The following is a 115,343-nucleotide window of genomic DNA, read 5'->3' as shown; positions in this document are numbered from 1 at the left end:
CGAAGCGACATGGTCGGCCTGGAAGTGCTCGATCAGCTCCAGCAGGATGTGTGCCTCGGTTTCTTTGGTCAGCAGCCGCTCGTGGTGATTATGCGGTTTGGACTTGCCGGCATAGGGCTGGTCATACAGCACCACATTGAATTGCGGGTGCAGGCTGCGCACTGTCTGGGCGAACGAAGCCGTGGTCGCCAGCGATCCATTGATCAGGATGATCGTCTTCTCGGCGCCGTCGGCGCGATGCAACTCCGTGTAAACCCGATACTGACCTTGGATATCAAGTACAGCGATTTCTGGCCTCATGTCATCGACTCCTGGCGCAAAAAGGGTATTCGCGTCACCTAGGGTGCACGTTCTTTATGACAGGTAGGCATACGCCTGAAGAGGTTGCAGAGCCCGGTGTCGATCCTTCGCACACGTGTCGACGCTGTTGTTGTAGGCGGGGCAATCTGCTGTGCCCCCAAGGTAGCGAGACCTGGGGTGGCCAGCAAAAAGGTGTCTTGGACTGCAGGTGTGACTGGTGAGTCACATGCGGACTGACGATTTCGATTCAAGCAGCCCGACGTCATTCCCGCAAGTGCCATTGAGCAATTGGTGAATAAAATCGCTCGGCGGTCTGCGCTGGAGCTGCTTGCTGTTTACAGAGCGATTTCGTCGGCTGTCAGTGGCCGGAATTCGCCAGGGGCCAGCGTGGGGTCGAGATGGATGCCGCCCATCGACTCGCGATGCAGGCCAACGACCTTGTTCTGGAAATAGCCAAACATGCGCTTCACCTGGTGATAGCGACCTTCGACAATCGCCAGCCTGGCCAGTCGAGGGCCGAGCACATCCAGCTGGGCGGGCAGGGTGGTGAGGTCTTCGAAGGCGAAGTAGAAGCCCTCGCTGAACTTGGCCGGGTAGTGCGCGCCGATCTCGTCTTCGGTTTCGACGCGATAGACCTTTGCCAGTTTTGTGCTTGGTTGCGTCAAGCGCCGTGACCACTGGCCGTCATTGGTCAGCAGGAGCAGCCCGGTGGTGTTGAAGTCCAGCCGCCCGGCAATATGCAGGTCAGCGCGCAGCTCGGCCGGGAGCAGGTCGAGCACGGTCCGGTGCTGCGGGTCATGAGTGGCGCTGACACAGCCGGCCGGCTTGTGCAGCATCAGGTAGCGCGCCGAGCGACCGACCTGATGCACCTGCTGATCGACCTCGACCCGGCTGAACTCGCGAACCTCGTGCAGTGGGTCCTTGCTGACCTGGCCATCCACGCGCACACGCTGCTGGGCCAGCAGCAGGCGCACCTGCTGGCGGTTGTAGCAGGGCAGATTGGCGAGGAAGCGATCAAGGCGCATGGCGGCAACAGCACAGGAATTGGCCGCGCAGTTTACCCAATTGGCGGCTGTTGCGCCGCTTTGAGCTGGTCGTCCACGGCTGCGCAGCGGGGGCACAGGCAGGCTTTGTTGCGCAGTTCGGCGGGCAGGGCGGCGAGTACCGCCGGGTCGATGCTGACGCTGAAGCACCAGCAGTTCTGCGTGGCGCTGCGTGGATCAGCCAGGCTGCAGCCGTTGCTTGCGCCGCAGGCGGGGCAGGATTGTGGGTCAGGCATGGACTGCTCCGGGCATCTCACTGCAGACTCGATTGCGTCCGCCCTGCTTGGCTCGATAAAGGGCATGGTCGGCACGGGTCAGCAAGCTGTGCAAACTGTCGTCGGGTTGCAGTGCACTGAGCCCGATGCTGGTGGTCAGGCGCAGCGGTTGGTCGTTGTAGCTGAAGATCAATTGCTCGGTGCGGCGGCGCACCTTCTCGGCGACATCGATGGCCTGGCGGCCCTCGGTCTCGCGCAGCAGCACGATAAACTCTTCACCGCCCCAGCGGCAAAGGATATCCGACTGGCGCAGGCTGCCTTGCAGTACGTTGGCAAACTGGCGCAGCACTTCATCGCCGGCCAGGTGACCATGGGTGTCATTGAGCAGCTTGAAGTGATCAAGGTCGATCAGCAGGGCAACCAGTGGCGCATTTTCGCGTTTGGCTTGCTGCAGTGCCTGCCCGGCCAAAAGGTCAAAGCTGCGGCGGTTGGGCAGGCCGGTCAGGCTGTCCAGCGTGGCCAGCGACTCGATGCTTTGCTGATGGCGCTTGACCATCGCATGCAGCAGCGACAACACCACCAGGGTGATCATGGCGCAGATCGCCAGGTTCAGGTACAGCGACTGGCGCACCCGGTCCAGCGCGCCGCTCTCACGTTTGTCGACCAACAGGTACCAGTCCAGTTCGGGGATGGGCCGCACGTTGAGAAAGTGGCTGTGGCCTGCCTCGTCCTGATATTCGTGGCTGCCAGGCGAGGGTACCGGCATGCGCGCCAGCAGCGTCTCGAACGCTTTGCTGTCGGCCAGTTGCTGGCCTGCGCGCAGGCCATGCATGCTGCCGTCCGAGCCGGTCAGGATGACTTTGCCGTTGGCATCGGTGAACAGCACGGCGCGCTGATAGCGTTGCTGATAAGCGTCGATCAATTTGACTACCGACTCGACACTCAGGCCGACCCCGGCTGCGCCGATGAAGCGCTGGTCATAATCGAGCACGCGGTAATTGATGAACACCGTGAGCTTGTCATGGTTGGCCATATCCAGATCGACGTTGATCTCGTACGGCGCCTGCGATTCGCGCACGCGGTAATACCAGGCATCGCGCCAGGCATCCGGCTTGACTTGCTTGAGTACGCCCTTGGCCTGGTAATAGGTACGGCTGCGCTCGGAGACGAAAAACGCGGTGCAGGTGTTCTGCTGGCTGAGGATTTCATCCAGATAGCGAGTGATCCGCTCTGGCTCCTGCTCGCCGGCCAGCACCCAGTCGCGCAGAAAGGTGTCCTGCGCGATCATCGATGAGATCAGCACCGGGCGGATCAGATCCTTCTGGATTTCCGAATAGACGGAATCTGAGGTCAGCGGCAGTTCGGTATTGACGATGCCATCACGGATTGCGCCACGCGAAGAAAAGTAGCCGAGCAGAGACGTGGCAAGAAAACCGCAGGCCAGCAGGATCAGCAGCGCGAGGATCAGCGAACGCTGCGAGAACAGGGCGGAACGTGACGGCATGATCTTCCCGTGATGTGTGCCAGTGGCGACATTCTAGAGAGCTGGCGGGAAAATAACTGCATGTTTTTCAGGGTTACCTGAGTTGTTGCAAATCTTTACACATATGGCACTGGATCGGCTGGCGAGTGTCTTAACCCATGTCGATATTCGTTTGCCGATCGACGCCCGCCAGCGCCGCTGTGCCGGGCACCCCAGCGGTCCAGGAGGCCGCCATGTCCTATCGAATCCCAATCATCGTCCTGCTCGCAATGTTGACCAGTGCCTGTACCCCTTATTACGCCGGTGGCGGGTATTCTCGCTCGCAGTACTACAGTGGCGAGCGTTACGGGTATCCCGGCTATCAGCGCTATGAGCGTGACTATTACGTGGTGCCGCAGCCCCGTTACTACTATCAGCCTGCACCGCGCTACTACCGCCCGGCACCGGCGCCGCACTATCGGCCGCAGCCGCATCCAGGGATGAACCAGCAGTGGTATGGCAATCCACGCAACGATTACGGTAATCGGCAGCGCTACGAATACCGTCGTGATCGAGAGCGGCATGATTACCGCAACGATAACCGCCGATCGCAGGAAGGGCGTTGGCATTCAAGGGGCCATGGTGACCGTGATCGCCGCCCGGATGGCGGGCGCGATGATCGCAATCGGCATCGCTGAGGTCCTGCCCTAAACTTGATCGGCCAGCGGATGGCGGCCCTCCCAGGCTTTGGCAAAGTGCGCCTCAACCACCGCCGCTGGCACCTGAGCCACATCAGGCCAGTGCCAGCGCGGCGTGTTGTCTTTTTCAATCAACCGCGCACGCACGCCCTCGCTGAATTCAGGATGCCGGCAGCAATTCAGGCTCATCGCATATTCCATCTGCAGCGCCTGCAACAGCGACATGTGCCGGGCTCGCTGCAATTGCTCCCACACTAGATGTGCGCTGAGCGGGCAACCGTCGTGCAGGCGCTGCCCTGCAGCCGCCAACAACGGGTCGCCGTGCTGGCGCAGGCTGGCGATCGCACGCCAGGCAGCAATAGGGTCGGCCACATCCAGCACCTCGTCGATCAACGCTCGCCGCGGCAGCCATTGGGCCTGTGGCAGGTCAGCAAGGGCGCGGTGCTGCTGGCACTTGAGCAGGCTGTTCAACTGCAAGACGGTCTGTTCCTGCCAGTTCAACTGCAGCAGTTCATCAATCAATGCCGTCTGCTGCTGCTCGCCAAGAAAACGATCCGCCAGACCCAGGTCCAGCGCATCACGGGCGTTGATCGGCGACCCTGTCAGGCCGAGAAACAACCCCAGCTTGCCTGGCAGACGGCTGAGGAACCAACTGGCGCCTACGTCCGGGTACAAGCCTATGCTGATCTCCGGCATGGCCAGCCGACTGCTCGGGGTCACGATGCGTACCCCAGCGCCCTGTAACAGGCCCATGCCGCCGCCCAGCACATGGCCATGACCCCAACACAGCAAAGGCTTGGGATAACAGTGCAGGGCATAGTCCAGGCGGTACTCGGCAGCGAAGAACTGTTTGGCCATTGCTGGCACCTGGCCCGGTTGTGCGCGGCATTGGTCGACCAGCGCGCGAACATCGCCACCCGCGCAAAACGCCTTGGCACCGCTGCCCCGCAAGAGCACGCAGACGACACCAGGATCCCTCGCCCACGCCTGGAGCAGCGCCTCGAGCTGCTCGATCATCGCCAGGCTCAACGCGTTGAGGGATTTCGCTGCATCCAGCGTGGCGATGCCGATTCGCGCACCGTCCACTCCGGTAAGTACTTCGCTGGTTACGGCCATGAACTACCTCGCACAGGTCATCGGCTCAGTATGGTCGGCTCTGCCGCAGGCTGCCGGTCGTCGGTCGGATCGATTGACAAGCTCGGGCAGCTTTCCTAGTGTCGCGCCCCTCAGTTTCAGGACCACACCGATGACCGACGACGACCGCATCAAGCTTGAGCCCAGTTGGAAGGAGGCGCTGCGCGCCGAGTTCGAACAGCCCTACATGCAGCAGCTGCGCGAGTTCCTGCGCCAGGAGTACGCCGCCGGCAAAGAGATTTATCCACCTGGCCCGCTGATCTTCAACGCCCTCAATAGCACGCCGCTGGACCAGGTCAAAGTGGTCATCCTCGGCCAGGACCCCTACCACGGCCCAGGTCAGGCGCATGGCCTGTGCTTCTCGGTACAGCCGGGCGTTCCGACACCGCCATCGCTGGTGAATATCTACAAAGAATTGCAGCGTGACCTGAACCTGCCGATTCCTGCCCATGGCTATCTGCAGAGCTGGGCAGAGCAAGGCGTGCTGCTGCTCAACACGACCATGACCGTGCAGCGGGGCAATGCCGCATCGCATGCCAAGAAAGGCTGGGAGTCGTTCACTGACCGGATCATCCAGCTGGTCAGCGAGCGGCAATCGAATGTGGTCTTTCTGCTGTGGGGCGCACATGCCCAGAGCAAGCAGAAGTTGATCGACGGCACCAAGCACCTGGTGCTCAAGTCGGTGCATCCGTCGCCGTTGTCGGCCTACCGGGGCTTTATCGGCTGCGGGCATTTCAGCCATGCCAACCGCTTTCTGCAGCAGCACGGCATGAAACCTGTGGAGTGGGCGCTGCCTCAGTGACTCTGTTGAGGGGCCGTGGTTGGGGGCGTGTGCTGCGCCCCCTTACTGGTTTTGATCCCGCGCATTCCACAGCCGAAACAATGGCTCTGCCAGAAACAGCACAAACAACAAACGCATTACCTGCATCGCTGTCACCAACGGTACCGACAACTGCAGGGTCTCCGCCGTAAGGCTCATCTCGGCGATCCCCCCAGGCATCATGCCCAACGTCAGTGAACGCAAGTCCAGCTGGCTCAGGTTGCTCAAACCCCACGCCGCAAGCGCTGCAATCACCATGCTCAAGGCGGTAGCCAGCAAGGTGCGGCCGAGAAACGACGGCGCGCGGCGGAAGAATGCCCGGTTGAAGTGACAGGCGAGGCCACTGCCGATCAACCACTGGCCCATCTGGCTGGCGCCCTCCGGCAGGGTGATCTGCAAATCAGCCGCCAGGCTTACCGTTGCCGCCACCAGCAATGGCCCGAACAACCATGGGTTGGGTTGGCGCAAGCGCTGCCAGCCATAACCTACCAACACCGCCAGCGGCGTGATCAACGCCAGCCAGCCCCAGCTGACACTGCTGGCATGGCTGACCGGCACGCCATCACCGAGCAGCAACTTGAACAGTGCCGGCACGCACAGCACCACCGCCAGCACACGCAGACTCTGCGCCGCGGCGACCTGGCTGAGCACCGCGCCATTGCGTGCGCCGAGGTTGACCATTTCGCCGGAACCGCCCGGCATACTGGCGAAAAAGGCGGTGGCGCGATCCTCACCGCTGCGCCGTAGCAGCCATACACTGATGACACTGGAAGCGGTGGTGAACAGCGCACCAAACAGAATCAAGCCGAAATGCCCGGACACTTGTTCGAGGATCGCCGGGGTGAAGTGCAGGCCGATACCGACGCCGATGATCCACTGGCCGCATTTACGTCCGTTGGGGATTTCCGGCAACTGCCAGGGGGTCAGGCAACGCACCAGGATGATCGCCAGCAACGAGCCGACCATCCACGGCAAAGGCCAGCCGACCTTGCTGGCGAGAAATCCGCCAGCAAGGCCGACCAGCCCGGTTGCCCAGAACAGCGGCAACGATCGATCAGGCATCCGCAACAGCCCGACGTTGCAGGCTGCGGCGGCGCCAGCTGCGCAGCAGCGGCAGGCACATCATGCAGATGGTCAGGCCCCATACGCTCATGCTGATCGGGCTCGAGTAGAGAATGCCCAGTTCACCGTTGGAGATGGACAAGGCGCGGCGCAGGTTCTGCTCCATCAGCCCGCCGAGGATGAACCCGAGCAGGATCGGCGACAGCGGGAAGTCCAGCTTGCGCAGGATGTAACCCATGATGCCGATACCGACCATCAGGAACAGGTCAAAGGTGGTCGCATGCACAGCGTACACGCCGATCGCGGTGATGATGGCGATTACCGGCACCAGCGCCCAGTTCGGCACGGCGAGGATGCGGGTGAAGATGCGGATCATCGGGATGTTGAGGATCACCAGCATGATGTTGGCGATGAACAACGAGGCGATCAGACCCCACACGATGTCGGGTTGCTGTTCGAACAGCATCGGCCCTGGGGTGATGTTGTACAGGGTCAGTGCACCGATCATTACCGCAGTGGTGCCAGAACCGGGTACGCCGAGGGTCAGCATTGGCACCAGTGCGCCACAGCAGGAAGCGCCGATGGCGGTTTCCGGTGCTGCCAGGCCACGTGCATCGCCTTTGCCGAACTTACCGCTGGTGCCAGCGATCTTCTTCTCGGTCATGTAGGCAACCGCGCTGGCCAGGGTGGCGCCGGCGCCGGGCAGTACGCCCATGATGAAGCCGAGCAGGCCGCAACGGATGTTCACCGCGAATACCGAAGCCGCTTCCTTGAAGTTGAACAGCATGCGCCCGGTGGCTTTTACCGCCTGGTGGCCATGATGGGTTTTCTCCAGCAGCAGGAGGATCTCGCTGATCGAGAACAGGCCCAGCACCAGCACCACGAACTGAATGCCGTCGGCCATGTGCACGCTGTCGCCGGTGAAGCGGTAAACGCCGCTGTTGGCATCGATACCGACTGCCGACAGGAACAGACCGATCAACGCCGCGATAAATGTCTTCAGTGGCTTGTCGCCGGCCATACCGCCCAGGCAGACAATGGCGAACACCATCAGCACGAAGTATTCAGCGGGTCCGAAGGCAATCGCCCACTTCGCCAGCAACGGCGCGAACAGGACCATGCCGCAGGTGGCGATGAAGGCACCGATGAACGAGCTCCACGCCGACAGCGACAGCGCGACCCCAGCCAGACCCTGGCGAGCCATTGGGTAACCGTCGAGGGTGGTCATCACGGTCGAGGCTTCGCCCGGGATGTTGAGCAGGATCGAGCTGATCCGGCCGCCGTATTCACAGCCCAGGTACACCGCGGCCAGCAGAATCAAGGCAGATTCAGGCGGCAGGCCGAGGGCAAAGGCGATCGGGATCAGCAACGCCACGCCGTTGATCGGGCCCAGGCCCGGCAGCAGGCCGACCACGGTGCCGATCAGGGTGCCGCACAGGGCGGTAACCAGGTTGTACGGGCTCAAGGCGACGCCGAAGCCCTGGCTGAGATAGCCTAAAGTATCCATCTGTCAGTTCTCCAGCACGTCAAGCAGGCCAAGGGGCAGGGGTACGTCCATCACGCGATCGAACAGCCAGTACAGCAGCACGCTCATCGCCACCACCACCACTGCGCTGTGCAGCCAGCGGCCGCCATACAGGCGCGCCATCGGCACGCCGATCAATACCGCACTGACGATGAAGCCCAGGCTTTCGAAGGTGGCGGCGAACAGGATCAACAGACCGGTACAGATCGCAATCTTGATCAGGGTCGGGCGATCCAGCGGCGGCTCGTCCTCTTTATGCACGATCGGCGTCGGCCGAATCGCCAGGTACAGCAAGGCCAGGCCCATCAGGCCAAGCATCAACAACGGGAAGGCGCGCGGGCCCACCGGTTCGTAGGAAAACGCGGCCTGGTAAGGCCAGGCCATCACTGCCAGGACGGCGCACACCGCCAGCAGGATCAGGGCAAAAATGCGTTGCAGGATCATGGGGAAATCCTCGAGAGGGCTGCCTTGCTGCAGTTTATTGCGCGAGCGGTTCTACCCGCGCAGGCATTGGTGATGACACCGACGCTTGCGCGGGCTGACCTGCTTCAACAGGTGCTGCAGCTGTACGTTGTTACTGAATCAGGCCGAATTCCCGGGCCAGGGTCTTGTAGTCGGCAACCTGTTTCTTGACGTAGGCGTCCAGCTCCGGCCCGGTCAGGGCGAACGGGAACAGCTCGCGCTGGTCACGCAGCTTGGCGAACTCCTCGGAGGTCAGCAGCTTGTCGAACGCGGCTTTCCACCAGGCGTAGTCTTCGTCGCTGACTTTTGGCCCGAGGTAGAAGCCACGTACCACTGGCCAGACGATGTCGTAGCCCTGTTCCTTGGCAGTTGGGATGTCCTTCATTTCCGGCTCATCGAGACGGTTCTCGGCGAATACGGCAAGGATGCGCATGTTGCCGCTCTGGATGTGCGGCATGGAGTCGGAGATATCGGTGGAGCCGACCTGAATGTGCCCGCCGAGCAGTGCAGTGGCGATTTCGCCGCCGCCTTCCAGGGCGACGTAGCGCAGGTCACGCGGGTTGATCCCGGCGGCCTTGGCGATCAGCGCGGTCTGCATCCAGTCCTGGCTGCCGACGGTGCCGCCGGAGCCGATCACCACTTTGCTCGGGTCTTTTTTCAGCGCAGCAACCAGGTCAGCCAGGTTTTTGTAAGGCGAGTCCTTGTTCACCGCGATCGCGCCATAGCTGGTGCCCACGGCCGCCAGCCACTTCACTGCGTTTTCATCGAAACGGCCGAACTTGCCTTGGGCCAGGTTCAGCAGCGAGCCACTGGACCAGGCCACCAGGGTGCCGGCATCGCCCGGGCGCTGGGCAACCACGGCGTTGTAGGCAACCGCACCAACGCCGCCAGGCATGTAGGTGACGCGCATCGGTTTACTGAGAATCTTCTCGTTGACCAGGGCGCTTTGCACCAGCTTGCAGGTCAGGTCGAAGCCGCCGCCGGGCGATGCTGGAGCGATACATTCAGGGCGTTTCGGTTCAGCAGCCAGGGCTTGACCGGCCAACAGCAGGCAACCGGTAGCGAGGACGAGGCGGCGCAGGGAAAAGGTCATCGTCTATCTCCGTAAATATTGTTGTTATGGGTTACCACAGGGCCACGCTGTAGCTCACCAGCAGCCGCACTTCGTCGGCGTCGCGGGCAAAATTCGAGCGGAAGGTGGCGTTACGCAGACGCACCGCGACGTTTTTCAACGGTCCGGTTTGTACTACGTATTTGAACTCGGTGTTGCGTTCCCACTCCTTGCCCTCGCTGCCATCGGCGCGGCTGACGTTGTCGCCACTGAGGTAGCGGGTCATGAAGGTCAGGCCGGGAATGCCCAGAGAGGCGAAGTTGTAGTCGTAACGCAGCTGCCAGGAGTGCTCGTCGGCACCGGCAAAGTCGTTGATCTGGACGAAGTTGACCAGATACGGGTCGGCGCCATCGACGTAGGGGAAGGCGCTGTCGCCCGAGACGTGCTGATAGGCGCCGCTGAGCTTGTGGCCATCGAGGGCGTAGCTGAGCATGCCGTTGGCGGTGGTGTTGTCGATCTTGCCGGCGCGGGCCTGGCCCTGATCGTCACTTATCGCCAGGCGCAGGTCGGCGCCAAAGGTGCCCGGGCCCCACGGCTGGGTCGCGACCATGCCAACGAAGTGCTGACGGTAGATGTCGTCAAGTTGGGCAACGTGATAGCTGCCGGTGATGCGGTCGGTGAATTTGTAGTCAAGGCCGGCCAGGTCATAGTTGTCGGCGGCGAAGGTTCCGCCGAAACGGCCGTTCTTGTTGTTGAGGGCTATGTCTTCCCAGTTGGTGTCGTTGCGGTCCTTGGCTTTTTCCAGACGTCCGGCGGTAACGGTCAGGTTGCTGATTTCGTTGGAGGTCAGCAAGCCACCCTCGAAGGTCTGCGGCAGAATCCGCCCATCGTTGGGCTGCAGGGTCGGCAGTTCAGGGATCAGCGAACCCACTTTGAGCTCGGTCTTGGAAATCTTCACCTTGCCGGTCAGACCGAGCTTGGAGTACTCGTCGGCAGCCTTGCCGTCATCATGGGTCGGCAACAGCCCGGTGCCGGTGCGGTCTTCGCTGGAGTCGAGCTTGATCCCGACCATGCCCAGTGCGTCCAGGCCAAAGCCGACAGTGCCTTCGGTGTACCCGGATTCGAAATTGAGCATGAAGCCCTGCGCCCACTCGTCACGTTTGGACTGCTGGCTGCTGGTGCCATCACGGAAATCACGGTTGAAGTACATGTTGCGGGTTTCGAAGGTGGCGCTGCTGTCTTCGAAGAAGGCCGCCTGGCTGACAGGTGCGATACCGGCGAGCGCAAGGGCGCTGGCAATGGCAGTGGGGCGTGGACGAATGGAACGGGTAGGCGCGAACGCCTGCGGCTGTGATGACAGCATCGTCGAGTGACTCCGTTTATTGTTTTTATTGGTCTGCACCTTGCTGGTGCTTATGAACGCTCGGGGCATTCTTGATCCGATGCTAGGCGGCCAACCTTTCGCTAACCTTTCAACATGAAAGGTTTGTCATATTGGGGCTTCACAGGGGTGCCGACGGCGGTACACTCCGCGCCAACTAACGCGCCCCCACTTCACCGAAGGGAGAAACCGATGCGAGTGCTGCTGGTTGAAGACCACCTGCAACTGGCCGAAAGCGTGGCTCAGGCGCTCAAGAGTCAGGGCCTGACTGTGGACGTGCTACACGACGGCATCGCCGCTGACCTGGCGCTGACCAGCGAGGAATACGCGGTGGCGGTGCTCGATGTCGGCCTGCCGCGGATGGACGGTTTTGAAGTGCTGGCGCGGCTGCGCGGCCGCGGCAAGACCTTGCCGGTGCTGATGCTGACTGCCCGCAGTGACGTCAAGGATCGTGTGCACGGGCTCAACCTGGGCGCCGACGATTACCTGGCCAAGCCGTTCGAGTTGACTGAGCTGGAGGCGCGGGTCAAGGCCCTGCTGCGGCGCAGTGTGCTTGGTGGCGAACGCCAGCAGCGCTGTGGTCCGCTGGTCTACGACCTCGACACCCGCCGTTTCAGCCTGGGTGACGAGCACCTGACCCTGACCTCGCGCGAGCAAAGTGTGCTGCAGGCAATGATTGCCCGGCCCGGACGAGTGATGAGCAAGGAGCAACTGGCGGCGCAGGTGTTTGGCCTCGACGAAGAAGCCAGCCCTGATGCCATCGAAATCTACGTGCACCGGCTGCGCAAGAAACTCGACGGCCATGCGGTTGCCATCGTCACGTTCCGCGGTCTTGGCTACCTGCTGGAGCACCGTGATGCGTGATGGCGCCAGCCTGCGCGGGCGGCTGCTGGGCAATCTTGCGCTGCTGCTGGTGGTACTGATGCTGGCCAGCGGCCTGAGCGCCTACTGGAACGGCCGCGAGGCCGCGGACACTGCCTATGACCGTACGCTGCTGGCGTCGGCGCGGACCATTGCTGCGGGCTTGTCCCAGCGCGATGGCACACTGAGTGCCGATGTGCCCTATGTGGCGCTGGACACCTTCGCCTACGACAGTGCCGGACGCATTTACTACCAGGTGTTGGACATCAACCAGCGCTTGATCTCGGGGTACGAAAAGCTCCCACCACCACCGCCCGGCACGCCTCGCACTGACGACTATCCGGCCTTGGCGCGTTTCTACAATGCCTCCTACCTTGGCCAGGATGTACGTGTGGTCAGCCTGCTCAAGGCGGTCAGCGAGCCGAACATGAACGGCATGGCCGAGATTCGCGTGGCCGAAACCGAAGAGGCGCGGGTGAGCATGGCCCGTGGGCTGATGGCCGATACCCTGTTGCGGCTGGGGATGCTGGCGCTGGCGGCGCTGGTCATGGTCTGGTTCGCGGTCAGTGCAGCGCTGCGCCCGCTCGAGCGCTTGCGCAGTGCGGTAGAGGAGCGCCAGCCGGACGACCTGCGCGCCTTGCCAACAGTACAGGTGCAGCATGAGCTGGGGCCATTGGTGCGTGCGCTCAATCACTTTACCGAGCGGCTGCGCGCACAGTTCGAGCGCCAGGCGCAGTTTATTGCCGATGCCGCGCATGAACTGCGTACGCCGCTGGCAGCGCTCAAGGCGCGGGTCGAGTTGGGCCTGCGTTCGCAGGACCCGCAGGAGTGGCGGCAGACCCTTGAGTCGGCTGCCCAAGGTACTGACCGGCTGACCCATTTGGCCAACCAGTTGCTGTCGTTGGCGCGCGTTGAAAACGGCGCGCGGGCGATTGCCGAGGGCGGGGCGCAGCGGCTTGATCTGAGCCAGCTGAGCCGGGAGTTGGGGATGGCCATGGCGCCGTTGGCGCATGCCCGTGGTGTGTTGTTGGCGCTGGAAGCTGAGTCGCCGGTCTGGCTCAAGGGCGAGCCGACTTTGCTCAACGAGCTGCTCAGCAACCTGATCGATAACGCGCTGGCGCACACGCCGGTTGGCGGCAATGTGATCTTGCGTGTGTTGGCGCCGGCGGTGCTCGAGGTCGAAGATGATGGCCCGGGCATTCCTGAAGCTGAGCGTGAGCGGGTGTTCGAGCGCTTTTACCGGCGTAGTGCTCAAGGCAGTGGGCTGGGGTTGGCGATTGTCGGGGAAATCTGTCGGGCGCATCTGGCCCAGATCAGTTTGCATGACGGCGAAAATGGAGGTTTGAAGGTCAGGGTCAGCTTTATTGCTGACCAGGGCTTGGATCGCGTGAACCTTTAGCCCTTTCCCGGCCACTAGCCCTCAGCGCAACATGCTTCGCGCTTCGAGCAGCTCTGCTACTTCCAGTTCCGTGCCCTGCGGCAGGCCGAGGTGCCGATAGGCGGGCAGTGCCGCCAGGGGCCGGCTGCGACCGCGCTGGCTCAGGCAGCGGGCGATTTGCACCACGTCGATGTAATCGACCTTGTCGGTGCGCCGATCCAGATCCTGGATTAGCCCAGGCAGCTTGACCAGTTGCTCGGGGAACTCCCAGTCACTGAGGATCTTGTCACCCAGGACCGGCTGGATCTGCTCGATCACATAGTTCAGGCAGACCGGGTCGGACAGCAACTCGTTGTGCTCTTCGGCATAGATCAGCACCGGCAGCGCGCCGATCTGATGGACAAGGCCACCGAGGGTCGCCTGATCGGGCTTGAGGTCAGTGTAGCGGCGACACAGCTCATAGCTGATGCCGGCAACTTCCAGGCTGGTGGCCCAGATATCGCGCAACTTTTGCTCCACCGCAGGCGAGCGGGCATGGAAGATCTGCTCGATTACCAGCCCGATCGACAGGTTGCAGCTGTAGTTGATGCCCAGCCGGGTAATCGCCGTGTGCAGATCGGTGACTTCGACGGCGGCGCGCAACAGGGGGCTGTTGACCACTTTGATCAAGCGCGCAGATAGCGCGGCATCGCGGCCGATCACCCTGCTCAGGGCCGAAACGCTGATCTCGCTGTTTTCAGCAGCCTCGCGGATGCTCAGTGCCACTTCCGGCAGGGTCGGCAGGACCAGGTCGTCATTGGCGATGGCAGTGAGTAATTGCGCCTGGACCATCTCGGCCAGTCTGTTCATGGAGATTCTCTACCGCAGTGTGGCAGCCCCGCACGGTGCGGGGCAGGCTGGTCAGCGCTGGATTTCCCGGTCGCGGTCCAGTTCGTAAGGCAGGCTCAGCAAGGTCAGGCGTGGGCCTTCGAGGCTGAGCAGGTGCAGGTTGTCATCTTCTACCGCGTCGGCGCTGATCACTGCGAGCAGTTCGCAGCCTTGTTCACAGGCAGCTGCCAGCACGACTTCGCCAACCGCAGAACCGTGGGTGGGCGAAAAGATCTGGCTGCCGGGCGCAGGTGCATCGGCAACGGCCAGAGCCAGCCGGTACTGACGGCGTTTGAGCTTGCCCAGGTACTGCATGCGCGCGACGATTTCCTGGCCGGTATAACAGCCTTTCTTGAAACTCACGCCGCCCACCGCCTGCAGATTGATCATCTGCGGAATGAACAGTTCACGGGTCTGCTCGAAAACCTGGCCAATGCCAGCGCGGATCTGCCCCAGTAGCCAGTCGTTGAGGCTGCCTTCGCTGAGCGTACCAGCGAGTTCCTGCTGCACGTTGTGGGCCTGTTCAGCCGGAACCCACAGTTCGACGCGGCCGGGGGAAACGCGGATAGCGATCAGGCCATTTTCACGGACCGTTGCGCCATCTTCAGCGGGCACATCCAGGCCAAGTGCGAGCAAGGCCTGCTCAGCGTGCTCCAGCCCAAAGCGGACCCAGCTGGCGCTTTCGTCGGTCAGCGTGGCCTTGGAAAATACCGCGTATTTTTTCAGGTCGGCCAGCTGTGCATCGATCAGGCCGCGGGCCATCGCCAGCAGCAAGCCGTTGCCCTCGGGCACGATACGGAAGCTCGACTGCATACGGCCTTTGACCATGCAGCGCGCGCCCAGGCTCGATTGCTCCTGGCTTAGGTAGTTGAGATTACAGGTCAGCTGGCCTTGCAGAAACTTGCCAGCGTCGGAGCCGCGAACGGCGAGGATGCCCTCGTGGGCAAGGGAGCAATAGAAAGCAGAGTCGGCCATGGGTCATCGCGGTTGCTTGAGACTGGTAGCCATCATAGAACGCTGGTAACAAAATAGGTAGGTGACTAGACCAACGCCTTGTGCCGCCGTGTGCCCGGCGCGGTATACTCGCCGCCCATTCGAGGAGGGTCCCATGGTCGAACAAACTGAAATCAACCGGCTTTTCTGGCACAGCCGCCGCGGCATGCTGGAGCTCGACGTGCTGCTGGTGCCCTTCACCCAGGAAGTCTACGCCACCCTGAACGAAGCGGACCGCGAGCTTTACGTGCGCTTGCTGGCTTGTGAAGACCAGGACATGTTCGGCTGGTTCATGGAGCGCAGCGAGTCTGAAGACCCTGAGCTGCAGCGCATGGTTCGGATCATTCTGGACCGTGTCCAGCCCAAGTGAGCAGTTCCAGTGCCGTTGGCAGGGCTCACGCCGACTGCTGACGGCCTATCTGGCGAGTCTGGCGCTGGCATTGCTGGCGCTTTGGCTGAGCGAGCCGCGCTGGTGGCTGCTGCCACTCGCCGCGGGCTGCCTTAGCCAGGCCTGCTGGGTCATTCCCCGGCGCATCCTGCTTACTCATCCTGACGCCATCACCGGCCTGCGCCGCGACAGCCAAGGCTGGCAGCTGTACAGCCGCAGCCAGGGCTGGCAGGCGGTGCGCCTGCTGCCGGACAGCATGGCTCTGCCGGGGCTGGTGGTATTGCGTTTCGTGCGAGCGGGGCGGCGCCTCAGCGAAAGTCAGTGCGTTTGTCCTGACGCGCTGGCGCTGGAGCAACACCGGCGCCTGCGCCTGCGCTTGAAGTTCAGTCGCAGGCGCTGGGCGCAGCCTTCTTGAGCCCGCTCAGAGCGGGCTGAGAATGGTATCGCGCGCTTCGGGCAGCATCGCCGGATAGTCCAGGGTGTAGTGCAGGCCGCGGCTTTCCTTGCGCTGCATCGCCGAGCGAATCATCAATTCGGCTACCTGGGCCAGATTGCGCAGCTCAATCAAATCGCGGCTGACCTTGTAGTTGCTGTAGAACTCGTCGATCTCATCCAGCAGCAGGCGTACACGGTGTTCAGCCCGTTGCAGGCGCTTGCTGGTGCGCACGATCCCGACGTAGTCCCACATGAAGCGCCGCAGTTCGTCCCAGTTGTGCGCAATGATCACGTCTTCGTCCGAATCGGTAACCTGGCTGGCATCCCAGCAAGGCAGAGCCTGCGGCATTTCGACCCGGTCCAGGCTCGCTTCGATGTCGGCAGCCGCCGAGCGGCCATAAACAAAGCACTCCAGCAGCGAGTTGCTGGCCATCCGGTTGGCGCCGTGCAAGCCGGTGAAGCTGGTCTCGCCAATGGCATACAAGCCGGGCACGTCGGTGTGACCGCGATCGTCGACCATCACCCCGCCGCAGGTGTAGTGCGCAGCCGGGACCACCGGAATCGGCTGGCGCGTGATGTCGATGCCGAAGGTCAGACAGCGCTCGTACACGGTCGGGAAGTGGCTTTTGATGAACTCGGCTGGCTTGTGGGTGATGTCCAGGTAGACGCAGTCCACCCCCAGGCGCTTCATTTCGTGGTCGATGGCGCGTGCAACGATATCCCGTGGTGCCAGTTCTTCGCGCGGGTCGAAGCGCGGCATGAAGCGCTCGCCATTGGGCAGGCGGAGCAGGGCGCCCTCGCCGCGCAGGGCCTCGGTGACCAGGAAGCTCTTGGCCTGCGGGTGGTACAGGCAGGTCGGGTGAAACTGGTTGAATTCAAGGTTGGCGACCCGGCAGCCCGCGCGCCAGGCCATGGCAATGCCGTCGCCGCAGGCGCCGTCGGGGTTGCTGGTATAGAGGTAGACCTTGGCTGCACCGCCGGTTGCCAGCACGGTGAAGCGTGCGCCGAAGGTATCCACCTCGCCGCTGTTGCGGTTCAGTACGTAGGCGCCGAGGCAGCGCTCGCCGTCCAGGCCAAGGCGGCGCTCGGTGATCAGGTCGACGGCGACGCGCTGCTCCAGCAGGGTGATGTTGGACCGTTGCCGGGCGCGCTGCAGCAGGGTGGTAAAGATCGCCGCACCGGTAGCGTCGGCCGCATGGATGATGCGCCGGTGGCTGTGGCCGCCTTCGCGGGTCAGGTGAAATTCGAAGCTGCGGTCATCACCCGGTGGGTGTTCGTCGCGAGTAAATGGCACGCCTTGTTCGATCAGCCACTCAATCGCTTCGCGACTATGCTCAACGGTAAACCGCACCGCTTCTTCCGAGCACAGTCCGCCGCCGGCATTGAGGGTGTCCTCGACATGCGACTGCACAGTGTCGGTGTCGTCAAGCACGGCGGCAACGCCGCCCTGGGCCCAAAAGGTCGAGCCATTGGCCAGGTCACCCTTGCTCAGCACAGCGATGCGCAGGTGATCCGGAAGGTTGAGTGCCAGGCTGAGGCCTGCGGCCCCACTGCCGATCACCAGGACATCGTATTGGAATTGTTTGCTCATGTCGGGGCACTAGTAATCTAGGGGAGGGGAACGGCACAATAGCGATGCGCAGATGGCATTGTGAAACTATCGTGAAAACGTTGCCGGGATGCCTTTATAGCAGCCCCGGGTGCCTGATTTCCAATGGCGCTTGTCACGCAACGGCGATCTTCCGGGAACTTTCCAGTCTGGCTGGAAATCCTATGAAGGCTGCCCATACGCCACGAATGCCAAGGCGACGCAGGGCAGTAGCTCGAAATGGGCTGATACCTGCGTAAATCAAGACCAGATCAATGACGCGGCCGGCCGTGACCGTACTGCGTCTTTTTCGTGCGAGCCGACCAGAGGCCGCAGGAAACTTGCTTGGAGGGGAGAACTTTTGCGCAAAGCCCGAGTCTATGTTTGCAAGCCTGAACGGTGGCTGTTGCAATGCTCCTTCAAGTTCACTGAGGAGTATTCATGCTAACCCAGGAAGAGGATCAGCAGCTTGTCGAGCGCGTGCAGCGCGGCGACAGGCGAGCGTTCGATCTGTTGGTGCTGAAGTATCAGCACAAGATTCTCGGGTTGATCGTGCGCTTTGTACACGACACCCATGAAGCCCAGGATGTGGCGCAGGAAGCCTTCATCAAGGCCTACCGAGCGCTAGGCAATTTCCGCGGTGACAGCGCGTTTTATACCTGGCTGTACCGCATCGCCATCAACACGGCGAAAAACTATCTGGTGTCCCGCGGTAGAAGGCCACCCGACAGTGATGTGAGCTCCGAGGATGCGGAGTTCTATGACGGCGATCATGGTCTCAAGGATCTCGAGTCCCCAGAACGCTCGTTGTTGCGGGATGAGATCGAAGGTACCGTCCATCGGACCATCCAGCAACTGCCAGAAGATCTGCGCACGGCACTAACTTTGCGCGAATTTGATGGTCTGAGTTATGAAGACATTGCGAGCGTCATGCAATGTCCGGTGGGGACCGTGCGCTCAAGGATTTTCCGCGCTCGGGAGGCCATTGATAAAGCCTTGCAGCCGTTGCTGCAGGAATCCTGAGACAGCGGCTACAGCCAAGAGAGGAACCGCCATGAGTCGTGAAGCTTTGCAGGAATCGCTGTCCGCCGTAATGGACAACGAAGCGGATGAATTGGAGCTGCGTCGTGTTTTGAGCGCCACTGATGACGCCGACACCCGTGCTACCTGGTCGCGTTACCAGGTTGCCCGTGCAGCCATGCACAAGGAACTGCTGCTGCCCAAGCTGGACATCGCTGCGGCGGTCTCTGCTGCCCTGGCCGATGAGGCTGTGCCAGCCAAGGTCAAGCAAGGCCCTTGGCGTAGCATCGGCCGTCTGGCCGTAGCTGCCTCGGTAACCGTTGCAGTACTGGCCGGCGTGCGTCTGTATAACCAGGACGAAATCACCGGTAGCGAACTGGCTGCGCAACAGCCTGCTCAGCAAGGTCTGACCATGCCGCAAACGCAAGGTCCGGCAGTTCTGGCTGGCTACAGCGAGAGCAGCGAGCAGACCACCGGGCCGATGGCCAATGGTGTCTTGCAGAGCCAGGAAGGCTGGGACAAGCGTCTGCCGGGCTACTTGAAGCAGCACGCTCAGGAATCAGCGCTCAAGGGCACTGAAACCGCACTGCCATACGCCCGCGCCGCTAGCCTGGAAAACCGCTAGTTAAGGAGCATCATGCGCGCGCTACCTCTTCTGTCACTGCTGGTAGGCAGTTGCATGATGGTGCCAGCGTTGGCAGCCAACTCTTCGCCTCAGGCGAATGAGTGGCTGAACAAGCTGGCACGAGCCGAGCAATCCCAGAGCTACCAGGGTTCGTTCGTTTACGAACGCAACGGCAGCTTCTCTTCCCACGACATCTGGCACCGCGTTGCCAATGGATCGGTCAGCGAGCGGCTGTTGCAGCTCGATGGTACGGCTCAGGAGATCGTCCGCGTGGACGGTCAGGTGCAGTGCGTCAGTGGCGATCTGGTGAGTGGCGTTTCGACGCCGCCCAGCTCTGCCCCGCGGGTGCTGGACCCCCTCAAACTGATGAGCTGGTACGACTTGAGCGTTGCCGGCAAGTCGCGGGTTGCCGGGCGCGATGCGGTGATTATCACCCTGACCCCCCGTGACCAGCATCGCTACGCCTTCGAATTGCATCTAGACCGCCAGACCGCATTGCCCCTGCGCTCGTTGATGCTCAACGACAAGGGTCAATTGCTCGAGCGTTTCCAGATGACCCGCCTGGATACCACATCGCCAACCGAGCAAGCGATGCGCCCAAGTGATGCGTGCAAGCCTGTAGAGCATGCAGTTGCAGCTTCGCCGTTGCCGGCAGTAGGTGGTTGGCGCTCCGATTGGTTGCCGCCCGGTTTCGAGTTGGTCAACAGCTCGGTACGCAGTGATGTTTCGCGCAAGACCACGGTCAGCAGTCTGATGTATGACGATGGGCTGACTCGTTTTTCGGTATTTCTGGAGCCGGTCAAGGATGATTCAGGTAACGATACCCGCGTGCAGCTTGGTCCGACCGTGGCTGTCTCGCGCTACCTCAATACTCCCAAGGGCAAGGTCATCGTCACGGTGGTTGGCGAGATCCCGTTGGGTACTGCCGAGCGCGTTGCATTGTCCATGCGTGCTCAGGATGCCCAGGCCAGCCAGTAGCGGCGCGCCTGCGTTTGCAGCCCTTCACGTAATCGGCTGAAATGAAATTAACGCAATGTCATTTGCAATCCCTTCGTAAATTTTCTATAGGTCAGAGTCCTCGGGGTCTGGCCTTTCCTGCATCTGCAGGGGTCTTAATGCAATTTACGCTCGTTGTGACGGGAGCCGTATGTCAATACCACGCTTGAAACCCTATCTCTCCATGTTCGCCGCCGTGCTGATGCTCGGCCAGGTGCTGACGGCCCAGGCTGAAGAAGCACTGCCGGACTTCACTACGCTGGTCGAGCAGGCTTCGCCGGCGGTGGTGAACATCAGTACCAAGCAGAAGCTGCCTGATCGGCGCATTGCTGCCGGGCAGATGCCTGATCTTGAAGGCCTGCCGCCGATGTTCCGTGAATTCTTCGAGCGCAACATGCCACAACAGCCGCGTTCGCCGCGCGGCGACCGCCAGCGGGAAGCGCAATCGCTGGGTTCGGGCTTCATCATTTCCAGCGATGGTTATGTGCTGACCAACAACCATGTGGTCGCCGACGCTGACGAGATCATCGTGCGCCTGTCCGACCGCAGCGAGCTGCAGGCCAAGCTGGTCGGCACCGACCCGCGCACCGACGTCGCTTTGCTCAAGGTTGAAGGCAAGGATCTGCCGATCGTCAAGCTGGGCGATTCGGAGAAACTCAAAGTCGGCGAATGGGTACTGGCTATCGGCTCGCCGTTCGGCTTTGACCACTCGGTAACCAAAGGCATCGTCAGCGCCAAGGGCCGGACCCTGCCCAACGACACCTACGTTCCGTTCATCCAGACCGACGTGGCAATCAACCCGGGTAACTCCGGCGGCCCGCTGTTCAACATGAAAGGCGAAGTGGTCGGCATCAACTCGCAGATCTTCACCCGCTCCGGTGGCTTCATGGGCCTGTCGTTCGCGATCCCGATCGACGTGGCGCTGGACGTCTCCAATCAGCTCAAGAAAGACGGCAAGGTCAACCGCGGTTGGTTGGGTGTGGTAATCCAGGAGGTCAACAAGGACCTGGCCGAGTCGTTCGGTCTGGACAAGCCTGCCGGCGCCCTGGTAGCTCAGGTGCTGGAAGACGGTCCAGCGGCCAAGGGCGGTTTGCAGGTCGGTGATGTCATTCTCAGCATGAATGGCCAGCCGATCGTCATGTCGGCCGACCTGCCGCACCTGGTCGGCAGCCTCAAGGATGGCGCCAAGGCCAAGCTTGAGATCATCCGCAACGGCAAGCGGCAGAACCTCGACGTCACTGTCGGCGCTTTGCCTGATGAAGATGCCGATATCACCACACCTGGCCAGGGCAGTGCCGAGCGCAGCAGCAACCGCCTCGGTGTAGCGGTTTCGGACCTGACCGCCGAGCAGAAAAAAGCCCTCGAACTCAAGGGGGGCGTGGTCATCAAGGAAGTGCTGGATGGTCCGGCGGCGTTGATCGGTCTGCGTCCGGGTGACGTCATCAGCCACCTCAACAACCAGGCCATTGGCTCGGCCAAAGAGTTCACCGAGATCGCCAAGGACCTGCCGAAGAATCGCTCGGTGTCGATGCGAGTGCTGCGCCAAGGGCGCGCCAGCTTCATCACCTTCAAGCTGGCTGAATAAGCATAGCGGCAGCGCAATACAGGGCAGCTTCGGCTGCCCTTTTTTGTAAACGGATGAAAATTTCATGGCGGCCTGCCAAGCCACGCGGGATTGCAGCCGATCAGGAATCTCCCACAAGGCTGCGGCTTAAGGTACAATTCCCGGCTATTTTTCGGCGGGCGTCCGGCTCGCAGCCATTTCGAGTAGTGACCCGTGAGTGATTTGAGTCATATCCGCAATTTCTCCATCATCGCCCACATCGACCACGGCAAGTCGACGCTGGCCGACCGTTTCATTCAGATGTGCGGTGGCCTCTCGGCGCGCGAAATGGAAGCCCAGGTGCTCGATTCGATGGATCTGGAGCGCGAGCGCGGCATCACCATCAAAGCCCATAGCGTCACGCTGCATTACAAGGCGCAGGACGGCAAGACCTACCAGCTGAACTTCATCGACACTCCCGGCCACGTAGACTTCACCTATGAAGTCAGCCGGTCGCTGGCCGCCTGTGAAGGCGCGTTGTTGGTGGTCGATGCTGGCCAGGGTGTCGAAGCCCAGTCCGTGGCCAACTGCTACACCGCTATCGAGCAGGGCCTTGAGGTCATGCCGGTACTGAACAAGATGGACCTGCCCCAGGCCGATCCTGACCGCGTCAAGGACGAAATCGAGAAGATCATCGGTATCGACGCGGCCGACGCCGTAGCCTGCAGCGCCAAGAGCGGCATGGGCGTGGACGAGGTGCTCGAGCGCCTTGTGCAGCAGATCCCGGCGCCAACCGGTGACATCGATGCACCACTGCAAGCGCTGATCATCGACTCCTGGTTCGACAACTACCTGGGCGTCGTGTCCCTGGTTCGCGTGCGCCACGGCCGCGTGAAAAAGGGAGACAAGATTCTGGTCAAGTCGACCGGCAAGGTTCACCTGGTCGACAGCGTCGGCGTGTTCACGCCAAAGCACACCCAGACCGCCGATCTCAAAGCAGGCGAAGTGGGCTTCATCATTGCCAGCATCAAGGAAATTCTCGGCGCGCCGGTCGGCGACACCCTGACCTTGAGCTCCACCCCCGAGGTGGAAGTGCTGCCAGGCTTCAAACGTATTCAGCCACAGGTCTACGCTGGCCTGTTTCCGGTGTCTTCCGATGATTTCGAAGACTTCCGCGATGCGCTGCAAAAGCTGACCCTGAACGACTCGTCGCTGCAGTACGCGCCTGAAAGCTCGGATGCACTGGGCTTTGGCTTCCGTTGTGGCTTCCTCGGCATGCTGCACATGGAGATCATCCAGGAGCGCCTCGAGCGCGAATATGACCTGGACCTGATCACCACGGCGCCGAGCGTGATCTTCGAGATCAAGCTCAAGACCGGTGAAACCATTCACGTCGACAACCCGTCGAAACTGCCGGATGTATCAGCAGTCGAAGACTTCCGTGAGCCAATCGTGCGCGCCAATATCCTGGTGCCGCAAGAACACCTGGGTAACGTCATTACCCTGTGCATCGAGAAGCGCGGTGTTCAGCGTGACATGCAGTTCCTCGGTACTCAGGTGCAGGTAAGCTACGATCTGCCAATGAACGAGGTGGTACTGGACTTCTTCGACCGTTTGAAGTCGACCAGCCGCGGTTACGCGTCGCTGGACTACCATTTCGATCGTTACCAGTCGGCCAACCTGGTCAAGCTGGACGTGTTGATCAACGGCGACAAGGTTGATGCGCTGGCGCTGATCGTGCACCGCGACAACGCCCACTACAAAGGGCGCGCGCTGACCGAGAAAATGAAAGAACTGATTCCTCGGCAGATGTTCGACGTCGCGATCCAGGCCGCCATCGGCGGGCAGATCGTCGCCCGGACCACTGTCAAGGCGCTCAGAAAGAACGTACTGGCCAAGTGTTATGGCGGCGACGTCAGCCGTAAACGCAAACTGCTCGAAAAGCAGAAAGCCGGTAAGAAACGCATGAAACAGGTCGGTAACGTGGAAATTCCACAAGAAGCCTTCCTCGCCGTGCTCAGGTTGGATAGCTAGGTCCTATGTCGCTAAATTTCCCGCTGTTGCTCGTCATCGCCGTTGCCGTCTGTGGCTTGTTGGCTCTGATCGATCTGCTGTTCCTGGCTCCGCGCCGGCGGGCGGCGATTGCCACCTATCAGGGCAGCGTCAGCCAGCCAGAAATGGCCGTGGTCGAGAAGCTGAACAAGGAGCCGTTGCTGGTTGAGTACGGCAAGTCGTTCTTCCCGGTGCTGTTCATCGTGCTGGTGCTGCGCTCGTTCCTGGTAGAGCCGTTCCAGATTCCTTCCGGGTCGATGAAACCGACGCTGGAAGTGGGCGACTTCATCCTGGTGAACAAGTTCTCCTACGGCATTCGCCTGCCGGTGATCGACAAGAAGGTCATCGAGATTGGTCAGCCGCAGCGGGGCGACGTGATGGTGTTCCGCTATCCGAGCGACCCCAACGTCAACTACATCAAGCGTGTGGTTGGCCTGCCGGGCGACCAGATCGGCTACACCAGCGACAAGCGCCTGTTCGTCAATGGCAAGCAGGTCGCCGAGCAGTTGGTCGGTAGCGAACCAGGCACCTTGGGCAGCGCTGAGCTGTACAAGGAGCAATTGGGCGCGGCCGAGCACATGATCCGCAAGGAAATGAGCCGCTACCGCATGCCGCCTGACCAGCAATGGACGGTACCCGCCGGCCATTACTTCATGATGGGCGACAACCGCGACAACTCCAACGACAGCCGTTTCTGGGATGATCCAAACATTCCCAAGGAACTGCATGGCATGGTTCCGGACCGCAATATCGTCGGCAAGGCGTTTGCAGTCTGGATGAGTTGGCCAGAGCCCAAGCTCAGCCACCTGCCCAACCTGTCGCGGGTCGGCCTGATCCATTGATACCCATCGGCGCTGTCTGCAGACAGCGCCGAATGCTTTTCTGACATAGGCTGTGTACTCAAGGTCGAGAGCGTCTTGAAACACGGGGGCGCTACCAACTGGCAGCGATTCACAGCCATACCGTCTTTTCAGGATGTTGATTTGAACAACGCGTTGAACAACAAACGGGTGGCCGCATGACTGCTTCCCTTGCACGCCTGGAGCGCAAGCTCGGCTATACCTTCAAGGATCAGGACCAGATGTTGCTGGCCCTGACCCATCGCAGCTATGCCGGGCGCAATAACGAGCGCCTGGAGTTTCTTGGCGACGCCATCCTCAATTTCGTCGCCGGCGAGGCGCTGTTCGAGCGCTTCCCGCAGGCCCGCGAAGGCCAGCTGTCGCGCCTGCGCGCACGCCTGGTCAAGGGTGAAACTCTGGCGCGGCTGGCGCGTGGATTCGACTTGGGCGAATTCCTCCGACTGGGTTCGGGTGAGCTGAAAAGCGGTGGTTTTCGCCGCGAATCGATCCTCGCCGATGCCCTCGAGGCGCTGATTGGCGCCATCTATCTGGATGCCGACATGCAGACCGCGCGCGAGCGCATTCTGGCCTGGCTGACCGATGAGTTCGAGAGCCTGACACTGGTCGACACCAATAAAGACCCGAAAACCCGCCTGCAGGAGTTTCTGCAGTCGCGTGGTTGCGATTTGCCGCGTTATGAAGTGGTCGATATCCAGGGCGAACCTCATTGCCGGACCTTCTTCGTCGAATGCGAAGTGGTCCTGCTGAACAACAAGAGCCGTGGCCAGGGCGTAAGCCGGCGTATTGCCGAGCAAGTCGCCGCCGCCGCTGCACTGATCGCCCTGGGCGTGGAGAATGGTAATGACTGAGAACAACCCAACCCGTTGCGGCTACGTAGCCATTGTCGGCCGCCCCAACGTTGGCAAGTCGACCTTGCTCAACCATATCCTCGGGCAAAAGCTGGCGATCACCTCGCGCAAGCCGCAGACCACCCGCCACAACATGCTCGGGATCAAGACCGAGGGTGACGTGCAGGCGATCTACGTCGATACCCCAGGCATGCACAAGGCCAACGACAAGGCGCTCAACCGCTACATGAACCGCACCGCTTCGGCCGCCCTCAAGGACGTCGACGTGGTGATCTTCGTGGTTGACCGTACCCGCTGGACCGACGAGGACCAACTGGTGCTCGAGCGTGTCCAGTACGTTACCGGTCCGCTGATCATCGCGGTCAACAAGACCGACCGGATGGACGAGAAGGCCGAATTGATCCCGCACCTGAAATGGCTGCAGGAGCAACTGCCGAACGCCGAAGTCGTGCCGATCTCTGCCCAGCAGGGGCACAACCTCGAAGCGCTGGAAGCACTGATCGCCAAGCAGCTGCCGGAGAACGATCACTTCTTTCCGGAAGACCAGATCACCGACCGCAGCAGCCGCTTCCTCGCCGCCGAACTGGTCCGCGAGAAGATCATGCGCCAACTGGGTGCCGAGCTGCCGTACCAGATCACTGTCGAGATCGAAGAGTTCAAGCAGCAAGGCCATGTGCTGCACATCCATGCCCTGATCCTCGTCGAGCGTGATGGCCAGAAGAAGATCATCATTGGCGACAAAGGCGAGCGTATCAAGCGCATCGGCTCCGACGCGCGCAAGGACATGGAAACGCTGTTCGACGCCAAGGTCATGCTCAACCTTTGGGTCAAGGTCAAAGGCGGTTGGTCCGATGATGAGCGCGCCCTGCGTTCGCTGGGCTACGGCGACCTGTAACACACCCCCAACGGCCCGGATTGTTCCGGGCCGTTCTGCATCCGGGCCTTCCCCATGGAACAACCTCAAGGTCAGCCGGCGTACGTGCTGCACAGCCGTGCGTACCGCGAGACCAGCGCGCTGGTGGACTTTTTCACGCCGCAAGGTCGCGTGCGTGCGGTGCTGCGCCGGGCGCGGGGCAAGGGTGGCAGCCTGGTGCGCTCGTTTGTGCCGTTGGAAGTCGAGCTGCGTGGACGCGGCGAGCTGAAGAACGTCAACCGCCTCGACAGCGCCGGCATTGCCGCCTGGCTCAATGGTGATGCACTGTTCAGCGGCTTGTACCTGAATGAACTGCTGATGCGCCTGCTGCCGGCCGAGGCGCCATACCCAGCGCTGTTCGAGCACTATGCCCTGACCCTGCAGGCGTTGGGCCAGGGCCGGCCATTGGAGCCGTTGCTGCGGGCCTTTGAATGGCGCCTGCTGGAGCAGCTCGGTTACGCCTTTGCCCTGGATCACGACGTCAACGCCGAGCCTATCGCCGCCACTGGTCTGTACCGCCTGCAGGTCGACGCCGGGCTTGAGCGGGTGGAGCTGTTCCAGCCCGGGTTGTTCAAGGGCGATGAACTGCTCGCACTGGCCCACGCCGAGTGGGAAGCGCCTGGCGCATTGCTGGCAGCCAAGCGACTGATGCGCCAGGCCCTGGCCGTCCACCTGGGGCCAAAACCGTTGGTGAGTCGGGAGTTGTTTCGCAAGCGCTGAGCACGTCGTATGCTGTGCGGCTACATCTTCAGGAGAGCCTTTCGTGACTCATAGCAACCGCATGCTTCTCGGCGTCAACATCGACCACGTGGCGACCTTGCGCCAGGCCCGCGGCACCCGCTATCCAGATCCGGTCAAGGCCGCGCTGGACGCCGAAGAAGCGGGCGCCGACGGCATTACCGTACACCTGCGTGAAGACCGCCGGCATATCCAGGAGCGCGATGTACTGTTGCTCAAGGACGTGCTGCAGACGCGGATGAACTTCGAGATGGGCGTTACCGAAGAGATGATGCTGTTCGCTGAGCAGATTCGCCCGGCGCACATCTGCCTGGTCCCGGAAACCCGTCAGGAACTGACCACCGAAGGCGGCCTCGATGTGGCCGGTCAGGAAGCGCGGATCAAGGCGGCCGTCGAGCGCCTGGCCCGCACCGGCGCTGAAGTGTCGTTGTTCATCGATGCCGACGAGCGCCAGATCGAAGCTTCGCGACGGGTCGGCGCGCCGGCCATCGAGCTGCACACCGGTCGCTATGCCGATGCGCTGACCCCAACCGAGGTGGCCGATGAGCTCAAGCGCATCGCCGACGGCGTCGCGTTTGGCGTCGGCCAGGGCCTGATCGTCAACGCCGGCCACGGCCTGCATTACCACAACGTCGAGGCGGTCGCGGCGATCAAGGGCATCAACGAGCTGAACATCGGTCACGCGCTGGTGGCGCATGCGCTGTTTGTCGGCTTCAAGGCCGCCGTGGCTGAAATGAAAGCGTTGATCCTGCAGGCCTCGCGCTGATCGGCGTCACTCGGCACGAAACAGCAAGGTAAACCGGGTTGGCCCATGCGCCTGGCTGCTGACCTCGACCCGGCCGCCGTGCAGTTGCATGATCGACTGCACGATCGCCAGCCCCAGGCCAGTGCCGCCATCGAGCCGCGAGCGACCGCTGTCGGCCCGGTAGAACCTTTCGAACAGGTGTGGCAGGTGCTCGTCAGCGATCCCCGGCCCGTGGTTCTCAACCCATACCCAGGCCTGCTGTGCATGGCGGCCAATGCCAATGGTTACGACGCTGCCCTCGGGGCCATGTCTTAGTGCGTTGCTGAGCAGGTTGGACAAGGCCCGTTGGCACATCAGCCGGTCGCCCAGGGCGGTGGCCCAGCCTTGATGCCTGATCTCGATATCCTTCACTTCGGCGCTGATGGCAAACAGCTCGCTGACGCGCACGACTTCGTCGGCCAGCGCCAGCGGTTTGAACTCGACCTGGGCCTGCGGCTGGCTGACCTGCGCGAGAAACAACATGTCGTTGATGATGCGGTTGAGCCGAGTCAGTTCTTCGATGCTGTCTTCCAGCACCTCGCGATAATCGCCGCTGTCGCGTGGGCGGGCGAGGGTAACCTGGGCCTTGCCCATCAGGTTGCTCAGGGGCGTCCGTAGCTCATGCGCGAGGTCGTCGGAAAACTGCGACAACTGGCGCACACCCTGATCGAGCCGATCCAGCATCACATTGATCGAGCGGGCGAGGTCGGCCAGTTCCTGCGGCAGGCCGCTGGAGGGCAGTCGATGGTCGAGCGCTTGCGCAGACACCTGGCCGGCGATCCGGCGAAACCGCCTCAGTGGTTTCAAACTGCGCTGCACCAGCTTCCAGGCACAGACGCCAATCAGCAGCAGTAACAACGGCAAGGCCAGCAGAGTCGAGCGCAGGTAGGCGTGCAACAGGTAGTGATCGTCGGCGCGATTGAGGGTCATCATTACCCGCACCGGGGTGTCATCGCGCAGCCGCATCGCCTGCGTCACGCTGAGAAACTGCGCTCCGCTGCTGTCCTTCCATTCCTCAAAGGTCTGGCCGTCGCTCCACGGCAGCTCGCGCAGGCGCTGTGACTGCAGCGCCGGGCCCAGGCTGAGCAGGGCTGCATGGCGGCCATTCAGAGCCATCACGCTGAGGCTTAGGTTGTCATGGCCCATGACCAGGTCGAGCAGTGGGTGGGCGCGGCTGGCCAGGTCAGCGCTACGCAGGTCGACCCGCAGGTTGTGTTCCACCTGCAGCATCTTGCGCGCGAGGTCCTTGCGCGCGCGGCTGTCCAGTTCATGGTCGAGGGCAAACACCGCCAGGCAGGCCAACAGCAGCACCAGCGCGGCGCCCATCAGGGTCACGCTCAGACCAAGCCGCAGAGACAGGCTGGCGGGTTTCAACGGCGCGCCTCGAGTACGTAGCCCACACCGCGCAGGGTGTGGATCAGTTTGTCTTCGAACGGATCGTCGATCTTGGCCCGCAAGCGCCGGATCGACACCTCGACAACGTTGGTGTCGCAATCGAAGTTCATGTCCCACACCAACGAGATGATCTGCGTGCGTGACAGCACCTCGCCGCTCTGGCGCATCAGCAGGTGCAGCAGCGAGAACTCCTTGGCAGTGAGGTCGATACGTGTGCTGCCACGCCAGGCCCGGTGGCGGCCAGGGTCCAGCTCCAGGTCGGCGACGCGCAATGTGCTTGGCTGCACCTGCTGATCGTTGCGCCGCAACAGGCTGCGGATCCGCGCCAGCAATTCGGGAAATTCGAATGGCTTGAGCAGGTAGTCATCCGCGCCCAGATCCAGGCCCTTGACCCGGTCAGACAGGCGACCGTGAGCGGTGAGCATCATGATTCGCGTGGCCGACTCGGCGCGTAGCCGTTGCAGTACGGCCCAGCCGTCCAGTTCCGGCAGGTTGACGTCCAGAATGACCAGGTCATAGGCCTGCTGGCGGGCCATGTGCAGGCCGTCGATGCCAGTGTGTGCGCAATCCACGACATAGCCGTTTTCGCGCAGCCCCTGCTGAAGGTAATCGGCAGTCCGCAGTTCGTCCTCGATGATCAGTAGGCGCATGCTTGGGCTCAGGCAGAATTCGGGAGAGGGATTGTCGACCCTGAAGCTGGATCAAGGTCAAGCGCGCGATAGTACGCCAAGCCTGGGGTGGATCGGCGTGGATAACGGATTTGTAATCAGCGCGTCATCTGGCGGTTAGCCAGACGACGCGCTGAGCAGACAGGATGGTTGCGGCCGGGTTTACTTGCGCGCCAGGATCGTCGCCCGCCGCGGGGCGGGCAGGCCTTCGATGGTGCGGCTGTGGTCCTGCGGGTCGAGAAAGTCGCTCAGAGACTGGTAGCGCATCCACTCGGTGCTGCGCTGCTCCTCGACACTGGTGACACTGACGTCGACGCAGCGCACGTCACTGAAACCGGCGCGCCGCAGCAGGCGCTCCAGTGCCGCTACCGAAGGCAAGAACCAGACATTGCGCATCTGCGCATAGCGGTCTTCGGGAACCAGCACTTGATTCTCGTCGCCTTCGATGACCAGAGTTTCCAGCACCAGCTCACCGCCTTTTACCAGGCAGTCCTTGAGCGCCAGCAAGTGCTCGATGGGCGAACGACGATGATAGAACACACCCATCGAAAACACCGTGTCGAAGCCTTCGAGGTTGGCCGGCAGTTCCTCAAGGGCGAATGGCAGGTGCCACGCCGGCAGCTCGGGCAGGTACTTGTGCACCGCCTGGAACTGGCAGAAGAACAGCCAGTTGGGGTCGACTCCGACCACCATGTCAGCGCCGGCGCCGAGCATGCGCCATTGGTAGTAGCCGTTGCCGCAGCCGACATCCAGCACACGCTTGCCGGTCAGGTCCAGGTGCGGGCTGACCCGCGCCCACTTCCAGTCCGAATGCCATTCGGTGTCGACATGGACGCCAAACAACTCGAACGGGCCCTTGCGCCAAGGCGACAGGCCCATCAAGGCCTGCTGCAGCTGAGCGCGCGTCGCCTCATCGCAGGGGCTGTGCAGACTCAGGCCATTGACCAGGTCAACTTCACTCGGCACCAGCTCAGGCAGCGCCTCGAGGGCGCCATGCCAGCGCTCAAGGTCACCGTGGCCTTTTTCCATCTTGCTGGCCAGTTGGGCTTGCAGGCCTTGTGACCAGGTGGCCAGGGGGGTGCCCGCCAGACGGCGGACCAGGGGGGACAAATCGATCATGGCAGGGCTATCAGTGAGGCGAAGTTTAGGCATTGGAACCACGGCACGACCTTGCTGAAACCGGCCGCATGCAGGCGCGCCTTGTGGGTCTCGAGGGTGTCGGGTTTCATCACGTGTTCGATGGCGCTGCGCTTCTGGGCAATTTCCAGTTCGCTGTAGCCGTTGGCGCGTTTGAAGTCCAGGTGCAGTTCGTTCAGGAGTGCCTGTTCCTGGTCATCGGCGAAGCAGAGTTTTTCCGAGAGGATCAACGCCCCGCCCGGCAGCAGTGTCTGGCGGATGCGGCTGAGCAGTTCGAGACGCTGGGTGGGGGCGATGAACTGCAGGGTGAAATTCATCGCCACCACCGAGGCTGGCTCGAATGGCAGGGCCAGAATATCCGCCTCGAGCACCTGGACCGGGAGCAGTTCCTGGAACATCGAGTCTTGCGCGGTGAGGTACTGGCGACAGCGTTCGACCATGGCTGCCGAGTTGTCCACGGCGATCACCCGGCAGCCGTCGCTGCGCACGTGGCGGCGCAACGACTGGGTAACCGCACCCAGCGAGGCGCCGAGGTCATACAGCGCGGAGTGTGGCTGGGCAAAACGCGCGGCCAGCACGCCAAGGTTTTCGACGATGGTCGGGTAACCGGGCACCGAGCGCTTGATCATGTCCGGGAACACCCGCACCACGTCCTCGTTGAAGGCGAAGTCGGGCACCTGGTCCAGGGGCCTTGCAAACAGGCGGTCGGGTGTCTGGCTCACTGCGGGCTCTTGGGAAAAAAGGTGGGGCAGTATTCTAGCTAACGCGGTCGTCGCTGCCTATGTAGCAGGGCCAGACAGCGCAAATCGGGGACCGGTGGCAACGATTCCATTTCTCAGCGTTCTGGCGTCGAACGTTGACATTTCTGTCAGTGCTTCAACGTTGTGCCGACTTCGGTCGGGTGGTCACAGGCTTAGGCTCTTAGTCGCAGTCAAGGCCATGATCCCGTGTTGCCAATTGACATTGCGTGGAGAGCAGCGATGAGTGAGAACACTGAAACCCCGGTGAAGTCTGGCGCAGCAGACGCGGTTCGCCCCCCGACGTTTGAAGAACTGACGCCGAGTGAGCGGGCTGAGCGGATTCCCCAACAGATCTTCGATTTGAAGAAAGACGAACCGGCTTTCATTTTCAGCAAGGACAACCTGCTGATGATAAAGCGTTACGAAGCGGCCGTGCGCCGATTGCCCTCCTCTCGCGAGGAACTGGCCGGTACGCTGGATTTTGCCGCCGTGGGGTTAGAGATTGACGACGTGCACCGTTTCTACGACAACCTGCGCACGCATGTCAACGGATGGGATGACATCGAAGATGCGTGCAAGAAGATGGGCAGCGAACTGCAGGTATTCGCCGAGACCTTGTTCACTGAAGGGGTAGCTTTTATTGCCGAGTTGAAATCGACTGACGCGTGGGCATCGTTGGAAAACACGTCACTCAATGATATTGATCTGGAAAAAGCACCGCCTGTTCCGCTGTCCCGCAAGGACACGGCGACCTTTAAGGAGGGCGTGGACAGTTACCTGAAAGACATTGAATCGCAGATCAAGGAGCGATTGAAGTCGATCCGGCATGTCAAAGCGCTCACCGATAGGTTTGCAGATGTCATTGGCAGTCACCTTAAGCCGACTGCGGACGGTTTGCTCAAGGCGATGAACAAGAAAGACGTTTCCCTTGAAGTGCAGAAAATCGACCTGGAGTTGACGGAGCTGGATAACGCGATCGAGCGCAAGCTTGACGAGTATAACGGTCTGGTCGGCGCTTCCTTTTATGGCCTTGTTTTCGGGCCGGTAGGGCTCTTGATTACCGGTGGCATCTACGGTGCTCAAGCCGAGGAAGTGCGGGCCGAGAAGAATACGCTGATCGCCAGACGGGAAGCGTCGGCTGTTCGTAAGAGCAAGTTGCTCGCGCAGTCTGAAAGCTTTGAATTGACCAAGAGACTGATCATGGACTTGCAGTTCCGTCTGGTCGAGGTCAGGACCGCCGTCAAGAATCTCGAAGATGTCTGGGTGTTGCTGGAAGTCTACGTTGAGCAATCGTTGGCGCAGCTCGAAAAAGTTGACACCCAGGTAATGCTGAAAAAGTTTGTGCGGCAGTTTCAGCGAGTGATCAGTCCTTGGAAAGACATCCTGGGAATCTCCAAGACAATTTCAAAGTTGTTCAATGAAACGATAGTCTCTTAAGGGAAGGTTGGGTTATGGACATGAAAAACACGGCGTCGCTGTTGCCCGATATTGCGAACATGCTGAAGGTTGAGACGCGAGTCAACGATATCGCTCACGGTGAAGCCACATTGATGCTGCCCGCCCTGCGCGAGCAGATTGGCGATCTGTCGAAACGTATCGAACACGCTAACAAGGTACTTCGGACAAAAATCCTCGCGGCGTGGGTTGCATTAAAGGAGCCGCTGGAGGACGCCCAGGAGGATGAAAGTGAAGAGAACGGGCAGGAGTTGCTGCGGGCGCGAGGTACTGTGCAGCAGGCGATGGCCCAGGCAAGCGGCGCCATCGCCGACGTCTGCAGTCACCCGTCACCTGACGCTGCAGTGGTACGGGGGGAACTCAGGTCGTCGATCAGCGCGCAACAATTAGCGATCAGTGGTCTTGAAGAAACGCTGGCGAAACAGCAGCAGCGCCTGCACGACATTCACCAGCTCATTAATGCCTTGGAAAAGCCCTCGATGAGCAAAGCGTTCAAAGGCCTTATTCCCAAAGAGCAGGATGTTGATGCCGCCCTGGCTCTGTTCAAGGACCCGAGCCTCGATCCAGCCGTGATCAAGGCCGGCATTCGCAGACTCAACGAAGGGATCGACGAACTGGCTGGCGCACGCAAGTTTGCCGATCTGGTCAAGGCGGTGGGTGTCCTGGACAAACGTCTGAAGGAACAGCACGAGAGTCTCGCGCAGACTCAGGCGCGTCTGGCCAGGAGTCAGGAGGAACTTGCGCAGTACGACGGGCTGGATGAACTGGGCACGCTGCACGGTCAATGGTTGCAGGAGGCGGCCAAACTCACCAGCGGTTGGCAGCCTCTGGAGCAACTGGCAATCAATACCGTCGAGCGACGTGAGCTGCTGACGGCGTTGCGCAACATCCACGACTACCTGTTGCAGGTGCGCCGGCAATTCGAGGGTGGGTGATCAGTATCACCTGACCGAGATGGCGCAATCGAAGGTTTGCACTGGCCGTACTTCTGGTGCCCAGGGCTGCTGGTAGACCAGAGTCAGCTGGGCTGCTCCGACAGCCTTGGCCTGGAAGCGCCAGGTCGAGACGCCAGCGCTGCCGACCAGGCCGGCCGCTTCCGGCTGGCTGTACACCTCCGGGCTCAGCGCTCGGAGGACTTCAGGTGCAGCGTTGTCGACCCGCCAGCGGTAGCCGGTGGTCGGGTTGCTCGGGAGGCTCAACGTCAGGCTCTGACCCAGTTGCAGGCGGACCGGACATTCATGTTTCGCGTCCAGGTCGACGTTCTGCGGGGGCTGCTGGGCGCAGGCGGTGATCAGGGTCAGGCTTGAGGCGACAAGGAGGCGGGTGGCTGTCATGTTGGCTCCGGAAACGGGCGATGACCGAGCATAACCGAAGCACTTGCAGGTCTGTCCAGCCTGCTGGTGTTTTCGGCTGTTCGACCCCGTGACTGGCAGCACGGGGTCGAACGCCCTCAGATCAGAATAATACCTTGGCCACGTCGGTAAAGCGCTTGGCGAAATGCACCGTAAGCCCTTCGCGCAGGTACTCCGGCAGTTCCTCGAAGTCGCCGCGGTTGGCTTCGGGGAGGATCAGCTCGAAGAGTTTTTGCCGCTTGGCGGCGATGATCTTCTCGCGCACACCGCCGATCGGCAGGACCTGGCCGGTCAGGGTCAGCTCGCCAGTCATGGCCACGCCTTTTTTCGGCGCCTGATCGCGAGCCAGCGACAACAGTGCGCTGGCCATGGTCACGCCGGCACTCGGACCGTCCTTGGGCGTGGCACCCTCAGGCACATGCAGATGAATGAAAGCCTCGTTGAAGAAACCGGGGTCGCCGCCAAACTGCTTAAGATTGGCGCTGACGTAGCTGTAGGCAATTTCAGCAGATTCCTTCATGACATCACCCAGTTTGCCGGTCAGCTTGAAGCCGCGGTTGAGCGTATGAATGCGCGTGGCTTCGATCGGCAGCGTGGCACCGCCCATGCTGGTCCAGGCCAAGCCGGTTATCACACCTTTGCCAGCCAGCACCTGTTCGCTGCGGAACACCGGCATACCCAGTGCCGCTTCAAGATCCTTGGGGCCTATCTTGAGTTTGGCCTGCGGGTCTTCAAGCAGCTTCATTACCGCCTTGCGCACCAGCTTGCCCAATTGCTTTTCCAATTGGCGCACACCCGCTTCGCGGGCATAGCCATCGATTACCAGGCGCAGCGCAGCGTCGCTGATACTCAGGCTGGTCTTGGCCACCCCGGCTTTTTCCAGCTGCTTGGGCCACAGATGGCGCTTGGCGATGGCCAGTTTTTCTTCGGTGATGTAGCCAGACAGGCGGATCACTTCCATGCGGTCGAGCAGCGGTCCGGGTATCGAGTCGAGGGTGTTGGCGGTACACACGAACAACACCTTGGACAGGTCCAGGCGCAAGTCCAGATAGTGATCAAGGAAATCGACGTTTTGCTCCGGGTCGAGGGTTTCCAGCAGCGCCGAGGCCGGGTCGCCCTGATAGCTCTGGCCCATCTTGTCGATCTCGTCGAGCATGATCACCGGGTTCATCACCTCAACGTCTTTCAGCGCCTGCACCAGTTTGCCCGGCTGGGCGCCGATGTAGGTACGGCGGTGGCCCTTGATCTCGGCTTCGTCGCGCATGCCGCCGACACTGAAGCGGTAGAACGGCCGGCCGAGCGACTCGGCGATCGACTTGCCGATGCTGGTCTTGCCCACCCCGGGCGGGCCAACCAGCAACACGATCGAGCCACTGATCTCGCCTTTCCAGGCGCCGACGGCGAGGAACTCGAGAATCCGCTCCTTGATGTCATCCAGCCCGGCGTGATGCTGATCAAGCACCTTGCGTGCATGCTTGAGGTCGAGCTTGTCCTTGCCGTAAACGCCCCAGGGCAGGGCGCTGGCCCATTCCAGATAGTTGCGGGTAACGGCGTATTCCGGCGAGCCGGTTTCCAGGATCGCCAGCTTGCCCAGCTCTTCATCAAGGCGTTTTTTCGCGGTGGCAGGCAGGGTCTTGCCCTCCAGGCGCTGCTTGAACTGCTCAAGGTCGGCGCTGCGGTCGTCCTTGGTCAGGCCAAGTTCCTGCTGGATGACCTTGAGCTGTTCCTTGAGGAAGAACTCGCGCTGGTGCTCGCCGATCTGCCGGTTGACCTCTGCCGAGATCTCGTTCTGCAGGTGGGCGACTTCCACTTCCTTGCGCAGCATCGGCAAGACTTTTTCCATGCGTTTGAGCATGGGCACGCAGTCGAGCACTTCCTGCAGCTGCTTGCCCGTGGCCGAGGTCAGCGCCGCAGCAAAGTCGGTCAGCGGCGACGGGTCGTTGGGGCTGAAGCGGTTGAGATAGTTCTTCAGCTCTTCGCTGTACAACGGGTTGAGCGGCAGCAACTCCTTGATCGCGTTGATCAAGGCCATGCCGTACGCCTTGACCTCATCGGTCGGCTCGGTCGACTGGCGAGGGTACTCGACTTCGACCAGATACGGTGGGCGATGGTGTTTGAGCCAGGTACGGATGCGCACCCGGGTCAGGCCCTGGGCAACGAACTGCAGCTTGCCGTTCTCGCGGCTGGCGTGGTGGACCTTGACCAGGGTGCCGTACTCGGGCAATGCCGAAGTGTCGAAGTGACGGTGATCTTCGGGGGGCGTATCCATGAAGAACAGCGCCAGCGAGTGGTGATCGGTCTTGGCCACCAGGTCGAGGGTTTCTGCCCATGGCTCTTCGTTGACGATCACCGGCAGCACCTGGGCCGGGAAGAATGGGCGGTTGTGAATCGGGATGACGTAGACCTTGTCTGGCAGCTGTTGGCCGGGCAGGGCCAGGGCATGGCCAGGGATTGCGGCGCCTTCGAGGTGTTCGATTTCGCTATGTTCGTCGGGCTGTTCCGAATGATCCTGCTGGTCGCTCATGAGGCACCTGAGTTAATGACTATGGTGCTTAGATGGGGTAAAGGCCAATGGGTTTCAAGCCAGCGTAGATGAAGAGGTTAGCGCGCTATTTATAAGGGGCCAAAAAAAAAGCGGAACCGTACAGGTTCCGCTTCTTTTATGCAGGTGATGCACTGGCGCGAGGATTAGTCGGCCAGTTTGTAAGCGATGATGTAATCACCCATCTTGGTGCCCAGCGAGCCGTGGCCGCCGGCGGTGACCAGCACATACTGCTTGCCGTCCTTGCCGGTGTAGCTCATCGGCGTGGCCTGGCCACCTGCTGGCAGGCGCGCCTTCCACAGTTCGGCGCCGTTGTGCACGTCATAGGCACGCAGGTACTGGTCGAGGGTGCCGCTGAGGAAACCGACACCGCCCGCAGTGACCATCGAGCCGCCCATGCTCGGCACACCGACCGGCATACCGATCGGGATCGGCGTGCTGTCACGGGTGGTGCCGTTCTTGTGCTTCCACACCACCTTGTTGGTGAACAGGTCGATGGCGGCTACATAACCCCAGGCCGGTGCCTGGCACGGCACGCCCAGTGGCGACATGAAGGGGTGCATGATTACGGCGTACGGAGCACCGCTGTTGGGCTGCACGCCGCTGGTTTCACTTTCGCGCTTGCTGTCGGCAGCGACTTGCTCGCGCGGCACCATCTTCGACACGAAGGCCATGTAGTTGGGCGAGGTGAACATCAATTGGCGCACCGGGTCGATCGACACGCTGCCCCAGTTGAACACACCGACGTTGCCGGGGTAGATCAGGCTGCCCTGTTCCGACGGCGGGGTGTACTGGCCTTCGTAGCGTAGTTCACGGAACTGGATGCGGCAGAGCATCTGGTCAAACGGGGTGGCGCCCCACATGGCCTGTTCGGTCAGGTCCGGGCCCAGCAGGTTGAGGTCGGAGCGGGCCTGGGTCGGGGCGGTGTGGTCACCCTTGACCGCGCCCTGCGGCACCGGGATCTCGCGGATCGGCACAATCGGCGTGCCGTCGCGACGGTCAAGTACATACAGGCTGCCCTGCTTGGTTGGCACAATCACCGCTGGCTTGATGCCGTCATCGGTCTTCAGGTGCATCAGGGTCGGCTGGCTGCCGACGTCCATGTCCCACAGGTCGTGGTGAGTGAACTGGTAGTTCCAGCGGGCCTTGCCGGTGGCCAGGTCCAGGGCAACGATACCGGCGCTGTACTTCTCGGCGCCCGGGGTGCGATCCGCGCCCCACTGGTCAGGGGTCTGGTTGCCCAGTGGCAGGTAGATCATGCCCAGGTCTTCATCGACGCTGGCGATCGACCACATGTTGGCCGAGTTGCGGCTGTAGGTCTTGCCAGGTGCCAGTGGCTTGGTGTCATCCGGGTTGTTGCTGTCCCAGTTCCATACCAGATGACCATCGTGCACGTCATAGGCGCGGATCACCCCGGACGGTTCGTTGGTCGACTCGTTATCGGTGACATGGCCGCCGATGATCACCAGATCGCGTGTAATCGCTGCAGGCGACGTCGAGTAGTAACCACCTGCGGTGAACGGGCCAATGCCGGTAGTCAGATCGATGACGCCCTGGTTGGCGAAGCCTTCGCAGACTTTGCCGGTGTCGGCGTTGATGGCGATCAGGCGCGCATCGGCGGTCGGCAGGTACAGGCGGCGCGGGCATGCCTGGGCAACGACCTGGCCAGCATCGGATATTTTCGGCGCCGGGCTGCCGTCACGGCTGACGTAGCGGTTCTCGTCATAATAGGACGCACCCCGGCAGGTCATGTGGGCGAAGCCCTTGAAGGTACCCACCGGGCTCTTTACTTGCGGGTCGAAGCGCCAGATTTCGGCACCGGTGTCCGGGTCCAGCGCCAGCAGCTTGCTGTGCGCAGTACAGGCGTAGAGCATGCCGTTGACCTTCAGCGGCGTGTTCTGGTTGGTCAGTTCGACCGGGTCGTTTTCAGTGGGCAGGTCGCCGGTGCGGATGCGCCAGGCTTCTTCCAGGCGGTAGGCATTCTGCGCGGTGATCTGGCGCAGCGGCGAGTAGCGGTCGCCGTGCTCGGTACGGCCATACGCCTGCCAGTCGCCGTCAGGCATGGCCGGGGCGGTGCTGGCCATTTCGCTGCTGTCGCGGTTGAACTCGCCGCGGATCTCGCCCGGGTGAGTGAACTGGCTGGCCAGTGCGGTGGCGCCGGCGGCAACTACTGCAACGCTGAGCAGCGCGGTGTTGGCTCGGGAGGCCGGGCCAAGCAGCGGGCGGCGTGCCCACGGCAGCAGCAGGACTACGCCAAGGGCGAACCAGATCGCCAGGCGCGGCACCAGTTGCCACCAGTCCAGGCCAACTTCCCACAGCGCCCAGGCGGTGCTGGCCAGCAGCACCACGCCGTAGACACCAAGGGCGATCTGCCGTTTGGCCAACAGCAGGATGCCGCTGACGGCAAAGCCGATGCCGGCCAGCAGGTAGTAAAGCGATCCGCCCAGCTGGCTGAGCTTGATACCGCCGGCCAGCAGGGCCAGGCCCATCAGCACCAGCAGCACGCCTAGCAGGCGCGGTAGCCAGCGGGTTCCGGTTTTGGCACCGTCAGTGCTCATCAAAGGTACTCCGTGAAAGTTGAGGTCAGAAACTGCTTTGAATCTTCAGGCCGGCGATCAGTGCGTCGTCGACTGCCGATACCCCGCCTGGATGGCGGATGTACTGCAGGTTGGGACGCACGGTGAGCCAGTCGGCCAGGTGCACGCCGTAGTAGAGCTCGGCGCTGTATTCGGTGTCTTGCACAGGCAGGTAGCCTGGGTTGTCGTAATCACTGATGCCGGCCGCCTGATTGGCCAGGCGGGCGTTCTTGCGGTAGCCGGGGTTGACGTGCACGCGGGCGAGGGCGAAACCGATGTCGTCCTTGGCCCGGGCATCGAATGGCCCCTTGTACAGCACACCTGCCTGAACGTAGTTGTCGATGGCATTAGTCTTCTTGTCGTGCAATGTGGCATTGGCAAACAAGCTCAGGCCGCGTGACTGGTCGGACGCCTGCGAGGTCACCTGCTGCTGCGCGCCGAGCCAGAAACCGTGTTTGCTCGAGCGGCTGCGGTAGGCAGCGCCGCTGATGGCGGCGGGTTGGCCACTGCTGTCGCGCAGTACGTCCTGAGCCTTGGCATTACTGTAGTAGTAGCCGGCGCGATATTCCCCTGCAAGTCCATTGACCTGTGGGCTCCAGACCAGTTCGATCGGCATCACCGCGCCCTGGGTACCGCTGCCGCTGAGCTTGAAGCCATTGCCCGACTCGAGGTTGGAAGGGTTCTGCTCGAACACGCCGACCTGGGCGTACAGCGTATCGCTCAGGTTGTAACGCACGCGCAGGGCCCATTGGCTGACCGGCCAGTTGTACCAGATGCCGCCAACCCAGTTGCCGACCTGCGAGCCGCAGAACGCCAGGTTCTGGAAGTCGCAGGGGAAGCTGTTGAAGTCTTCGCCTTCGCCGAAGCGGCCGAATTTCACGTCGAGGACGCCATCGAAGTACTTTTGCTTGACCCACAGCTGAGTCAGGCGCCAGGTCTGGCCGCGACCCCAGACTTCCTGGGCGGAGGTAAAACCCCCTACGCGCGGGTCGTTGATGCGGTCATTGCTGATGTTCTGGCCGTGGCGCTCGGTCACGGTCAACTGCACCTCGGTGGCGTTCCAGCCGAGGATCTTCTGCAGATCAAGGTGGCTGCCAAAGGTGAACTGGTCGCTGTAGCGCGCGCTGCGGTCATGGTCGTAGCCGCCATGCAGGTTGCTGCCCATTTCACCCGTGTAGCCGAGGGTGAAGTCGTAGCCGCGCTCGCGCAGGTCACTGCGGCTGCCGTTCCAGTCGCCAAGCATCCACGGCGAGTCACTGGCGAACATTTCACCGGCAAGCGTGGCGGGCGTAACGCCACAGAGGAGTGTGGACAGGCCTAAGGCGGCATAACGACTACGGGGTAGCTGGAACATGAGATAGCGCTATCTTTGGATTGACGAAAAATACCCAAGCGCATCGAAAAGCACGCTCTTCGATGGCGTATGGCTGTGGGAATATGGGCTGAAGCGATTCAGTGCGGCGGCAGGATATAGCGGAAGGGGTAATAAAAAAAGACAAAATGTCGCACTTGATTGTTACTGCTGCAGCAACAATGGGCCTAGCGCTATGGCTGTGGTCACCATGGCCAGCTCAATCGAGCCAGCCATAATGGCCTCAGTGCAGTTCCTCAGAAGCTTGTACGCAGGCCAACCTCGACACTACGCCCAGGCGCTGGGGCAATGTCGCGCAAGATCGAACTGGCGTAGCGCACCGTCTGATTGGTCAGGTTCTCGCCGCGGACAAACGCCAGCCATTGGCTCTGGCCGACATCGAAGCGGTAGCCGACGCTTGCGCCCAAGGTGGTGTAGCCGTCAGTGCTGGTTTCGTTGGACGGCTTGCGTTGCTGCGAGGCTGCATGTTGTACATCGACGCGCGCCTGCCAGCGCTCCAGCGACCAGAGCAGGCCGCTGTTGAGGCGTAGCGGCGCAATCCGTGGCAGCGGCTCACCCGTGTCCAGGTTATTGGCGCGGGTGTAGTCGCCTGACAGTTCCAGGGCAAAGCTGCCGTAGCGGTTTTCCAGCAACTGCCAGCGATCCTGCGCCTCGATGCCATAGAAGCGCGCACGCACGCCTTGGTACAGGTATTCGGGAATATCACCGTGGTCATGGTCATGGTCGTGATCATCATCGCCATCATGATGATGCCCTTCACGCAGATTGCCGCTGCTGATCAGGCCAATGTAATTGCGAAAGTGGCTATAGAACACGCCGACACTGCCCTTGTGCGTGCCATTGTGAAACCGCAGGGCCAGGTCGGCGGCGATCGCTTTTTCCTTGTTCAGGCTGGCATCACCCACTTCATAGGCGCCGGTCGCCACGTGCGCACCATTGGCATACAGCTCATAGAAGGTCGGCGCGCGCTCGGTGTAGCCGAGGTTGGCCGCCAGCGACCAGATCGGGTCAAGCTGATACACCGCGCCTGAAGACAGGCTCACGGCATTGAAGGTACTGGTGCTGTCAGCGGCGGCGAAGTCCTCGTTGCCCTTGGCATCCGGGTCGACCCGGGTGTGTTCCAGACGTGCACCGAAGCTCAGGTTCAGGCGCTCGCTGGCCTGCCACTGCTCTAACAGAAACAGCGCCAGGCTGTCGGTGTCGGTGTAGGGCACGAAGGCTTCTTCACCCAACGCGGAGAACTGATTGCGGCTGACCTGCGCGCCGATCACCCCTTCCACTGGCCCCAGCGGTTGATGCCTGGCCTCGATGCGCGCCTCGTAGCCTTTGTTCTTGAAGGTGGTGTGCACTTCGCCGCTTTCGATCTCGCGGTGCTGGTAATCGGTGTAGCCAGCGTCGACCTTGACCGAGCTGAACGGGCCGTCCAGATCGCGCAGTTCAGAGGCGAAACCGTAGTGGTCCTGCTGCATGTCCAGGCGCACGCCGGGCTCGGCAACCGAGCCGTAGTTGCTGTCGTAACGGCTGTAGGATAACCCGCTGTAACCGTGCTCCCAGTGATAGGCGCCGCCAATAGCGCCGCCGTCCTGGCGACCGTCGCTGTTCTCCAGGCGGTGTTTGCTGCCCGGCTCGGCACTGTCGCGGACCTTGCCGCTGCGCGCATAGCCAGGAATGCGCAGGTCATTGAACTGGCGGCTGTTGGCATCCAGGTGCAAGGCGAAGTTGCCGTCACCGGCTTCGAGCTTGCCGGCGCTGCTGCGGGTGGTGTCGGCGCCGCCGTAGCGCAGCTCACCCGCACCGTGAATGCCGTCGATAGGGGCATCGGGGATGCGGTTGTCGAAGGTGTTGACCACGCCGCCGATGGCATTGCCGCCATACAGCAGCGCCGCTGGGCCGCGGACGATTTCAACCCGCTCGACGGTGACCGGGTCCAGTGGCACCGCATGGTCATACGACAGCGACGAAGCATCCAGCGCGCCGACGCCATTGCGCAGGATACGAATGCGATCACCGTCCAGGCCGCGGATCACCGGGCGGCTGGCGCCCGGGCCAAACCAGGTTGAGGCGACCCCGGGCTGCTTGTTGAGGGTTTCACCGAGGCTGGCGTGCTGCTGGTGCAGCAACGCGTCGCCTTCGAGCACTGTACTGGGCGCGGCAAGTTGAGCGTTGCCCAGCGGATTGGCAGTAATAACCTGTGGCTGCAGTTCAACGGCGTGGCTGGCGGGGGAGGCCAGCCAAAGGGCAGCGGCAAGCGGGGAAAGGCGCAGCGGTAGCGGCAACATGAGATCAAGCGTTCCTTGGCAAGGTATTAGTATTGTTACACTATAACATTGCTTTGTTGAGTGCTGGCCAGAGGTTTTTGCTTCTACACTCGTGTAATCTGCGCCTCTTTTCACCGCAGGAGCTCCGCATGAGCACGGCCAACCACAACGCATTGCACGGCAAGACGCTCGAGCAGATCCTCACCGAGCTGGTCGCTCACTACCAGTGGCAAGGCCTGGCCGAACGCATCGACGTGCGCTGCTTCAAGAGCGACCCGTCGATCAAGTCGAGCCTGGCCTTTTTGCGCAAGACGCCGTGGGCACGAGAGAAGGTCGAGTACCTGTACATCAAGCTGCAGCGCAAAGGCTGAATGGCTCGTCATCCATGGCTGAGCCTGGCAGCGCTGCTGGGCTGGTTCGGCTTGAGTGTGCAGCTGTACCTGGTGTTGCTGGCGCGCTGGCAGGAGCAGGCCAGCCTGATTGGCGGGTTGATCAATCTGTTCGGCTTTTTCACCGTCTTAAGCAATACGCTGGTGGCGACCGTGCTGAGCTACGCGGCGTTTGGCCACGCCGCGGCGGCACGGCGTTGGTTCTTGTCTGCGCGGGTCAGCTCAGGCATTGCTGCCAGCATTGTGCTGGTGTCGATTGCCTACAGCTTGCTGCTGCGCCACTTGTGGCATCCCCAGGGCTGGCAATGGCTTGCGGACGAGTTGCTGCACGATGTGATGCCGCTGCTGTTTGTAGTGTATTGGTGGCGAGTGGTGCCCAAGGGGGAGCTGCGCCTGTCTGACTTGGGCTGGTGGAGCCTGTATCCGGCGGTGTATTTCGCCTATACGTTGTGGCGTGGGCAGCAGATCGGGGTTTATCCCTATCCGTTCATTGATGTCGCCAGCCTTGGTTATGGGCAGGTGATGATCAATGCGCTGGTAGTGTTGGTCGCGTTCTGGGCGATCGGGCTGGTATTGCTGGCGCTGGATCGCTGGCAGGGGCGGCGAAGGACGCAGCCGCTACCCTGACCATGTCATTCCTGGGTCATGCGCGGTTCCTGTAGGAGCCGCCTTGTGTCGCGAAAGGGCTGCGAAGCGGCCCCACATTTTCCGCTTCGCCGCTGATATCGCCGGGCCAGCTTCGCTGGCCTATCGCGACACCAGGCCGCTCCTAGAGGGCCGCAGCCCCGTATCTCGACTGAGACTACTCGTCGTCAGTACTCCCATCGGCGCGCCAGTAGGCGGCGGCTTTCAAGGCATCCTCGTGAACGCCTTTTTCCAGCAGCAAGGTCTTGGCCTGTCGAGTCAAAGACTTCTCCAGCGCGACCCAGCTGTACAACTCGCCCTCCGGCAAAGGCAACTCGCTGATCACTGCCAGCAGGTCCTGCTTGTCACGTTGCACCCAGATCACCTCGACCTCAGCCTGGCTCGGCAACGGCTGGCGTTCCTGGTCGTCGGCAATCTGAATCAGCGCGAGCACCCGGCGACCTGCCGGCAACTCGTGCAAGCGCCGGGCGATGGCCGGGATCGCCGTCTCGTCGCCAATCAGCAGGTAGCTGTCAAAAACGTCCGGCACCACCAGCGAAGCCCTTGGCCCGGCGATGTTCAACACCTGGCCCGGTTGAGCCTGAGCAGCCCAGGTCGAAGCAGGGCCGTCGCCATGCAGGACGAAGTCGATATCCAGCTCGCCGCTGGCCTGGTCATAGCGGCGCGGGGTGTACTCGCGCATGGTCGGCCGAGCGCCACCGTCGCGGCCCGACTGGCGCGCATCGATGGCCGCCTGTTCGGCAGCAGTCACGCCGAACAACAGCTTGATATGGTCGTCGCTGCCGAGGCTGACAAAGCCTGCCAGCTCCGGCCCGCCAAGAGTGATGCGGCGCATGCGCGGAGTCAGATCGGTCACCCGCAGTACCTGCAGCCGACGCTGTTTGATTTCGTGATTGACGCGGTGAATGCTGTTGTTCATCAAGTGTTCTCCGTGACGGAATCGGCCGGGCCGGCGGCAATGGCCTTGGCGGTGTCGTTGAGCAGATTGCTGACCCGCTCGATCTCGGCGCTGTTCCAGCGGCCGCTGTGCATATGCAGGGCATGGCGCAAGTTGCCCACGGCCTCATGAATTTCCGGTGGGCGATCATGGCCACGCAGTGCCCGCTTGCTGACTTCGATGCGCATGCGCACACCATCGATGGCGACGGCTTGCTCGGTCAGGGCAGTGCGCCCGGCATCGGTAATGGCGTAAAGGCGTTTGCTGCCCTGGACCTGGCCGCTGATCAGTTCGGCTTCTTCAAGGAAATTCAGGGTTGGATAGATCACGCCGGGGCTCGGGCTGTAGCTGCCATCGAACAACGTCTCGATCTGGCGAATCAGGTCGTAGCCATGGCCGGCCTGTTCGGCAAGCATGGCCAGCAGCAGCAATTTCAGGTCGCCGGGGGCAAATACCCGCGGGCCGCGTTCGCCGCGGGCGGGGCGGCGGTCGAAGGGATCGTGATCACGCATGGTCTAAAGGCTCCGTCTGCGATATATCGTTAGATACTACTCAAGATATATCTTAAGACAAGCCAAAGATAGTGATGATTCTCATTTGGTTATTCGATCAGTCACCACCCGGGCTGTCCGGGCGGTGACTGTGCTGTCAGTGGTTGGCCGCTAACTGAGGTGGTTTGCACTCGGTGCTACTGCCTGGTTCGAGATACGGCATCAGGATCGGTGCCATCCCTTTCAGCGCCTGCACTGGCAATGCCGAAGTGAAGGTGAAGGCCTCTGCCGTGCGCCCAGGCACAAAGGCGGTGAGGGTGCCGAAGTGGTTGTCGCCCAGGAAGAACACGAAGGTTGCGGTGCGGTTCAGCGAGCGCGAACCGATCAGCCGACCGCCAGCGCCAAAGCTCTCGATGCGGTTGTCGCCGGTACCGGTCTTGCCGCCCATCACCAGTGGCGTGCCATCGTGCAGCTTGAAGCTGCCGGAGATACGCCTTGCCGTACCGGCGTCTACCACTTGCGACATCGCGCCTTTAAGCGCGCGTGCGACTTCAACCGGCAGAATCCGCTTGCCGCGGTCCGGATCGCTGATCAGCTTGGTCTCATACGGCGTGTTGGCGGCAAAGTGCAGGGTGTCGAGGCGCAGTGTCGGCAAGCGCACACCGTCGTTCTGGATGATCCCGACCAGCTCGGACAGCGCTGCCGGACGATCGCCCGAGCTGCCGATGGCGGTGGCCAGGGATGGCACCAGATGATCGAACGGGTAGCCGACCTGCTTCCAGCGTTGATGTATATCGAGAAACGCCTCGATCTCGACCATGGTCCGGATACGGCTGTCACGGGCACCCTGGTGGCGGCTCTTGAACAACCAGCCATAGACTTCCTGGCGCTCGAACCGACCGGCATTGAGCATCTCGCTCAGGCTCGCGCCGGGGTTTTTCAGCAGGTAACCGAGCAGCCACAGGTCAAGCGGGTGCACCTTGGCGATAAAGCCCTGGTCGGGCAGGTCGTATTTGCCGGGGCCGTAACTGTCGTACATCTGCGACAGGCGACCATCGTCGAGCTTGGCCAAGGCTTTTTTGTCGCCCTTGCTGTGCGCGCGGACGAAGGCGTTGAAGGTTTCCTGGGAGGCTTCCGGGAACAGATAGCGGTGCACCGCTGCCAGCCGCTGCGGGGTAACCCGCATGCTGTCGAGGAAGGTATCCAGGCGCTGTTGCGAGGTCTTGCGCTGGTACTTTTTCCAGAAGCGCATGAGGTAGTTGCTGCCTTCGCGATCAGCAAAGCGTGCCAGGTATTCCTGCCGGCGCGGGTCGCCATCGTCTTTGAGCAGCATCGCCCGGTTGAACGGTTGCTGGTAGGTGACATAGCGGACGATGTCGCGCATCAGGCGAATGAACGGCAGGTTGATCGACTCGCGCAGTGCGTCCTTGAGGGTCGGGTTGCGACCGTTGTCTTCCTTGCGGAAGTTGTTGAACACATGCATGCCTCCGCCGGTAAAGAATGCCTCACCGGTATTGGCCGAGTATTTGCGCTCGAGCGCTGCGTCGAGCATCGCATCGAGGTTTTGATTCTTGCTGTTGAGGGTCAGCCATTCCAGCGACCATTGGGTCAACCGGTCAAGCTCGGCGACATCCACCTTCTTCAGCTCGCTGACTGGCTTGCCGGCATACTTGTCGTGCAGCTCGGCGATGATCTGCAGGTAGGTGGTGAGCACCCGCAGCTTGGCGGTGGAGCCCAGCTCGAGCTTGCTGCCCTCGTTGATATCGAAGGCCTGGTCGGTGCTGTCGGTTTGCACACGAACCCGCGAGCCATCGGCGGTACGTTCGAACAGAGTGAAGCTATAGCGCACCTGATCGGTAGTCTTGCTGGTCAGCAGGCGCTCGCCGATCAGGCCCATCTCCCCGGCAAAAGCTGGGTCGGAGAGTTTTTTCAGATAGTCGCTGACCTGGTTCTGCAGATCACCCTGCAGGGTACTGGTGGCCGACAGGTCGAGGCGGTCGAGGTCATACAGAGGCCGGTTGAGCATCCCGGCCAGGCGGTTACGGGCCAGGCTGATGCCCTTGTTGGTGATGATCGGGACGATGGTCGGCTGCGCTACCCAATCGCGATAGCGCGCTTTGCTGGCCAACGCGGCATCCGCCAGTGGCCGCTCGATGATATTCGCCGCAGTCAGCACGCGAATATGCGAGTCGGTCAGTTCGGCCAGCTCGATGCGGCCTTTGGACAGGTAATGCGAAGGGCGGCGCTGGGCGATCATCAACGACAGCACCTGGCGCAAGGCCAAGCCCCGCTCGGCAAGGCTGTCGGCATCGGTGGCAGTCGAGGCGAGGGCGCGGTTGACCTGATCGAAGTCCGCGCCATACCAGACGCGCAAACCTTCGGCCATGCCGTGCACTTCGCCGTGTCCAGGTACTGCCGACAGCGGCACGCTGTTGAGGTAATCACGCACGATGCGCTGGCGCGACTCGGTGGTATCAGGGCCGCCCTTGTACGCGCGCACGCTGGCCGAGAGCATCTGCCGCAGTTTTTCGCTCCCCGAAACGGTCAGGCCGTCCGGTGAGTGGCGGTATTTCTCCAGCTGGGTGGCCAGCGTGCTGCCGCCGGCCGACTGGCCGGGCAGGGCGAAGTACTTGGCAATCTGGCTGTAGGCGGCCTTGGCGAAGCGTGGCCAGTCCACTGCCGGGTTGTTGCGCGGGTCGGCCGGGTCGAGCAGGTCGCGGTTCTCGATAAACAGCAGGCTCTTGACCATCACCGGTGGTATCGCGGCAAAGTCCGGGTACAGGTGCTGCGGGTAGTTGTACTGGTAGAGCATGTCGCCGCGACAATCGGTGATGGTCAAACCCGCCTGGATTTTCTCGACAAAAGGCACGAACAGGCCGTGGTCGACATAGTCCATCAATGCCGGAGAAAACCGGACCTGCTCGCTGATCAGGTAATCGCGCTTGAGCAGACGCGGCAGAAACTCACCCAGCGCGCTGTAGCCCAGGCGCTTGTCGAAAGGCCCTTCACCGGGGTAGACGATGGCATCGCTGGGGCCTGGCTCCAAGCTGTAGGTCAAGGTCGCGGCCAGGCGGCTGAACTCGCGCGATTGCAGGTTCGAGGTCTGCATTTCGTCATAGGCCGCAAAGCCGATGGCAATCATCGCCAGCAGCACGACGAGAATGATCAACCGCCACCACAACCTGCGCTGACGAGGTGGTTTTGGCTGCGGAGCATTATCCAGACCTGCTTCAGGTGCTTGGGTGCTGGAGGGTTCCGATTGCCACTGTGCGCCCATAGTCATCTATCCGGCCAAGTAATTTCGTCTTGCGTGTCTGAAGCTTAGACGCTGACCGCAGCAGGTGAAAATTTTGTGAGCGGCATCGGCGGCATGCCGCGCTGACACTGCCGACACCTGCTGCAAACGCTTAGGCGGCCTGCTCGCTGTGGGGCTCGAAGCTGTCGGCCCGAGCCAGTTGCCACATCCGCGAATAGAACTGCCCATCGACCTCGCCGGTGAGCAGCTCGCCCGGTTTGAGAAACACGTGCATCTGCGAGAACAGCTTGATTTCGGTTGCCGAAATCCGCCGTACCAAGTGCTTGGCCTCCAACTGCGCCGGGTGCTCCAGGCCTGCCGCCGCGAGCATTTCGGCCAGCGCGCGCAGGGTATTGTGGTGGAAGTTGAGGACGCGGTTGGCTTTGTCCGGCACCACCAGCGCCCGCTGGCGCAGTGGGTCCTGGGTGGCGACCCCGGTCGGGCACTTGTTGGTGTGGCAGCTTTGCGACTGAATGCAGCCGATGGTTATGCCCCCCAAAACTCAACTATTGCCCGGTGAGTGAGTGAGTACCCGGCGCGTGAGTAGTTGCTCATACTACTCACGCCCTACGATCATTGCGCTTGCTCCCCCTCAGCCCCCGCGAGCACTGAATCCCCGCCAGGGACAATTGCCTTGCTACCCAGCAAGATCAGCTTGAACTGAACGTTGTGGGTAGCCTCCTTGTAGGCCGCTTCGCTGTCGTCAAACGAGGCTGCAACGATGCTCTGCAGGTTCTTCTCTGCAGAGAGCTTTTGGAGTAGGGCGAGCTGACTTTTCGTTGCCATGGAGTGCTGCCCAGGCTCGTCCAGCAGGATAAATCCAGGGTGATTCCCCTTCACTGTGAAATGCGCCGATGTTTCATACAGCGTCATGATGTAACTCCAGATCAGCCGCACAAAGTCACTGGCGCTCGACTCCCGCGCGATGTTCGAGCTGTTCTTGGAGGTGCTGGTGGGAGAGGCAGCTTTTCTCTCGTTAAAATCTTTCCTGTAGACCTCACGGAGCTCAATCTTGTCGAGTTCTGGCAGAAGGTTCTCTACGTTGAATTTGATGTCCTTCACGGGAGCGCTGTGATAGTCGAAAGAACTAACATTCGCTCTGAATATCTTCGAAAACAACGCGTACTTTTCAAGATCCACATCGGAATAATGTTCTTTTGGCAACGCAGCTCGGCTCTGCTGATTGCGCTTGAACTGAGCGGATAGCTCCACCAAAGCTTCCAATTGCTCATCGTTTCGCTGCAGAAATTGAGAGACTTCTTCGATGCTCATTTCTACTTGAAGCTGCTGCCGCAGATTGGACTTGGACACGGCTGCGTTTGTTGTAAGGTCAGACTTAAGGGCGCGCAATTTTGACTTGGAGGAGGCAATGCTCTTGGCAAGTTCCTCACTAACTACCGTGGTCTCTTTGACCGATTGCTCAATCGCCGCTGTGTCCCTCTCCAGCATCTTGATCTGAGACCTCAGATAATCGATGTTGGTCTCGATGTCCATGTGGGGAGTTCTTTCATGGAGGTCGGTCAGGGAATGGCCAATGTTCTGCATGCATGCTGGGCAAACGTCACTGGCGACATCAAGTTTGAGTGAGGCGCCGTATCGTATGAGCTTTTGGGCAGCCTGGTTTTTGGACAGTTCTTCACTTGCTTGCCTCTGATGAATAGCGTTCGCGTTACGGGCCGCTCGATGGAGTGTCAAATCGCCAATGCATGTCTCATATGCGACAGTCAGTTCCTGAAGTCTGGAGGTCTCTTGTTCAATAAGCTTGAGCGTCTCATCAGAAGTCGTGTCCTTCCACCTGAATTCTTCCTCAGTCAACTTCTTGAGCACTTGGAGCTGATTACTCTTGAACTGATCTAGATCCACCGGGCCCTGCAGCGTGGACTTGTGGTAAAGCACGTTTGCGGGGAGGAACTCCGCTACCGGAGTTTTCGGCAGGTGCAGCACCTTCATCGAGTTCTTCAGTGCATCGGAGTTAATTGCCCGGTAGATATCTTGCCATGCTGTATTGAGCTCAACCGACTCGTGGTCTAGCCGCGCACGATTGGCATCCATCTCAAATACGTTGGTGCCGACCAAGAAGTCGACAATTTTTATGCGAGCTTCCTTGACACCGAAGTAGGGAAGATTGGCAATGTAATCCGTCCATCCACGCTTTTGTTCAATGGCCATAGCGGCGAAGATATACTGCAGGTAGAGTTTTACCTGCTTGCCATTGGTGTGAGGCACCATGGGCAGTTTGAGACCGAGAAAGTTTTCGAGATATGTGTAGAAGCCTTCTCGAATTTGCGCGCTCCCACCATCATGAAGGAATCTATAAAGAATAGGCGCGGTCTCCCCTTTGGTGAGGGCCGCACACTCCTGAATTTCGACCAGCTTCGGATTTATACCATCCTCTTTGATCTTTCTAGTAATGGTGATCGTCTTGCCATTCGACTCCAGCTCCATGATGACCATAGAACGAATTACAAAGTGCTTCTCCTCATCAAATTCGACGTGATCTTTAAGTACGTATGTCAGGGCATCGGAATTTTGCGCGCCTAGCAACTCTTCCATTCCCAAGGCGTAGAGAATGCTGTGGACGATGGTGCTTTTTCCTGAAGAGTTACGTCCACGGATGATATTGAGATTGCGCGAAAATTCGGCCATGAAGCCGAATGGGCCGTCAGTGGTTTCGATTGCGATCTTGATACGTTTAATAAACAAGATTATTCCCATTCCTTGGAGATGGTTTTGACCATACCTTCTGAGATTTTCTTGCCAATCATCGAAAGCGTGGTCTTTTCTTCGACCATGACGGTGCCGTCGGTCTTGATGTCTGCTACCAACTGCCGTCCTTTGGGTAATAATTTGAACCCGCTAGTGGTCGGCTCGATGAGTCCATCTCGAAATGCGAGTTGGAGCGCAATGGAAAGTGCCGGATCAAAGCCCCAAACGGGAAGGGTTATCTGACCTAGCTGTGCGGCGAGCGTCATCGTTTCCATACGCGCAGGGGTTTTCATCGCCCAATGCATCAAGTGGAGTTTTATCAGGCTGCACTTACCACCATGTCCGCAGATGTCGAGGATCAACAGCGCCTGACAAATCTTGTACATGGGCCGGAGTTCGGTCAGCACGGGCATGGGTCTAGGAGTGAATTTTATGGTTGCCATTAGCTGTAGAAGTCCAATTGGCACACGGCAAGCCAACGGGCGACAGTTCTGCGCACTATGTCGTCCGTGAGTGTTCCATCGATCTTGAGGCGCTCATCGGCGAGCAATCGATCAGATAAACGATCCTTGATCATCTCTACCAGTTTGTCCGGGTGATCGGAGGTGGTAAGACTCCATTCCTCAACATTTTCCTCAAAACCGTTCAGTGTTTTCGCAACATGAAAATATGTTTGGGGGGATGTTTTATAGAGCGCCTGGAAAAAGCTGTCGTGATCCAAGAAAGAATTTTTGGTTTTACTAAGAAGACTTGCTACCGCACGCTCCCCTTTGTGGGACATCCGCAGTTGCGTTTTACGTTCAAGATTTTCGTCATAAGCCGTTGGGCTCTCGTTAACTTTTGGAACGTGTTGCTCACCTTGCCCCATGGAGATCGGTACTCCAGCTGAAATACGGTGCTGGTTGATCTCTTGGATATAAAAATCAATGTCGTGTACGAGGATCGTGAAGTTTTCATCCAAGTGTGGAAGATCCCACGCCCTGACTTCATCCTGTTTTTTTTGAGCGTGGGTGAGCAGCGCGTTATGAGCAATCTCAGGTGTGACGAAGCACCAGTCTTTGATTTTGGTACCACCGAGGATGCCTTGAAGGCTAGTTTGATTTTTTTTGAGCTTGTTCAGATCTTTGGTGATTTTGTCCTGCTGCTTTTTGTTGAGCACAGTGCGCTCGTAGATCGAATCAGGGCAATAGCACTGGAAGGCAAGCCCAGTGTGTTTCGTGAATCCTTCAATCCCGAAATCACCTGGCGTGGCTGGTACGTGCTGGTATCCGTCTGCGCCAAATTTCGTCTTGAAGACGAGCTGAAGTGTCGCCTCCCACGTCGTTCCGTTGAAGGGGCCTGCTGGTGTGATGATCAAAGCTCGCCTGCCTTGCCACGCGTATCGATTAGTCCATTACTGAGGCGCCGCGTTCGGGCCTCAGATACCGGGAAAGGTGCTTCGCATTACATAACGTGACGCTATCAAATGGCCAGTCACGGGTCTACGATTTGAACATAAATTGACCACAATATTTAACTGGTTATACATACAGCTAAGTAGGCAGGTTCCTTATCAGCGGTATTCGGAGGCGGCATCCTTTCCCTAAGGTTCATCAACACATAGCGAATTGTTGGTATGTTGGCTCTACCAGGCTATGCCAGAAGGAAATCCTATGAGTTTATCTCTGCTGAGTCGTTATGCGTTCTTCGTCTGTTGTGTGTTCTTCACGTTGCTTACTCTGCCTTTTGCACACCAGTATGAGTGGCTTTGGCCTATGACGTTGCTCACCGGGGCCATGAGCCTCTTGGGAGTGTTCGACCTCCTTCAATCGCGCCATGCCGTTCGACGCAATTACCCCATTCTCGGCAACATCCGCTACCTGATTGAAGGGATCCGTCCAGAGATCCGTCAGTACCTGCTCGAAGCTGACGATGAGGCCACGCCCTTTTCACGTGCTCAACGTGCACTCGTGTATTCGCGCGCTAAGAGTGAAGCCTCAGATAAGCCATTTGGCACGTTGATGGACGTCTACCAGACTGGATACGAATTCATTAGCCATTCGATGCGGCCAGCTCCCCTCTCAGACCCTGAAAGCTTCCGGGTGGAGATCGGTGGCCCGCAGTGCAAACAGCCATATTCCGCATCGGTTTTCAACATCTCGGCTATGAGCTTCGGCTCGCTCAGCGCCAATGCAATTCGAGCGCTTAACAAGGGTGCGAAACTGGGAAAGTTTTCCCATGACACGGGGGAGGGCAGCATCAGCCCTTATCACCGTGAAAATGGCGGTGACCTGGTCTGGGAGCTCGGCAGTGGCTACTTCGGATGCCGGACGGATGATGGCAAATTCGACGCTCAGAAGTTTGCCAAACAAGCGAATGACCCACAGGTGAAAATGATTGAGATCAAGCTGAGTCAGGGTGCCAAGCCTGGTCACGGGGGTATCCTGCCGAAGCACAAGGTTACTCAGGAGATCGCGAGTACCCGTGGTGTACCGATGGGGCAAGACTGCATCTCACCATCGAGCCATAGCGCTTTCTCTACGCCATTGGAGTTAATGCAGTTCATTGCCCAACTGCGTGAGCTATCTGGAGGGAAACCTGTGGGGTTCAAGCTGTGCCTGGGGCATCCGTGGGAGTTCATGGGGATCGCCAAGGCTATGCTTGAAACTGAAATTCTGCCTGACTTTATCGTTATTGATGGCTCTGAAGGTGGTACCGGTGCTGCGCCGGTAGAGTTCACGGATCACCTTGGCGTGCCTATGCGTGAAGGCCTTTTGTTCGTCCACAACACGTTGGTAGGTATCAATCTACGGGACAAGATCAAGCTGGGTGCGAGCGGCAAAATCATCAGTGCGTTCGACATTGCCAGCGTCCTCGCGATCGGTGCAGATTGGGGGAATGCTGCGCGTGGCTTTATGTTCGCGATAGGGTGTATCCAATCTCAGTCATGTCATACGAACAAATGCCCTACCGGTGTGGCTACCCAGGATCCTCTGCGTCAGCGAGCGTTGGTTGTTGAGGACAAAGGCGCGCGAGTTTATAACTTCCACCGAAGCACGCTGAAAGCGCTGGCAGAGATGCTGGCTGCTGCTGGTTTGACAAAGCCCTCGCAGCTGACTGCGCGCCATCTCGTGCGTCGAATGTCTGCTACTGAGGTGAAACTCTTCTCTCAGATGCACGTGTTCCTGAAGCCAGGGGAATTACTCAGTGGTCAGGTCGCCGGTGAGTTTTACGAGCGCATGTGGCGAGCAGCCCGTGCTGACAGCTTTGATCCCATGCCAGCAGATGAGACAGCTATGGAGCCCACGGTGATTGGCCAAGCTACAGCATGAGTTGTATCGACTACGTGCCCGAACAATTTTTGATGATACGGGGAAGCCCGCCTAGTGTGGGCAAGCTTTCGCCCTAGGCGCTCCCGGGAGTCGGTGTTCAGCGACTCGGCCAATCAATACCACTTTCCGTAGGGCTTGAGCTCTCTTGGGGCTTAGGGATACTCGACATCAAGACTTCGGGGTAGGCAACCTCCTGCTTCACTCGTTTCCATTCTGCTTTCAAGATGGTCTCGGTGAGCCCCTGTGCTTGAAGGACAAGGTTAGTGGTTTGCTTCATCAGTCTGATCGCTTCACCCAGGTTCCTAGCGCCTTGGGTCTGATGAATCGAGCGGCGAATCTCTTCAAGGCACTCCCGGAGCGAGATATGAGAGGTTTCCTTGGGGTTGAGCCGGAACAAGATTCGAATGTGCCGTTCGTGGTGCTCACGGTCTCGCGCTCCGTTCTCAGGAGCAAATGCATCTGCTGCGTCTTGGTGAATTTTGTCGACCTTTAGCTGATCGATATTTCCTTTGCCGTCCTTAGCCTCCTGATCTGCTCTGACCGCTGCCCGAGAACGCATGGCATCCCACTTCCATACGATTTCCTGGGAGAGAGCCAGATGAAACGCCATGTCCGTACGAAGCTCATCAATCCATTTTTGACGCTTATCAGCAACGAAGCTTGCTGTTGTTCGGTGCGACACAAGTTGCTGGAGATCAAGTTGCTGCGCTGTCTGTCGCCTACCTAGATACGCGATCAGTAGCTGAACAAGGACGCCGCCGAATGCGACGATGGCCGCAATCAGGGCAGCTTGTAGGGGGGGTGAGTCTGTCATCAGATCACATCTTCATGGTAGTGAAACTGCTAATGATACTTAGGATGCCGATCTTGTGACATTTACACATACTGAATGTCCCAACCCTGCTGGCGGAGCTGTTCGCAGTTGGCTTCGATTTCCTCCCCCTCGCCAAGCGTCCTCCTGCTTATGGCCAGGCACAGCAGGTGCGTTGGGCGGGTCATCGCCACATACATTGCAAGCAACCGCTGGACGATGCGTTTTCGCGTCCTGATACCACCGTGGCTTTGCTGCCCAGTGAGCCAAGGCAACAGGCTAGCGATGAAGTGCTCGTGACTGTAGGTTTCGAGCACAAGCGTCGCGGTATGGTTCTGTCCCTTGCTCGAATGAATGGAGCCGAGCTTGACGTCCAACACGCCATGGTCTTGATTGCTGCGGAAGGTATTTACTTCAAGATGTACAGCGTCCTCCTGCAGAGTATCCAAGCCTTCCGCTACCCAAGCGAGGTAGCTCAGCGCTGCTTCGGGTTGCTCATCCACTCCAGCAAGGACTGATGCCAAAGCCCAAAAGCGCTGAGCGAAAGATGTCCAGCTGTCGGCACTGATGGTATTTGATGTAAAGAGTAGATCGACCACCAACTGTTGGTAGACGGCCAAGTCATTCAGGTCGATCAGTAACTGTTGTACTTGGACGTGCTGTCGACTTCCCACTTTGATTTTGGTGGTGAGATTGGAGAGGTTTACCAGGTGGAGAAGGCCTTTCGCGATCTCTTCCACGCTGTGGTGAGCAGTATCGCTTTTGACAAGATCACTTTTGGCTTGGCGAATACGCTCGATCAACGTTGGCGGACGGTAAGCTGCTAGACCTGCACTGCGATCATAGCCCTCCCAATAGTGCCCGACCGTTTTTGGGTAGTGCATCGGGTCAGTGTCATCGGGATCGATGTCTTTATGGGTAAAGCCTATGGCAGTGACTGTTGCCTTGTCGTGTAGCTCCACGGGGAGCTGCTGGAATGCCAGGCGAGCGTAAGCATCCAGTACGGGGCTACAGTCGCCATCAGAAAAAACGAAAATGGTGTGGCGAAGCGCCCCGGCTTCTCCTACGTTGCGCCGCCCTGAAAGCCCGCCAGCGACGGCCTGAAGTGCGAAGGGATTTGCCAACATCGCAATCGATTGATCAAAGCGGAAGCTACTGGAGATGTCGACTGCTCGACTTCGATCCGGAAAGTCACTGCCATTGGTGTGGACGTCCGACTCATAAATCGCCTGGTTGGAGTCACCAACCCTAGTCACGCAAATCCCGGTGTTTTCGCGAGGGAAAATTGCGTTTAGGTACTCAACCTGCATCGCAGAGGTATCCTGCATCTCGTCGATGAAGACGTATGGAAAGCGGTGCCTCAACCCCTCAGCTACCACGGGTCGCGCAGCCAGTTGAGCACTGCCCAGCACGAAGATTTCGTCGTAACAAAAGTAACCGCGCTTCGCTGTGTCGACGACTGCCCTAGCCATGATTTGGTAGCTTTGAGTATCCGGCCCGCTAGGCAGGTTGCCTTTGGCGGCGTTGATGCAAGGGTTGTCAAAGTCAGCAGTGGCTAACCGCAGCAATTTGGTATCAAACGCTCTGCGGGCCAAGAAACTGCCCAGAAACCGTTTGTCCACGGCTGACAAAGACCTCAAACGCATCCGATGGGTCAGCTCATCATCGATCGCAGTGAAACGGTATTGAGCTGAAAGGAGCCACGGCGTGGCAAGGAAGCGCCTGATGAAACCGTGGATTGTATCGATGTAGTGAGGGTAGCTCAGCAGCCGTCGGCCAACTTCGGTGTTTCCAAGTCGATGCTCGATTTCATGGCGAGCGACATTGGTGTGAGACAGCACACAGATGCCGCGAGTCCGGCTTTTCCATTTGCGAGCAAGAATTGCAAGCTTGGCGACTACAAGGGTCGTTTTGCCGCTCCCTGGCGACGCGGATACGTCGAGCGTTTCCTGCGATCGAAGGAAGGCGAGGCGTTGCTCATCCAAACCCTCCAGCTTCATGAGCCCTGAGACCCACTCGATGTCTTCGTCGGTAATTTCGGGCACCAGGTCGCAGAACGCGATCATGGCATCTGTCTCTGCGTTTGCTGCTCCGAGGGCTGGTGCTGATTGGGCGTTATCTCTATGCGAGAAGTCACGTAGTAGATCGCCTCAACGAGGTAGCCGGGAAGACGTTCTTCCAAGCGCTCAAGACTCACTCCGAGCCTTTGAAAGCGCTGCTCCAAGATATCAACGAGGTACTGAGCAGTGATCGCTTTGGAGGCGACCTTGCGGTGGAACAGTGCGTAGATGGTCGAACTTATTTCTTCAGCCGAAATACCTGAGCTTACAAGGCCCTCATATTCGGTAATGGCTCGTTCGATGACTCGGTCGTGCGTTTCCCGTGCAGCATGGATCGCATCATCGTGTGCCGCTAATCGTGCGGCCACGAGAAGCTCAAGTGCCATGCCGCTGAAGGCCAGGTCGTACTCCAGTGTCCATCGTTCCGCCACGAACGTTTGTACATTTTGCTCGTCGTTCGCTTTGCGTGAGTTTCTCCATTCAGTCAGACGTTGAAGCCGAGTTTCATCATCAGCGCCGAAGTCGCGGTTCGCTCGCCACTTCCGGCGGCCAGCCACCCACTTGGGGTCGTCATCATTCTCTACCAAGCCCAGAATCTGTGGTGCGCAGTCTGGCATGACGTCCATGTCCGAGAGACAGGCGACAGGGATGTTCAGAACGCCTTTTGCGGGATTAGCACGTTGAAGGATCCGAGCATATCGCCTCAGGCCAACGCCCCCGACGTTGACCAGCGAGACGCCATGGCGGGTCAGATCTCGTCCGAGCAGCTTTGCTAGTGCTGGTAGGAGGATGGTTTCAGCATCTCCCTCGACGACGAGGAGACCTCGTGCGAAAAACAGATTTGCTTTGGTCACGTCCAGGAAACGGGCGAGGAATCGATAGTCCCCCTCGTCAAGTTTTGTGTGTTCCCTTCCGAGAGAATAAGCCTTGCGATCGTGCAACAGTACTAGATTGTCTAGAGCTATTTTGGAACTGAGATTGGGACTGTGGGTTGTAAGGATCACTTGCACGGGCCGCGTTTGGTCTTCCTGGCCGACCTCATCTGCAGTCGACCCACCATCGTCAGATGAGAGCGCTGAAGGAGCTGTGGAGCCTTCGTTCCATTGCAGCGAGATCTCCTCTCGCTGATCGATCTCCATCGGTCGAGTGACTGTGGAGGAGCTTGGTCTGGGCGTAGCTGCAACAGTCAAAAAATCCATCAGGCGCAATTGTCGCTGTGGATGAAGATGGGCCTCTGGCTCTTCTATAAGCAGTAACGGCAGTCCGTCGGGTTCCTTGCCAAGCAGTAGTAACTCACAGGCCATGAACAACAGATTGTTAGAGCCCAGGCCGTATTCCCCACGAGCTTCACGTGAACCCTGGTCGAGCAGACTCAGTTCCATGCGCTCTAGGATCTGCCTTAGGCGAGCTGGCTCCGAGCTCCCTTCAACGAAATTGATCCGCCCATGTAGCTCATCACCTTCCAGTGAAAGATGGGACAGGTAGTTTTCGTTGACCGAGTCTTGGGCAGAGGCAACACCTGGATGCATGTTCACCAAATGCCGTAGATACCCAGCCAACCCAGCGAGGCTCAGCGACTCAGGGTTTGCAAGCGGCTGGTTAACATCAAAACCACTCCCATCCTTGATGCTGGGGAAATGCTTGAGCACTTGTGAGAGGCGTGATCCACGCCCCGGGGACATTTCCCGTGTGGCATCTCGAAGGGGGCGCAAGTATGCAGCAGCCAGTAGTTGGCGGACATTGGTGTCAATGCTTGGGCCACCCCCGCTATGGCCACTGCGTACAACAATATCAACCCAACGACGTGCGAGGACGTCGTCCGAGAGTCTTCGTGCTGTCCAGTGAACGTAAACGACCGCATCACCACCCTTGAATGTGACGTACTCGGACAGTGCCCCCTGATCCGCGACAGACAAATCTGCAAACTTGGCCACGATCGTGATCTGACTCGCCTGAGGCCCTTCACCAGGAATGTGGAAGTCCTCCGGCTGCAAGCGTACGTATTCTCCGTCTCGCGTCTGAAGGACGAATCGCAGGGCGTCGATGACCGATGACTTACCCACGTCGTTCTCTCCGACCAGCGCAGTAATGCCTTTGTTGAATTCGATGACCAGACCGTTTGATTCGGCGCCAAATTGACGAAAATTCTGAACCTTCAGTGCTGACAAATACATCCATGTGTTCCTGTCACAAAGGTTTGCGGAGCAGTAAGCCGGTCAACGAATACTACTGGAGATCGTGCCGGCTATTTGCCTGTCTCTGAAATTTCGCGGGGCTCATTTCTCCGCTGAGTTGGTGCGACGGAGTAGGCCATGGTACTCACATCCCAATCATGATGTCTGGGCTATATCTTGTTCGAGTTCCCGCACAGCTTTACTTACTTTGATCGCAAAAAGCCGTTCTATCTGGTCATCACGAAGCTTAATCACATCATCGCCAATCCATAGCGCCAGTACTTTTCGCTTATCAGCGATGCTGTGATCATCCAAGTTCGGAATGTAGGCGTGATTAGAGGCTCTTCCGCGCTTGAGCTCGTAAAAGGTTTTGATCAACGACTTGAGTTTGATCTTCCCTTCCAATGAGGAGCGTTTGGTCAGGTTACGTATCGTGTGATTGACCGCTCGAAGCTGGGCGGTAGAGGTGATCTGGGAAAAGTACGATGCCCAGCCTCGCCGTTTTCCTTCGAAGAAACAGCCCGTGATCCGTAGGTTAACTTTCCATTCGCAGTATGCTCTGGCCCGCTCCATGTCTTTAGGAGAGCGAGCCGTCGCTACCTTGTGTCGATAGGCCGTGAAGATGTTCGCAATGGATGATTCAAATCTGAGGATGCTATCGCGTCGAATGATCACGTGCCCACCTTCCACCTGATACCCCAGGAAACTAAAGGGATCGGTCAGCGGGGCGAACTTGGATTTTGAGTCTGGGCCAAACGGATGTGGGTGTAACCCCAGGCTCTGCAGCCCCGCCATCAGCTCCTTGGCTACCGCCTCAGCCTGGCCGGCAGGCGTTAGGATCAAGATGTCATCGACATAGCGCTTGTACCAGATCCCGGGCCGACCATTAACCATAAGATCGATATCTTGCAGTGCGATCTCCGCCAGCATATTGGAGATAGCTAAGCCCTGGGGCACTCCAATGGTTGAGTTGGGCGTGTCCTTCCTGCCTTTCGACTCAGAGACAGTTGGCGTAGTAATCGCCGTGGTAATGAGATGCTTGAATTCAGGCTTGCGAATCTTTTTCCGGATAGCTGCATCAATCAACGTATGAGGAATTGATGGATAGAAGTTTTTCAGGTCAATCTTGGCGTAATCGGCATAGATTCCTGACGCCAGTGCTACCTTGAGGTCTTCGATGACAACCTGTGGCAGTGATAGCCTCGCTGTTGGATAAACCTCTGCAAGGCACTCACATAAGGCGCGCAACACGATCCGATCACGCGCGGTCGGAATTGAGATCTGCCTGGGCGGGGAGGCTGCGCCCTTCAGAATCAACTTTTCCTTGAATGCGGTGAAGCGATATTTACCCTGATGAACCTTTTGGATAATGAGTTCGAGCTCATCATTCAGTCTGGCATCCAGCTTTGCCGGACGGGTGCGGTCAAGCCCGATAGCGCCAGACTTCTTGATCTTATCAGTGTAAATGCGGAGCAATGGTTTGCGAGCGAAATGCCTCTTGAAACTCCGTGCAGCGCTCATCTGCCCGCCCAAGCGTACATGCCTGCCGCGAGGGGTAGGGCGTACAGGGCTACGGTAACAATCAGGCGAGCACCTATCCAGGTGATGGCATAGCAACTCTCAAACGCAGTAGGTGTTCGGCTGGTCAGCCCGGTGGAAAAAACACGTGCGACGCGGTCATCGATCTCTCTGTGATTCTCTGCGTCGGCGAGCAGTTCATCATACTGCTTCGTCTGTTCAGGTGTGGGTGCAGTACCCGATGAGAGTTCACGATAAAGGGCGTGCAACTGCAGGTAGTTTTTGCGGATTGCCATGGCGCGCACCCGAAAATCCCGGTTTGTCACTGCGAGCGAGACGCCTAGTAACGCAACGGAAAGGACGGTGGCCATTACGTCAGTATCTGGGCCAAGTACATGTTCGTAGCGAATGGCTAGAACGCCTAGAACAGCGCCGAGGATTGCGTACCACACCAGGAGCATCTGGGAGTGAAAATCCAGCCATTCCAAGCGGTTATGGGCTTGAATTCGGGCCTTGTAGGTGAACCAGATAGCATCCTTCACACGCAACACTCCATGGGAATTTGGAGAAGAGGCAAGCGGGTTTGAGTCATCTTAGAACATCCCCAGAGGGATCAGTGGGCGTGAGCCCAACAGCCAGAGCTGTTAATTATCAGAGCCGCCCCCGAATGAACGAGAGGAGGTACCTGCCTCTTCAGTCATGATCTTACATTGCCACCAGTCATTAAGGAAATCCCACAGGCGTCATGAGCCAGCGACGCTCCGCCGGCACCATGGCGTGTACACTTCCTTTTCGAGGTGTAAATCGCACAGGCTTAAACCTCTACAGTAGGTTTACCACCTCTGAGATGCTGGATTGTCGGTCGCGTCGGAGCGGCAACACGAATCTCCGACCATGAGCCGAATTTCGACCGGAACAGTGGTGATCAGTAGAGGATGTCTGGGGAAGGCAGCCGAATTTGGCTGGGCCTGGTTGGCAGAGTGGAACTCCTGCTTTGACGTCCACGCCACACCCTGTGAGCCGCACAGGCTGTGGCGTGACCAGGAGTGCGATATCGACTTTTTCGCAGCGAGCATTAAACTGGGCTTAGAAAAAAGTACCCGTCTCGTCAGCCGAGTCAGGCTGAGCCTTCTTGATGATGTAGTTGCTGACGGCGGCGGAAATGCCGACCAAAAGCTCGGCCTCTTCAAACGACGGTACACGCCCCTCACGCAGATGTCTGCCGTGCTCCGAGGCGTACCCCCAAGCTCTCGACACTGCCTGGTCAAGCGGCTGCGGAATCAATGATGTGTGTTTCTTGAGGATATCGCCTAGGTTCGCTTTCTCATCGCCTGTGATTTTTCTCGCCACACATTCAAGCGACGCAATGGCGTGCTGAATTGCTCCCGTGGGGTCTGGGGCGGGTCGGCGTGATAGGTCGGAAATCGCTTGATGAAGTTCATTTGCAGCTGTCGGATGGCCAAACGCTTCGGCGGTTTGTCGAGCGTGGCTGAGAACAGTCTCGAAGGATTTTGGCCCGCGCATCTCCAGCTGACCGTCGGCCAGTTTCCAACCAATCCCATTTTCTATGAAGTATTCATTGAGCTCGTTCTGGAAGTGCTCGTAGTTCTCGTAGCGATAGTTATGATTACCAAGGTTGTCCAGGACGCGCTCGATGATGTCGTATACTTTGAACCATTTGCATTCGAGAAGCAGGTCTTCCACTTCATTCGCAACATTGGGATATTCAGTCCAGTTGTTACGATCGGGTTGCTTTCTCAAGGCTTGGCACACTATTTCTCGGAGGGCTTTAGGGCCTAACCCGCACTCATAGCAGAGCGGGATTAGATAGGCGCGCAGCTCCTCCGGAGCATCTTCTCGGACGGTGATTTCGGCTTCTTGAATACCGGCGTACCCGTGGCGCTTGGAAAAAGGTTCCCGCATTGCGATTCTCCCTATGCAATCTGCCACTACGATCTTGCCTGAGCGTGAGCATGGGTAGCAATGTGCAAGAGAGATTGCCAGCCACCCAGCGCCGTCAAGGCCTACGGAGCGCTGGATTGCGCACGTCCCACGGTGAGTCGTCCGTTGTCATGTCCGGCCAGTGAGAGTGATGGGTCGCAGCCCTCGATGTAGTAAGAGCGACTCAGCACCTAGAGCGAGGAGGAGTGAGCTTCCCCACCTGCCAAGTCGCCAGCAAAAAGCTTCTGTGTTTGCTACGGTTGTGGAATTGCTCGCGGTTCAACCTAGTTCAGTCTTGCGCAGGCAATGTCCTTCCCCACAAGAATCCGACAGTAGAACGGCTCAAATCTAGCCGCCGCGCAGTTTCGGCCTTACTCAGACCGGCTTCTTTGCACTCAAGCACTTGCCGCAACTTGGCGATGTCTCCCGGTCGCGCGGCAGGCCGTTTCGAAACACCTACTCCGGAAAGATGCGTCTTGATGTCGTCTGCACTGATTCGTGCTTCGAGCGCTTTCAACTCTTCGATTGCCTGGGAGAGGACGGCGTCGACAGTGGTGTCGTCTCGTGTCGAGAGAACCAAGGCAAGGAGGGATACTGGGCTCAAGCCCAGCGCCTCGGATATCTCGAAAAATTTCTCAACCGTCGGGCTGCTTTCGGCGTTCTCGATCCGGCTGAGATAAGTGCGTGATGCTGCGCAAGCCAAGCTCTCTTGAGAGAGGCCCTGATTCTCCCTAAGTGATCGGATGACTGCTGCCAGCGCCGGCTTCAACAAAGCGATGTCCTCGGAAAAACGAGGATGTAGCCACGTTGGCGTGTACAGTTACACATGATATGAGGTATAAAACTGTACGGATTGGGTGTGTGGTGGCCCTGAGTTAGCCAGGACTGCGTAGGTAGCACGCGAATTGAGTGAAGGGCACTGATCGCTCCGATGGCCAGGTCGGAGGACGCTTGGCATGTGAAACGAAGCCGTTCAATTATTGGCTAAATCGCACTTCACCTACTGTCCTGATCTGGCTGTCACTCGGAGAAGGAGCGCAGATCGGTATCTATGGGCCGATTTCTATCAATTGTCAGGAATTAAGTGGATGTCTAATGAGGCGCGGGCGCGAGATTTTCAGTGCTATGAAAACCGCCAGAATCCAGGACACGGCTTGCCTTCAGAAGTCGTCATGGCACAAGGCATCGACTGGCCGGTACATATCGACGCATACCTTTCCAACGCAGCGAAGCTGGGGGAGCGTTACGTAGCGCTCGTATACAGGGACGGGTCGGGGGTGTCGGAAAATGGAATGACGGTTGCCACACCTGCTGTGAAGTGCGTTGACGTCAAAATGGGTTTCAAATTGATGCGTAGCGCCGGCGGAGATCACTACGTGATCACGAGCGAACAAGACACATGATGCCCTCAAGCCCCTGCAGGGCGCGCGAGCTCATGTACTACCTCGATGCATGATCAGTCAGAGGCTTCGGGGCTAACGAGCAGTTCATATCTGGCTAAGTTACACCACATCTATGCCTACTGTAATGCGTGCGCATGTGCTTTGCCGTCATCGGGCACCTGGCAGTTAATACATGCGCGTGTGTAAAAAACTAATGCCTTTAAGGATGAAGTATGGCTGATCTTGAAAAGATTACGGTGACAATCAAGAACTTTGATGTGAAAGCATTAAGCGATCTGGATACACTTTACACAAGGGTGAGGCTGGAAGATCCCCAGGGCAATACTTTTTATTTTGCAGAAGTGGTTGTTCCGAAATATCTCAAGAATCATGGGGCGATGAGTACCGATGTACCCCGAACTTGGTATTTTAAAAAGATCTCAAAAAAATCCATAGTTGTCCTGGCTTTTGAAGGAAGAGGTGGGAAGGTTGAGTATGATTTAGAGGACATCCGGATGATCGCAAGGTCGACCGTGCTGAAGGGTATTGTGTTTTCAATTGCATCAATTCCAGCTGCAATTATTGTGGCCACCGCGACATTCGGGTTAGGGCTCATAATCATCCCTTTCGGTCTTTGGTATGGTTATAGAAACATGTTCAAACTTCCCGGGATGTTAAGCCGCAAACGGATTTTGAACGACTTTGCACAACACGGAATTTTTGTTCGATAGCTAGTCGTGCGGCTGTAATAGCCGCTTGGATAGGCAGAAGGACACGAATGAGGTTGGTGGGATCCGCGCAAGATGGACGCTGGTTGTACGTCTATTAAGTATCAGGGGCTCCCACGCGGATGAGAGCAGGGGCACGACGGTGGCGGTGGGTGCTCAAGCAAAGTGGTGGGTCAGCAGGCACCAGAGCAATCCACCACGCGAAATCGTTCACCAGGCCAGGTCTCACTCGTCATCAAGAGCAAGGCGGTGCTGCTCCAAATGCTCAATTTCGCGCTGCCAGGCGTCTAAGAAATCAATCCAATCCTGCAAGTAAAACCCTTCCGAAACCCTAGCTGCGGGGCCCAGCGCAAGCACGAAACGGGACTTCCAAGGTTCTGGGATTTCACTATCCCGAACGATCCAGCATCCGATGGGATGCGCCTCCCTTGGTAATTCGGCAAGCTGCTCGAAACCGAGCTCGCATTCAATTAGTGGGTGCTCGCGATCTAGCCTTTCGAGGTCGTCCAGTAATTCCAAAATCGCTGGAGCGCTTTGATCTCCTGGCTGCATCTCAGCGAGCTGCCAAATCGCCTCACGTCGTTCCCGTTCTCGCAGCCAAATTTCGTTCATAACGATTCCATGTGAGTCCGTTTAGGAGGACTGGAGCGCGTATTATCCCATGCTCTGGCCAGCGTTAAAAAGCTTGCAGGTTGTATGAATCACCAATTCGGGGAGCCGATGGCTATGGAGAAGCACGTAATTGGGCTAGAGCGTCGTAACCTCGCTGAGCTCGAAGTTGTCGAACGTTTGGCTGCAGCGATTGGGGCTGTGGCGTTTGAGGCTGAGGTGTCGCTGTTACTGCGCTTGCACGCCGTTGATCCAGAGTGCGCGATTCAATCGATCAGTCGCTTTATTCATCCTTCGTTGATTGGGATGAGTGATGTTACTTTTTTAGTCCTGCAGCGGCTTGCTGATGAACTGGTAGAGCGGGAGCCCTTGCTGTTGCGGCGTCCGAGCTTTCGGTGCAGGAATGACCATGAAACAGCTCTTCCCCTTGAACTATGGTTTGCCATAGTCCGGCGCGCGCGCGAGTATTTTGATCCGGCGGAATCAGATGCGGCATTTTGGGTTGCCAGGTTGCGCGAAGGCTCTACGAGCGAGGAAGCGTTCCGTGCCCTTATCGCGTCGAAGCGATCCAAGTAGTCGTTGTGCCTGCGACAGATTGTTCAGGACTGCCGCAGCGCGTTCCTGGATGATTCAGGAAAGGCTGGCCAGTGTCAGCCCAGGCTGTCAGCTTTAGGCCGCGACTGTCTCCTTGCTTCTCAAGTCTTCGACTGGGGATCATGGTCATCAAACTGTCGAACTACATTCTCTCAGATCGGCCAAGGTGATATTGCTGTCTTGGCGCTTTATCCCTTCCAGAGCAAAGATTGTCGAGCCTGCTGGATCAGTCTTGCCTGATAGATCTTCAGACGACCAACCCATGCTCCAACCGCCGGATCAGATCCAAGGCTTCCTGAACATGAATATCGATCGGGCGTTTATTACCGAGGGTTCGCAGCGGTTTTGATAGCCATCTGATTGCCAAGGCCTCGTCGCCGAACAAACTGACTGCTGCATCGAGGAGCTGAGGATCAATCGTACCCGACGAATCACGACTTTGGGGCGTTAAGCTCATAGCGTCTTCGATGGCGGCAGCCAGGGTGTCTAGGGCCTCTCCGAGGCGAGCGTTTTCACGAAAGTCTCCTTGGCTTGGCTGGTGCTCCTTGCAGTGACGCAACAGCGCCTCCGCGTCATTGTTGTTCAAATCCAACTCAATAAGCATTTCAATTCCTCCAGAGGGAAGCATCAGGGGGCCTTAGAGCATTCTAAATGCCCCAATCCTTTGGGCACGGGCCATATCCAAAAATCGGTCGTCAGCTAGCTCTCAGCGCGAGTGTTGCAGCGCTCGCTGACCGACTCGGTGCGAACCTCCTCTGTGTAGTTGATCAGATTGATTCAGATAAAAAAGTCCAGTATGCGTCCGGCAAACTCACCTTCCGAACCCCAGCCCTAAGGGCGATGGTGTCCGCGTATTATTAAGCGGACGTGATCACCCTTATCGCCAGGATTTCCATGCGCCAACGAAGCTCTTACCCGAAGCCTTTCAAAGCACAAGTCGTGCAGGAATTAGTAGTTTCGCTCTTAATGATTCTGCAGATTTGCCATCCTCGTACGTATCAGCACGGGCATCCATAAGTGAGGAGGAAGCGGCAATCTATGGTGTCGGCAGGCCATGACGAGGACTGGCCAATGCCCAAGATTGATGGCTGACAAACTTGCAAATACGTCATCTTTCTTGCATTCAGCCTGAAGCATTTCCATGGCCTGTCTGCCATCAGAAGTGAACGGTATTTCGGTGAGCGCCCAACCATGTGTAGGTGGCCCGATGTAAAGCATGGATTCAGAATCTTGCCCCGGAACCCATGCCTGAAGGTTGCAATGAGCAAGCTCACTCTTCACGAATGACGCCATCATCTGCGTAAATTCCGACATGCCAGACGACGAACCCCAAACGCACAGCAAAGGAAGCAGCGTACTACCTTGGGTGTGCCGTTTCCTGTAATCCTGTGTCTGCTCTTTGGGATGCTCGATCAGCTCCCAGTACGCACTATAAATGGTGGGGTACTTACCGTGATAGCGATAGGTGAAGGCGAAATTGTCCATGAGCAAATCACAATACTCGCGTGTAACCGATTGCCACTCCTCCAACATCGAAAGGAAGACAAGAGCGACACTGATATCAATAGACTGTGCATCTGCGATAGGACTGAGCAGAGAGGGATTGCTACTGATGAGGTCGCTAATCTGTGATGCCAGCGTGCGGGCATCGTCGTGGCCATGACGCTCAACGACATCAGGGGTGTTTACGCCGCCTCCTTCCTTCCAGAGCATCCAAAGGCCGCGCTGAGCCAGACGCCCCAACATTTCGAATAGCTTGAGATTGACGTCTACGGGAGTGCTGGTGCTCACTGCCGTTGAGATAGCGTGCCTGACCCCCACGAACGGAAGCATCTTTTTACTGTAGAGCTCGTCCCAGATGTAGAAATGCAACTCAACCAGCGCCTCGAAGGTAGTGCCAAGACCTTTCGCGCCTTTCTCGTTTTGTCCGATATGAGCCCTAATGGCGTGCCATGCATGCAGAATTGCAAGCTCGCTGGCTCGATAAGGCGCTTCAAGGTTGTCCGCATCCCTGGCCCAGACGAAAAGCACCCATAAACAGATGTAAATACGTCGCAGATTTGAGAGTTTGGTTTCAGCAGGCGCGCTGTCGACCCCAAGCATGCCTTTGATCAAACTTGAGAAATGCTGGAAGGCAATATCAGGCTCATCCAGCATCGCGATAGACTTCTGAAAGCTTCCACGAAGCTCCTTGCTTACGAGCTGCTGTCCTAAAATCCCTTCCATCAGCAGGCCCGCGATGTAGTCTCCGTTCCATTCCTGAAACGAAATGCGCTCCGTCGTTTTCATTGCAGTGAACTGAGCAACGTTGACGCGCAGAGCCTCATGGATTTCTCCACCGAAGCACATGCAGATGACGATCTTCAGCGACTTGAACTGATCCGGGATCGAGGTGTTGCAGTAAACCTCGATGATTTCTTCGATTGATGGCTTGAGGCTCTGTTCACCGGAGTTCCATTCAGCTCGGGTCAGATCGCCCTTCTTGATTGAAAATAAAAACACCTTGGTTTCCCCTTTGTCCTGACCAATAGCCATGACATCGACGCCGTATTGTCGAGGGCCTATCCTTGGCCGGGAGATCACATTGAACCCAAGTTCGCTCAGAAGATCTGGAAGCACGACGTCCAGTTCCTTTCGCTCCCGTAATGATTCGAGATACTGCCTGAATACCAGCTTCACTGAGGACGCTCCTCGTAACGGTACTCTATTAGGCGCTGTCGCAGCCCCTGAGGATCGAGAAACTCCTCCCTAGCCAACCTGTATTGATAAGACACACTGGTCAGAGGATGTTCTGCGCGTGCTAGTTTTCCCAGCGCTTCCGCTGAGGTAGCGTCGAGTTCTCTTTGCTGGTGCCAGGTCACCATACCGTTACCGTAAAGCACGAGGCGCTGTATTCCACCGAGGTCAGCCATGAGTGAATCCTTCCAGGAATCGCGCATTGCCCGAGCAGTAACCTCTGCCTGACGCTCAGATTCCAATTGGGTTTCGCGCTCCGAAGGTTTGAGCTCAGGGAGCATCTTCATGGCCTGCAGTCCATCGAGATACTGCTTCAACTGGCTAACTGCTGCATTTGCAGTCCAGTTCGCTGGATCGGTTGGGTCTGCTGCGATCGCATCAAAATGGCTTTCTGCAAGACTTGGATAGTTTAAAAGCACTGGGTCGAAAATCAGTGCTGCGAGCTCACTGCTACGCTGCCCGGCAGTAGAGCGTGCCAATGACGCCAGGAAGCTTGCCAAGGTACCGGGCTGATAAAAGAAGGTGGCCACCGCCTTACGTGCGACGAATCCCGTTTCCCAATCATCGAGGGCTGCTGGGCTAAAATCAGTGGAGAAGGCATGATCCACGCCCGCTTCAAACAGACTCTCTTTGAGCTCGTGACACAGTCGGGAATCTCCCCTGCGCAACCATGAGATCACCCACTGGTCTAGCACCTCCTGCGGAGCTTTCCTCAATGACTGAACCAACATTTGAAAGTGCCCTAACTGCTGTGGTTCTGTAGGCCTGAGTATCAAGGCCTCCAGGATCGGACGGGCTCTTTCTCCCCCGCAATGTTTCACGCTATTGCCCAATGCAATGTCCAGCAGCCCAATCGTTTCAGGCTTCAAAGGCGCTTTCAGGATGCAGCCATAAAGATGATCAACGATGTGCAGGCCCTGCGTTGGTAAATCGAACGCAAGCGCATAGGCAGCGGTGTACGCGATCTGAGCGGAGACAGGGGCGCAAGACGATTTGATCAGTTGCTCGACTTCTGACTGAGGCTTGTCGCTGCTGGACAGCCACGACAAGCCAGTTTTCAGTATAGCCGAGCGCAAGCCCTCGGCATCAGTCCCCAGCAACGCCTCATTCATGGCGTCGACAACGGCAGGCCAAAGCTCTCCATTCTTGAATGAGCAACCGCAGAGCGCCTGTATTGCCGCTATCCGCTGCGTTTCGTTATCGCCCTCCAGGTACCCTAGCGCACATTGGGTGAACCGGGCTTCGTCAACGGCAAGCCCGCATCGAATAGCAATAGCAAGCACCTGGTATCTGTCTGCATGTCCGGGATTTTGGTAAGTCAGGGCAAGTAGTTCGACAGGCCTGGAAGCTGAGGCACGGCACCACTCAGTCAGAGCAGTGAATGCAGCGTAAGAATTCAGTGTATCGCCGTAAATGGCATCGAACGCTTTCAGGACGTGTAGCGCTGGGACGTTGAGTTTGCCCAGAACCCGCTCAAAAATTTGCACACCATGGATGCCGCGATACCCGGGGTATTTCTGCACGAGAGCCTCATCAAGATGCGCCAGCAAGTCGACCAAGCCATCGTTATGCATCTGCGCCAGCAGCCGAGCGAACGCTTCTTGCTCGCTAAAATCGCAAGGAAAGCGGGCCGAGAAGATGATGTCTGGCAGCGTCTCGGTCTGGCCTAATCTGGCGATTTCATCGATTGTCGGTAAAGCCATCTCGGCACTCCCTGTCGTTGTCAGTCCTAGCGTGTGAATGTGTAAATACTAAACACGAAACCTTATTCTACGATCCTCTACCGCCCTATCAAGGCTACCGCCCTCTGACTGTCTTAACCGTGCTTCTGGACACCCAGCCCTCAATGTCAATTCCCTCGTGCTTGTAGTACACATGCAACCACGTCCGATCATCATAAGCGCCCGGTTAAGTCGCCTTGACGAGGAGCAGGGAGGTAGCTACGAGATCGCAAGCTTGAGCATTGGCCAAGCCTTCAGCCAGCCTTTGGACTTGAAGCGGTCTTGACAGATAGCAGTTTTCTCCGAGGCAAATTTCCCGACTGGCGAACAGCGCTTGGCTTGTCGGTGGATAGCGCAGATGCCAACTAGGGGAGGGGTAAAGGTCAATCATGGAAGCTCCTGATGGAAACTGCCCGGTAGGGAAGAGCCGGGTCTCACTAAAGCTTTATCTCTGCTAGCGGTGTCTTGCAACTCAAGTGGTTGCCGTTGCTCTATGTCGGCATCAGTACTCTGGCACTACGTGTCTACCTGGGCCGGTATGGCTGGGTTCGCGCTCGATCCGACCAAGTCGAAGTTGCAGCATTGGATGTCTGACGTGGGCATATGCGCGCAACCGCTCAGTTGGGCCATTGAGGCTTAGTAGGGTCGATGAACTGTGAAGGCGGGGCTGCACAGCGTTATCGCCTTTCACATCCGCTGGAGCTGAGCTTTACTGGTGATGGCAACTTCGCATCGCGGCGACTTGAAACCGTCAGGGCTATTTCCCGCCAGGGTAAATGACCTGGCGCTGGTTAGCTTCACGTTCGAAACTGGGAGGTAAGGATGACGTCGGCTTTACAGGATTATCACCAGTTCGTGCACTGGATTCATGCCCCCGAGAACGCTGCGTCTGAAGATGCTCGAAGGATCGCCAACATCGTCCTTCAGCACTTTGCTGGGGTCGCGGGAACCAGCCGTCAACGTAATCAGAGATCCAATCTCCTGATCGGGCTGATGCGGGACACACTCGCCACCACTTCGCCGGTGCTGCCTGCGATCCCACCCCTGCCGCCAGGTGGTGATTGGAAATGGCACAAGTTGAAGCGCTTAAGTGTCGGGCCATTCCGGGGATTCAGGTACCCAGAGCCATTTGATCTGCATGAGCGCATCACTCTGTTCTATGGGCCGAATGGCAGTGGCAAGACCAGCTTGTGCGAGGCTCTAGAGTTCGCTTTGCTGGGGACTGTCGACGAATGTGATATGAAGCGCATTGCGGCGGCGCGGTATTTGTCCAACCACCACGAAGGAAGGTACCTCCCGCCCGAGCTCAGAGCGGTCACGGCTCAGGGGCAGGCGATTCCTGTTGTCGCAGATTCAGATGCGTATCGGTTCTGCTTTATCGAGAAGAACAGGATCGATGCCTTCTCTCGCATTGCAGCCAAGCCTGCTGGCGAAAAGACAGAGCTGATCGCCGCGCTGTTCGGCATGGATCAATTCAACGAATTCGTGGGTCACTTCAACGATTCCATGGAAGGGCTTCTGACGCTTCTGGCTTCAAAGCAGGTTGAGCTGACGGCGAAGCGCGGCGCCTTGAGTCAAGACCATCAAACCGTCGCCAATGAAGCCGCCTCGCTCGCGCGGCAGGCGCAGATCGAAAGCGCATACGCCGCGAGCGTCCAACCAGGCATGACCTATACAGATTTGCTCGCTGCCATCGGGAGTGAGACGAACCCTGGCCGGCTGCAGGAGCTGGACGCTCTGCTTAACCAGCCACCGGCGTTCATCTTTGGAATCAGTAGCACTGAGCTCTTACAGGCGTTCCACGCAGCCGATGCCGCGCAAAAGGTTTTGGTGGACGTCACTGCGGAGTTGGCAGCTCGAACTTATGATGTTTCATATCAGGATCTGTACAACGCAGTCCTGGGTCTTCAGCACATTGCAGGCGACCACTGTCCGGCCTGCGATACCCCCCTTGCGGGTGAGCATCGAGTCGTACACAACCCTTATGAAAAAGCGACAGCGGGGTTGGCTGGGCTGAATGTGCTCAAAGAAATTCAGGGGCGGCATTACCAGGCGATCAAGGCACGCAATGCGGCCTCCGAGGCTTTGCGGGTCAAGCTCTCAGCATTTGCTCTTCGTGTGGGAGCCACCATCGAGAGCCCCCATGCGGTCGTGCGCTACCTGGCTAATCCAGGATTTGATCTTCAACGTGATTGGTGGATAGACGGGTATCGTACCGACGGATCGATGCCTCACTTGGCTAATCAGACTGTGACTTGGGCGCAGCAGTTGGAGCAACAGGACACGCAGTCTGCGTTGGCCAACGCAGAGCGCAGCAAGCTGATAACTGAACGCGACCGACTGAATCAGGCCAGGGTTGATGTCGGTGCACACGGGATAGCGCGTCAGCGTTTGGCTCAGGCTGTGCTGGATGCCCAGACGCGCATCGCTGGCTTTGAGCAGGCCAATGCTGCTCTGATCAGTGCAGCCGCAGATGAAGCCAATGCCATCCTTCGTGACCGTCGCATCAACACCGCCTACGACCAATTCCTGGCCCTGCTGCGCAGGTATAAAACCCAGCTTCCAGGCACCTTGATGGCGGGTCTGAATTCTCTGGCTCTTGAGTTGTACAACGAGTTCAATGTTCGCGATCTTGATGCTGACAAGCTGGCTGGGCTGAGCCTGCCGGTGACAGGGGAGGGGCGAATCGGGCTCTGTTTCCGAGGTAAGCCGAATGTTTCAGTCGATGCGCTGCAGATCCTGAGTGAGGGGCATGTGCGGTGCTTGGGGCTGGCTATCTTGCTGGCCAAGGCTCTGAAGATTGGAGCGCCGGTGGTTGTCTTTGATGATGCGATCAACGCGATCGACCACGAGCATCGACAAGGAATCAGGGAGACAATCTTTGAGAGCGAACGCTTTGCGGGCACGCAGTTGCTCGTGACGTGCCACTCCAACGAGTTCATGAAGGATGTCCAGAATCGCGTGCCGAATGAGTCCTGGACTTCATATGTATTCCGGCATCACAACGGAAACTACCAGCCCCGCGTGCTTGGGAATGTCGCTCCGCAAACCTATCTGCTCAACGCCCGCGCCGCGATCGACCGTGGCGATGCACGTACGGCATTGGCCGAGTCCCGGCAAGCGCTCGAAATGTTGACGGACAAACTGTGGAGATGGATGGGCAAATTCGACATGGGCACACTCAGCCTGAAAATTGCGGGCTCTGGCGCTGAGCCAACTCTACGCGGCCTCTGTGAAGCCATGCTTGCTCGCCTCAACAAGGCGCCTGACTTCGTGCACCCAGACAAGCCGGTCGTCCTACAGTCACTCGGTCTTATCTTGGGTCAGCCCGAGCAGTCACTGGTGTGGACATACCTAAACAAAGGCACGCACGAGGAGGCCGACAGGGACGATTTCGATGATGCGCTTGTCGAGCAGATTGTGGGGCAGCTTGAAGCGCTCAACGGTTTGAGGTTGAAGGGACGATGATGCCAAGTGGGTACATGGCCTTGTTTAAGCCGCTTCGGAGATAGGGGATGCTTGCAAATTCCCTGTACCTTGCTCGATAGTCGGGCAGCGCACCTGATGTGTAGACGCCGAACTAGAGAGATAGCAATGTGGAGAAATTAGCAGGGTTTTTCCTGGAGAAAATGTGGCCTGCCGTATGTGCATCCGCATGCGACGCTCGAACGCTCATCCAGTCAAATGTAGCGTTTTTCGAGGAAATGAAAGCGCGTAAAGGGATCTGCTCGCGGGCTTGGCTTTTTGGCATCTTCGTTGCGATCGGGCTGGGTGTGCTGGGCCTGCCGGCCTCTCGGTCAGCTGGCATAACACCTACCATTGAGTTCGTCGGGGTGATGACGCTGGCCAACTGGTTGCTCGTGGCGTGTTACGGTCTATGTTTCGCAATGTCCGCCCGGATACTGGGAAGCCCACGTGAGATGTTGGCGGGCGTGAATACCTTTTTCTACCTTTCCGGGTGGCTGGTGCTACTCAAGATATTTGAGATGCCGGCACTCGGTGCACGGTTCAAGGCTATGGCGCAAAGCTGTACTTCGATCAGCTACGAACAGGCGGTCACTACAGCGATTCTCCACAGCCCGGTGGCGAGGGCCTCGGATATCATGGTGTTGATTGGCTACGCGGCCTTTATTTGCTTGGCTGTCGTGAAGATGCAGCGGCAGGTTCATGACTTCGGAGGGGCGCGCGCCTGGCTGTCTACGGTGGTCGGGATGGCGCTGCTGAGTGCGATGGTCTCGTATGTCCAGGAACCCGTCATCTCTCAATTGATCTGCAGCTACGCCATTCAGTATTGAGAGTGGCACGCTCCTTCAATCTACGGGCCACCTATTACTGATACGTGGCCGGCACAGAGAGTCGTTGTTCGTCGCGGATCTTGTGAGGTGAGGCGGCCTACTGGGCCGCAGGTGCGATTTGTGAGGGATCATAAGATGATATGGGAAAGTGAGGGTTGGAAGGCCCCCCTGCTGAAAATGGCCAAGCGTTTCACGACGCTCAAGGTGTCCAGAGAGCTTTCTGAAGATCAGCTGGCCCAAATCGAGCGAGATATCTTCATCGGGTTCTACTCGGTCAGGAGGCTGATCGAAACACCTACGAAGGTGACGGATGAGACACGAGCCATGTTGCTCATGGTCAGAAAGTTCGCCAACCTCAAGCCTGTGACCTGGCGTAATAACCACAGGCTTGACTCTCTCTATGATCTGAGCAAAAGCAATCAAGAGAAGCGGGACATTGAATTCATTTGCGGCAGGGTCATACACAGCTTCATTTTTGCACCTTGTATTTCGGAAGAGGGCAGCCTGTGCGGTGTCTTCTTCACCTCCGATCTCGATAAAGACAAGTTTCTGCTCTTCATGGACATTGATGAGGTGATCGCGCTGTTTAGGCAAGTCGGCAACGACAACCCCAGCGTAATCGAATCTTCGCGTGATCCGGTAACAGGGGAAGAAACGCTGATCGTCAAGTGAGCTTGAGCTCCCTTTAGCCCGATGTGGGTGACAACGATGAGGTCTTTGCCATGCGTCGTCATCTTGACTAAGTTCTCAAAGAAACCGGTAGCCAAAAGGGCAGGCAGGTGCTTCCGAGGAGACCAGATACCTGCTAAAAGCGCATCGTCAAAATAGAGTCGTGAGCAGCAGAATATCGGCGAAACGGCCTGGCTACTGACCGGAGTGCCAGCGATGGACTCGGTCTTACCAGCCAGCGTAATGCGTGATGAGTTCCCCCCACTTTTTGAGTGCACTCCCATCCTTCCGGAGCAGGCGAAGCGCCTCAGCTGCTGAAATCTTGGTAGGGCAGCCTCCCTTCAGATAAAAGTCGTCAGTGCCTTGGGAATAGAGGTGCAGCAGTGTCAGCACCATCACGCGCTGTACATCGGTCATTTTTTTGTACGCGCTGCGCATCGCCTTCAATGCCTCAGGAAGGGGCTCGTCACGATCGTGGTCGAAGCCGCAGGGGCGCATGGTGTAATGTCTGCCTTGATCGCCGTATGCCCTGCTCTGGGTGAAGCAGGCATCCAACTGGTAGTGCTCGACGATCTCCCAGGCCAATGCTCCGAATTTCTCCCCGCGTTGCTCGGCGCAAGGGTAGATCGGTGCGGGGATGTCGCAGACCATTGCCAAGGCAGCGTCTTCAACTCCATCTAAACACGGCACCTTTTCAACCAGGTCGATCAGCGTGTATCCGGGGAACCGACCGGCTGCGAAGGTTGGATCAATGGCGGTGTAGGCCGCGAGGGCGACGGGTTGATGGGAGTGATGCACATACCCTTGGCTGGCGGTGCGAATGTCTGTGAACGCCCAGATCCCCGAGGCAACTTCGTGGACACCCAGTTCGTGAAGCAAGGCCGTCGCTTTTGCCGATTGGTCACTGTGATAGATCATCCTGGCCATCCTCGTGTTATGTGTACGAGACGCTGATCGCTGAACGAAATGCCGGCCAGCCGAACCTTCCTAACAGGCACGATAGAGCATTCGTTGTGGTAAGAAAATACTCACCAAAATGGTGAGCGTTTCTGCTACTTCCGGGAGGGAAAATCGTAACCCATGTCTCGGCTGGAAGGGGCCTTCCCCTCGTAGGGAAACGGGCAACAGGCGTGCACTTCGTTCAGATGAAGGACACCAGATTCACCACGGGCAGCGAATTCGAGTAGGGGGGGCTGCCATTGGGAATCGGGAACTGCGTGCCGAAGGCGTCGAAGAGTATGGGTTGAACAACATCGTGCTGGTGGGCGTTTATCACTGCTAGGTCTTGGCTGCCCCAGTGGTCGGCCAGGATACAACGGATCAACGCGCCAAATGGGCTGACCTGTCTCTGATTCTGGTGTTGCTGTGCGAGCAACAGGCCGGCGCATGCTCAGTGGCCTGTGCGGGATCGATTACTAAGCGGGTGGCGGGTTGTAAAGCCAGCTTTGTGGGTGATGTCGCGTGATGCAAAGCTGGAGTGCTCTTGCTCACTCTCAGCCAACGTAACCAGGCCACAAGGCGACCTTTTTGCAGTTGCCCAGCCCATGGTAAGTGAAAAGCTGATGGAAGTGCTCATGGCGGGACTCGGCAGGTAGGGAAGGGGCACGACCTGAAATGGAGGCGTCTAATAAAGCCTGTAAACCTATTTTTTTACTAGTTACTCTCCATGGTTTACAGGTCAAAAAAAAGGTTTACAAGCCCATGTCGTCGGATTTGCGACGGACTGAACTAAATTCCCGCTGAGCCCAGACCATTAGGGGGACGAAAGGATGGGGGATGTGAATCCCTCTATCCTTGCAAAGTTCTCATCTAAATGGTGACGTAGCGCTGTGTGACGGATCTTCGATCTGGGTGGAGTGATGACCGCCCTGCGAGCGACTGATTCATCTCCCAGCAAGATGACCTGATGCTGCGCACGGGTGGCGGCTGTGTAAAGCAGGCTTCGATCCAGCAATCTGTTTGGAATGACGGGCACCACCACAATGGGCCACTGCGAGCCCTGTGCCTTATGGATTGTCAGCGCATAGGCCAGTTCTAGATGTGCGATCAACTCCTCCGTCACTGGTCGTTTTTCACCGTCATCCCAGTCAATCCAAGCCATCGCATAGCCGCATACTTGTCCGTCCTCATCCAGCAGCGGGAACGGCTCATCTTCAATAGCACTGACCCGGCCCAGGGAGCCGTTCAAGACCCCGCGATCCCAGAAGTTTTTCGTACAGACCACAGGATCACCAAGCCGCAAACCTGTATCGACGTAGCCCGCTTCTGCTGCATTCCATATGAAGAGATGAGCCGCGTTGTACCTGGTGGCCGCCTGGCACATCAGGTTGAGCGATCTCACCCCCAGAACCCCATTTCGAAGCGAACAGAGGATCTGTGTGGACTCCGGGGCCCGCCGATAGAGTTCAACGATCCTGTCCGCGACTTGCTGTGCAGCCTGATCGTCGTTGGCGAGAAACGCTACGGAACTCGCGTCGTTGTGGCTTACCTCAGGCCACACACCTCTGCGAATCGCTTGGGCAAATGTGGCGATCTCGTTCCCGTGACGCATGATTTTCGTCAAGCATGCATGGGGGATTCTCGGATCATCAATCATCTCGTGGAATACTAGGCCAGGCCCCACTGGCATGAGTTGGCCGGCATCGCCTACCAAAATGAGTCGAGCATTCTGCGGCAGAGCTTGGCACAGTCGGTACATGGTAATGACGTCCAGCATGCTCGCTTCGTCGATGACGACAACGATGGGGACGTCGCCTGCCTGTTTCATGTCTTTGGAATAAAGAAGGCTTGCCAGAGTGCGAGCAGAGCGAAGAGTAGCCTCCTTCATGCGCTGAGCGGCGCGGCCCGCAATAGATGCCTGGATTACTTCAAGCCCCGCGTTGTCGTAGTGGCAGTAGAGGGCTTTGAGCAACGTCGTTTTCCCCACACCCGCCCCGCCGCTGATCAGTGCAAACCGATGGTTGAGGACGAGCCGAATCGCGTCCACTTGTTCATCGGTCAGCTCAACGCCTGGATATGCGAGGGCCATGTTTGAACCAGGGGCTACTTCGTACGCTCCGGGTGCGCCTGCTGGATAGATGGGAGGCAATAGGTCAGGCGGTAATGGTATTAGGCGCTGCGTCATCGTGCGGGCAATGGTGGACTCCATGACCCACGCGCCCATTTGCTGAAATCTCACTGAAGGATCGATACGCACGACTGTGCCCATAGTCTGTGCTTGGATAAGGGCCGTGGTCGCGAGCGAGGTGGGAGAGCCGCTCACGTTCTTCAAAAGCGATCGCAATCGCTGCATGACCAGGTGCTCGGTAGGCGCTGTATGGCCTTCATCAAATAGTCTGTAAAGCACCTCCTCGGTCGCACCGGCTAATCGGCGATGGTCATAAGCAGGGATGCGGTAGTGGTTCATGGCCAAGGAGTCGACGCTTCGCCAAGATCCACAGAAGGACAGTAGCCGGTAGGGGTCTTCGGTCAGAGCTTCTTCGAGCTTGCCCTCGAAATGGTCAATCGCATGCTCTGATGTCATACGTGGAATCCCGTATGAATGAAGGAGCTGGATTAAAGTGCAGTCACCATAGGCCTTCCATGCACTGACCATTGCGTTCGCAGTGACCTTGCTGATGCCTTGCACCGAAACCAACAGATCAACACGGCCCTGCTCCAGAAGCTCATAGAGCTGCTCCCCGTAGGTTTCCCACAAACTTGTGGCTTTGGAAATTCCGATCCCCGCGAAGCGTTCTCCGTGTGCCAGTAACGTGATGATATGGCGTCCACAGGGTAGGACGAGTCGGATGTCGGCAGCGTCAATTTGGCGCTCATGGATCCGCAGGCCATTGTACTCACGAATGAATATGCTGAGCGTTCCAGAGACGTCCCACCACTGGCCAATCTCTACCGGGGTGGTGAGATGCAGTCGGTTTGGAACGCACACCACAAAGTGCTCGTTGCCCTCGGAGCGCCCGTCTTCGCCAATGGCTGCACCATAAAAAATGCACCCCCCGTGGCCGATCGGGTTGATGCTGCGAATAGAGAGCACCCGGATGCGTTTTTGGATGGTCAGCTCGTCGTTCATCGAGGCAGCCGCCCGCTCGTGGCCAAGGCCTCTTGAATCGCGGACAGCCTGGACAGCTGGCGGCGCAATTCTTGAATTTCGGCGCGTTGGCTGGCGTTTTCAGATTGAAGATGGCGCACCAGAGATTCGAGTTTACGGGGCGTGGACTGCTGGCTTGTCGGAACTCCGTCGGCCTGGCTGTTGAGCGGCTCCAGTTGGGGTGGGGCAGCACGATGTTCTACCCCCTCATCCTGACGACCTTCGCGCTCGGATCGGATATCGGGCAGACCCTCGTCCAGGGGAAGTACGCCCTCGGCGCGTAGCCGGGTTTCCAGTTCATGGAGAAGCTTATGAATTCTTGGATTCTGAGCCAGGACGGATTTCGAGAAACCACACTGAAGGGCAATTTCTTTCCTATTCAGCAACCCTCGATAAACGATCGCCAGGAACTCTTCCCGAGTTTTTGCAGCTGACCAGGCTTGGAAGGTCTCAAGGTTGGCTTGGGAGGTAGCCATGCGTCACCTCTGTCCTAGAAGTAGGGAACTGCCAATTCGGTGTGGTAATTGCCGGTAAGCGCTGAAAACGCATATGGGCACATGCTGAATTTCATGGCGATGGCAGGGCGGCGAGATCCACACCCGCTTCGCCTGCAGGACTACCGTCGACGAGCTTTCTGAGAGCCTCGACATGTTTTTTTTCTAGCAATATGTTGCCGGTTAGCGATTGACGCAGGCGGTCTTTGTAGAGCTGAAGACCGCACTCACCCAGTCGGGTCTCTGTTAGCAAAAGTTGGATTGCTTCGATCGCGACGCTATTCAGTTTGGCGGTAGATTGCTCATTTCGAAGAAGCGGCTGCCCGCCGAAACCCAGCCGGATCAAATCGTCTATCGGAACACCAGGTAGTGTCCTCAAGCCGGCTTCGATTCTGGAGCGGGCCGCTTTTGCTTGGTCACGCTCTTCTTGAAGCAACTGCACGTAGGCTCGCAAGGTTTGGTCAGCGATCAAAGGGTGAGACTTCTTAGCCCTGCGATCAAGGTTGACCGTCTGCTTCGACTCTCGCAGCTTGAGGTATTTGCTCAAGGCTTGAGAGTTTCTTATGGATTGCGCTTTGGGGCCTCCCCAGTCCCGTTCCACACAATACCGCTCCACAGCCGATGGCGTGATGCGAAGCCCTTGCTCTTCAAGGAAGTCGCATGCTTTGTTGATTCGCTCAAGCGACTCACGTTGCCGAGGGTTCGATGAAGCGCTCAGCAGCTCCTGGTACGCCTGCTGTAGTGGGTCTGGACTAACCATTCAAGCCACCCACAAAAACATCGTCGTTTGGCAGGTCATTGGATTTCTTCCCTAGGAGGGTCGCCAGGCGTGAGACACTGCCCTTGGTCAGCATCTGGTTCGACGTCACTTGTTGCTCAAGAACCGAAATAGCTTCGGACAAACTGGGGAACGTCGTCAGGGGAATGGCTCCGTCCAAAACGCTTTGCAGCTCCTGTGATTTGACTTGCTGAAGCAGAAGCGCCGACAGCAGATTCGCCGCCTCATGAGCCTGTTCTTTATTCAGCGAAAGCAGGAAGGGTGTGATGCCGTTCGCTACCATCATCCGCGACAGAATGTCATTTTTTTCAAGCTCAGCTTCGCGGTTCTCAAAGCTCGTGTTGAAAGAGCTGAGCTGGGTGATTTGATCCAGCAAAGCAAATTCATGGGCCTGCTCCAGGGTGATTTTCAGTTCAAGGTTGGAGCTCGGGGTCAACATCGGCACACGAATATCAGAATCGGTTGCGATGATGTTGGCTTTGGCCGCCAGGTAATCATCCATAAGGCGGATTGACTCCTCCGCATATTTGTACCGTGCGACCCATTCGTTGATGTCAATTTCGAGCTCACGATTCAGCAGCTCGATTCGATGTGCAATGGTTCGAGCTTCCAGCTTGTTGCCTGACTCTTCGGCATCAATTTTCGTGTTGTTGAGAATCGCTACCTCTTGGCCTTTCTTTCGAATGGTGTAGGCAAGGTTGTTCACTGCAGTGATTTGGCCCAAAAGGTGCGCTGGGCCGGTGAGCCAAAACCGGCAGAGGCCGCAGCGACGCCCACCTGGGACTGGGCCGTATTTACCCTGCGCTGCCACCTCCAGCGCCCCACCATTGCTACAGCTCGTGCCTGGGCAGATACCATCGTAGAGAACTGTCACAATGCCGTCGCACACAGCCAACGCATCATGGCCTGCTCCCGCACCAGGGCCTTCTTGACCCAGCAGAAACGGCGCCATTTGACTGAGGGACTCGATGAACATTTCGGATCCTACGAAGTCCTGATCATCCATCATCCTCTGGTGCGCTGATGCTATAAACTGGCGTAACTTTTCGGGTGAGTATTTCAAGTAATGCAGGGTCATGATGAGGACTTGATGGCCAGCCACGAACTGCTGAACCACCTCGATAGGTACCCCCGCCTCGATGAGATTGGTAATGCCACTGACCCTGAGTGAGTGGAGGTCAATCAGCCATTTCGGCTTGCCCTCGCTGTCGTACGTCACAAGCTTGATCTTTTGGCCGTACTTGGCCTCTACACGCCGTTGGCCTTCTTCAAGCGCCTTGATGTAAAAGGAGCACAGGCGCGCATATTTAATTGGCGCGTCGGACTGCCGGGTGAATGAGTCGCGAAACAACGGAACAACCGTTGGGCCCTTGATGTCAGGCGGTAGCTCGTGAGCTTTGACGTCTTGCTGGAATGCCACGTAAGACAATGGCGCTTTCATCGGAGGGAGATATCTTCTCTGCCAGGTCGTATGCGCACTCAACAATTCCAACAGCTTTGGTGATACGTAGGGAATGCTGTAGCCGATTTTAGGACTGTCATATGCCGCCGTTTTATTGGTGTTCACCCAAAGGCTCAGCCACGTATCTGCCCGCAAGGCATCATGCTGCAACCTCAGCATGCCTTCTCTTCGACCTTTGATTGCATCAGCAGACGGGTTAGGAATCATTGTCCCTGTCACCGGATCATAGATGAATTCATCCAGGTCTCCGCTGTCCAGCCATCGAGCTTGGTGGCTTCGAATCGGCATGTCCAGAAGGGTGTACAGACAAACGGCACGAGAAGGATCAAAGACTCTAACCGCTTGGCCGGTATGATTATCTCTTAGAAGCGCCATGGGACGGTTCAGTGACTTCGGGAAAGCGAAATCATCATCAATGAGTCCTCCCTTGATTTCATTCAGGACATAGGCTGGGAGGGCGTTCCGGTAGGTTACTCCCGCTGACTCGACGGATTTTTTACTGTCTGATTCCAGAAAAGGCTCTGGAAACCGACTTTCCATGTGCATATCACTGGCAGTTAGATAATCTCTTAGCCAGTTGAAGAATTTTCGATAAGTGGATAAGTGAGAGTTGAAGTTTTTGGCATTCATACCACCATATTTGCTGATGAAGGTGTTGTGATTGACGAGCTTGGCATCATAGATATGCAGGCGGCGCTCCAGTAGCCATGGGGCAGTGGGAGGAGTTTCTAGCGTGCCAATATAGTCAGCCAGTTTGTTGAGTTTATTAACTGTGGAGCTAAGTCGCATCGTTTTTAAAGACTGTACATACAGTTTGAACATCTCTCCCCAAAGTTGCAGGGCCGGATGGGTAATCGCAATCCAGCTAAAGTCAGCTCTTAACCTTAACTCTTCATTCGCCGGTTTTGGGAGAGGATTAGCAACTTCTATGGCGACCTGGTTATCTGGGTTGTCAATGTTATAAGAGGTCAGCAGCCAGTTTGTATGCCTCCGGACTTCCGAGGCTATCCTGAAAGCTGCGTCAGGATTCTTTTTCTTGCGAAACTCAAGTGTTTGCTCCTCAAATGTTTTGATGGCGCCCGCTGATAAGTCAAGAACGCTTCCGGTATTCGTGCAGGAAAAGAACGAGCACACAAAACTCCAGGTGGCGTCCGTTGCTCGGTTTGCGTTCATAGCATGCAGGGCTGCTATGATTGAATACTTCGGGCCACAATATATAGGGTTTGTCAACGTCGACCACTGCATGTGAAAAATGATTGCAATGTTGAATGTGAGCAGAAGCCAATTCTTTGACCACAAATAGGTCATCAGCTCGGCATAACGTTGGCTAGCCAGCACGGGTTTGTCGGGTTGCTCAATAAAATCATTTAGGATACTGATAAAGTTATCGGTGGTCGAACAGGTTTCAAGAATGGTTAGAAAATCTTCAACCAAAACCTCCCTAGGGTTACGGAGAATTTCCCATATTTCGCTACGAGTCGTTGGCCTTTGCCGTTCGAAGATGGCGATTTGCTCTTCAATGGGCAACGCCCTGAGATTCAATAGTTTCGTGCTGGTTTTCTCTGCGGAGCAAACTGCTCGTTCCAAGAACGCATTTCTCAGCATCCTGGATTTATAGCCTCCATTTCGCTCTTTTCCTTGCAGCCCGACGATGTATTCCCCGTGTTTCGATTTTAATATGAGTTTATCCCAGTACTCAGAGGCCCTGATTGCCTCGTACTCAAGAATGGCGGTTTTCATTTCCTCTATAGTGACATTTTGAATAAGCACGCAGTTTGATTGCGAAGTGTTATAGCTTATCTTTTTGCCTGACGCATTATCCGTGAAATGAAGTACACTCACAGGGCCAACCTCTCTGCGTCAGCAATCAGAGATGCGAAGAAGGAAGGGAGTTCGGCCCTTAATTTTTCGTGGGCTTTGCGCAGTTCTTCGTGGACTATTCGTTTATCCAGCGTGTAATAGACTTCCGTAGAGGTGGTGCTCGCATGGTGCATCATCCTGCACGTTACCTTTATGTCCAGGCGAAGGTACGATGCACAGAAATAGCCGTAGAAGTGCCTCGCACCATGCGGGTTTACTCCCGGCTGAGAAGGGCGCAAGCCGATCTTTTCAGCAGTCCTGTAAAAGGCTTTGTTGATGTTTGATAGCTTTAACGGCTTACCGAAATCGTCGCTGTCCTTCTGGTTGACGAAATAGTAGGGGTGCTCGTCGATAACATGACGCCTAATTTCTTGCATGTAGACTTTATGGAGCTTGGCAAAGTACCCGCCAATCTCAGGTGTCAGCCAGTAGATTTCTGTCTGAAGCTTCTTGTTGTCGAAGGTTACTCCTTTCCAGCCAGAATGCAGGGGGTCTTTGACACCAAGCCTATTTCTGGGGCCCAAGTTGTAACGTTCGTTGAGAAACTCGGAGCGCGTTCCAGTCCGGTCGCCTCGGAATGGGTCTTGCCAAGTAAAGTGCCCGCCAAAGGGGTGCTGTATGATCACTTTGGAATCGAAATCCCTCAGCGTTATGACATCTGTCGAGAATAAGTGCAAAGGCTCAGAAATTCGCAGTGAGCCGAAAAACATCAGGATGAAAAACAGCTTATCCCGTGTACTTGCCGCAGCCCTAATGAAAGGGAGCACGCATTGCGGCGGGAAATACATCTCATCCCTCAAAACAGTCGAGCCGCCTCTGGTGGCAGGCCTCAGAGAATTTTTCGTGACGATCCCTCGACCGAGGTCGGTTGCGGGGAACAGGTGGCCCAGCTTATCCCATTTAGTACGGTGGACAAGTTCTGCCCGAATTCCTCGCTGCTCGGAAATGCTCAAATTACTAATCAGCGTTTTTTCAATGTAGGTGACCGATACGTTGTTGAGTTCACTGGCCACGAACTCTGAAAAGTCACAGATCCTTTGGACATCATCGAATGCTGTTTTCTTAGAAACGGGTGACCACCCCAATGTGAAATCACCGTGGCGGCGAGCATCCATGAACCGTCCGACAAGTGCTTTGAACTCATCTCGGGAAAACTCTCGTTTTTGTTCTTTGATTTTGTAGAAGTCGTAGAACCTGCCAACGGCTTCAATGGACTTCTGGATGGCTTGAGGTCCTAGTTCTTGGCGAATTTTCTGGTGGCGACTCCAGGCAAGGGCGTAAAGGCTGATCTCTCCATTCTCCAGGAAAAGCATAGGAATGCTGCTGCCTGGAATGAGGCTTTCCATCGGTACGTCGCATATGGAGTGCAGCGTTCGACGAATCATGGCCCTGACCTACAGGTATAACAGTTGGAGGTTCATAACGTTTAGTGCAGAAACTTGGGGAGCACAAGAAGGAGCGAGTGCCGCTTGTCTAAATCGTTTTGGAGTGATTTTGGGGTGGGGAGGAAAATTTAGGCGGCGGCGGCTTCGCCGTGGTGGGTGAGTAGTTTGTCTAGTATAGGGGTTATAACGATGGCAAACATGAAGCCACGCGCCGAGTTGGCCCAGTCGGCACCGATGGCCAGCACGCTGGCGATGTCGAAGGCGCTGACGATCTTGCCGCTGGCGCCGAGCTTGATCTTGTCCCGCAGGTTCAGCCCGACCAGGGTGTTGTGCACGAACAGCAGCCCCTCACGCAGGGGCACGCCGATATGGTCGGTGAATTCCACCGGCGCGGCGCCGGTGCCGCCTTCCTTGCCGTCGACGACGATGAAGTCGGGCAGGATGCCGGTCTCGAGCATGGCCTTGGCGATGCCCATGAATTCCCACGGGTGCCCCAGGCAGAACTTGAAACCAACCGGCTTGCCGCCGGACAACTGGCGCAGTTGGGCAATGAACTGCATCAACTCGATAGGCGTCGAGAAGGCGCTGTGACGGGACGGTGAAATGCAGTCTTCACCCATCAGAATGCCGCGGGTTTCGGCAATTTCGGCGGTGACCTTGTGCTTGGGCAGGATCCCGCCATGGCCCGGCTTGGCGCCTTGGCTCATCTTGATCTCGATCATCCGCACCTGCGGATTGCGCGCCTGCTCGGCAAAGCGCTCGGGGTCGAAACGGCCATCGGCGGTGCGGCAACCGAAGTAGCCACTGCCCAGCTCCCAGGTCAGGTCGCCGCCGTGTTCGCGGTGATACGGGCTGATGCTGCCCTCGCCGGTGTCATGGGCAAAGTTGCCCAGCTTGGCGCCCTGGTTGAGTGCGCGAATCGCGTTGGCGCTAAGCGAGCCAAAGCTCATCGCCGAGATGTTGAAGATCGATGCCGAGTACGGCTGGGTGCACTGCGGGCCGCCGATGATGATCCGAAAGCTCGCAGGGTCCGCCAGCGGCGCCGGGCGCATCGAATGGCCGATGAACTCGAAGCCCGACTGGTAAACGTCGATCAGGGTGCCGAAGGGTTTGTCCGAAGCCTCGTTCTTGGCCCGCGCATAAACCAGCGAGCGCTGCGCGCGGGAGAACGGCAGGGCGTCGCTGTCGGATTCCAGCAGGTACTGGCGGATTTCCGGGCGAATGGCCTCGACCAGGTAGCGAATATTGCCCAGGATCGGGTAGTTGCGGCGCACCGCGTGGCGCTTTTGCAGCAGGTCGAACACGCCGATCAGGCTCAGTACGGCGCTGGTCAGGGTGAGCGGCCAGAGCCATTCATGATGGATGAACGGCAGGCTGGCGAGGGTGAAGAGGACGCATGCGGCGAAAAATGCATAGCGGCTGAGAAGTGACAGGCTCATACGAAATCCTTGCGATGGCTCGGTCAGGCTCAGGGCCTGGGGCAAACCACGACCATAGCGCTAACGCCCGGCACATGGCCAGCGCAGTCAGCCGCGCAGCAGCTTTTGCCGCCAGCCATCCTGCTCCTCGGCAGCTGCCTCGAGCAGAACCACATAGCGCCCGCCGACCTGCGTTGCCACGGGCACACCGTCCTTGTACAGCAGCCGATTACCGGCCACTGCCGGCAGTTTTCCGCCTGGCAGCAGGGTGCCAAGCAGATTCAGTGGATCGCTGCCGCTGATCAGCACCAGCTCGCCATCCAGCGGCCTGCGCCTGACCTGGCGCAGCAGCCCGACTGCGTCCGGCAGGGCAAATTGTTCGCCGGCCAGCCCGGCAATAAACCGCCCGCCGCGGATTTCGCCGCGGGCCTCCAGGCGCTGGTAGCAGCGCAGTAGCTCACGCCAGCTTGGCAGCGCGTCCGATTCACGCGTCAGCAGACGCCAGCAGATCACCCCGTAGCGGCGCAGCAGCGCCCGCGCAATGTATTCGAGGCGCAGGTCGTGATCGGGTTCGTCGCTGGTGCGCCGGAGCAGTGCCCAGCGCCCGGCATGGGCCATGTCGCTGAACAACGCTGGCCGACCACGCCGGCTGATACGCGGTTTGCGCTTGGCAGCGGGGGTGATCAGGCAGCGCAAGCCGATGAAACTGTCGGCGCCGACCAGGCCGGCCCCGACCAATTCCTGCAATGCGGTTTCCAGCTCGCTGGGCAGCAGATGCGCCTCCTGTGAGAGCTCCTCGAAAAACAACGCCCCTTGCGCCTGCAGTGCGGCATGCACACGCTGCGCCCGCGGCCCGAGGCTGGCGACCTCAGGTGTGCTGGTCAGGCTGCGCCATAGACTCAGATGCTCGCGTGGCAACAGTGCCAGTGGCGTACTCGCCAAGGTGCTGCTGGCCGCAGTCGGCGCTAGCCTGCTCCAGGCCCATTGGCCGCTGCGGCAGGCATCATCCAGCCATTGCGGGCTGTAATCGCTGATGCGCGCCGGCAGCAGGTCGGCCTCCCAGGCACCGGCGCCGCCGGGGAACCCTTGCAGTTGGCCGAGTATTTCGCCGAGCGCCTCGCGGCCGCGCATACGCTGATCCTGCGCCAGGTGTTGCCAGTCGAACAGGAAGCGCATGTAGTCCTGCAGGCTGACCGGTTCGATCTCCCGGCGCAGCCGCTTGACCGTGTAGCGATGGATGCGCGCCAGTAGATGCCGCTCACACCACTGCAGTGCCTGCGCGCCTGGGCTGAAATAGCCGCGCAACAGCACACCTTGTTGTTCAAGGGCGGCCAGGGCCTGCTCGATCTGCGCCGGCGGCAGGCCCAGTGATGCGGCTATCTGCTCACGGCTTTGCGGGCCGCATCCGCTCAGGCGAGAGCGCAGCAGCTCGCCTAGGGCGCTGTCGGCATCGACCGGTGTATCGAAGCCCGGTAACAAGGTCACGGCCGGCTCGAACAGTGCCTGCGGGTATAGCGCGTTGAACAGGTTCAAGCGCTCACGGGCCACCCACAGCGGCTGCTCGGGGCCGTCCAGACGGCTGCTGCGACCGCTCTTGGCCAGCCGCTGCAGCAGCGCCAGCCAGCCCGGATTGGCCGCTGCCTCGGCCTGGCTGATGCAACCCAGGCTCATCAGCGCCTCGTGCATCTCGTCGCTGTTGCTCGGTTGCGGCCATGCTTCCTGGGCCACCGCGGTGATGGCGTCGGCATCCAGCGCGCCGAGATCATCGGCGCTGTCGACCTCGCTCCAGCGCCGGTTGAGCACCGCCTGGGTACGCCGCTCTTCCAGCGGTGCATCGTCCAGAAACGCATAGGGCCGGGCATTGAGAATGGCCGCTGCCAGCGGCGAAGGTGCCGGCAGGTCGCGGCTGATCAGGCGTAACTGGCTGCCTTCCATGCGTTTGAGCAGGGCCAGCCAGGCGTCGCTGTCCAAGGCTTCGTGCAGGCAGTCGTGCAAGGTCTGGGCAACCAGCGGATGCTCAGGAATCTGCCGCTCGCCGGCGATGTTTTCCAGGCAGGCCAGTTGGTCGGGGAATACTGCTGCGACCAGGTCTTCGCTCTTCATACGCTGGATTTGCGGGGCCACCTTGCGCCCGCCGACAAAGCGCGGCAGGGCCAGCGCGACCGAGGCAATCCAGCGCCAGCGCACGCCAAACAGGGGCGCGTCGAGCACCGCCTGGATCAGGATCGCCTCGGCGCTGTTGCTCGAGAGATAGCGCCACACTTCATCCAGCTCGAAGCTGTGGCCAGCAGACAGCGACAGCACGATCGCGTCTTCACTGGCCGCCGCCTGTAGCTCGAAGTTGAAAGTGCGGCAAAAGCGCTTGCGCAGGGCCAGCCCCCAGGCGCGATTGATGCGGCTGCCGTAGGGCGAGTGGATGATCAGCTGAGTACCGCCGGACTCATCGAAAAAACGCTCCATGATCAGCGTCTGCTGGGACGGTAAAGCGCCCAGCACCTGCCAGGTGCGCCCCAGGTAATCGATCAGTTGGCTGACGCAGGCGTCATCTAGCTGGTACGTAGTTGCCAGCCACTGACTGACCGGTTCAAACGCACCCTGGCTGGCTTGCAACTGCTGATCGAGTTGGCTTTGCAGGCGTGCAACTGCCGCCGACAGTTCATTGCTGCGCCCGGGCGCCTCACCAAGCCAGAACGGGATGGTCGGCGGGAGCCCGCGCGCATCCTCTACTCGCACCTTGCCGGCCTCGACCCGCAGGATGCGGTAGGAGGCATTGCCGAGCTGGAAGATATCGCCGGTGATGCTCTCGACTGCGAAGTCTTCGTTGACGCTGCCGATGTTCAGCGCCTGGGGCTCGAGCAGCACGCTGTAGTCGGCGTTCTCGGGGATGGTGCCGCCACTGGTCAAGGCCGTCAGCTGGCTGCCGCGGCGGCCGCGCAACATGCCGCTGACCGCATCACGGTGAACATACGCACCGCGCACGCCGAGGCGGCCGTTGTAGCCCTCGGCAAGCAAGCGCAGCAGCGCCTGGTAGTGTTCATACTCGAGCGCGGCAAAGGGAGTGGCCTTGCGTAGACAGTCGAACAGAGCCTGCTCCGACCATGGCTGGTTGCTGACTTCGGCCACGATCTGCTGAGCCAGCACATCCAACGGTGCCTTGGGTATGTGCAACTCATCCAGTTCGCCGCGGCGCACGCATTCCAGCAGCGCCACGCATTCGATCAAGTCGTCGCGCGAGGTGGCGAACAGGCGCCCCTTGGGCGTGCCGTCGACCTGGTGGCCAGAGCGGCCAACGCGCTGGATGAACGCCGCGATCGAACCCGGCGACGCGATCTGGCAGACCAGCTCGACCTCGCCGATATCGATGCCCAGTTCCAGCGATGCGGTGGCGACCAACACCTGCAGCTCGCCAGCCTTCAGGCGCTGCTCGGCCAGCAGGCGGTGCTCCTTGGCCAGGCTGCCGTGGTGCGCGGCAACCACCTGCTGGCCAAGCCGCTCGCCAAGGTGGCGAGTCAGGCGCTCGGCCAGTCGGCGCGTATTGACGAACACCAGAGTCGTGCGGTGGGCGCGGGCCAGCTCGGCCAGGCGGTCGTAGACCAGGTTCCAGGCATCACTGGACATCACCGCGCCGAGCGGCACCGGCGGCATCTCTATGGCCAGGTCGCGCTGGCGCGCGTGGCCGACATCGACGATGGCGCAGGGCCGCTGCTGGCCGACCAGAAACTGCGCCACGCGTTCGACCGGGCGCTGTGTAGCTGATAAGCCGATGCGGCGTAATGGCTTGCCGGTCAGGGCTTGCAGGCGCTCCAGCGTCAGCGCCAGATGGCAGCCGCGCTTGTTGCCGGCCACGGCGTGGATCTCGTCGACGATGACCGTGTGCACGCTGTCCAGACCTGCGCGCCCGGACGCCGAGCCGAGCAGCACATAAAGCGATTCAGGCGTGGTCACCAGAATATGCGGCGCGCGCCGGCGCATCGCTGCGCGCTCTTTTTGCGGGGTGTCGCCGGTGCGTACCGCGGTGGTGATCTGCGGCGCCTGTAGCCCCTGCGCCTGAATCACCTGGCTGATGCCTTCGAGCGGCGCCTGCAGATTCAGGCGGATGTCGTTGGACAGTGCCTTGAGTGGCGACACGTAGATGACCTGAGTCTGCTCAGCCAATTGACCGTCATTGGCCAGACCCTCGCGGAACAGCTCGTCGAGTACCGCCAAAAAGGCGCTGAGGGTCTTGCCCGAGCCGGTCGGCGCTGTCAGCAGTACCGATTGGCCGGCATGAATCAGCGGCCAGGCGCGGGCCTGGGCGTCGGTAACCGTGGCGAAGCGCTGGCGGAACCAGCTGCTGACGGCGGGATGAAACAGCGCGAGGGCAGGGTGCTGCGAGGTAGGCAGGTTCATGTTCTGGTTATGGCGCTCGAACGCGCACTTGGCAAGGGGCCGTTCGTCTAGCGGCGTTTGCTTGATACGCGGGGAGGTTGGATCGGCTATCCTCGCCGGCTTAATCCTGCCCCGAGTTATCCATGCCGAACATCATCCGCATCGCCGCCGCTCTGCTCATCGACCCGCAAGGGCGCACGCTGCTGGTGCGCAAGCGCGGCACTCAGGCGTTCATGCAGCCAGGCGGCAAGATCGATGCAGGGGAGACGCCGCTGGCAGCATTGGGCCGTGAGCTGGAAGAAGAGCTCGGCCTGCGCATCGATGTCGCTGCGGCCGAGTACCTGGGCCAGTTCAGCGCGCCGGCGGCGAACGAACCGGGCTTCGAGGTTCAGTGCGAGCTGTTTCGCGTCGACTGTGCCACCACCGTAGCGCCCGCAGCGGAGATCGAAGAAGTGCTGTGGATGACCGCCGAGCAACCGTCGGCACCACTGCTGGCGCCGCTGACCCGCGACCTGATTCTGCCGCTGTACCGCCGGTTGCTCAACGCACCGCGCTGACCCCATCAAGGGTGGCGAACGAGGTGTCCTTGGCGGTTAGCAGGAAGTCACGCATGTACGGCGCATCGAGCATGTCGGTGCGCACCCCGGCGTAGAGCGTGGCAAACAGTCCCTTTTCGCCCAAGCGCTTGCCCTTCACATAGCCGCGCGAGCTGTATTCGTGCAGGGCCCAGTGCGGCATGCCGCAGACGCCACGACCGCTGGCCACCAGCTGCATCATCATCACCGTCAGCTCCGAGGTGCGGATGGCGGCGGGCTCGATGTCGGCGGGTTCGAGAAAGCGGGTAAAGATGTCGAGACGGTCACGTTCCACCGGGTAGGTGATCAGGGTCTGGTCGACCAGATCCTGCGGCACGATGTACGGCTTGCTCGCCAGCGCATGCTGGTTGGCTACCGCCAGCATTGCCTCGTAGGTGAACAGCGGCACGTAAGTGATCCCGGCCAGGTCGAGCGGGTCGGAGGTCACCACCAGGTCGAGATCGCCACGGGCCAACGCCGGCAGCGGGGCAAAGGCAAAGCCAGAGGCCAGGTCCAGTTCGACTTCCGGCCAGGCATCGCGGAACTGGTCGATGGTCGGCATCAACCATTGGAAGCAGCTGTGGCATTCGATCGCCATGTGCAGGCGCCCTGCAGTACCACCGGCCAGCCGCGCGATGTCGCGTTCGGCACCGCGCAGCAAGGGCAGGGTGGCGTCCGCCAGTTGCAGCAGGCGCAGGCCAGCGCTGGTAAAGCGAATCGGCTTGGTCTTGCGCGCGAACAGCGGCATGCCCAGGCGCTCTTCAAGTTCCTTGAACTGATGCGAAAGTGCCGACTGGGTCAGGTGCAAGCGCTCGGCGGCCTCGACCAGGCTGTCTGATTCGCGCAGTGCATGAAGGGTTTTCAGGTGACGAATTTCAAGCACGACCAACTCCGGAGCTAAACGCGATAGTGCGTGAGTTTGGCTCATGTTGGCGCGGTTTGTCGATCTGCAGGTGTGGCCCAGGCGGTCTTAATGTTGCCTGAGTGGCCGCCTGGCAGGGTTCATCAAATTGTCACGCAAGTGTGGCAGCGCTTTTCAATCAAGTTGATCAGACTGGCGGACTAATGGGGCTTTGCGTGCTGGTGTTGCTTGATGCGTTTTTTATTGTTTGTGTTGATGCTATGGGGCGCTGCGCCGAGCACCATTGCCATGGCGCGCTGCGATGCCAGTGTGGCACTGCAGCGCGCTGACCTGGGGGCGCTGAGCATGGTCTATCAAAGCGTCGGCGCGCCGTCAGATCCTGCGCTGTTGCTCGTCATGGGGCTGGGCGGTCAACTGATCCACTGGCCCGACGATGTCGTGGAAGCCCTGTGCCGACAGGGCTTTCGGGTGATCCGCTACGATAATCGCGACGTTGGTCTGACCCGCTGGAATACAGCGCCGGCCTCGGCCAACCTGACGTTCGAGGCGCTGCGCTACAAACTTGGTCTGAGCGTATCGGCGCCTTACAGCTTGACCGATATGGCCGAGGATGGCGTGCAACTGATGGACGCACTGCACATCGAGCAGTTTCATGTACTGGGGGTGAGCATGGGCGGCATGATTGCCCAGCATATGGCCGCCATGCAGCCGCAGCGGGTGCGCAGCCTGACCCTGGTGATGTCCAGCTCCGGCGCCGCCGGCCTACCGCAACCCAGCGCAGCGTTGCTGCAGTTGCTGGCGCGGCGCAGTGCTCCGAGCCGTGCTGTGGCCATTGAGCAGCAGGCTGACATGCTCGCCGCATTGGGCAGCCCGCAGGTGCAGGATGAGCGCCAGGAGCTGATTCAACAGGCGGCGCAGGCCTATGATCGGGCATTCAATCCGCAAGGCGCCAAGCGCCAGATTCTGGCGATTCTGGCTGAGCCGAGCCGAGTCGAGCTGCTCAATCAGCTGCGCGTGCCGACGTTGGTGGTGCACGGTACCGCAGACCCGCTGCTACCGGTGATGCACGGAGTGCACCTGGCGGCGCATATCCAGGGCAGCCAGTTGCGCTTGATTCCGGGGCTTGCGCATCGTTTTCAAGCGCCGTTCAAGGCGCCTCTGCTGGGGGCGGTCTTGCCATACCTGAAAGCCCAGCGTGAGAAACCCTCTCACCTCGCCACACTGTAATAACGGGGAGTGCTCAGTGCAGGCGCACCCATACGGTCACCAGCAAGGTCGCGGCGATCAGCCAGGCCAGCGTGGCCAGCGCCAGCGATGCCTCCAGGCGCATGCGCTCGACCAGCACATACAGCGTCAGCAGATAGACGAAGTAGGGGATGATCGACCACATGCCGAACACGATGGTGGTTTTCAGGTCCTCAATCGAGCGGCCCTTGCCGACAATGTAGTGAGCGATCAGGGCGAAGGTCGGAAACAGCGGCACCAGCCCGGCAATGTAGTAATTGCGGGTCTTTGACAGGATTGCCAGAAGAATCACCACACCCGCGCCGAGTGCCGCTTTCAATATCAGGTCCACAGAATTTTCCCGTAGCGATTGAGGTCAGCCGAGGCCGTATTTTTTCACCTTGTCAAACAGCGTGGTCTTGGCCATGCCCAGCTCCAGGCTGGCCTGGCTCAAGTTGCCGCCGCTGCGTTGCAGCGCATCACTGAGCAGGTTGCGCTCGAATGCCTCCACCGCTTCGGCAAAACCCAGGCCCTGGCTGGCGCCGCCGCTGGCGGTTTTCTTGAATGCCGGCAAGCCAAGCGCATAGCGTTCGGCGACGTTGCGCAGCTCGCGAACGTTGCCTGGCCAGTCGTGGGACATCAACCGCGACAGGGTGTGGCTGTCCAGCTCAGGTGTTTCGCGGTCAAAGCGCAGCGCCGATTGCTGTAGAAAGTGCTCGAACAACTGCAGGATATCCTCACGTCGTTCGCGCAGCGGCGGCAGCTCAAGGGTAACCACATTGAGCCGGTAATACAGGTCGCTGCGGAACTGGCCGCTCTGGCCTAACGCATTCAGATCAGACTTGGTCGCGGCAATCAGGCGGCAATCCACTGCAATGCTCTGGTTCGAGCCCAGCCGCTCCAGGGTCCGCTCCTGCAGCACGCGCAGCAGCTTGATCTGCAGGTTGATCGGCATGCTCTCGACTTCGTCGAGGAACAACGTACCGCCGTTGGCATGCTCGATCTTGCCAATGCGGCGCTTGCCAGCACCGGTGAAGGCATTGGCCTCGTGGCCGAAAATTTCACTTTCGAAGAGGTTCTCCGGCAACCCGCCGCAGTTGAGCGCGACGAACGGTTGCGCCTGGCGCCGGCTGAAGTCGTGCAGGCAGCGGGCGACCAGTTCCTTGCCGGTGCCGGTCTCACCTTCGATCAACACATTGGCCGAGGTATCGGCGACATTGGCGATGAGTTCGCGCAGCTCCTGCATGGCCGGCGAGCGGCCGATGATGCGGCCCTCCAGCGTACTCTGGCTTGCCAACTGGCGGCGCAATGACACCACCTCGCGGGCGAGGCCGCGTTGTTCCAGGGCCCTGCGTACCACTTCGACCAGACGCTCGGGCGAGAACGGTTTCTCCATGAAGTCGTAGGCGCCGTTGCGCATTGCGCCGACAGCCATGTCGATGTCGCCGTGGCCGGTGATCAGCACCACCGGCAGGCCGCGGTCACGGGCCTTGAGCCGGCTCAGCAGCTCCAGGCCATCGATGCCGGGCAGGCGAATGTCGCTGACCACGATGCCGGCGAAGTCGTCGCCGATGCGCTCCAGGGCAAGCTCGGCGCTGCCCACGCCTTCGCAGGCGATGTCTTCCAGAGCCAGCGCCTGCTGGCAGCCGAGCAGTACATGCGGGTCATCTTCGACGATCAGGACGGTCAAGGGTGCTTGGTTCATGGGGACCCTTCGCTCATGGCTGCTGTGGCGGTTGTGTGGGGGCGTTGACCAGCGGCAGGGCGAGGACGAACGCCGTACCGCCGCTGACGGGGTGCTCGACGCTGAGTGAACCTTTGGCGGCAGCTGCGAGGCTTGCCGACAAGGTCAGGCCCAGGCCCAGGCCGTGTTCGCCCGGTTTGGTCGTGAAAAACGGCTCGAACAGGTGCTTGCGCGTATCGTCATCGATACCGTGACCATTGTCGCGCACCAGCAACCGGTATTTGTCGGCCTGGAGTTCACCTTCCAGCCACAGCTGCGGCTGCGGCTGGCTGGCCATGGCGTCCAGCGCGTTGCCGATGAGGTTGACCAGAATCTGCTCGAGGCGGGTCTGATCGATGGCCAGCAACTGATCCTCGTACAGATTGTGCAGCTGCACATGGCTGCCGGCAATCCGGTTGGCCAAGACCTGCAGGCTGGCCTCCACGGCCTGTGCCAGCGAAGCCTGGCCACCGTCATCGGCGCGGCGGGCGAACGAGCGCAGGCTGGCGGTGATCCGCCCCATGCGGTCGATCAGGCCGTTGATGGTCTGCAGGTTGGCACTGGCAGTTTCCAGTGCGCCGCGCTCAAGGAAACGCACGGTATTGCCCGACAGCGTGCGCAGCGCTGCCAGCGGTTGGTTGAGTTCGTGGGCGATGCTGGTCGACATCTGCCCGATGGCCGCCAGCTTGCCGGCCTGGACCAGCTCGTCCTGCGCCTGGCGCAGGGTCTGTTCGGCATGCCGGCGCTCGCGAATCTGGCCCTTGAGGCGTTCGTTGCTGGCGCGCAGGTCCGCCGTGCGCTCGGCAATCTTGCGTTCAAGGTGGCTGTTGGCTTCTTCCAGCGCCTCACGTGCGGCCAGGCGCGTGGCGATGACCTTGCGCCGTTCGTTCCAGGCAATGCCAAGGATGGTCAGCAAGGCGAAGGCCACCGCGACCAGCACGCCCTGGATCATCGACTCGCGGCGCAGGTCCTGCAGTGGCGTGAGCAGGGTGAAGTGCCACGGCGTATCAGCCAGGCGACGGGTCTGCGCCAGGTAGGTGACCTCGTGCAGTTTGCCCTGGGCGGTTTCGCTATTGGCCGGGAAGGTCAGTTTCTCGACGCCATCGGCGAGGGTTTCGCGGGCCAGCGGCTCCAGCTCGTTCAGTGGCCACCAGTAGTATTGCAGGCTGCGCGCCAGGCGTTCTTTAGTCTGCGGACTCAGTGCACGGACTGCCTTGAGCCGCCTCGCGGGGTCGCTGGAAAGGATGATGATGCCGTTTTCATCACTGACAAAAGCCTCGAGGCGGGCACGCTGCCAGCGCTCTTCGAGGGTGTCCAGGCGGACCTTGATCACGGCCACGCCGATGATCTTGCCGTGCTCTTCCAGGCCGTGAGCCAGGTAGTAGCCGGCTTCGCCGGTGGTGCTGCCGATGCCGTAGAAGCGCCCAGGCTCGCCCCGCACCGCGTCCTGGAAATAGGCACGGAAAGACAGGTCTTCACCCAGAAATGAATCAGCGTCGCGCCAGTTGCTGGTCGCCTGGACTCGGCCACTGGTATCGAGGACGAAGATGGCCCGGCTGCGGCTACGACGGTTGAGCCCTTCAAGGTATTCGTTGACGCTCTGCCGCGCACCGCCCTCAGGCTCGCTGAGCAGTTGCGATACGCTGTCTTCCAGCTCAAGCAGGCTCGGCAGATAGGTGTACTTGCTGATTTCACTCTCGACTGTGCGCGCGTGCAGCTCGAGTTGCCGTTCGCCGTTTTCGCTGAGGATACGAATACCGCTGTTGTCACTGAGTACGTAGCCGATCAGGCCCAGGCCGACCATCAGCAGGATGATCAGAGGTGGTAACAGCAGTTGGCGGATCAGACGGGATTTCACGGCAGGCAGGGCAGGGCGCAGGAGCGAGGGGTCGCATTTCATCACAGTGGCCTTGTCACGACCAGCACCCCCAGCCCGGATCGGACCGAACCAGGGGCGCTGCGGCCGGCTTAGTGTTGCAGAATTTTACTGAGGAAGTGCTGAGTGCGCTGGTCGCGGGCGGTCTGATCACCGAAGAATTCGTCTTTGGTGCAGTCTTCGACGATGTTGCCCTTGTCCATGAAGATAACCCGATCGGCCACTTTGCGAGCAAAGCCCATCTCGTGGGTCACGCACATCATGGTCATGCCTTCGTGGGCAAGCTGGACCATTACGTCGAGCACTTCGCTGACCATTTCCGGGTCAAGTGCCGAGGTTGGTTCGTCGAACAGCATGACGATCGGGTCCATCGACAGGGCGCGGGCAATCGCCACACGTTGCTGCTGACCGCCGGAGAGCTGGCCAGGGTGCTTGTGGGCGTGGGCTGACAGGCCAACGCGCTCAAGCAGGGCCAGGCCTTTCTTGGTGGCTTCTTCCTTGCTGCGGCCAAGCACCTTGATCTGCGCGATGGTCAGGTTCTCGGTAATGGTCAGGTGCGGGAACAGCTCGAAGTGCTGGAACACCATGCCGACTCGCGAGCGCAGCTTGGGCAAGTTGGTCTTCGGGTCGGAGATCGAGGTGCCATCGACGACGATGTCACCCTTCTGGAACGGCTCCAGCGCATTGACGCACTTGATCAGGGTCGACTTGCCCGAGCCGGAAGGCCCGCAGACCACGACCACTTCGCCCTTTTTGACATCGGTGGTGCAGTCGGTGAGCACCTGGAAGTCGCCGTACCACTTGTTGACGTTCTTGATGGAAATCATACGGTGATCCTTTTTTGCAGGCGCTTGACCAGCCATGAAGCGGAGAAGCTGATAATGAAGTAGACGAGACCGGCGAAGAGCAGGAATTCATTCGCGCGGCCGACAATGTCGCCACTGGCACGGGCCGAGTTGAGGAAGTCGACCAGGCCCACGGTGTAAACCAGCGAAGTGTCCTGGAACAGGATGATGCTCTGCTGCAGCAGCAGTGGGGTCATCTTGCGAAACGCCTGCGGCAGGATGATCAGGCGCATGGTCTGGCCATAGGTCATGCCCAGCGCCTGGGCAGCGCCCATCTGGCCTTTGGCAATCGACTGCACACCGGCGCGGACGATTTCGCAGAAGTATGCCGCTTCGAACATCATGAAGGCCACGACGCACGAGGTGAACGCACCGATTGGTGTGTCTTCGCCGGTGATCCAGCGCAGCACGAACGGCACTGCCAGGTAGAACCAGGTGATCACCAGCAGCAGCGGGATCGAGCGGAAGTAGTTGACGTAAGCGCCCGCAATATTTGCCATCAGCTTGCTCGATGACAACCGCATCAGGGCCAGCACGGTGCCCAAGGCAATACCGCCGACCACACCCATGACCATCAGTTGCAGGGTCATCAGCATGCCGTTCCACAGGCCCGGCAGCGCGGGGATGATGTCCGAGAAGTCCAGTTCCATCACTTGCCTCCTACGGAAATCAGGCCAGGTACGGCCACTTTCTTCTCGACCATGCGCATCAGCAGCATCAGGCCCATGTTCAGGGTGAAGTAGATCAAGGTGGCCAGGGTGAAGGCCTCAAACAGGTTGGCCGAGAATTCAGCGGTCTGTTTGGTTTGCGCCAACAGCTCCATCAGGCCGATCAATGAGGCGACCGAGGAGTTCTTGAAGACGTTGAGAAATTCAGAGGTAAGCGGCGGAATGATGATCCGGTACGCTTGCGGCAGCAGTACGTTGCGATAGATCTGGGCCAGGCTGAAGCCCATTGCCCGAGCGGCAGATTCCTGCCCGCGTGGCAGTGCCTGGATACCGGTACGCACCTGTTCGCAGACTCGCGCTGCGGTGAACAGGCCAAGGCAGATGATCACACTGATCAATGCCGAGGTAGTCGGGTTGAGGTCTTGCTTGAACCATTCCTGCAAGCCTTCGGGCAACAGGTCAGGGATCAGGAAGTACCAGATGAACAGCTGCACCAGCAGCGGCACGTTGCGGAACAATTCGACGTAGGCGGTAGCGATCCCTGATACCAGCCTGTTCGGTACGGTGCGCATGACGCCGAGCAGCGAGCCCAGCAGCAAGGCAATGATCCAGGCGCAGATGGCAATGGCGATGGTCCAGCCCAGGCCGGTGATGTACCAGTCCAGGTAAGTTTCGCTGCCGACGCCAGTGGACTTGAAGAACACGCCCCAGTCCCAGTTGTAATTCATCGGGATTTCCCCTCGGATCGTTGTTTCACGGGCACCTTCGAACATCCAAGGGCGCGAGCGCCCTCGGATGAAAGGTTAGACACTAACTAGCTGCGGGTCAGGACTTCTTTTCGTCTGCCGCTTTATCGGTAGGATTGGCAATCAGCTCTTTCAGCTCATCGCTCATCGGGAAGTTCAGGTTCAGGCCTTTTGGTGGGACTGGCTGGGTGAACCATTTGTCGTAGATCTTGTTGATCTCGCCCGACTTGTACAGCGCAACGATCGCATCATCGACGGCTTTCTTGAACGGTGCATCACCCTTGCGCACCATGCAGCCGTAGATTTCGTAGGATTGCGGGGTGCCGGTCACGGCCCAGAGGTTTGGATTCTTGGCCTTGGCCATTTCACCGGCGAGCAGCGCGTCATCCATCATGAAGGCGACTGCACGGCCGGATTCGAGCATCTGGAAGGCTTCGCCGTGATCCTTCGCGGAAATCACGTTCATGCCCATCTGCTTGTCGGCGTTCATTGCCTTGAGGATGCGTTCGGAAGTGGTACCCGCGGTGGTCACCACGTTCTTGCCTTTCAGGTCAGCGAAATCCTTATAGGAGGAATCTTTCTTCGACAGCAGACGGGTGCCCACCTCGAAGATGCCTACCGAGAAGTCGACCTGCTGCTGGCGCTCGACGTTGTTGGTGGTCGAGCCACACTCGACATCGACGGTGCCGTTCTGCACCAGCGGGATACGGGTCTGGGAAGTAACCAGGTTGTACCTAGCTTTCAGGTCCGGCTTGTTGAGCTCTTTTTTCAGGTGCTCGACGATGGCCAGTTGAATGTCGTGAGAGTAGCCGACCGGTTTGCCCGAGGCATCGGCAATGTAGGAAAACGGAATGGAACCGTCGCGGTGGCCCAGGGTGATGGTGCCCGAGTCATTGATCTTCTTCAGGGTGCCGGTCAGCTCTGCAGCCATGGCCGGCGAAGCGATAACAGCAGCCGCGATGGCGGCGCCCAGCAATTGACGAACGATACGCATCAAATTTTCCTCGACATGTTTGTTTTTTTTATGGAGCCGTTGGCGGACTCTTCGTTCCACGAATACTGCAAAAGCAGTGCATTCGGCTACCAAGTGTAGAGCATGACTCGTGCCAAGCCCTGTAATTGATCATAACGTCCCGAAAAGCCTGGGTATTAATCTTTTGTGATGCGAGATTTTCCCGAGGCTACCGACGGGTTACCGAATGAGTGAGGCGAGGCTGTTCGGAAATCCGAATGGAGCGGATATTGAGAATCCTGGTGGGATGAGAGCGCAGACTGGAGCAGATCAGTGCACAGGAGCGTGCATACGAGGGGTAAGGGCAACAGGCGTGGATACAGCGGGCAGCCACTTTGAGGAGTGGCTACCCGGCCGCAGGTGCCTGCCGACTCAGGCGGCGTCTGATTGGCCCGAGGTCGGCCTGGCCTGCTGCAGGTAATTCACCAATGCTTGCTGTTCGACGGCGTTGATGAACAGGCCCAACTTGGTGCGCCGCCAGAGGATGTCGTCGGCACTGACGGCCCACTCTTGTGCGCGCAGGTAATCAATTTCGCAGCCGAACAACCCGCCGCCGATCGCCTTGCCGAGATCTTCCGGGCCATGTACGGCTTCGAGCAGGCGCCAGACACGGTCGCCATAGGTCACTGCCCAGCGCCTGGCGATATCTACCGCCAGCCACGGGTGGCGGACTCGGAGCGCGTCGACCAGTGCTTGCACTGTTGTCATGTTCTCGCCGCCCGGCAATGTCGCCGACGCGGTCCAGCTGGAGCCCATCTGGCTAAAGAACGGTTTCAGTTCGGCCATGGCGGATTCGGCCAGCTTGCGGTAGGTGGTGAGCTTGCCACCAAACACCGACAGCAGCGGTGCCTGGCCGTGGTCGGCAGACAGGGCCAGGGTGTAGTCGCGGGTGACCGCTGAAGGGTTGTCGGACTCATCGTTGCACAATGGCCGCACACCGGAATAGGTGTGCAGGATATCGGCGCGGCCGAGCTGCTGTTTGAAATGCTGGTTGACCACATTCAGCAGGTAATCGGTCTCTGCCTCACTGATACTGACCTGGGACGGGTCGCCGCTCCACTCCCGGTCAGTTGTGCCGATCAGGGTGAAGCGCTCCAGATACGGAATTGCAAAGACGATGCGCTGGTCTTCGTTCTGCAGAATGTAGGCATGCTCGCCTTCGTACATGCGTGGCACGATGATATGGCTGCCTTGGATCAAGCGGATGCCATACGGCGCATCGAGCTTTAGGTCATCCTTGATAAAGCTGGCGACCCATGGGCCGGCCGCATTGACCAGCGCCCGGGTGTGGATGGTCTGTTGGCTGCCATCGGCATGCTGCAACAGCACCTGCCAGATACCGTCGACGCGTTCGGCCCGCAGGCAACGGGTACGGGTCGCGATCTGCGCGCCATGTTCGCGGGCGGCCATCGCATTGACCACTACCAGGCGCGCATCGTCGACGGCGCAGTCGGCATATTCGAAACCGCGGCTGATCGAAGCCTGCAATGGGCTGTTCGGGCCAAAGCGCAGGCTGCGCGAGGCGCCCAGGCGCTTGCGTTTGCCGAGGTGATCATAGAGGAACAGACCGGCGCGGATCATCCACGCCGGGCGCAGGTGCGGCCGATGGGGCAACACGAAACGCATCGGTTTGACGATATGCGGTGCTTTCGCCAGGAGCACTTCACGCTCGGCCAGTGCTTCGCGGACCAGGCGGAATTCGTAGTGCTCGAGGTAACGCAGGCCGCCGTGGATCAGCTTGCTGCTGGCCGAGGAGGTGTGTTGCGCCAGGTCGTCCTTTTCACAAAGAAACACCTTGAGGCCGCGCCCGGCAGCGTCAGCGGCAATGCCCACACCATTGATACCGCCGCCAATCACGGCAACATCGTAGCAATCGGCAGGGACGGGCTGGGAGGAAACGGGCTGGGACACGGGCAAGGCCTCCTGAGGCTGCTACCATCGAAAATGAACATCGATGTTCGTTTGCGAAAATACTAGCGCAACAAGCAAGCATTCGCCAGCGAGTCTTCATAGAAAACTTCAATAGGCGCGGCGAAATGAACAATAGCGAACATGGCGCGGCGCTCAGTGCGACGCCGCGCGCAGGTCACACCACTTCCAGGCGGACCTTGTTGTCGTTGAGCAGTTGGTTCAAGGCGGGCGAGGGCGGCTGATCGGTCACCAGGCAATCGACCAGATTGATCGAGCCGAGCCGAACCATCGCGTTGCGCCCGTACTTGCTCGAGTCGGCAGCGAGGATGACCTGCCGCGCATTGGCAATGATCGCCTGGGAAACACGCACTTCCTGATAATCGAAATCCAGCAGGCTGCCGTCTTCATCGATGCCGCTGATGCCGACCAGGGCGAAATCGACCTTGAACTGGCTGATGAAGTCGACACTCGCCTGGCCGACCACGCCGCCGTCACGGCGCACCGTGCCGCCAGCGACCAGCACTTCGAAGTCATCCTTGGCACTGAGGATCGACGCGACGTGCAGGTTGTTGGTAATGACCTTGAGGTGATTGTGATTGAGCAGGGCGCGGGCAATCGACTCGGTGGTGGTGCCGATGTTGATGAATACCGAGGCATGGTCCGGGATCTGCCGGGCCACGGCTTCGGCGATGCGCTGTTTCTCGTCGCGCATCTGGTCGGCGCGCATGGCGTAGGCGGTGTTTTCGATGCTCGAGTCATACGCCGCGCCGCCATGGTAGCGCCGCAGCAGGTTGCTCTCGGCAAGCTGGTTGATATCGCGGCGAATGGTTTGCGGGGTAACGACGAACAGCTGGGCCATTTCTTCGATACTGACGTAGCCGCGTTCGCGCACCAGTTCGAGGATTTGTTGTTGGCGCGGGGGCAGATTCATGGGCGGTCCTTGGGGGCTGCCGGACAAATGCTGCAATGATGCCGTAGGAAAGGGATGACAGCCAGTGCGCACAGTACAAACAAGTCGGTCGCCATGTGCTGAACATGGCGACCGCAGCGGGCAGGGCCTGAAACGCTACAGTTTCAATCAGGCCTCATGATCTTCCCAGTCACGGGTACGCTCGACCGCTTTCTGCCAGCCGGCATAGAGCTTCTCTTTCTGCGCTTCATCCAGCTGCGGGCTGAACTCGCGCTCGATGATAGCCTTGTCGCGCAGCTCATCCAGGCTGCTCCAGAAGCCGCTGGCCAGTCCGGCCAGGTAGGCAGCGCCGAGGGCGGTGGTTTCGCGCATCTTTGGCCGCTCGACACAGCTGCCGAGGATGTCGGCCTGGAACTGCATGAGGAAGTTGTTGGCCACCGCGCCGCCATCCACGCGCAGTTCGCTCAGGCGCTGGCCGCAGTCATGCTGCATGGCATCGAGGACGTCGCGGGTCTGGTAGGCGATCGACTCCAGTGCGGCGCGGATGATGTGATCGACCTTGACCCCGCGGGTCAGGCCGAACAGTGCGCCGCGTGCGTACGGGTCCCAGTAGGGCGCGCCCAGCCCGGTGAAGGCCGGCACCAGATAGACACCGTTGCTGTCCTTGACCTTGCTGGCGAAGTACTCGGTGTCGAGCGCATCGTTGACGATCTTCAGTTCATCGCGCAGCCACTGCACGGTCGAGCCGCCGTTGAACACTGCGCCTTCCAGCGCGTAGGCGACTTCGCCACGGGGGCCGCAAGCGATGGTGGTGAGCAGGCCGTGGGAGGAGCTGACCGCCTTGTCGCCGGTGTTCATCAGCAGGAAGCAGCCGGTGCCATAGGTGTTCTTGGCCTGGCCTGGCTCGACGCACATCTGGCCGAACAGAGCCGATTGCTGGTCGCCGGCGATACCGGCGATGTCGATGCCGCTCTTGGTCTGGCCATACACCTCGGAGGAGCCGCGCACCTCTGGCAGCATCTGGCGTGGCACACCGAGCAGCTCGAGCATCTTTTCATCCCACTGCAACGTGTGGATGTTGAACATCAAGGTACGCGAGGCGTTGGTGTAGTCGGTGACATGTACCTTGCCGCCGGTGAATTTCCAGATCAGCCAAGTATCGATGGTGCCGAACAGCAATTCACCACGCTCGGCGCGCTCGCGCACCCCTTCGACGTTGTCCAGGATCCACTTCAGCTTGGTCCCGGAGAAGTACGGGTCGGTGACCAGGCCGGTGGTTTCGCGGATGTAGTCTTCATGGCCATCGCGCTTGAGCTGGGCACAGATCTCGGTACTGCGCCGGCACTGCCAGACGATGGCGTTGTACACCGGGCGGCCGCTTTCCTTGTCCCACACCACCGTGGTTTCACGTTGGTTGGTGATGCCGATAGCGGCGACCTGGGCGTGGCTGATGCTGGCCTGGGCCAGGGCCTCGACCATGGTCGCGCTCTGGGTGGCGAAGATTTCCATCGGGTCGTGCTCGACCCAGCCAGCCTGCGGATAATGCTGGACGAACTCACGCTGGGAGGTGCCCACCACGTTTGCGTCACGGTCGAAGATGATCGCTCGCGAACTGGTGGTGCCCTGGTCCAGGGCGATGATGTAGTTCTTGTCCTGGGTGTCTGTCATGTCAGTGGCCTTGCACAAAATAGGGGGAGGCCAGGCGCTGTGCCTGGCTGTCGGCAGCGGCTCTCCGGTCAGGAGGCCCGCGCATCGCTCTGGGAATTATCGTCTGTTTGCCCGAGTGCAACCTGCGCGGTGGGCAAGTTGCGGGCGATCAGGCCACGGTAGGCGGCGGCGCCCAGGCATGCACCCACAATGGGCGCGAATATCGGAATCAGGAAATACGGAATGTCACGTCCGCCAGTGAAGGCGATATCACCCCAGCCTGCCAGGAACGTCATCAGCTTTGGACCAAAATCTCGGGCAGGGTTCATCGCAAAGCCGGTCAGCGGGCCCATGGCGCTGCCAATCACCGCGATCAGCAAGCCGATCAGCAGCGGTGCCATGGCTCCGCGCGGCAGGCCATTGTTGTCGTCGGTCAAGGCCATGATCACTGCCATCAGGATCGCGGTGATGATCATTTCAACCAGAAACGCCTGGCCGATCGACAGCGCCGGGTGCGCATAGGTGGAAAACACCGACGCCAGCTCCAGGCTGGCCTGGCTGCCGCGGACCATGGCGTGGGATTGTTCGTAATCGAAGAACAGCGTGCTGTACAGGCTGTACACCAGCGCGGCGGCACAGAAGGCGCCAGCTACCTGGGCGAGGATGTAGAACGGCAGTTTGCGCTTTTCGAAACCGGCGAACAGGCTCAGGGCGATGCTCACTGCCGGGTTCAGATGGGCGCCGGATACACCGGCAGTGAGGTAGATCGCCATGCTCACGCCGACCCCCCAGATAATGCTGATTTCCCACAGGCCGAAGCTGGCGCCCGCGACCTTGAGCGCGGCGACGCAACCGGTGCCGAAAAATATCAGTAGCGCAGTGCCGAAAAACTCGGCCATGCATTGGCCCCGAAGGGTGGGTTCGCGTAGTGCAGTCGTCATGTATGACCTCGGTTCTTGTTGTTGTGAGGCGCTGAGCGCTCGACAGCAAGGCCCAGAGTCGATCCCCATTGACCCTGGGCGGATAAGCGAAAGCGCACTTTAAGAGTGCACCATTTATTCAGAAACGAAAAAATATAGGCAAGAAACGCTCATGTCAAAGGTCGAAAGTGAACGATCAGCCACAATTTGACCCGCAGCGAGGTCGCTGACTATTCCGACAGCATCTGGCGATTTGCCGACCAGCTGGCTGGCTCGCGGCTTTTCCCCTAAAGTAGCCGCCGAACTTCTCTGCTCGGAGCCCCGCATGACCCCCGCTCTCGACCTGCTGAAAAAAGCCCGCGCTGAACACCGCGTGCACAGTTACGAACATGATCCGAAGTCGGCCTCGTATGGCCTGGAAGCCGCTGAAAAGCTCGGCATCGATCCTGTGCAGGTGTTCAAGACGCTGCTCGCCAGCAGTGAAAAGGGCGAGTTGTTGGTGGCCGTAGTGCCGGTGGTGGGCACGCTCGACCTGAAGGCTCTGGCCCACGCGGCGGGGGTCAAGAAGTGTGAAATGGCTGACCCCGCAGCGGCGCAGCGGGCCACGGGGTATCTGGTCGGCGGGATCAGCCCACTGGGGCAAAAGAAGCGCCTGCGCACCTTTATCGATCAATCAGCGCAGCAGTTCGCAACCATTCACGTAAGTGCTGGCCGGCGCGGACTTGAGGTCGAATTGGCTGCTGCGGTATTGGCCGAGCATACCCAAGGGAAATTTGCCGAGATCGGCCGGGGCTGAGAAGCCGGGTGATGCTGCCGTCACCCGTTATCGTGTCCCAAGCCGTGTCTCAGTTCGCCGAGCTGTAACGGCGAACGCCGTTTTCCTGACGAGCGTGCTGGGTGGCGACGCTGCCCGGCACCGGGAACAGCACGAGGTGATCGGCCTTCACTGCAATGCCGACGTCCTGGCCGACCTGATGATCGATGTGGCTGGCGAAAATCGCTTCCAGCTGGCTGCCGGTCGCCAACTGCAGGCGATACAAGGTTGAGGCACCGAGGAAGCTCTTGCCAACCACGCTGGCGCGCAGGGGGCTGTCTGGCGCATGGACGATGTCGTCCGGGCGCAGCAACACGTCAACCGAACTGCCAACGGCCATGGTGTAGGCGCGATTGCCACGCAGCTCGCCGAGCTCGGTGGTCACCGCTTCATGGCTGCTCATCTGCCCACGAATGAAATAGCCCTGACCGATGAAGCTGGCCACAAACGGCGTCTGCGGTTCGTGATACAGGTTGTAGGGGGTATCCCACTGCTCCAGCCGACCTTCCTTGAACACGCCGACATGATCGCTGACGGCAAACGCCTCTTCCTGATCATGCGTGACCAGAATGGCGCTGGTGCCACGGCTTTTGAGGATGTCGCGCACCTCATGGCTGAGGCGCCTGCGCAGTTCCACGTCAAGGTTGGAGAACGGCTCGTCGAGCAACAGCAGTTGCGGCTCCGGCGCCAGTGCTCGGGCCAGGGCAACGCGCTGTTGCTGGCCGCCGGACAGCTCGTGCGGGTAACGCCCACCGAGCCCGACGAGCTTGACCAGCTCGAGCATCTCTTCAACCACAGCTGCCTGGCGCGGGTGCTTGCTGATGCCGAAGGCAATGTTTTGCGCGACGGTCAGGTGCGGGAACAGCGCGTAGTCCTGGAACACCATGCCGATCCGGCGCTTCTCTGGTGACAGGGTAAAACCCGCCCGCGAGATGACTTCGCCAGCGAGCTGGATTTCACCGTCGTGTACCGGCTCGAAGCCGGCAATCGCCCGCAGCGTGGTGGTCTTGCCGCAACCCGATGACCCGAGCAGGCAACCGATGTCGCCTGCGTTGAGGTGCAGATTGAGGTTCTGGACGATGCGCTGGTCGCCATAGCCGCAGGCAAGGTTGCGCAGGTTGAGCAATAACGGATGACTCATGCGTGGTGGTAGGCCGGTTCGACAAGAAATTCGAGAAGAGCCTTTTGTGCATGCAGGCGGTTTTCAGCTTGGTCCCAGGCGACCGAACGTGGGTCGTCGAGCAGGTCCAGGCTGATTTCCTCGCCACGGTGGGCGGGCAGGCAGTGCATGAACAAGGCGTCGGGTGCAGCCAGGTCGAGCAGTTCGCGGGTGACCTGATACGGTGCGAAATGCGCCAGGCGCCGTGCAGTTTCCTCTTCCTGGCCCATGGAAGTCCAGACATCGGTGGTAACCAGGTGCGCGCCGGCAATCGCTTGCTTGGGGTCGCGCACGATCTGCACCCGCTCACCGGCAAGGGCGAGGAAGCGTGGATCAGGCTCGTAGCCTTCCGGGCAGGCGATGCGCAGCTGGAAGTCGAACTGCTGGGCGGCTTCGATGTAGGAGTTGCACATGTTGTAGCCGTCGCCGATCCAGGCCACGGTCTTGCCCTGGATCGAGCCACGGTGTTCGAGGAAGGTCTGCATGTCGGCCAGCAGCTGGCACGGGTGCGACTCATCGGACAGGGCGTTGATCACCGGCACCCGCGAGTTGGCCGCAAATTCGGTGAGGATGCTGTGGTGGTGGGTACGGATCATCACCGCATCGAGCATGCGCGACATGACGATGGCGCTGTCGGCGATCGGTTCACCACGGCCCAGCTGAGTGTCGCGCGGCGACAGGAAGATCGCCTGGCCACCAAGCTGGATCATGCCGGCTTCGAACGACAGGCGGGTCCGGGTCGAGGCTTTCTCGAAGATCATCCCCAGCACCCGGTTCTTCAGTGGCTCGAACAGCACGCCGCGGTTACGCAGGTCCTTCAGCTCGATGCCGCGACGGATCACGCCGAGCAATTCGTCAGCAGTGAAATCCATCAGGGAGAGAAAGTGCCTAGCGCTCATGATTGACTACCTTAATTGCAACGGTTCGCAGGCCAGCGTTGGCTTTAATTGACAACGGCAGAGACCTGCGGCGTAAGCCGCACGGAGCGGACGAAATAGGGAAAGGCGCAATACTATAATTAAATGTCGCGTGAAACAAAGGGGGTTCACCGTGCGCCTGTATCAACGGATGTCCTAAGCCTATGGCCCGGCGCCGTTTTTTATTCATTACAGAGGTTTTACACGGCGGGTGAGGGGCTTGGCAAACCTGCTGTCGTTAATCGCCTGCCTGATGGCGCAAGATTCAGCCGGCGAAGTGCGCTGGCGAGCGCTCTCAGCCCGGCCCATAGTGGTTGCTTCCCTTGAGCGGAGCGAGTCGACCATGGCCACCACTGTGCATCATCGCGCGTGCCACCTGTGCGAGGCCATCTGTGGCCTGAATATCGAGATCGACCAGCCTGTCGGCGCGGCTGCGCGCATCGTCTCGATCAAAGGTGATCCGCTCGATACGTTCAGCCGCGGCCATATTTGCCCCAAGGCTGTCGCGTTGGAGGATATACAGGACGACCCGGATCGCCTCCGACAACCGCTGCAACGGGTTGGCGAGCGCTGGCAGCCGATCGCCTGGGAGACTGCATTCGAACTGGCTGCAGAGAAACTCTGGAGCATTCAGCAGGCGCACGGGCGCAACGCGGTGGCGGTGTATCAGGGCAACCCCAGCGTGCACAACTACGGGCTGATGACCCACAGCAACTACTTCCTTGGCCTGCTAAAGACCCGCAACCGCTTTTCGGCAACCTCGGTGGACCAGCTTCCGCAGCACCTGACCAGCCATCTGATGTATGGCCACGGCCTGTTGCTGCCGATCCCGGACATCGATCACACCGACTTCATGCTGATTCTGGGCGGCAATCCGCTGGCCTCCAATGGCAGCATCATGACCGTACCGGACGTGCACAAGCGCCTCAAAGCACTGCACGCCCGCGGCGGGCAACTGGTGGTGATCGATCCGCGCCGCAGCGAAACGGCCGCCATTGCCGATCAGCACCTGTTCATTCGCCCGGGCACTGACGCTGCATTGTTGTGTGGCTTGCTCAATACCCTGTTTGCAGAGGATCTGGCCAAGAGCTCGCACCTGCCGGTCAATGGCCTGGAGCAGGTCCGCGCAGCGATTGCGCCGTTCGATGTTGAGCGCATGAGCGCAGTGTGCGGGGTGCCTGCCGAGCAGATTCGGCAACTGGCGCGGGATTTCGCTGCAGCCGAACGGGCGGTCTGTTATGGCCGCATGGGCGTCTCGACCCAGGCCTTCGGCAGCCTTTGCCATTGGCTGATCCAGCTGATCAATCTGGTGACCGGCAATCTTGATCGGGTCGGTGGGGCGTTGTGCACCGAGCCTGCGGTGGATCTGGTCGCCACAACCTCAGGCGGCCATTTCAATGCCTGGCAGAGCCGCGTCTCCGGGTTGCCGGAATACGCCGGCGAGCTACCCGTGGCCGCTTTGGCCGAGGAGATGCTCGTGCCCGGTGCTGACCAGGTGCGGGCGCTGATCACCGTGGCGGGCAATCCGGTACTGTCGACGCCCAATGGCCGTCAACTGGACCAGGCCTTGGGCGGCCTTGAGTTCATGCTCAGCATCGACCTGTACCTCAACGAAACCACGCGCCACGCTGACCTGATCTTGCCGTCGACCACGGCACTGGAAAACGACCACTACGACACCACCTTCAACCTGCTGGCGGTGCGCAATGTCACCCGTTTCAATCGGGCCGTGCTGGCCAAGCCTGCCGGTGCACTGCACGACTGGGAGATCTTCGTTGGTCTGGCCAAGGCGTTCGCCAGGCGTGCGCAGAAGGAACTGAAGCCGACCATGCCCCCGGCGCAGATGATCGACCTGGCGTTGCGCCACGGCCGCTATGGCCAGGCGTCGCCGTGGGCGTTGTCACTGGACGCCCTGGATCAGCATCCACACGGCCTGGACCTGGGGCCCTTGCGCGCCAACCTGGCAGCACGCCTGGCTACCCCCGGCAAAGTGGTCGAGGCAGCGCCGACGCAACTGCTTGAAGACTTGCAGCGCCTTGCCAGACAGGCCCCGGCAGCGCCGGACGAGCTGCTGTTGATCGGTCGCCGGCACGTGCGCAGCAACAATTCGTGGATGCATAACTTTCATCGGCTGGTAAAAGGCAAGCCGCGCCATCAGTTGCTGATGCATCCCGATGATATGCAGCAGCGTCAGTTGAGTGATGGCCAGCGCGTGAGCATTCAATCGCGCACGGGCGTGGTCGAGGTGGACGTGCAGGCCAGCAGCGAGATCATGCCCGGCGTGGTCAGCCTGCCCCATGGCTTCGGCCATCGCCGCCAGGGCGCGCAATTGCAGATCGCCGCTGAGCAGCCAGGGGTCAGTGCCAATGATCTTACCGACGAGCTGCAGCGTGACGCCGTGTCGGGTAATGCAGCGTTGAATGGTGTGCCGGTGCGGGTCGCGGCCGTTTGAACGCGCACTGCTGATCCGACCGCGTGCAGGTCGACCCACGGCCGGGCTTTCCGATACAATGGCTGACCGTGCCGACCATCGAGTCGGAAAGTTCAGACGAGGTGCTTCATGGATATCATCGAAACAATCAAAGAGCAGATTGCCAACAACACCATTCTGCTTTACATGAAAGGCTCGCCGAACGCGCCTCAGTGCGGCTTCTCGTCCAAGGCGGCCCAGGCTGTCATGGGCTGTGGCGAGAAATTCGCCTATGTCGACATCCTGCAGAACCCGGAAATCCGCGCCAACCTGCCCAAGTACGCCAACTGGCCGACCTTCCCACAGCTGTGGGTTGCCGGTGAACTGGTCGGCGGCAGCGACATCATGATCGAGATGTTCGAGAACGGTGAGCTGCAAAAGCTGGTCAAGGAAGCGGCTGCCAATGCTGCCAAGGCTTCCGAAGCCTGATTGACCTTGCTGGGCAAGCAGCCAAAGTTGTTTGCCCAGGCATGAAAAAGCCCCGCACTTGGCGGGGCTTTTTCGTATGGGCTTGAGCGTTACTCTTCGCCCATCTGCGACTGCAGGTAGTTCTCGATGCTGATCTTGTCGATCAGGCTCAGCTGGGTTTCCAGCCAGTCGATGTGCTCTTCCTTGGATTCAAGGATGTCTTCCAGCATTTCCCGCGAGCCGAAGTCGCCAGAAGTTTCGCAGTGCGCAATAGCTGCCTTGAGATCGATCAGACCGCTTTGCTCGATCTTCAGGTCGCATTCCAGCATCTCTTTGGAGTGCTCGCCGATCAGCAGCTTACCCAGGTCCTGCACGTTAGGCAGGCCTTCGAGGAACAGGATGCGCTTGATCAGCTTGTCTGCGTCCTTCATCGCCTCGATGGACTCTTTGTACTCGCGCTTGCCCAGGGCGTTGAGGCCCCAGTCTTCATACATACGCGCGTGCAGGAAGTACTGGTTGATAGCGACCAGCTCGTTCCCGAGGATCTTGTTGAGATGCTGGATGACGCTGACGTCGCCTTTCATGTCCGTATTCCTGCCGTGTTGAATGTGTCAATACCCGAAGTCTGAGCCGGACAACTTCCAGTGTCAAACCTAAGTTGTTGAATAATAAATGAAATTTAATCGGAATAAGAATGTTTGTGAACCGCGTTGGCACGCTAACTTATTGAATTAAAGGCATAAAAAAACCGGACACGAGGTCCGGTTCTTCAAAATACGGGGGAAATCAGACTGCATTAAATTCGACGGGGTAGGGCAGGGCGGGCTGCTGGCTGACCTGGAGGTCGGTCAACGTCTCACGCACCACCTGCTTGGCAAGGCACGCGCACTTGCCACATTGGCTCGCCACGTTGGTGGCCGCCCGGACTTCCTTGTAGCTACAGCATCCCTCGTAGATCGCATCGCGAATCTGTCCGTCGGTGACGCCGACACAAAGACACACATACATAGAGGCTGACCATCGTCGTTGAGTCGATGCGTTGGAGAGTAATAGTAATGAGAATGCTTGTCAAAGCGGTTTCTGAAACTAAATGCGCAAGGGCGACCGGCGGTTGGATTCGGCCTGTCACCTTAACCTGTGTATGATGGTCAGCCTTTGCTGGATGCTTGGCGGGTTTGCCGCCGGGCAACGTTTTTTCACCTTCATCAGGAGATAACGATGAGCGTACTCGTTGGTAAACAAGCCCCCGACTTCACCGTTCCAGCTGTGCTGGGCAACGGCGAAATCGTCGACAGCTTCAACCTCGCTTCGGCGATCAAGGGCAAGTACGGCCTGGTATTCTTCTACCCGCTGGACTTCACCTTCGTCTGCCCGTCCGAGCTGATCGCGTTGGACAACCGCATTCCGGACTTCGCTGCGCGCAACGTCGAAGTGATCGGCGTGTCGATCGACTCGCACTTCACTCACAACGCCTGGCGTAACACTCCGGTCAACAACGGCGGCATCGGCCAGGTCAAGTACACCCTGGCGGCTGACATCACCCACGAAATCTGCAAGGCCTACGACGTTGAGTCCGAAGGCGGCGTAGCCTTCCGTGGCGCCTTCCTGATCGACCTGAACGGCGTTGTCCGCTCGCAGATCATCAACGACCTGCCGCTGGGCCGTAACATGGATGAGCTGCTGCGTCTGGTTGACGCTCTGCAATTCCACGAAGAGCACGGCGAAGTCTGCCCTGCCAACTGGAAAAAAGGCGACAAGGGCATGAACGCTTCGCCAGAAGGCGTTGCTGCCTACCTGAGCGAGAATGCCGGCAAGCTGTAATCGCCACGCATGAAAAAACCGGCCCTGGTGGCCGGTTTTTTTATATCCGCTGCGCGCCTCGGGACGCAGCAGCGGTAAGCTGATCATCAATCGCGCCAGCCGCCCAGATCCTTCCAGCGGTTGACGATGCCGCAGAACAGCTCGGCAGTCTTCTCGGTGTCATAACGCGCCGAATGCGCCTCACGGCCGTCGAAATCGATGTCGGCGCTCTGGCATGCTCGCGCCAGTACGGTCTGCCCGTAGGCGAGCCCGGCCAGGGTAGCAGTGTCGAAGCTGGAGAACGGGTGGAACGGATTGCGCTTGAGGTCATTGCGCGCAACCGCAGCATTGAGGAAGCCCAGGTCAAAGCTGCTGTTGTGGCCGACCAGGATCGCCCGCTTGCAGCCGTTGGACTTGAGCGACTTGCGAACGCTGCGGAAGATTTCGGTCAGCGC

General features: G+C 59.1%; 96 protein-coding genes and 2 pseudogenes (2 of these 98 only partly in view). 33 read left to right on the top strand and 65 right to left on the bottom strand.

Annotated features, from left to right (window positions below):
• The 4 genes from ACIOAU_RS17285 to ACIOAU_RS17270 all read right to left on the bottom strand — a co-directional run.
• A protein-coding gene (locus tag ACIOAU_RS17285) for an alpha/beta fold hydrolase (RefSeq protein ID WP_150570596.1) crosses the window boundary here: on the bottom strand, positions 1-300 show its beginning. It extends 585 nt beyond the left edge of the window; 300 of the gene's 885 nt are visible here — the first part of the coding sequence; the start codon lies at positions 298-300; its stop codon lies beyond the left edge, outside the window.
• Between the two features lie 335 nt (positions 301-635).
• Positions 636-1,325, bottom strand: a complete 690-nt coding sequence (locus ACIOAU_RS17280) for a pseudouridine synthase (protein WP_150572206.1) — start codon at positions 1,323-1,325, stop codon at positions 636-638.
• A gap of 32 nt (positions 1,326-1,357) precedes the next feature.
• Positions 1,358-1,579 (bottom strand): cysteine-rich CWC family protein, encoded by a 222-nt coding sequence (locus ACIOAU_RS17275; RefSeq protein ID WP_101321909.1) that lies wholly within the window; start codon positions 1,577-1,579, stop codon positions 1,358-1,360.
• On the bottom strand, positions 1,572-3,062 hold the full coding sequence (locus ACIOAU_RS17270) for a diguanylate cyclase (RefSeq protein ID WP_401183544.1): 1,491 nt from the start codon (positions 3,060-3,062) through the stop codon (positions 1,572-1,574). Before ACIOAU_RS17270 ends, ACIOAU_RS17275 begins: the two co-directional genes overlap by 8 nt.
• Positions 3,063-3,274: 212 nt before the next feature.
• On the opposite strand from ACIOAU_RS17270, the gene ACIOAU_RS17265 reads away from it, so the two are divergent.
• Positions 3,275-3,718, top strand: a complete 444-nt coding sequence (locus ACIOAU_RS17265; RefSeq protein WP_181107702.1) for a hypothetical protein — start codon at positions 3,275-3,277, stop codon at positions 3,716-3,718.
• A 9-nt stretch (positions 3,719-3,727) separates the two neighbouring features.
• Here ACIOAU_RS17265 and ACIOAU_RS17260 read toward each other — a convergent pair whose 3' ends face one another.
• Positions 3,728-4,834: an enoyl-CoA hydratase/isomerase family protein gene (locus ACIOAU_RS17260; protein ID WP_150572208.1), complete on the bottom strand. Its 1,107-nt coding sequence runs from the start codon at positions 4,832-4,834 to the stop codon at positions 3,728-3,730.
• Positions 4,835-4,964: 130 nt separating this feature from the next.
• On the opposite strand from ACIOAU_RS17260, the gene ung reads away from it, so the two are divergent.
• Positions 4,965-5,654, top strand: a complete 690-nt coding sequence (gene ung, locus ACIOAU_RS17255) for a uracil-DNA glycosylase (RefSeq protein WP_101321905.1) — start codon at positions 4,965-4,967, stop codon at positions 5,652-5,654.
• 42 nt (positions 5,655-5,696) lie between these two features.
• On the opposite strand, the gene ACIOAU_RS17250 is transcribed toward ung, so the two are convergent.
• The 5 genes from ACIOAU_RS17250 to ACIOAU_RS17230 form a co-directional block, all read right to left on the bottom strand.
• Positions 5,697-6,734 carry an AbrB family transcriptional regulator gene (locus tag ACIOAU_RS17250; RefSeq protein ID WP_101321904.1) on the bottom strand — a complete coding sequence of 346 codons (1,038 nt, stop codon included), beginning with the start codon at positions 6,732-6,734 and terminating at the stop codon, positions 5,697-5,699.
• A complete protein-coding gene (locus ACIOAU_RS17245; RefSeq protein WP_101321903.1) occupies positions 6,727-8,241 on the bottom strand; it encodes a tripartite tricarboxylate transporter permease in 1,515 nt (504 codons plus the stop codon). The genes ACIOAU_RS17250 and ACIOAU_RS17245 overlap by 8 nt, the downstream gene beginning before the upstream one ends.
• A 3-nt stretch (positions 8,242-8,244) precedes the next feature.
• Positions 8,245-8,703 carry a tripartite tricarboxylate transporter TctB family protein gene (locus ACIOAU_RS17240; protein WP_101321902.1) on the bottom strand — a complete coding sequence of 153 codons (459 nt, stop codon included), beginning with the start codon at positions 8,701-8,703 and terminating at the stop codon, positions 8,245-8,247.
• 130 nt (positions 8,704-8,833) lie between these two features.
• On the bottom strand, positions 8,834-9,814 hold the full coding sequence (locus tag ACIOAU_RS17235) for a tripartite tricarboxylate transporter substrate binding protein (RefSeq protein WP_150570590.1): 981 nt from the start codon (positions 9,812-9,814) through the stop codon (positions 8,834-8,836).
• Between the two features lie 31 nt (positions 9,815-9,845).
• Positions 9,846-11,135: an OprD family porin gene (locus ACIOAU_RS17230; RefSeq protein WP_101321900.1), complete on the bottom strand. Its 1,290-nt coding sequence runs from the start codon at positions 11,133-11,135 to the stop codon at positions 9,846-9,848.
• A 210-nt stretch (positions 11,136-11,345) separates the two neighbouring features.
• On the opposite strand from ACIOAU_RS17230, the gene ACIOAU_RS17225 reads away from it, so the two are divergent.
• Both ACIOAU_RS17225 and ACIOAU_RS17220 read left to right on the top strand, forming a co-directional pair.
• Complete coding sequence (locus tag ACIOAU_RS17225) at positions 11,346-12,017, top strand: response regulator (RefSeq protein ID WP_101321899.1); 672 nt, start codon at positions 11,346-11,348, stop codon at positions 12,015-12,017.
• Positions 12,010-13,413 carry a sensor histidine kinase gene (locus ACIOAU_RS17220; protein ID WP_188036584.1) on the top strand — a complete coding sequence of 468 codons (1,404 nt, stop codon included), beginning with the start codon at positions 12,010-12,012 and terminating at the stop codon, positions 13,411-13,413. The genes ACIOAU_RS17225 and ACIOAU_RS17220 overlap by 8 nt, the downstream gene beginning before the upstream one ends.
• A 21-nt stretch (positions 13,414-13,434) precedes the next feature.
• Here ACIOAU_RS17220 and ACIOAU_RS17215 read toward each other — a convergent pair whose 3' ends face one another.
• Entirely contained in the window at positions 13,435-14,241 is an 807-nt protein-coding gene (locus ACIOAU_RS17215) for an HDOD domain-containing protein (RefSeq protein ID WP_220632471.1), read from the bottom strand.
• 51 nt (positions 14,242-14,292) lie between these two features.
• Positions 14,293-15,234 carry a YgfZ/GcvT domain-containing protein gene (locus tag ACIOAU_RS17210; RefSeq protein ID WP_401183537.1) on the bottom strand — a complete coding sequence of 314 codons (942 nt, stop codon included), beginning with the start codon at positions 15,232-15,234 and terminating at the stop codon, positions 14,293-14,295.
• Between the two features lie 133 nt (positions 15,235-15,367).
• Between ACIOAU_RS17210 and ACIOAU_RS17205 the strand changes: the two genes are divergently transcribed.
• Positions 15,368-15,622 (top strand): succinate dehydrogenase assembly factor 2, encoded by a 255-nt coding sequence (locus ACIOAU_RS17205; protein WP_101321895.1) that lies wholly within the window; start codon positions 15,368-15,370, stop codon positions 15,620-15,622.
• Positions 15,606-16,055: a protein YgfX gene (locus ACIOAU_RS17200; protein WP_401183534.1), complete on the top strand. Its 450-nt coding sequence runs from the start codon at positions 15,606-15,608 to the stop codon at positions 16,053-16,055. Before ACIOAU_RS17205 ends, ACIOAU_RS17200 begins: the two co-directional genes overlap by 17 nt.
• Positions 16,056-16,061: 6 nt before the next feature.
• Here the strand turns inward: ACIOAU_RS17200 and nadB are convergent, their stop codons facing one another.
• Positions 16,062-17,666, bottom strand: coding sequence for an L-aspartate oxidase (gene nadB / locus ACIOAU_RS17195; RefSeq protein WP_220632468.1), 1,605 nt, complete (start codon positions 17,664-17,666; stop codon positions 16,062-16,064).
• Between the two features lie 438 nt (positions 17,667-18,104).
• On the opposite strand from nadB, the gene rpoE reads away from it, so the two are divergent.
• The 10 genes from rpoE (at position 18,105) to pdxJ (ending at position 28,024) form a co-directional block, all read left to right on the top strand.
• On the top strand, positions 18,105-18,686 hold the full coding sequence (gene rpoE, locus ACIOAU_RS17190; protein ID WP_011535354.1) for an RNA polymerase sigma factor RpoE: 582 nt from the start codon (positions 18,105-18,107) through the stop codon (positions 18,684-18,686).
• Between the two features lie 31 nt (positions 18,687-18,717).
• Entirely contained in the window at positions 18,718-19,308 is a 591-nt protein-coding gene (locus tag ACIOAU_RS17185; protein ID WP_101321888.1) for an RseA family anti-sigma factor, read from the top strand.
• A gap of 12 nt (positions 19,309-19,320) precedes the next feature.
• On the top strand, positions 19,321-20,286 hold the full coding sequence (locus ACIOAU_RS17180) for a MucB/RseB C-terminal domain-containing protein (protein ID WP_312386913.1): 966 nt from the start codon (positions 19,321-19,323) through the stop codon (positions 20,284-20,286).
• Positions 20,287-20,488: 202 nt separating this feature from the next.
• Positions 20,489-21,889: a DegQ family serine endoprotease gene (locus ACIOAU_RS17175; protein ID WP_371918946.1), complete on the top strand. Its 1,401-nt coding sequence runs from the start codon at positions 20,489-20,491 to the stop codon at positions 21,887-21,889.
• 192 nt (positions 21,890-22,081) lie between these two features.
• Entirely contained in the window at positions 22,082-23,881 is a 1,800-nt protein-coding gene (lepA, locus tag ACIOAU_RS17170; protein WP_103438390.1) for a translation elongation factor 4, read from the top strand.
• Between the two features lie 5 nt (positions 23,882-23,886).
• Positions 23,887-24,741, top strand: a complete 855-nt coding sequence (gene lepB / locus ACIOAU_RS17165; RefSeq protein ID WP_101321884.1) for a signal peptidase I — start codon at positions 23,887-23,889, stop codon at positions 24,739-24,741.
• A gap of 176 nt (positions 24,742-24,917) precedes the next feature.
• Positions 24,918-25,607: a ribonuclease III gene (rnc, locus tag ACIOAU_RS17160; protein WP_101321883.1), complete on the top strand. Its 690-nt coding sequence runs from the start codon at positions 24,918-24,920 to the stop codon at positions 25,605-25,607.
• A complete protein-coding gene (gene era / locus ACIOAU_RS17155; RefSeq protein ID WP_101321882.1) occupies positions 25,600-26,502 on the top strand; it encodes a GTPase Era in 903 nt (300 codons plus the stop codon). The genes rnc and era overlap by 8 nt, the downstream gene beginning before the upstream one ends.
• A 54-nt stretch (positions 26,503-26,556) precedes the next feature.
• The gene (gene recO / locus ACIOAU_RS17150) at positions 26,557-27,240 is read left to right on the top strand and encodes a DNA repair protein RecO (protein WP_312386932.1); all 684 of its coding nucleotides are present in this window, start codon (positions 26,557-26,559) and stop codon (positions 27,238-27,240) included.
• A 61-nt stretch (positions 27,241-27,301) separates the two neighbouring features.
• On the top strand, positions 27,302-28,024 hold the full coding sequence (gene pdxJ, locus ACIOAU_RS17145; protein WP_219855757.1) for a pyridoxine 5'-phosphate synthase: 723 nt from the start codon (positions 27,302-27,304) through the stop codon (positions 28,022-28,024).
• Positions 28,025-28,030: 6 nt separating this feature from the next.
• On the opposite strand, the gene ACIOAU_RS17140 is transcribed toward pdxJ, so the two are convergent.
• The 4 genes from ACIOAU_RS17140 to cmoA all read right to left on the bottom strand — a co-directional run bounded on the left by ACIOAU_RS17140 (position 28,031) and on the right by cmoA (position 31,964).
• Complete coding sequence (locus tag ACIOAU_RS17140; RefSeq protein ID WP_401183525.1) at positions 28,031-29,416, bottom strand: heavy metal sensor histidine kinase; 1,386 nt, start codon at positions 29,414-29,416, stop codon at positions 28,031-28,033.
• A complete protein-coding gene (locus tag ACIOAU_RS17135; protein WP_101321878.1) occupies positions 29,413-30,087 on the bottom strand; it encodes a heavy metal response regulator transcription factor in 675 nt (224 codons plus the stop codon). The genes ACIOAU_RS17140 and ACIOAU_RS17135 overlap by 4 nt, the downstream gene beginning before the upstream one ends.
• 180 nt (positions 30,088-30,267) lie before the next feature.
• On the bottom strand, positions 30,268-31,224 hold the full coding sequence (gene cmoB / locus ACIOAU_RS17130; RefSeq protein WP_150570582.1) for a tRNA 5-methoxyuridine(34)/uridine 5-oxyacetic acid(34) synthase CmoB: 957 nt from the start codon (positions 31,222-31,224) through the stop codon (positions 30,268-30,270).
• Positions 31,221-31,964 (bottom strand): carboxy-S-adenosyl-L-methionine synthase CmoA, encoded by a 744-nt coding sequence (gene cmoA / locus ACIOAU_RS17125; RefSeq protein WP_150570581.1) that lies wholly within the window; start codon positions 31,962-31,964, stop codon positions 31,221-31,223. The genes cmoB and cmoA overlap by 4 nt, the downstream gene beginning before the upstream one ends.
• A gap of 258 nt (positions 31,965-32,222) precedes the next feature.
• Here cmoA and ACIOAU_RS17120 point away from each other — a divergent pair, with 258 nt between their 5' ends.
• Both ACIOAU_RS17120 and ACIOAU_RS17115 read left to right on the top strand, forming a co-directional pair.
• Positions 32,223-33,419 carry an alpha-xenorhabdolysin family binary toxin subunit A gene (locus ACIOAU_RS17120; protein WP_312386951.1) on the top strand — a complete coding sequence of 399 codons (1,197 nt, stop codon included), beginning with the start codon at positions 32,223-32,225 and terminating at the stop codon, positions 33,417-33,419.
• A 14-nt stretch (positions 33,420-33,433) separates the two neighbouring features.
• The gene (locus ACIOAU_RS17115; RefSeq protein WP_259076101.1) at positions 33,434-34,372 is read left to right on the top strand and encodes an alpha-xenorhabdolysin family binary toxin subunit B; all 939 of its coding nucleotides are present in this window, start codon (positions 33,434-33,436) and stop codon (positions 34,370-34,372) included.
• Between the two features lie 6 nt (positions 34,373-34,378).
• On the opposite strand, the gene ACIOAU_RS17110 is transcribed toward ACIOAU_RS17115, so the two are convergent.
• The 5 genes from ACIOAU_RS17110 to ACIOAU_RS17090 all read right to left on the bottom strand — a co-directional run bounded on the left by ACIOAU_RS17110 (position 34,379) and on the right by ACIOAU_RS17090 (position 43,558).
• The gene (locus ACIOAU_RS17110; protein ID WP_150570578.1) at positions 34,379-34,771 is read right to left on the bottom strand and encodes a protease inhibitor I42 family protein; all 393 of its coding nucleotides are present in this window, start codon (positions 34,769-34,771) and stop codon (positions 34,379-34,381) included.
• 121 nt (positions 34,772-34,892) lie between these two features.
• Positions 34,893-37,313, bottom strand: coding sequence for an endopeptidase La (gene lon, locus ACIOAU_RS17105; RefSeq protein ID WP_188036576.1), 2,421 nt, complete (start codon positions 37,311-37,313; stop codon positions 34,893-34,895).
• A 164-nt stretch (positions 37,314-37,477) separates the two neighbouring features.
• Complete coding sequence (locus ACIOAU_RS17100) at positions 37,478-39,889, bottom strand: glucose/quinate/shikimate family membrane-bound PQQ-dependent dehydrogenase (protein ID WP_401183519.1); 2,412 nt, start codon at positions 39,887-39,889, stop codon at positions 37,478-37,480.
• Between the two features lie 25 nt (positions 39,890-39,914).
• On the bottom strand, positions 39,915-41,261 hold the full coding sequence (locus ACIOAU_RS17095; RefSeq protein WP_188036574.1) for a carbohydrate porin: 1,347 nt from the start codon (positions 41,259-41,261) through the stop codon (positions 39,915-39,917).
• A 254-nt stretch (positions 41,262-41,515) separates the two neighbouring features.
• A complete protein-coding gene (locus ACIOAU_RS17090) occupies positions 41,516-43,558 on the bottom strand; it encodes a TonB-dependent receptor (RefSeq protein ID WP_188036573.1) in 2,043 nt (680 codons plus the stop codon).
• A gap of 128 nt (positions 43,559-43,686) precedes the next feature.
• On the opposite strand from ACIOAU_RS17090, the gene ACIOAU_RS17085 reads away from it, so the two are divergent.
• Together ACIOAU_RS17085 and ACIOAU_RS17080 are read left to right on the top strand one after the other, a co-directional pair.
• Complete coding sequence (locus tag ACIOAU_RS17085) at positions 43,687-43,908, top strand: VF530 family DNA-binding protein (protein ID WP_101321868.1); 222 nt, start codon at positions 43,687-43,689, stop codon at positions 43,906-43,908.
• Complete coding sequence (locus tag ACIOAU_RS17080) at positions 43,909-44,553, top strand: Pr6Pr family membrane protein (RefSeq protein ID WP_188036572.1); 645 nt, start codon at positions 43,909-43,911, stop codon at positions 44,551-44,553.
• A 175-nt stretch (positions 44,554-44,728) separates the two neighbouring features.
• Here the strand turns inward: ACIOAU_RS17080 and ACIOAU_RS17075 are convergent, their stop codons facing one another.
• The 7 genes and pseudogenes from ACIOAU_RS17075 to ACIOAU_RS17045 form a co-directional block, all read right to left on the bottom strand.
• Entirely contained in the window at positions 44,729-45,490 is a 762-nt protein-coding gene (locus ACIOAU_RS17075) for a siderophore-interacting protein (protein WP_188036571.1), read from the bottom strand.
• Positions 45,490-46,020 carry a PadR family transcriptional regulator gene (locus ACIOAU_RS17070; protein ID WP_188036570.1) on the bottom strand — a complete coding sequence of 177 codons (531 nt, stop codon included), beginning with the start codon at positions 46,018-46,020 and terminating at the stop codon, positions 45,490-45,492. Before ACIOAU_RS17070 ends, ACIOAU_RS17075 begins: the two co-directional genes overlap by 1 nt.
• 136 nt (positions 46,021-46,156) lie before the next feature.
• Entirely contained in the window at positions 46,157-49,276 is a 3,120-nt protein-coding gene (locus ACIOAU_RS17065) for a transglycosylase domain-containing protein (RefSeq protein ID WP_401183513.1), read from the bottom strand.
• 130 nt (positions 49,277-49,406) lie between these two features.
• A pseudogene (locus tag ACIOAU_RS17060) lies at positions 49,407-49,778 on the bottom strand (glutamate synthase-related protein); the annotation flags it as partial.
• An 89-nt stretch (positions 49,779-49,867) separates the two neighbouring features.
• Positions 49,868-51,997 carry an AAA family ATPase gene (locus ACIOAU_RS17055; protein WP_401183510.1) on the bottom strand — a complete coding sequence of 710 codons (2,130 nt, stop codon included), beginning with the start codon at positions 51,995-51,997 and terminating at the stop codon, positions 49,868-49,870.
• Between the two features lie 2 nt (positions 51,998-51,999).
• Positions 52,000-52,413 (bottom strand): hypothetical protein, encoded by a 414-nt coding sequence (locus ACIOAU_RS17050; RefSeq protein WP_401183507.1) that lies wholly within the window; start codon positions 52,411-52,413, stop codon positions 52,000-52,002.
• A gap of 29 nt (positions 52,414-52,442) precedes the next feature.
• Positions 52,443-53,357: a hypothetical protein gene (locus tag ACIOAU_RS17045; RefSeq protein WP_401183504.1), complete on the bottom strand. Its 915-nt coding sequence runs from the start codon at positions 53,355-53,357 to the stop codon at positions 52,443-52,445.
• A 295-nt stretch (positions 53,358-53,652) separates the two neighbouring features.
• Here ACIOAU_RS17045 and ACIOAU_RS17040 point away from each other — a divergent pair, with 295 nt between their 5' ends.
• On the top strand, positions 53,653-55,311 hold the full coding sequence (locus ACIOAU_RS17040; protein WP_401183501.1) for an FMN-binding glutamate synthase family protein: 1,659 nt from the start codon (positions 53,653-53,655) through the stop codon (positions 55,309-55,311).
• Positions 55,312-55,408: 97 nt separating this feature from the next.
• On the opposite strand, the gene ACIOAU_RS17035 is transcribed toward ACIOAU_RS17040, so the two are convergent.
• The 7 genes from ACIOAU_RS17035 to ACIOAU_RS17005 form a co-directional block, all read right to left on the bottom strand.
• Positions 55,409-56,125, bottom strand: a complete 717-nt coding sequence (locus tag ACIOAU_RS17035; protein ID WP_401183498.1) for a hypothetical protein — start codon at positions 56,123-56,125, stop codon at positions 55,409-55,411.
• A gap of 62 nt (positions 56,126-56,187) precedes the next feature.
• Positions 56,188-58,188, bottom strand: a complete 2,001-nt coding sequence (locus tag ACIOAU_RS17030; RefSeq protein ID WP_401183495.1) for a UvrD-helicase domain-containing protein — start codon at positions 58,186-58,188, stop codon at positions 56,188-56,190.
• On the bottom strand, positions 58,185-60,356 hold the full coding sequence (locus ACIOAU_RS17025) for an ATP-dependent nuclease (RefSeq protein ID WP_401183492.1): 2,172 nt from the start codon (positions 60,354-60,356) through the stop codon (positions 58,185-58,187). Before ACIOAU_RS17025 ends, ACIOAU_RS17030 begins: the two co-directional genes overlap by 4 nt.
• 156 nt (positions 60,357-60,512) lie before the next feature.
• Positions 60,513-61,877 carry a reverse transcriptase domain-containing protein gene (locus tag ACIOAU_RS17020; RefSeq protein ID WP_401183489.1) on the bottom strand — a complete coding sequence of 455 codons (1,365 nt, stop codon included), beginning with the start codon at positions 61,875-61,877 and terminating at the stop codon, positions 60,513-60,515.
• Positions 61,874-62,416 (bottom strand): SLATT domain-containing protein, encoded by a 543-nt coding sequence (locus tag ACIOAU_RS17015; protein WP_401183486.1) that lies wholly within the window; start codon positions 62,414-62,416, stop codon positions 61,874-61,876. Before ACIOAU_RS17015 ends, ACIOAU_RS17020 begins: the two co-directional genes overlap by 4 nt.
• A 544-nt stretch (positions 62,417-62,960) precedes the next feature.
• Positions 62,961-63,797, bottom strand: coding sequence for an AbiJ-NTD4 domain-containing protein (locus ACIOAU_RS17010; RefSeq protein ID WP_401183483.1), 837 nt, complete (start codon positions 63,795-63,797; stop codon positions 62,961-62,963).
• Between the two features lie 307 nt (positions 63,798-64,104).
• On the bottom strand, positions 64,105-64,584 hold the full coding sequence (locus ACIOAU_RS17005; protein WP_401183480.1) for a helix-turn-helix domain-containing protein: 480 nt from the start codon (positions 64,582-64,584) through the stop codon (positions 64,105-64,107).
• A gap of 319 nt (positions 64,585-64,903) precedes the next feature.
• On the opposite strand from ACIOAU_RS17005, the gene ACIOAU_RS17000 reads away from it, so the two are divergent.
• Positions 64,904-65,218 carry a hypothetical protein gene (locus ACIOAU_RS17000; RefSeq protein WP_401183477.1) on the top strand — a complete coding sequence of 105 codons (315 nt, stop codon included), beginning with the start codon at positions 64,904-64,906 and terminating at the stop codon, positions 65,216-65,218.
• A gap of 212 nt (positions 65,219-65,430) precedes the next feature.
• Entirely contained in the window at positions 65,431-65,928 is a 498-nt protein-coding gene (locus ACIOAU_RS16995) for a hypothetical protein (RefSeq protein WP_401183475.1), read from the top strand.
• 222 nt (positions 65,929-66,150) lie between these two features.
• Here ACIOAU_RS16995 and ACIOAU_RS16990 read toward each other — a convergent pair whose 3' ends face one another.
• Positions 66,151-66,537, bottom strand: a complete 387-nt coding sequence (locus ACIOAU_RS16990) for a hypothetical protein (protein ID WP_401183472.1) — start codon at positions 66,535-66,537, stop codon at positions 66,151-66,153.
• Between the two features lie 114 nt (positions 66,538-66,651).
• Between ACIOAU_RS16990 and ACIOAU_RS16985 the strand changes: the two genes are divergently transcribed.
• On the top strand, positions 66,652-67,110 hold the full coding sequence (locus ACIOAU_RS16985) for a hypothetical protein (protein WP_401183469.1): 459 nt from the start codon (positions 66,652-66,654) through the stop codon (positions 67,108-67,110).
• 265 nt (positions 67,111-67,375) lie between these two features.
• On the opposite strand, the gene ACIOAU_RS16980 is transcribed toward ACIOAU_RS16985, so the two are convergent.
• The 3 genes from ACIOAU_RS16980 to ACIOAU_RS16970 form a co-directional block, all read right to left on the bottom strand.
• Positions 67,376-67,732, bottom strand: a complete 357-nt coding sequence (locus ACIOAU_RS16980) for an antitoxin Xre/MbcA/ParS toxin-binding domain-containing protein (protein WP_401183466.1) — start codon at positions 67,730-67,732, stop codon at positions 67,376-67,378.
• Between the two features lie 359 nt (positions 67,733-68,091).
• Positions 68,092-69,807: a chemotaxis protein gene (locus ACIOAU_RS16975; RefSeq protein ID WP_401183463.1), complete on the bottom strand. Its 1,716-nt coding sequence runs from the start codon at positions 69,805-69,807 to the stop codon at positions 68,092-68,094.
• Entirely contained in the window at positions 69,804-71,567 is a 1,764-nt protein-coding gene (locus ACIOAU_RS16970; protein ID WP_401183460.1) for a hypothetical protein, read from the bottom strand. The genes ACIOAU_RS16975 and ACIOAU_RS16970 overlap by 4 nt, the downstream gene beginning before the upstream one ends.
• An 840-nt stretch (positions 71,568-72,407) precedes the next feature.
• Between ACIOAU_RS16970 and ACIOAU_RS16965 the strand changes: the two genes are divergently transcribed.
• From ACIOAU_RS16965 to ACIOAU_RS16955, 3 genes are all read left to right on the top strand, one after another.
• The gene (locus tag ACIOAU_RS16965; RefSeq protein WP_401183457.1) at positions 72,408-75,053 is read left to right on the top strand and encodes an AAA family ATPase; all 2,646 of its coding nucleotides are present in this window, start codon (positions 72,408-72,410) and stop codon (positions 75,051-75,053) included.
• Between the two features lie 128 nt (positions 75,054-75,181).
• Positions 75,182-75,880: a hypothetical protein gene (locus tag ACIOAU_RS16960; RefSeq protein WP_401183454.1), complete on the top strand. Its 699-nt coding sequence runs from the start codon at positions 75,182-75,184 to the stop codon at positions 75,878-75,880.
• Between the two features lie 135 nt (positions 75,881-76,015).
• Entirely contained in the window at positions 76,016-76,552 is a 537-nt protein-coding gene (locus tag ACIOAU_RS16955) for a hypothetical protein (protein ID WP_401183451.1), read from the top strand.
• Between the two features lie 225 nt (positions 76,553-76,777).
• On the opposite strand, the gene ACIOAU_RS16950 is transcribed toward ACIOAU_RS16955, so the two are convergent.
• The 8 genes and pseudogenes from ACIOAU_RS16950 to ACIOAU_RS16915 all read right to left on the bottom strand — a co-directional run bounded on the left by ACIOAU_RS16950 (position 76,778) and on the right by ACIOAU_RS16915 (position 92,422).
• Complete coding sequence (locus ACIOAU_RS16950; RefSeq protein ID WP_401183448.1) at positions 76,778-77,467, bottom strand: hypothetical protein; 690 nt, start codon at positions 77,465-77,467, stop codon at positions 76,778-76,780.
• An 835-nt stretch (positions 77,468-78,302) separates the two neighbouring features.
• Positions 78,303-80,618, bottom strand: a complete 2,316-nt coding sequence (locus tag ACIOAU_RS16945; protein WP_401183446.1) for an AAA family ATPase — start codon at positions 80,616-80,618, stop codon at positions 78,303-78,305.
• Positions 80,615-81,112, bottom strand: a complete 498-nt coding sequence (locus ACIOAU_RS16940; RefSeq protein WP_401183443.1) for a VPA1267 family protein — start codon at positions 81,110-81,112, stop codon at positions 80,615-80,617. The genes ACIOAU_RS16945 and ACIOAU_RS16940 overlap by 4 nt, the downstream gene beginning before the upstream one ends.
• A gap of 91 nt (positions 81,113-81,203) precedes the next feature.
• Positions 81,204-81,890: a gamma-mobile-trio protein GmtX gene (gene gmtX, locus ACIOAU_RS16935; protein WP_401183440.1), complete on the bottom strand. Its 687-nt coding sequence runs from the start codon at positions 81,888-81,890 to the stop codon at positions 81,204-81,206.
• Positions 81,883-85,212, bottom strand: a complete 3,330-nt coding sequence (locus tag ACIOAU_RS16930) for a VPA1269 family protein (RefSeq protein ID WP_401183438.1) — start codon at positions 85,210-85,212, stop codon at positions 81,883-81,885. Before ACIOAU_RS16930 ends, gmtX begins: the two co-directional genes overlap by 8 nt.
• Complete coding sequence (locus ACIOAU_RS16925; RefSeq protein ID WP_401183435.1) at positions 85,209-86,615, bottom strand: hypothetical protein; 1,407 nt, start codon at positions 86,613-86,615, stop codon at positions 85,209-85,211. Before ACIOAU_RS16925 ends, ACIOAU_RS16930 begins: the two co-directional genes overlap by 4 nt.
• Before the next feature lie 188 nt (positions 86,616-86,803).
• Positions 86,804-88,054, bottom strand: a pseudogene (locus ACIOAU_RS16920) (FMN-binding glutamate synthase family protein); the annotation flags it as partial.
• A gap of 87 nt (positions 88,055-88,141) precedes the next feature.
• Positions 88,142-92,422, bottom strand: coding sequence for a DEAD/DEAH box helicase (locus ACIOAU_RS16915; protein ID WP_401183433.1), 4,281 nt, complete (start codon positions 92,420-92,422; stop codon positions 88,142-88,144).
• Positions 92,423-92,544: 122 nt separating this feature from the next.
• Between ACIOAU_RS16915 and ACIOAU_RS16910 the strand changes: the two genes are divergently transcribed.
• Positions 92,545-92,958: an NUDIX domain-containing protein gene (locus tag ACIOAU_RS16910; protein WP_188036567.1), complete on the top strand. Its 414-nt coding sequence runs from the start codon at positions 92,545-92,547 to the stop codon at positions 92,956-92,958.
• On the opposite strand, the gene metR is transcribed toward ACIOAU_RS16910, so the two are convergent.
• A complete protein-coding gene (gene metR, locus ACIOAU_RS16905; protein ID WP_101321860.1) occupies positions 92,942-93,859 on the bottom strand; it encodes a transcriptional regulator MetR in 918 nt (305 codons plus the stop codon). The genes ACIOAU_RS16910 and metR overlap by 17 nt on opposite strands.
• A 207-nt stretch (positions 93,860-94,066) precedes the next feature.
• Here metR and ACIOAU_RS16900 point away from each other — a divergent pair, with 207 nt between their 5' ends.
• The gene (locus ACIOAU_RS16900; protein WP_150570569.1) at positions 94,067-95,065 is read left to right on the top strand and encodes an alpha/beta fold hydrolase; all 999 of its coding nucleotides are present in this window, start codon (positions 94,067-94,069) and stop codon (positions 95,063-95,065) included.
• 13 nt (positions 95,066-95,078) lie between these two features.
• On the opposite strand, the gene ACIOAU_RS16895 is transcribed toward ACIOAU_RS16900, so the two are convergent.
• From ACIOAU_RS16895 to ACIOAU_RS16845, 11 genes are all read right to left on the bottom strand, one after another.
• A complete protein-coding gene (locus ACIOAU_RS16895) occupies positions 95,079-95,405 on the bottom strand; it encodes a GlpM family protein (protein WP_178080841.1) in 327 nt (108 codons plus the stop codon).
• A gap of 33 nt (positions 95,406-95,438) precedes the next feature.
• On the bottom strand, positions 95,439-96,767 hold the full coding sequence (locus tag ACIOAU_RS16890; RefSeq protein ID WP_101321857.1) for a sigma-54 dependent transcriptional regulator: 1,329 nt from the start codon (positions 96,765-96,767) through the stop codon (positions 95,439-95,441).
• 13 nt (positions 96,768-96,780) lie between these two features.
• Entirely contained in the window at positions 96,781-98,685 is a 1,905-nt protein-coding gene (locus ACIOAU_RS16885) for an ATP-binding protein (RefSeq protein WP_188036566.1), read from the bottom strand.
• A gap of 68 nt (positions 98,686-98,753) precedes the next feature.
• The gene (locus tag ACIOAU_RS16880; RefSeq protein ID WP_101321855.1) at positions 98,754-99,488 is read right to left on the bottom strand and encodes an amino acid ABC transporter ATP-binding protein; all 735 of its coding nucleotides are present in this window, start codon (positions 99,486-99,488) and stop codon (positions 98,754-98,756) included.
• On the bottom strand, positions 99,485-100,156 hold the full coding sequence (locus ACIOAU_RS16875; protein ID WP_101321854.1) for an amino acid ABC transporter permease: 672 nt from the start codon (positions 100,154-100,156) through the stop codon (positions 99,485-99,487). Before ACIOAU_RS16875 ends, ACIOAU_RS16880 begins: the two co-directional genes overlap by 4 nt.
• Positions 100,156-100,902: an amino acid ABC transporter permease gene (locus tag ACIOAU_RS16870; protein WP_101321853.1), complete on the bottom strand. Its 747-nt coding sequence runs from the start codon at positions 100,900-100,902 to the stop codon at positions 100,156-100,158. The genes ACIOAU_RS16875 and ACIOAU_RS16870 overlap by 1 nt, the downstream gene beginning before the upstream one ends.
• Positions 100,903-100,999: 97 nt before the next feature.
• Positions 101,000-101,914 (bottom strand): glutamate/aspartate ABC transporter substrate-binding protein, encoded by a 915-nt coding sequence (locus ACIOAU_RS16865; protein ID WP_101321852.1) that lies wholly within the window; start codon positions 101,912-101,914, stop codon positions 101,000-101,002.
• A gap of 390 nt (positions 101,915-102,304) precedes the next feature.
• Entirely contained in the window at positions 102,305-103,843 is a 1,539-nt protein-coding gene (gene glpD, locus ACIOAU_RS16860; RefSeq protein WP_150570568.1) for a glycerol-3-phosphate dehydrogenase, read from the bottom strand.
• A gap of 175 nt (positions 103,844-104,018) precedes the next feature.
• Positions 104,019-104,774 (bottom strand): DNA-binding transcriptional repressor GlpR, encoded by a 756-nt coding sequence (gene glpR / locus ACIOAU_RS16855; protein ID WP_101321849.1) that lies wholly within the window; start codon positions 104,772-104,774, stop codon positions 104,019-104,021.
• Between the two features lie 147 nt (positions 104,775-104,921).
• Positions 104,922-106,421 (bottom strand): glycerol kinase GlpK, encoded by a 1,500-nt coding sequence (glpK, locus tag ACIOAU_RS16850; RefSeq protein WP_401183424.1) that lies wholly within the window; start codon positions 106,419-106,421, stop codon positions 104,922-104,924.
• 68 nt (positions 106,422-106,489) lie between these two features.
• Positions 106,490-107,341 (bottom strand): MIP/aquaporin family protein, encoded by an 852-nt coding sequence (locus ACIOAU_RS16845; protein ID WP_103438365.1) that lies wholly within the window; start codon positions 107,339-107,341, stop codon positions 106,490-106,492.
• A gap of 304 nt (positions 107,342-107,645) precedes the next feature.
• On the opposite strand from ACIOAU_RS16845, the gene ybaK reads away from it, so the two are divergent.
• Entirely contained in the window at positions 107,646-108,116 is a 471-nt protein-coding gene (gene ybaK / locus ACIOAU_RS16840) for a Cys-tRNA(Pro) deacylase (protein ID WP_101321846.1), read from the top strand.
• Between the two features lie 49 nt (positions 108,117-108,165).
• Here the strand turns inward: ybaK and ACIOAU_RS16835 are convergent, their stop codons facing one another.
• Together ACIOAU_RS16835 and argF are read right to left on the bottom strand one after the other, a co-directional pair.
• Positions 108,166-109,275: an ABC transporter ATP-binding protein gene (locus tag ACIOAU_RS16835; protein ID WP_150570567.1), complete on the bottom strand. Its 1,110-nt coding sequence runs from the start codon at positions 109,273-109,275 to the stop codon at positions 108,166-108,168.
• A complete protein-coding gene (argF, locus tag ACIOAU_RS16830; RefSeq protein ID WP_101321844.1) occupies positions 109,272-110,192 on the bottom strand; it encodes an ornithine carbamoyltransferase in 921 nt (306 codons plus the stop codon). The genes ACIOAU_RS16835 and argF overlap by 4 nt, the downstream gene beginning before the upstream one ends.
• A 361-nt stretch (positions 110,193-110,553) precedes the next feature.
• Between argF and ACIOAU_RS16825 the strand changes: the two genes are divergently transcribed.
• Together ACIOAU_RS16825 and grxD are read left to right on the top strand one after the other, a co-directional pair.
• A complete protein-coding gene (locus ACIOAU_RS16825) occupies positions 110,554-112,662 on the top strand; it encodes a molybdopterin oxidoreductase family protein (protein ID WP_150570566.1) in 2,109 nt (702 codons plus the stop codon).
• A 108-nt stretch (positions 112,663-112,770) separates the two neighbouring features.
• Entirely contained in the window at positions 112,771-113,109 is a 339-nt protein-coding gene (gene grxD / locus ACIOAU_RS16820) for a Grx4 family monothiol glutaredoxin (protein ID WP_101321842.1), read from the top strand.
• A gap of 89 nt (positions 113,110-113,198) precedes the next feature.
• Here the strand turns inward: grxD and bfr are convergent, their stop codons facing one another.
• Positions 113,199-113,672, bottom strand: a complete 474-nt coding sequence (gene bfr / locus ACIOAU_RS16815; protein ID WP_103438360.1) for a bacterioferritin — start codon at positions 113,670-113,672, stop codon at positions 113,199-113,201.
• 202 nt (positions 113,673-113,874) lie between these two features.
• Positions 113,875-114,096 carry a bacterioferritin-associated ferredoxin gene (locus tag ACIOAU_RS16810; RefSeq protein WP_101321840.1) on the bottom strand — a complete coding sequence of 74 codons (222 nt, stop codon included), beginning with the start codon at positions 114,094-114,096 and terminating at the stop codon, positions 113,875-113,877.
• Between the two features lie 210 nt (positions 114,097-114,306).
• On the opposite strand from ACIOAU_RS16810, the gene ACIOAU_RS16805 reads away from it, so the two are divergent.
• A complete protein-coding gene (locus ACIOAU_RS16805; RefSeq protein ID WP_101321839.1) occupies positions 114,307-114,909 on the top strand; it encodes a peroxiredoxin in 603 nt (200 codons plus the stop codon).
• 86 nt (positions 114,910-114,995) lie between these two features.
• Here ACIOAU_RS16805 and rnt read toward each other — a convergent pair whose 3' ends face one another.
• Positions 114,996-115,343, bottom strand: the 3' portion of a protein-coding gene (gene rnt, locus ACIOAU_RS16800) for a ribonuclease T (protein WP_189691781.1). Its footprint extends 255 nt past the window's final position; 348 of the gene's 603 nt are visible here — the last part of the coding sequence; the start codon falls outside the window, past its right edge — the gene reads right to left on this strand; its stop codon occupies positions 114,996-114,998.

Source organism: Pseudomonas sp. NPDC088322 (genome assembly GCF_044740745.1).
Lineage (GTDB): Bacteria > Pseudomonadota > Gammaproteobacteria > Pseudomonadales > Pseudomonadaceae > Aquipseudomonas > Aquipseudomonas shirazensis.
Note: the sequence above shows the minus strand (reverse complement) of the source record. Positions and strands in the feature narration are given on the sequence as shown.

Bases quoted from the DNA above. Each gene is read 5' to 3' on its own strand.
- ACIOAU_RS17280 (WP_150572206.1), bottom strand. From the start codon at position 1,325: ATGCGCCTTGATCGCTTCCTCGCCAATCTGCCCTGCTACAACCGCCAG.
- ACIOAU_RS17275 (WP_101321909.1), bottom strand. From the start codon at position 1,579: ATGCCTGACCCACAATCCTGCCCCGCCTGCGGCGCAAGCAACGGCTGC.
- ACIOAU_RS17270 (WP_401183544.1), bottom strand. From the start codon at position 3,062: ATGCCGTCACGTTCCGCCCTGTTCTCGCAGCGTTCGCTGATCCTCGCG.
- ACIOAU_RS17265 (WP_181107702.1), top strand. From the start codon at position 3,275: ATGTCCTATCGAATCCCAATCATCGTCCTGCTCGCAATGTTGACCAGT.
- ACIOAU_RS17260 (WP_150572208.1), bottom strand. From the start codon at position 4,834: ATGGCCGTAACCAGCGAAGTACTTACCGGAGTGGACGGTGCGCGAATC.
- ung (WP_101321905.1), top strand. From the start codon at position 4,965: ATGACCGACGACGACCGCATCAAGCTTGAGCCCAGTTGGAAGGAGGCG.
- ACIOAU_RS17250 (WP_101321904.1), bottom strand. From the start codon at position 6,734: ATGCCTGATCGATCGTTGCCGCTGTTCTGGGCAACCGGGCTGGTCGGC.
- ACIOAU_RS17245 (WP_101321903.1), bottom strand. From the start codon at position 8,241: ATGGATACTTTAGGCTATCTCAGCCAGGGCTTCGGCGTCGCCTTGAGC.
- ACIOAU_RS17240 (WP_101321902.1), bottom strand. From the start codon at position 8,703: ATGATCCTGCAACGCATTTTTGCCCTGATCCTGCTGGCGGTGTGCGCC.
- ACIOAU_RS17235 (WP_150570590.1), bottom strand. From the start codon at position 9,814: ATGACCTTTTCCCTGCGCCGCCTCGTCCTCGCTACCGGTTGCCTGCTG.
- ACIOAU_RS17230 (WP_101321900.1), bottom strand. From the start codon at position 11,135: ATGCTGTCATCACAGCCGCAGGCGTTCGCGCCTACCCGTTCCATTCGT.
- ACIOAU_RS17225 (WP_101321899.1), top strand. From the start codon at position 11,346: ATGCGAGTGCTGCTGGTTGAAGACCACCTGCAACTGGCCGAAAGCGTG.
- ACIOAU_RS17220 (WP_188036584.1), top strand. From the start codon at position 12,010: ATGCGTGATGGCGCCAGCCTGCGCGGGCGGCTGCTGGGCAATCTTGCG.
- ACIOAU_RS17215 (WP_220632471.1), bottom strand. From the start codon at position 14,241: ATGAACAGACTGGCCGAGATGGTCCAGGCGCAATTACTCACTGCCATC.
- ACIOAU_RS17210 (WP_401183537.1), bottom strand. From the start codon at position 15,234: ATGGCCGACTCTGCTTTCTATTGCTCCCTTGCCCACGAGGGCATCCTC.
- ACIOAU_RS17205 (WP_101321895.1), top strand. From the start codon at position 15,368: ATGGTCGAACAAACTGAAATCAACCGGCTTTTCTGGCACAGCCGCCGC.
- nadB (WP_220632468.1), bottom strand. From the start codon at position 17,666: ATGAGCAAACAATTCCAATACGATGTCCTGGTGATCGGCAGTGGGGCC.
- rpoE (WP_011535354.1), top strand. From the start codon at position 18,105: ATGCTAACCCAGGAAGAGGATCAGCAGCTTGTCGAGCGCGTGCAGCGC.
- ACIOAU_RS17185 (WP_101321888.1), top strand. From the start codon at position 18,718: ATGAGTCGTGAAGCTTTGCAGGAATCGCTGTCCGCCGTAATGGACAAC.
- ACIOAU_RS17180 (WP_312386913.1), top strand. From the start codon at position 19,321: ATGCGCGCGCTACCTCTTCTGTCACTGCTGGTAGGCAGTTGCATGATG.
- ACIOAU_RS17175 (WP_371918946.1), top strand. From the start codon at position 20,489: ATGTTCGCCGCCGTGCTGATGCTCGGCCAGGTGCTGACGGCCCAGGCT.
- lepB (WP_101321884.1), top strand. From the start codon at position 23,887: ATGTCGCTAAATTTCCCGCTGTTGCTCGTCATCGCCGTTGCCGTCTGT.
- rnc (WP_101321883.1), top strand. From the start codon at position 24,918: ATGACTGCTTCCCTTGCACGCCTGGAGCGCAAGCTCGGCTATACCTTC.
- era (WP_101321882.1), top strand. From the start codon at position 25,600: ATGACTGAGAACAACCCAACCCGTTGCGGCTACGTAGCCATTGTCGGC.
- recO (WP_312386932.1), top strand. From the start codon at position 26,557: ATGGAACAACCTCAAGGTCAGCCGGCGTACGTGCTGCACAGCCGTGCG.
- pdxJ (WP_219855757.1), top strand. From the start codon at position 27,302: ATGCTTCTCGGCGTCAACATCGACCACGTGGCGACCTTGCGCCAGGCC.
- ACIOAU_RS17135 (WP_101321878.1), bottom strand. From the start codon at position 30,087: ATGCGCCTACTGATCATCGAGGACGAACTGCGGACTGCCGATTACCTT.
- cmoB (WP_150570582.1), bottom strand. From the start codon at position 31,224: ATGATCGATTTGTCCCCCCTGGTCCGCCGTCTGGCGGGCACCCCCCTG.
- ACIOAU_RS17120 (WP_312386951.1), top strand. From the start codon at position 32,223: ATGAGTGAGAACACTGAAACCCCGGTGAAGTCTGGCGCAGCAGACGCG.
- ACIOAU_RS17115 (WP_259076101.1), top strand. From the start codon at position 33,434: ATGGACATGAAAAACACGGCGTCGCTGTTGCCCGATATTGCGAACATG.
- ACIOAU_RS17110 (WP_150570578.1), bottom strand. From the start codon at position 34,771: ATGACAGCCACCCGCCTCCTTGTCGCCTCAAGCCTGACCCTGATCACC.
- lon (WP_188036576.1), bottom strand. From the start codon at position 37,313: ATGAGCGACCAGCAGGATCATTCGGAACAGCCCGACGAACATAGCGAA.
- ACIOAU_RS17100 (WP_401183519.1), bottom strand. From the start codon at position 39,889: ATGAGCACTGACGGTGCCAAAACCGGAACCCGCTGGCTACCGCGCCTG.
- ACIOAU_RS17095 (WP_188036574.1), bottom strand. From the start codon at position 41,261: ATGTTCCAGCTACCCCGTAGTCGTTATGCCGCCTTAGGCCTGTCCACA.
- ACIOAU_RS17090 (WP_188036573.1), bottom strand. From the start codon at position 43,558: ATGTTGCCGCTACCGCTGCGCCTTTCCCCGCTTGCCGCTGCCCTTTGG.
- ACIOAU_RS17085 (WP_101321868.1), top strand. From the start codon at position 43,687: ATGAGCACGGCCAACCACAACGCATTGCACGGCAAGACGCTCGAGCAG.
- ACIOAU_RS17080 (WP_188036572.1), top strand. From the start codon at position 43,909: ATGGCTCGTCATCCATGGCTGAGCCTGGCAGCGCTGCTGGGCTGGTTC.
- ACIOAU_RS17075 (WP_188036571.1), bottom strand. From the start codon at position 45,490: ATGAACAACAGCATTCACCGCGTCAATCACGAAATCAAACAGCGTCGG.
- ACIOAU_RS17070 (WP_188036570.1), bottom strand. From the start codon at position 46,020: ATGCGTGATCACGATCCCTTCGACCGCCGCCCCGCCCGCGGCGAACGC.
- ACIOAU_RS17065 (WP_401183513.1), bottom strand. From the start codon at position 49,276: ATGGGCGCACAGTGGCAATCGGAACCCTCCAGCACCCAAGCACCTGAA.
- ACIOAU_RS17050 (WP_401183507.1), bottom strand. From the start codon at position 52,413: ATGCCCGTGCTGACCGAACTCCGGCCCATGTACAAGATTTGTCAGGCG.
- ACIOAU_RS17040 (WP_401183501.1), top strand. From the start codon at position 53,653: ATGAGTTTATCTCTGCTGAGTCGTTATGCGTTCTTCGTCTGTTGTGTG.
- ACIOAU_RS17035 (WP_401183498.1), bottom strand. From the start codon at position 56,125: ATGACAGACTCACCCCCCCTACAAGCTGCCCTGATTGCGGCCATCGTC.
- ACIOAU_RS17030 (WP_401183495.1), bottom strand. From the start codon at position 58,188: ATGATCGCGTTCTGCGACCTGGTGCCCGAAATTACCGACGAAGACATC.
- ACIOAU_RS17025 (WP_401183492.1), bottom strand. From the start codon at position 60,356: ATGTATTTGTCAGCACTGAAGGTTCAGAATTTTCGTCAATTTGGCGCC.
- ACIOAU_RS17020 (WP_401183489.1), bottom strand. From the start codon at position 61,877: ATGAGCGCTGCACGGAGTTTCAAGAGGCATTTCGCTCGCAAACCATTG.
- ACIOAU_RS17010 (WP_401183483.1), bottom strand. From the start codon at position 63,797: ATGCGGGAACCTTTTTCCAAGCGCCACGGGTACGCCGGTATTCAAGAA.
- ACIOAU_RS17000 (WP_401183477.1), top strand. From the start codon at position 64,904: ATGTCTAATGAGGCGCGGGCGCGAGATTTTCAGTGCTATGAAAACCGC.
- ACIOAU_RS16995 (WP_401183475.1), top strand. From the start codon at position 65,431: ATGGCTGATCTTGAAAAGATTACGGTGACAATCAAGAACTTTGATGTG.
- ACIOAU_RS16990 (WP_401183472.1), bottom strand. From the start codon at position 66,537: ATGAACGAAATTTGGCTGCGAGAACGGGAACGACGTGAGGCGATTTGG.
- ACIOAU_RS16985 (WP_401183469.1), top strand. From the start codon at position 66,652: ATGGAGAAGCACGTAATTGGGCTAGAGCGTCGTAACCTCGCTGAGCTC.
- ACIOAU_RS16980 (WP_401183466.1), bottom strand. From the start codon at position 67,732: ATGCTTATTGAGTTGGATTTGAACAACAATGACGCGGAGGCGCTGTTG.
- ACIOAU_RS16970 (WP_401183460.1), bottom strand. From the start codon at position 71,567: ATGGCTTTACCGACAATCGATGAAATCGCCAGATTAGGCCAGACCGAG.
- ACIOAU_RS16965 (WP_401183457.1), top strand. From the start codon at position 72,408: ATGACGTCGGCTTTACAGGATTATCACCAGTTCGTGCACTGGATTCAT.
- ACIOAU_RS16955 (WP_401183451.1), top strand. From the start codon at position 76,016: ATGATATGGGAAAGTGAGGGTTGGAAGGCCCCCCTGCTGAAAATGGCC.
- ACIOAU_RS16950 (WP_401183448.1), bottom strand. From the start codon at position 77,467: ATGATCTATCACAGTGACCAATCGGCAAAAGCGACGGCCTTGCTTCAC.
- ACIOAU_RS16945 (WP_401183446.1), bottom strand. From the start codon at position 80,618: ATGAACGACGAGCTGACCATCCAAAAACGCATCCGGGTGCTCTCTATT.
- ACIOAU_RS16940 (WP_401183443.1), bottom strand. From the start codon at position 81,112: ATGGCTACCTCCCAAGCCAACCTTGAGACCTTCCAAGCCTGGTCAGCT.
- gmtX (WP_401183440.1), bottom strand. From the start codon at position 81,890: ATGGTTAGTCCAGACCCACTACAGCAGGCGTACCAGGAGCTGCTGAGC.
- ACIOAU_RS16925 (WP_401183435.1), bottom strand. From the start codon at position 86,615: ATGATTCGTCGAACGCTGCACTCCATATGCGACGTACCGATGGAAAGC.
- ACIOAU_RS16915 (WP_401183433.1), bottom strand. From the start codon at position 92,422: ATGAACCTGCCTACCTCGCAGCACCCTGCCCTCGCGCTGTTTCATCCC.
- ACIOAU_RS16910 (WP_188036567.1), top strand. From the start codon at position 92,545: ATGCCGAACATCATCCGCATCGCCGCCGCTCTGCTCATCGACCCGCAA.
- ACIOAU_RS16890 (WP_101321857.1), bottom strand. From the start codon at position 96,767: ATGAACCAAGCACCCTTGACCGTCCTGATCGTCGAAGATGACCCGCAT.
- ACIOAU_RS16885 (WP_188036566.1), bottom strand. From the start codon at position 98,685: ATGAAATGCGACCCCTCGCTCCTGCGCCCTGCCCTGCCTGCCGTGAAA.
- ACIOAU_RS16880 (WP_101321855.1), bottom strand. From the start codon at position 99,488: ATGATTTCCATCAAGAACGTCAACAAGTGGTACGGCGACTTCCAGGTG.
- ACIOAU_RS16875 (WP_101321854.1), bottom strand. From the start codon at position 100,156: ATGGAACTGGACTTCTCGGACATCATCCCCGCGCTGCCGGGCCTGTGG.
- ACIOAU_RS16870 (WP_101321853.1), bottom strand. From the start codon at position 100,902: ATGAATTACAACTGGGACTGGGGCGTGTTCTTCAAGTCCACTGGCGTC.
- ACIOAU_RS16865 (WP_101321852.1), bottom strand. From the start codon at position 101,914: ATGCGTATCGTTCGTCAATTGCTGGGCGCCGCCATCGCGGCTGCTGTT.
- glpR (WP_101321849.1), bottom strand. From the start codon at position 104,774: ATGAATCTGCCCCCGCGCCAACAACAAATCCTCGAACTGGTGCGCGAA.
- glpK (WP_401183424.1), bottom strand. From the start codon at position 106,421: ATGACAGACACCCAGGACAAGAACTACATCATCGCCCTGGACCAGGGC.
- ACIOAU_RS16845 (WP_103438365.1), bottom strand. From the start codon at position 107,341: ATGACGACTGCACTACGCGAACCCACCCTTCGGGGCCAATGCATGGCC.
- ybaK (WP_101321846.1), top strand. From the start codon at position 107,646: ATGACCCCCGCTCTCGACCTGCTGAAAAAAGCCCGCGCTGAACACCGC.
- ACIOAU_RS16835 (WP_150570567.1), bottom strand. From the start codon at position 109,275: ATGAGTCATCCGTTATTGCTCAACCTGCGCAACCTTGCCTGCGGCTAT.
- argF (WP_101321844.1), bottom strand. From the start codon at position 110,192: ATGAGCGCTAGGCACTTTCTCTCCCTGATGGATTTCACTGCTGACGAA.
- ACIOAU_RS16825 (WP_150570566.1), top strand. From the start codon at position 110,554: ATGGCCACCACTGTGCATCATCGCGCGTGCCACCTGTGCGAGGCCATC.
- grxD (WP_101321842.1), top strand. From the start codon at position 112,771: ATGGATATCATCGAAACAATCAAAGAGCAGATTGCCAACAACACCATT.
- bfr (WP_103438360.1), bottom strand. From the start codon at position 113,672: ATGAAAGGCGACGTCAGCGTCATCCAGCATCTCAACAAGATCCTCGGG.
- ACIOAU_RS16810 (WP_101321840.1), bottom strand. From the start codon at position 114,096: ATGTATGTGTGTCTTTGTGTCGGCGTCACCGACGGACAGATTCGCGAT.
- ACIOAU_RS16805 (WP_101321839.1), top strand. From the start codon at position 114,307: ATGAGCGTACTCGTTGGTAAACAAGCCCCCGACTTCACCGTTCCAGCT.